This is a genomic window from Paenibacillus sp. J31R98, assembly GCF_056269245.1.
Map to the genome: position 1 here is coordinate 864,653 of NZ_JBWDNO010000001.1, position 115,343 is coordinate 979,995.

Consider the following 115,343-nt stretch of genomic DNA (forward strand, 5'->3'; position numbering starts at 1 on the left):
TTCGGCTGCGTGACGAACCTATTTCCAAACCGAATCACAAATCAGGAATTATTGATACAAGATTGCGATATCCTAATTCCAGCAGCCATTGAGAACCAGATCACTGAAGACAATGCGTACCTGATTAAAGCGAAGCTGCTCGTTGAGGCAGCGAATGGCCCGACAACGCAAGGGGCTACGGAGATTTTGACCAAACGCGGCATTATGATTGTACCTGACGTGCTCGCGAGCGCAGGCGGCGTTGTCGTATCTTACTTTGAATGGGTACAGAACAATCAAGGGTTCTATTGGACCGAAGAAGAAGTGAACACGAGATTGAAGAAAATTCTCGTCGACGCCTTCAACAACGTGTACCAAACTTCGCTCGAGAAGAAGACAGACATGCGTCTGTCCGCATATATGGTTGGACTGAAGCGCACAGCAGAAGCTGTGAAATGGCGGGGGTGGGTGTAAGATGGCAAAGACAAGTATTATTTTTCGACTAGAACTGGATCATAAGAAGGTAACCTTCGCGGACGTAGCGGCAACGATTAACAAAACAGGGGGCGACATTACGTCCATCGACGTGATTCGGCCTGGACATGATACCTCGACGCGAGACATTACGGTGGATCTGCCGGATAAGAACGAGGCATTGACCATTGAGGCTCTGCGCAATCTCGATGGCATTACGGTTATTAACGTATCGGACCGGACGTTCCTCGTTCACTTAGGCGGCAAAATCACCATTCAGCCGACGCTGCCAATCAAGAATCGCGACGACTTGTCCAAGGTGTACACGCCTGGCGTGGCGAAGGTCTGCGCAGCGATTGCTGAGAATCAGAACAAAGCGTATTCGCTTACGATCAAGCGGAATACGGTTGCCGTTGTGACGGATGGCACAGCGGTGCTTGGTCTCGGCGACATCGGGCCGCATGCTGCGGCGCCGGTTATGGAAGGAAAAGCGATGCTGTTCAAGCAGCTAGCAGGCGTTGACGCCTTTCCGATCTGCCTCGATACGAAGGATACGGAGGAGATCATTCGCACCATTAAGGCGATGAGTCCAATCTTCGGCGGCATCAATCTGGAGGACATTAGTTCCCCGCGCTGCTTCGAGATCGAGACCCGGCTCGCGGATGAGCTGGACATCCCTGTGTTCCATGATGACCAGCACGGTACGGCTGTTGTCGTTATTGCAGGCTTGCTCAATGCGCTCAAAGTGGTCGGCAAACGGATGGAGAACATTCGAGTCGTTGTCAACGGCATTGGCGCGGCAGGTGTTTCGATCTGCAAAATGCTTCTGCAAGCCGGTGTGAAGCGGCTCGTGCCGGTTGATCGGGACGGTGCGATCGTTCGAGGCGGCAGCTACGAGCATCATCCGATGTGGCAGTGGCTTGCGGAACAGCCGCAGGTAGAGGCGCAAGCTGGCGATCTGAAGACGATGATTGCAGGAGCAGACGTCTTCATCGGGGTGTCGCGTGGTCGCTTGCTGAATGAAGAGGACGTCAAGAAGATGGCCCCAGGCAGCATCGTATTCGCGATGGCTAACCCAGAGCCGGAGATTTCGCCGGAAGAAGCGCTGCCGCATGTCGCCGTGTTCGCGACTGGACGTAGCGACTATCCGAACCAGATCAACAACGTGCTCGTGTTCCCAGGACTATTCCGTGGTGCACTTGATTGCCGTGCCCGCCGCATCAACGAGCCGATGAAGATGGCGGCTGCCCGTGCAATTGCATCCGTCGTATCCGGGAGCGAGCTTAATGAGCATTACATAATCCCGAGTATTTTCAACGAGAAGGTCGTCGCTAATGTGCGTAAAGCCGTTATTGATGCGGCGATTCTAACGAATGTCGCGCGCAGAACGCCGCCGGAGTTCAGATAGCGAGTAGTTCTATCATGATATCCCACTAACAAAGAGAAACCCATCGTTTCAAAAACGAGGGTTTCTCTTTGTTTATATTTTAAACTGTTTCAGCATATGCTGCAGATCTGTTGCCATGGTGTTCATTGAGCCGGCCACTGTGCTGATTTCTTCCATCGTAGCGAGCTGTTCCTGCGTAGCGGCATTAATCTCTTGCGCATTGCTCGCCGTCTCGGCCGATATATGCGCCACCTGTTCAACAGAAGCGCTGACTTCTTCCGTGCTCGCAGACATTTCTTCAGCTGATGCAGAGATATCCTCGATTTGAGCGGCTACCGTTTGAATCGAGGAGTTAATGGCTTCGAAGGACACGCCGACGACATCCATCATTTTCACGCCTGACTCTACTTCGGAAGCGCCTCTTTGCATGGCATCAGTGACGGCAATCGTATCTTGCTGAATTGCAGTTATCAGTGATGTGATCTGATTCGCCGATACCGTGGACTGTTCTGCGAGCTTGCGAACTTCACTTGCTACTACGGCGAAGCCGCGTCCTTGCTCTCCGGCACGAGAAGCTTCAATAGCTGCATTCAAGGCGAGTAGATTCGTTTGACTGGAAATGTCTGAAATCACATTGATGATATTGCCGATCTCATCAGTCCGTTGCTTCAATGTCAGAACTAATTCCACATTCTGATTCACGGATTGTTTGATCGTATTGATTTGATCTACTGCGATGCCAATCGCTTTGTTGCCTTCTTCTACGGACAGGAACGAATCTTTGGAGCTTTCTGCTACGATTTGTGCAGATTCTGCTATACGCTGGATGCCAACAGCTGTCTCTTGCGTTGCGCGGGATGATTCTTTGCTTGCTTGTGATGTCGAATCGATATGCAGGGTCATGGTCTGAATATGTCCAGCGACCTCAGATGCAGATTGACTCACCATCTGGCTGCCGGTATGTAATTCTTTGGCTGATTCAGCAACCTTTGCCGCATTTTGGTTAACACCTGATATTAAAGTGAGCAAGTTGTTCTTCATGAGATTAAACGAAGCAGCGAGTTCGCCGATTTCGTCCTTATTTCTAAGCTTGACATCCGATTGCGTCAAGTCGCCATCGGCAATTAGACGAGCGGCTTGAGACAGTTGAACGACAGGCTTTGCAATGATTCTGCTGATAAGCCAAGAGATAACAAGACCCGCAATAATTGCGAACAAGCTTACGATCGTAACCATCTTCTGGACATCATTAACGGTATCGTTTAATTCGTCTTTTGAAGTTGTCATCTTTGCTTCTTGATCGGTAACAAATTGATTCGCAGTCTCTGTCAGCTCTGTAACTTTGGGTAGAATGGAGTTAGCGATCAGGTTTCTGCCGCTCACATCATTGTTTACTTTCTTAAGAGCGACGAGATTGTCGATTAGTTTCTTATAGTCAGCTTGTTTGACTTCAAATTGCTTGATGCTATCTAAGTTTTTCTTGTCAACGAATAAAGATTCAAGCGTGCTTGCCGTCTCTTTCATCTTCTGATCGATCGCATTTATATTTTGAATCAAGGATTCATCGCCAAAAAGATAGTAGTTGCTTACGAAACCTGCTTCCTGGGCAAGCGAGGTTGAGAGGTCTTTGGACAGCTTTACTTTAGTCACGCGATCTTCAATCATGGTCTGATATTGTTTATTGATGCTTGAAATTTGTGTATAACCAATAACGGCTATAACGCCTACAAGCAGTAAAATGGCTGCAAATCCGCAATATAATTTCATAGAAATAGAAAATTTAAGTTTCAATGTTAGCCCACCTGTCTAGGATGTATTCGTTCTAAAATGTTGTAATGGTTTGCTAAGATGATGTAATGGTTTGCTAAACTGTAGCGGTAATTCCACCTCCTCATTATCTTAGAGCGTCATGCTAAATTGCACATGAAACAAACAATCGTTATTTTGTCGATTTACGTCATTTCTTGGTACAATTTAGTTCATTCTACCGTATCGAGAGGGAAACGAACAGTGAATTTTTCCAATTCTTTAGCGAATTTTAAGCAAGTAGAGTCGAAGAGGTTCATCATTCATCAGAATATTTTATATCATTAATAAAAAACGTTTGAATCCGTAATAAAGGAAATAAACGTTTTTGGTCGAAATTTATCGATAACAGATAACAGATTACAGCTACAAAGAGGAGCAAGGAAGTGGAGCAAATGTTACGTAATAAACTATTAGCGAAGAAGGCCGGCATTATCTCTTATGGCATGACGCCGCCTAAGGCAACAAATACGACAGAGAAGATAGCGGAGATTGCGAAGAAGCAGTGTGAACGGCTGCGCGACCTAGAGCTTGATGCGCTCATACTTTATGATGTTCAGGAAGAAGCGGACCGGATTGAGCAGGAGCGTCCTTTTCCATATTTGCAGACCGTTTCGCCGGATACGTACAGCAAGCAGTACTTGAATGATCTGGATGTTCCGAAGATTATCTATAACTGCGTGGGGAACTATTCGGAGGCTGAATTCACAGATTGGGCGACAAGAGACGCTGATCAGGACAGATTCTCGGTGTTTGTCGGCAGCAGCTCGAACAAACAGCAAGTGCATCTTGGGCTGAAGGATGCCTACCAGCTAACCAAGCAGCATAACAGAAACCTTACTTTCGGCGGGGTTATCATCCCTGAACGGCATATGACGAAGCAGGACGAGCACTTGCGGGTCGTGAGCAAAATGAAGAACGGCTGCGACTTCTTCGTGACGCAGGCGATCTACAATGTAGAGGCTTCGAAGAACTTCTTGTCCGATTACTACTATTATTGCAACGAGAATGGGATCGAGATGGTTCCGATTCTGTTCAATCTGGCGCCCTGCGGTTCGACGAAAACGCTGGAGTTCATGAAGTGGCTCGGCATCAGCATTCCGAAATGGCTGGAGAATGACCTCAAATATTCGAGCGATGTACTGGATCAATCGATCCGTCATTGCCAGAAAATATTCGAAGAAATATTCGAGTACGGTCTTGAGAAGGGCATCCCGATCGGTTGCAGCATCGAGAGCGTTTCGACGCGCAAGGTTGAGATTGATGCGTCTGTAGAGCTTGTAAAGAACATTAAATCCGTATTGAACAAGAAGATCTAATTGAGAGCTGTCTGCACGATACGATAATAAGCTGCATACGCATATAAAAACAGCCGTCTTCGGGGGAGTGCAATCCCCTGGAGACGGCTGTTTTTTTCATTAACCGGTTGACGGGCTATTCGGTACATGGCCTTTCTGGTTGCGGTTGCGATCGGTAGATCCTGCGACGTCATTCTCGGCTTGGCTGTCCTTTGCTTCCATCGCCTGCATCTTCGCTCCGAAAGGCTGATTTTTCTTGCGAGACAAGCTGCTTCCTCCCTTCACAAGCGTCTAGTCTGTGCTTATGACAAGCCCTTCTAGATTGCCCAATGGGCTTCAAATCCACTCCATAGATTGAAAATCCGTCCGAATCGGAGAATTTATTGTCCAGATCAGCCATGAATTGAGTGCTGGAGAGCTTTATGATGAGAATAGAAACCGTTTCCATAAGCAGTCCCCATACCACTCATGACGGAGGGAATGTATGAAAGAGACGAAAGGCGTTGGTATTCTCGGTTTCGCACACGGGCATGTCAACGTCTATTGTGAAGAATGGAAGAATGCAGAGTTAGGCGTCAATGTGTTGGCTGGCTGGGACCATGATGCTGCAAGGCTGGAGACAGCCAAAGGCGCATTCGCTCTTGAAGGTTATGCGGATGTGGCTGAGTTACTGAAACGAGATGATATCCATGCCGTCGTCATTGGCGCAGAGACATCGAGACACGCCGATCTTGTCGAGCTGGCAGCATCCCATGGTAAAGCGATTATCGTGCAGAAGCCGATCGCGCTGACCTTGGCGGAAGCAGACCGGATCGTTGAAGCGGTTCAGCGTCATCAAGTGCCTTTCACGCTCGCTTGGCAGATGCGCGTTGATCCTCAAAATGTTCAGATGAAAGAATGGATCACGAGCGGCGAGCTCGGCCAAGTGTTCATGGTACGCCGCAGACACGGCCTGGCGATGGGGTTAAATCCTGATTTTGCAAACTCATGGCATGTCGATCCGGCATTAAACCGAGATATTTGGGCGGATGATTCATCGCATCCGATTGATTTCATCCATTGGCTGCTGGGTGAGCCTGAGAGCATCACAGCAGAGCTTGGCTCGCTGTATAATCCGCAAATCCCGAATGATAACGGCATTGCAATCTTCCGTTATCCGAATGGTCCGATTGCTGAAGTCAGCTGCTCGTTCACTTGCACCGCTGCCCAGAACACGACCGAAATTATCGGCGAACGAGGCACGGTTGTACAGAACTATGGCGATGCGACTAGCTGCAATGCGCCAAGGCCGACGGAAGGAGCAGGCTTGCTTAAATATACAGCATCGACTGGGGAGTGGTCAGCGAGCGAGATCGCATCGCCAGCGAGCCATGTTGCCCGGCTTCGGGGGCTGGCAAGACCGCTAGCTGAGTTTCTGCATGGGAAGCGCGAGCCGATAGCTACTGCAGAAGAAGGCAGAACATCACTGCGGATGGTGCTCGCTACATATGTAGCATCACAGGATGGACGCCGCGTTCAACTGAGCGATGCGAAGATACAGACGGTATAAATTAAACCATATTTTGAGGAGGAAATAGAAATGGCAGTAAAGATCGGGATTGTAGGCATGAACGGAATCGGGAATCATCACGCCGCTTGCCATAAGGAAGATGAGCTCGCTGATCTGGTCGCCGTGTGCGACGTCGTGAAGGAGCGCGCAGATGCTGCGGCTGAGAAATACGGCGTGAAGGCGTACTACAGCCTGAAAGAGATGATCGAGAACGAGCCTGACATCGAAGTCATTGATGTTACGACAGGCGGCATCGACAACGGCAGCTGGCACTTCGAGCCGGCAATGGAAGCGATCAGCTACGGCAAGCATGTGCTCGTAGAGAAGCCGCTCTGCCACGATATTCGCGAAGCGCGCGAGCTTGTCGCCTATGCAGAAAAGCAGAAGGTGTATCTCGGTTGTAACCTGAATCACTACTTCACAGAGCCAGCTGCGAAAGGCAAGCAGTATGTCGAGAACGGCGAAATCGGCGAGCTGGTCTACTGCCTTGCGAAGATGGGCTTCAACGGCGGGGAAGCGAACTACGGACTTGCAGGTTCGGATAAAGTCAAAGGTCATCCGTACTTCCACATGAAGGCGTTCTTGACTCATCCACTCAGCGTTATGCGCCACTTCTGCGGCGATATTACGCACATCCAGACCTTCTCTGATCGTCCTGGCTTCAGACGCAATGCCGGCGATGTTATGGCATCGATCAACTCCATCCATGTCAAGTTCCAGAACGGCGGCGTCGGCTACCTGCTCAGCCAGCGCGGTGATGCAGTCTATGGTCTTGGCGGCTGGTGGAGCCTTGAAATGGCTGGTTCCAAAGGTACGTTCTGCATCGAGAACTGCGTGGAGAAGATCTCTTACTGGAAAGCAGAAAAGGGAGTTCCTGCGATCAGTACGCCGATTGTGCCTGAAGTAACGGATTATGGCACAACGGACTTTAACCGCACGTTCAACAATCGCTTGCACGCGTTCCTGGAAGACGTATCAAACAAAGTGCCATTCGATCAGTTGCGCGCGAACGGTCGCGATGCGCTTGCTGTACTAGAATACACATTCGCGGTAATTGAGTCGTATGAGCGCGGAGGCGAGCTGGTTCGTCCGCATCCACTGCCGCCGCTGCATGGCGACCCGTTGTTCCTTAAATAAGAATTGAACTTGTAGAAGCTTAGGAGGCTCATAAAACTATGATTAAATTAGGCGTAAACTCGGTCTTATTCAAAGAATATGATTTCGCGCAAGCAGCGCGTTCCATCGCCGCTAGTGGCTATGATGGCGTTGAAATATCTGCGATTCAAGGCATGTGCGAGCATCTTGATCTAAGCCGCTGGAGCGAGCAGAAGGATGAGCTGCAGGCTATTATGCAGGAGAATAATCTAACGTTCCTGTCGATGGAAGTTGCATCGCTTGATGAAGCGCGGCTCCGTCTAGCTTTTGAAGCAGCGGCTGCAATTGGCATCCCGGTCGTGAATATCGGTCCTGGCGGCAAGTCTGGCGTAGAGGAAGACTTGGCGGCATCGATCGCGAACCTCACACGCTTATCCGAGATCGCCGAATCTTACGGCGTAACGCTATGCGTGAAAGCGCATGTCGGCAACGCAATCTACAACACGCCAACGACGCTAGCTGCGATGGAGCAGATTTCATCCTCGGCGTTCGGCATTGATATGGACCCAAGCCATATTCATCGCTCCGGCGAGAATGCGGAAGAAGCGCTTCCGGCAGTAATTAACCGCGTTAAACATATTCATATCCGCGATTGCAAAGGCAGAGCGCAAGGCCCTGGCCCGATTGAGTTGCAAGCTTGCGGCAGAGGCGACATTGACCTCTACGGCTATTGTGAGGCGATGGTGCAAGGCAATTATGACGGCCCGGTCGTGCTGGAAGTAATCGGAGCGCAGCCAGCGCACACTTTGGATCAAGTGACAGCTGTTGCGGCTGAATCATACGGCTATTTGAACGCTTGCTTGAAGAAGCTCGGCGCACGCTAGCGCAACCCATACTAGGAGGCGAAAAAACAATGTCCGCTAAAAAACCTAACGTAATTTTCTTCGGAATCGACAGCTTGCGCCGTGACCATATGAGCAGCTATGGTTATGACCGTCTAACGACGCCATATCTCGATAAATTAGCTTCACAAGGGGTGCTTTTCGAGAAGCATTTCAGCCCTAGTATTCCGACAACTCCGGCATACGCTTCCATGCTTACAGGCATGGACGTATTCGGAACAGACGTTGTTGCGCTGCGCCATGAAGGACCGCTTGGCGGACATGTGCAGACTCTTGCAGAAGTGCTTGAGTCGAACGGCTACAACACAACCTGTATCGGATTCACAGGCAATCCGTCATCCCGCGGCTTCCAGAACTACCTCAATTACGAGTCCTGGCTGCCGGACTCCGAGAGCGGGCGCGCGCCGAAAGCAGAGCTGTTGAATGATGTTGCGATTCCTGAGCTTGAGCGTCTTGCGGCGGAAGACAAACCGTTCTTCCTCTTCATGCGCCATATGGATCCTCACTCCCCATACTTGCCGCCGGCTCCATTCGAGCGGATGTTCTATGGCAAGGACGAGAAGGATCCATCGAATGATTCGATGGAGTCGGTCTATAATTTCAAGCCGTTCGGAGACTACATTGGCTCATGGATTCCGGAAGGAACGACTGACCATGAGTATGTAACTGCGCAATATGACGGCGCGATCGCGTATATGGATATTACGATTCAGACGCTGTTCACGAAGATCGCGGACATGGGTCTTGAAGAAGATACGCTTATTGTCATCACTTCCGACCACGGCGAGACGCTGTATGAGCATGATTGCTACTTCGATCACCACGGTCTGTATGATTGTACGCTCGTCGTTCCGCTCATTCTCAAGTTCCCAGGACGCGTGCCAGCTGGCCGCAGAGTGAGCGATGTCAGTCTGATCTCTGACATTATGCCAACAGTGCTGGACTTGCTGCATATTGAGTCTGACATTGCTTTTGACGGTCGCAATTTGACGTCTGCAATCGCAGGAACAGCAGATGCGAGCACGCAATTCAGCGAGTTTTATATTACGGAATGCACTTGGATGCGCAAGCACGGCTGGCGTACGCCGGAATGGAAGCTTATCTGCGCGCTTGAGCCGGACTTCCACTTCAAGCCGGAGATTGAGCTGTACAACTTGACGAAGGATCCGCTCGAGAATGTGAACGTGGCAGATCAAGAGCCAGAAGTTGTCGCATTCCTGACGCAACGGATGCATGACTATATTGCAAGACGCGAAGAGCAAACCGGCCGGACGAATCCGATCTACACGAATACGAACTGGCACGGACAGAATAAGATCTTTACTTCTTCCCAAGAAGCCTATGACGCACTCTATATCGGCTCAATTAGCGTAGCGCGCTCGCTGCAAGCGAAGGATAAGGAGAAAGAAGAACAGAAAGAACCGGTGGAGAGCAATGATTAGAGTTGCTGTCGTCGGTGTGAATCACATCGGCAAGATTCATTGCGGGGTGTATAAGCGGCACCCCGATACTATTCTCGCCGCGGTGTGCGACTTGATGCCTGAGCGTGCAGCAGCAGCTGGCCGCGAGCACGGTGTACCGCACTATACCGACCTGAACACGCTGCTCGAACGTGAAGAAGTCGATGCGGTCATTGTTGCGACAGCAGGCGTTGAGAAGGGCAGCCATCACTACGAGCCAGTTATGATTGCAATTGAAGCAGGGAAATCGGTCTTCGTTGAGAAGCCGATTTCCAACAATATCGAAGAAGCGCGCCGTATGGTCGCAGCTGCAAGAGAGAAAGGCATTAGGCTCGCATGCAACCTGAATCATCGCTTCACGCCTGCAGCTTACAAGGCGAAAGAGCTTATTGATGCCGGGAAGCTCGGCACGACGCTGTTCATCAACATGCGGCTGACGATCCGCAACCCGCAAGAAGATACGGAGTGGCTGCATATGCGTGCGCTGCATCCACATTCTATTGATGTGATGCGCTACTTCGGCGGTGATATCAAGCGCGTACAGTCCTTCATGACCAAAGCGCCTGGCCGCAGCTCCTGGTCGACGGTTTCCATTAATATGGAATTCGCCTCCGGGGCGGTCGGTCATCTGACCGGCAGCTATGATATGTCGATGCGCCATCCGATTGAGTTCTGCGAGGTAGCGGGCAATGACGGTCGGATTGTCGTGGACAACGTGTATGAGAGCATGACGTACTACCCGCACGAATCCGACGAGTTGACAGTCGTTCGCAATTCACTGTTCGGCGGGATGAAAGGCTTCGATGATACGTTCGATCAACGCATTAACCGTTTCATCGAAGAGCTTAAAGCAGGCGTGAAGCCTGAGGAGATTACGGCGTCTGGCGCAGACGCACTCGCAGCACAAGAAGTCATTGAAGCGGCGATTCAGTCGCATCAGCTTGGCGGCGTTCCAGTTACAGTCCCTGCCTAGGGATGCAGATGGAGGGGGAGCAAGCATGAATAGCACCTATGGCTCGGTTTTATGGTTCACCGGTCTTTCCGGAGCCGGCAAAACAACAACGGCGAAGAGTGTGGAGAAGAAGCTTCGCGAACGCGGACGGCGCGTCGAGCTACTCGATGGCGATGAACTGCGCGCTACCGTATGCAAAGGTCTCGGCTTCAGCCGGGAAGACCGGATCGAGAATGTGAAACGAATCGCGTATATCGCGAATTTGCTCTCCCGCAACGGGGTTGATGTGCTGGTATCAGCCATCAGCCCTTACAAGGAGATGCGCGATTATGCAAGGCAGAACATTCCGAATTACGTCGAGATTTATGTCAAATGTCCGCTTCATGTGTGCGAAATGCGCGATGTGAAGGGGTTATATGCGAAGGCGCGAGCAGGAGAGATACAACATTTTACCGGGATTACCGATCCTTACGAGGAGCCGGAGAACCCAGAGCTTACGCTGCTCACATCGAACGGGGCGCTTGAGCAGAACGTGCAAGCGGTGCTTGCTTATATGGAGCAAGCAGCGACGTCATCGAACATCATGAAAGGACTTAGCCTGCGATGAAAATCATTCTAGTTTCACTCGATACGCTTCGTGCCTCCAGGCTCAGCGGCTACGGCTACACGAAGCAAACCAGTCCGCATCTGGACCAAATCGCGCGAGATGGCGTTCTGTTCGAGCGTGCCTACGCAGCAGATATCCCAACCGAAGTCGCCCATACAGGAGTGTTCACTGGCAAAATCGGGCTGACAACGGGCGTCATCTCCCACGGTTCGGATCTGACTCATCTGCCAAAGTCGGTCGAGTGGCTGCCGAACTTGCTTCGTTCAGCCGGCTTCACGACCGGCGCGGTCGATAATCTGTATCAGCTGAAGGAATGGTTCGCCCGCGGCTACAATTATTACATCAACTCAGTCGGCGGCAATCGCTGGATTGATGGACGTAAAGTGAATGAGCTTGCGCTGCCTTGGATCGAGCAGCATCAGGACGAATCATTCTTCTTGTTCCTGCACTACTGGGATGCGCATACGCCGTATTTGCCGCCGGAATCGTATATCCCGGAGTTCTACGATGAATCGAAGGACCCGTTCGATCCTAGCAACAAGAGCATGGAGCCTGCCTATAATCATACAGCTTACCCGTTCTTTAAACATCACCATTACGATCTCGTCGGTCAAGTAACGGACACGGATTATTACGACGCACTGTACGACGCGGAGATTCGTTATCTGGATGACCGTTTGAAGGAGCTTGACGATCATCTCAGCAAGCTCGGCATCCAAGAAGAGACGTTGCTCGTCCTGTTCGGCGATCATGGTGAAAGCTTGACCGAGCATGATATATATTGGGATCATTGCGGTCTCTATGAGCAGACCGTGCATGTGCCGATTATCATGCGCTGGCCGGGACGAATCGAGGGCGGCCGCAGAGTGCCAGGGTTTGTGCAGCAGGCAGATCTGCTGCCAACGCTGCTTGATGCGGTGCGACGTGAAGCTCCTGCAGGCATTGATGTGAGCAAGCTTAAAGATCCTGCGGGGCTCGACGGCATCAATTTGTGGCATGCAATAGAAGGAGAATCCGAAGGGACGCACGAAACTATCTACTTGAGCGAATGTGCATGGCAGGCGGCAAGGGGCATTCGGACCGGACGGTATAAATTTATCCGCACGTATGACTCCGGTCCATTTACACGTCCGCCGCGTGAGCTATATGATCTTATAGACGATCCAGAAGAGAAGGTTAACCTTGCTGAATCGCATCCAGCGCTCGCCGATTCTTTCGAGGAGCAGCTGAATGAGGTCGTAAGCCGAAAGCTTGGCGGCCGGCCGGACCCTATGGTGCAGCAGCTGCAGGAGCGAGGTCTTCCGTTCAGACGCAGAATCGAGCAGATTCTTGCCGAGTCCGGCATGAGCTGGGAGGAATGGCAGCGCAATCCTGACCGGGAACGGTTCGATCAAGCGACATTAGCACACAGCCGCGCCAAATAGACACAAGCTTCAACAGGGCATTCTTGTCGCAGAGGGTGGATGTGCATGAAAGACATACTAAGCAGCAGAAGTTATATGAAAGTCGAGTTTCCGTTCTGGATCACCCGCACCGTGCAGGGCTCAATTGCTGAGCATGGGCATGAGTTTGTCGAGCTCGTCTATGTCGTTCGCGGCAGGGGGATGCATGTATTCCAAGGGACGCGCTATGAGGTTCATGCCGGGGATGTGTTCATTATTAATCCTGGAGAGACGCACGCCTATGAAACCGAGAAGGGCGAGCAGATGGAGATTATCAATTGCTTGTTCATGCCATCTTTTATTCCGGATGCCTTACTGACCGAGCTTGAGATCACAGGATCTATGGATTATTTCTATGTTCATCCTTTTCTCGATCACGATGTGCGCTTCAACCACCGTCTTAATCTGCATGGGCAGGATGCTTCCAATGCACTAACCTTGCTCGAGAATATGATCCGTGAGATCAATAACCGCTCGATTGGCCATACGACGCTGATTCGGCTGCAGATGATTGAGCTGCTGATCCTCTTGTCGCGCTACTATACGATGATGCACCAGCAGCGGCTGCACCACCCGTCACCGCGCCAGCTGGATCGCGAGATGACTGCAAAAAGGATCTATGGTTATCTTGAACGCAACTATGAGAAGAAGATTACCCTGCAGTCGTTGTCCGTGCTGTTTAATTCGAGCATCCGGCAGCTGAACCGGCTGATGCAGGAAGAATACAATCGCAGCGTGTTCGAGGCGCTGCATGAAGTTCGGATCGAACGCGCCAAGCATCTGCTGCTTGAAACCGAGGAGAAAGTGATTGTCGTTGCGACAATGGTCGGCTATGAAGATCAATCCTTCTTTAATCGGTTGTTCATGCGCCATGTTGGCTGCTCGCCGAAGCAGTATCGCGCCACGAGTTAGCGAGGGAGGAGCGTACCATGCAGAAGCAGCCTAACATTCTATTCATTACCGCCGACCAACTGCGTTATGATTGCGTCGGCTACAGCGGCAAATATCCGGTCCACACGCCGAACCTCGACCGCTTGGCTGCTCGGAGCACTGTTTTCCACCAAGCCTATTCACACTTTCCGGTGTGCAGTCCGGCTAGGCAGTCGCTGCTTCACGGCAAGCGTCCCGAGACCTTCGGTGCGTTGTGGAACTATAACTCCTTCCTGCCGGTGGGCTACCTTCAGCCGGACCAATATACGTGGACCAAGCAGCTTGCTGAAGCTGGCTACAGATCTGCGTTCCTTGGCAAATGGGGAGTAAATCCCGAGTTTGATCCGACTGCTTTCGGCTTTGAATCCTATGTAAGCGAAGGTGAATATCGGGCGTTCAGACAGAGCCGTTATCCGGGCGTGACCTACACGAACGGATTTTTTGGCGAGAATAATCCCGTTGCGCTTGCAGATTCGGAGACGCATTGGTTCGCGGACCGCGCGATTGAAGCGATAGAGAACCTGAGTCAGGGAGAACAGCCTTGGCATGTGGCGCTTCACTTTGCCGATCCGCATCTGCCTTGCCGTCCAACAGAACAGTTCGCTGGGATGTATGATCCGGCGCAAGTGCCTGTATGGGATGGCTTCGGCGATGATTTCGCTGGCAAGCCGTATATTCAGGCACAACAGCTCGCGAGCTGGGGCGTGGAATCCTATACGTGGGAAGATTGGGCGCCGATCGTCGCCAGATATTACGGCATTATTAGCCAGCTGGATGATGCGATTGGACATGTGCTTACTTCACTCGCGCGACTTGGGCAAGCAGAGAACACGATTATTGTGTTCACGGCTGATCATGGCGACATGTGCGGCTCACATGGGATGATGGATAAGCATTATATTCTGTATGACGATGTTGTTCATGTGCCGTTAATGATTGCGCTGCCGGAGCAAGCTGCAGGTGCAGAGCGCGAACAGTTCGTCTACAATTTGCTTGATCTCGGACCTACGCTGCTTGATCTTGCAGGGTTAGCGTATTCGACGGATAGCTTCCACGGCGAATCACTTGCGCCGCTGCTTCTTGATGCGAATGCACCGGCTGATACGGATTGGCGCGACTCTATCGTAGCCACCTACAATGGTCAGCAATTCGGGTTGTATACGCAGCGGATGATCCGGACGAAACAATGGAAGTACGTTTGGAATATGACGGATATTGATGAGCTGTATGATATGCAGCAGGATCAAGCTGAATTGCACAATGTCATTTCATTGCCAGAGAATCAAGACCGAATTGCCGAGCTTAGAGTACGACTGTATGAACAGCTGAAGAAGGATGAAGATCCCGTCATCGCGAATGAATGGACCAGGCGCCAACTGCTAAATGGAGCGAAACGAAATCAACGCGTATAAGCCTGCAAGAAGACCATCCCTGGATTGGTCTTTTTTTCATGGACGCAATCGGTCATCTATGTTAGATTATGTTACATAGAAAAGTAGAGGAGATTTGCCGTATGCGTACACTATGGAATCATCGCAAATCATGGGCTGGATACGCGTCCGTCATTCTTGCCTTGCACCTTGCCGGCATCATTGGTCTAGGTATTGCCGGCAGACATGATCCCGCCTTCTGGAGCCTAGGCTTGCTTGCATACTCGCTTGGTCTGCGGCATGCTTTCGATGCGGATCATATCGCTGCCATTGACAATACGGTGCGTAAGCTTGTGCAGCAGAAACGCAGCCCGCTCGGCGTAGGCTTCTACTTCTCGCTCGGCCATTCATCTGTCGTGTTCTTGATGGTGCTAGCAGTCGCATTTTCCGTCAAATGGATACAGCGCGAGATGCCGATGATGCAGGAAACAGGTAAACTTATTGGTACTTCGGTGTCAGGTATCTTTCTTATTCTAATCGGCGTTCTGAACTTGATTATTCTAAGCAACCTGTTTCAGCTATTCCGCAAAATGAAATCAGGTAGTTATAAGAACGACGAGCTTGAGCAGCTGCTGGAATCGAGAGGGCTGTTCTCGCGGATCTTCCGCCCGCTGCAGCGTTTCATCAGCCGGAGCTGGCATGTGTATCCGCTTGGGTTTCTATTCGGACTCGGCTTTGATACGGCAACGGAAGTCGGCTTGCTCGCATTATCTGCCGGAGCTGCGAAGAGCGCGGTACCGTTATTCGGCATTATTGCACTGCCGCTCTTGTTCGCGGCTGGGATGAGCTTGCTCGATACCGCTGATGGCATGTTTATGACGAAGGCATATCGCTGGGCGTTCCATACGCCGCTTCGCAAGCTGTTCTATAACGTGACAGTGACAAGCGTGTCTGTCGTATCTGCACTCCTCATCGGTATCGTTGAACTGCTGCAAATGATGTCAGAACGGCTGGAATGGTCATCACCATTCTTCAAGTGGATCGCTTCTATTGATCTCGGAGATCTCGGTTACGTGCTTGTCGCGCTATTCCTCGCAGCATGGCTGATCTCGGTGACGGTGTGGAAGACGATGAAGGTGGAGCAGCGGTACTAGAAGCTGGGCGCTGATCTTGCTATAATGGTTGCAGATTATACGAGGTGATCCTATGGCGAAGAAGATGAAGAATAGAGTGGCGCAGCAGCACCAGGCTGCCGTTGCGAAAGAAGAGAAGCCGGCAACGCTCAAAGATATGCTGCGACCGGAGATGCTGGATAAGCTAAAGGCAGCCGGGCAGGAGCTGAAATCTGCGGAAGAGGCGCGCAAGGAAGAAGCTCGCAAGCAAGAAGAAGCTGCTCGTGCAGCCGAGAAGAAACGGCAAGAGAACGACTTTGAATTTCTGCTCAATAATAGCAAGTTGGACTGGCATAAGCATAAGAACTAAGCTGGCCTGAATGAAGCTTCCGACCTGGTAACCATACCGGGCTTGGGAGCTTTTTTATCGCCTAATAGATACACCTGTCCAATCTTTTTTTTCGCTGGTAACATATGGTATACATTAGAAGGGGGTGATCATTATGGCTGCTATATTGTTAGATTCAAAGACATCTCAGAACGCAAGCTATGCCAACTCGATCGCGATTCCGATTCTGGTCATCAATACGCCAAACTTGATTGCACAGCAAACACTTAACCTGACTGCAGGAACAGCAGGTCTTACGCGCGTAGAATTCACAGGCGTTGCAGCGGTTCAGCTGCCGCTTCTTCCGCTTGCGACGAACATTACGATCTTCGTTACAAGAGGATTAACTTCAGGTGACATCAACGTATTCTCCGCTGCACAGAACCTGGATCTTAGCATTCTCGGTCCGCAATTAATTTCATTCTCGGGTTCGGACTTCAACGCGCCTAATACGACCCAAGCGTATTCGGTGTTTATTCAATCCTCCGCACTCGGAACGATTCGCGTAGGTCCGGAGAGCTTTAACTTTACTGCATACTCAGACTAATTTTTTCCATTTCTCCGAAGAGAGTGGTGCACAAACATTTCTTACATGCTATAATGGGGTATCTTGTAAGTACGTAGGAGGTATCCAATTAGATATCATGTGGACTTAATTCCCTTATCGTTCATGATTTTCGAATTGACGATTAGAGAAGCTCAGCCTGTGCGCTAGAGCGGAATTGGTTACGTGCGTCTAAAGGAGCTGACTCCTAATAAATCTCTACTCCCTTGCTTCAAGCACAGGTGTATTAGAGCTTTATTTACGTATCCCTATTCTGTTCAATGTTAGCCGCAGGCGATCCTGCGGTTTTTTGTTTTGTTCCAAAACATATGCCGCGCTACTGAAGTCGCCCGAAGATCATCGCCCTTGTCAGCTGTTAAACTCTAACTAAAAGTGGTGATCGGTATGACATTAATAACAATACGCGCATTAAAGAAGAGCTTCGGCGATACAGCCGTGCTGAACCATGTCGATCTGGACATGGCAGCAAGAGAACGAATTGGACTCGTCGGGATGAATGGAGCGGGCAAGACAACCCTTGCTAATCTGATCTTCGGGGCGCTGCAGCCGGATGAAGGGAAGCTCACTTATCATCAAGAGCAGCTGAGGATCGGCTACTTGCTCCAGTCCACTTCTTACACCGTAAATACATTTAGCAGCATGATCGAAGATACAGAACAATCGCAAGGAAGCGAGCAGTTCCTACAAGTAACGAGCCATCTTGGCCTGCGGAAGGTGAAGGAATGGGACGGCGAGAGGCTTGCGGGCTTAAGCGGCGGAGAGAAGACGAAGCTTGCTATTGCGCATATTTGGGCATCGAAACCGGATATTCTGTTGCTTGATGAGCCGACGAACCATCTTGATTTCCAAGGCGTGGATTGGCTAGTAGCTGAGCTAGCGAAATTTACGGGAACGACGATTATTATTTCGCATGACCGTTACTTCCTCGATCAGACCGTTGATCGGATACTTGAACTGGATGACGGCAAGTCGGTCAACTTTCCGGGCAACTATACGTTCTATCGCGAGGAAAAAGCGCGGCGTTACCAGAGCCAGCTGCATCAGTTCGAGGAACAGCAGAAGTACGAGCAGAAGATTGAAGCGGAGATTAATCGCTTGAAGAACTGGTCGGAGAAAGCGCACCGCGAAGCTGGGAAGAAGGGCAAGATGGCGGAGATGCGCACCGGCGTGAAAGAGTTCTATCGCAGCAAAGCGAAAGCAATGGATAAGGCGGTCAAATCGCGACTGCATCGGCTGGAGAAGATCGATCTCGAAGGAGTGAAGAAGCCGAAGGAAGAAGCGAAGGTCGCTTTCGGCTGGGACAATCCGGAGAAGCGCGGCCGACGACTGGTTGAAGCATCCCGTATAGGCAAAGGTTATGGCGGTCGGACGCTGTTTGGCGATAGCTCGTTCTATATCCAGCGCGGAGAGAAAATCGGGCTTATCGGTCCTAATGGCAGCGGCAAGACGACGCTCATCCAAATGCTGCTCGGCGAGAAAACGGTCGATACCGGTCAACTATGGCTAAGTCCGACTGCGAATGTCGCATACTTGACGCAGGATGTGACCGATCTGAGCCAGCAGCAGACAGTGCTTGAGATGCTGGAGCAAACGCATGAGCTTCGCAGCGACGTTGGCAAGTCGCGAACGATGCTTGCGAATATGGGATTTGATGCTTCCATGCTGCAGAAGCCGATCCACCAGCTAAGTCTCGGCGAGCGCACGCGCATCAAGCTGGCACAGCTGATGATGCGGGAGCAGGATTTGCTCATCCTCGACGAGCCGACGAACCATCTCGATCTTGCCAGTCGCGAGCAGCTGGAGGAAACGCTCGAAGACTATCAAGGAACGCTTATTATCGTCTCGCATGACCGTTATTTAATTGACCGGATTTGCACGAAGTTGTTGAAGTTCCAAGACGGCAAGATTAGGCGGATCGAGAGCGGCTATGCCGAATTGCGGGAGCGCGAAGCGAAGCCGGCTGCAAGTAGCGAAGCGAAGTCAGCTGCTATGCAGCTCGAAGAGGAGAAGCTTCTCATCGCAAACCGCATGACCTATCTGCTCGGTGAGCTGAGCAAGCTGAAGCCAACCGATCACGGATACGCCGAGCTTGACGAGGAGTTCAAACTGCTCGCTCAGCAGAAGCGGAATCTGTCTGCACGCTGAAACTTTTTGGAAAGCTGCGTCGTATGGAGCTGTAGAGGAGGCGGTAGCCATGAAGCTGTATTTTCGCGATAATTTCTTTAATGCCGGCCAGACGGAGATCTTGAACGAGCAGAATGAGCGAGTCGGTGAGGTCGATCTGCGGAGCATGTTTGGTTCAGGGCTCGACGTTTTTGACGTCAATGGCAATCCCGTCTACAGTGGCAGTTTCCCGCTTCTGTCGAACAAATGGGTGATCTCGGCACCGTCTGGCGAAGAGGTGGGGGTGCTCCGTGCGCGGATGTCGTTCTTCTCCAAGAAGTTTGAGTATGAAGCATTCGGGCGCGGCGTATATGAGCTCATATCCCCGGCATTTTCGCAGGAATACGAGGTCATTGATGAGAATGGCGCGCTCGCAGCTTCCTTCGCGAGGGTAAGCAGCTGGTTTGAGTCATCGGCGTATTGCTTGGATAACTTCACGCACAACGTTGACAGCCATGAATGGATTACTGTCATACTCGGAATGCACGAAATACAGAAGCGGCAGAGGTAGTTCCCGAATATACTGAGGTAACGTTTGCTGGTGAATGAATGACAACGTATTCAGCGCCGCATACTAATCGCGAGAAGGCTGTGCACTTTGCATAAGCTTTAGACAACAGGGCGGTGATGACATCATGCATGCAGATGTTACCTCGGAATGGGATGTTTATTTGTTAGCCGGCATAGGGTCAAGACGTACAATCTTCGCCGAGTGCGTCAAGGAGCTCCAGAATCGATTGACCGATAATGGACAGATATCCGCGATACGCGAGCTGTTCCCTTATGGTGATCATACGCATAACTTCTTCCAGCAGCTGCTTCAGGTGCGTAAAGATTTGTACCGGCTGCGAAGAGCGGTGCAGTTCGGCGCCAGAGCGGTTGCCGCGCAGGTGCGCAAGCTGTCTACCGGCAGACCGGTGATCTTCATCGGGCACAGCGGAGGCGGAGTTGCTGCTTATCAGGCAGCCGTTATGCTGAGCGAAGAGGGTTCGATAACCGATTGGCGAGTCATTCAAGTCGGTTCACCCAAGCTTCCGATTAAGCGGGAGCACAATAATAAGGTCCATTATGTAGTAGCTGTGAATGAGGAAGGTGAGTGCGCGGATTACATTACACGGCTTGGCAGCTGGGGCGGCATAAGCCGGAACCGGTTCGGAATTTGGTACTGGAACCGCTCGAAATATGCGCCGAAGCATATCATTCCGCTTGCGCTAGTCGGCGGCCATCAGCATTATTTTCGCAGGGAAGCGCCTTATGTGCATCCGGAACGCGGAGCGAACCTCATTATTATCATTGATACGATATGGGACCGGGTGCTGCGAGATATATGCACATCGGCCTCCCATGTGATATAAAAAAAACCGCGGCCATTAGGTCCGCGGTTTTTCAGTGTTTTCGAATGGTTCAACGGTTGCTGGTCGCGCTTTGCGTTGCTTCGCCAGTTCGGCATCGAAATAAGCTTCGAGCTCGACTACCTTGCGCTGATCTTCGAGAGATATTTTCCCCGTCAGCACATGCTCCACGATCATCGCCCAAGTAGGCGTCACTTTCTGCTGCGCAATAATGCGAATGGCATTCTTCACCAGCTTGCGTTCTTTGGCATTGGAATAGACGTCGACAAACTGCTGGATACGGCTGAAGTCAAGCTCCTTAAACACCGCCCGGAAGATGTTTCCCGTCATGCGCGCATCCTCAAGAGCCCGATGGGCGTTGTTGTCTTCGCCGCCAAGTCCAAGTTCAAGCAGAGCAGCTTCGACGCTGACGTCATTGGAGACGCCTTTGAACCGGATATACCCCTTAAGCAGGTCGTAGTACTTGGCATCAAGCCAATAAGCATCATCCATCTTATGCATCCGCGTATCGAACACAATCCGCTTCATATCTTCTCCGCCCCAAGTAAGGATCAGGAAATTCTCATGCGGCCCAAGCCAGCTCATGAACGCTGTAATGACAGTAGGAAAGCTGTCAGCGGCGTCAATGCCTTCCTGGGGGATGCCGGTTTTCTTCTTAATGAACTCGTTCAATTTCGCAAAATAAACTGGTTTAATTAATGCCGTAAATTCATCGACAGGCTCAAGCGCTTCATTCAAACGCACAGCGCCGATCTCGATGACTTCCATCGGTAAATCGCTTGCAAATTTACGTCCGTTAAATTCGATATCAAGAATAATGTAGTCCACGAAAGTGCCTCCGGTGTTTACTTCAAATTCGTCTTTCCTAAACAGTCTACCGTTGCTGCGCGCAAAGAGCAACATTGGCATTTCAATTGATTTTCATAGATAATGAGAATATTGATTTCAGGCTTCGCGCCTATTGATGTGGAGGGACTTCGTGGTTACTTTTCTTCAATTAAATACGATCTTTCTTAGCATGATCATGGAAGCCATTCCATTCATTCTGCTCGGCGTCATCGTATCAGGACTTATCCAAACGTTTCTATCAGAGAGATGGATTGCAAGAATGCTCCCGCAGAATCGGTATCTCGCCTCGCTGCTAGGCTGCGGCGTCGGACTATTCTTCCCCGCCTGCGAGTGCGGAATTGTGCCCATTACGCGGCGGCTCATTCGCAAAGGCGTCCCGCTGCATGCAGGGATTGCATTCATGTTGACCGGACCAATCATTAATCCGGTCGTCTTATTCGCTACCTACATCGCGTTCGGCAACGACTGGCGGATGGTGCTTATTCGCGGAGGATCTGCCGTCGTTGTCGCTTATGTGACGGCGATTGTCATCTCTTATCTGTATCCGAAGCTTCCGATGAGGCTGCATGAAGCCGCCATTATGGAGACAGCAGCTGGCGCTGGCGATACTGCTACAGCTCAATCTGGACATGCTGCAGTGCGCGAGCCCCTTCACCGGCGCTTGTACGATGTGATGCTGCACGCCATAGAGGAATTCTTCTCAGTGGGCAAATATTTAGTGCTTGGAGCATTCATCGCGGCTTCGATGCAGACGTTCATTCCAACATCGTCGCTCATGCATATGGGCAGCAATCCGGTGACCGCTTCGCTCGTCATGATTGGGCTTGCTTTCGTCATGTCGCTCTGCTCAGAGGCGGATGCATTCATCGCGTCATCGTTCCGCAGCACATTCTCTGTAGGGGCTTTGTCTGCTTTTCTCGTCTTCGGACCGATGATTGACATCAAGAATACACTGATGCTGCTTGGCGTGTTCAAAGGGCGTTTCGTTATTGTGCTCATCGCGCTCGTCGTCGCGTGTACGCTTGGCACATCATTGCTCGTGGGGAGGCTGTTCGGATGATTCGTCTATATATTTTGGCAGGATTCTCCTGTTTATTCCTCATGATGCACCTGAACGGCAATTTGAACAAATATATTAACACCAAATACGCCTATCTGTCGGAAAGCGCGATTGTGCTGCTTGGCATCTTGTTCGTCTTCGAGTTTATTCGGTTGTATGCCAAAGAGAGGGAAGCGAATCGGAGCAAGACGAGTGAGCTCCTTGGTTCGGATGCGAGCGGCGAGCAGAGTGGGCAGGCTGCACATGTTCACCACGGGCACGAGCATGATCACGCAGGGCATGTCCATCATCACCACGATCACGATCATGACCATCACGATCATACACACGCGCACCACGATCATGCACACTCGCACCATGATCATGACCATCACGGGCATTCCCATGATGAGCCGATCCGGTGGAAGCGATACCTCGGCTATGGCATTCTCATCTTCCCGCTCATTACCGGCTTCTTCCTGCCTGTACAGACACTGGATTCCAGCTTCGTGAAAGCAAAAGGCTTCTCGTTCCCGAACTTTGACGCCTCTGCGGACAATCCAGGCTTTCACCAGTTTCTAAAGCCGGACACAAGCGTCTTCTATGGAAAGCAAGGCTATGCGAAGGTGTCGAAGGAGGAGCTTGAAGATTTCAAGAATATGAAGGAAGTCGACCTAACCGATACCAATATGTTAAAAGGACTCGAGTCCATCTACAACTTCCCGACAACCTTCACAGGCCGAACGATAAGCTTCGATGGCTTTATCTATAAAGGCGAGCAGGTGGAAGGCAATCATTATTTTGTATTCCGGTTCGGGTTCATTCACTGCGTGGCAGACTCCGGCGTGTTCGGGATGCTCGTTAATTTCCCGTCTAACGCCAGCTTCCATGACGATGACTGGGTTCACGTTACAGGCAAGCTGAATTGGACATTCTATCAGCCGTTCAAGCAGACGATTCCCGAGCTGACCGTGACGAAGTGGAACGCGATCCCGAAGCCGAAGGACCCGTATGTGTATCGTTAGAGCCTCATGAAAATGCAGTAATAAATAAAGGCTCTTCACTCACCGTGCTTTGCTTCATGCGCACTGGGGTGGAGAGCCTTTTTAATTTGCGATAGCACTACTCATCATGCGTCTCAATGATAATGACGACTTCGTTCGAATAGACGGTGTTTGTTATTAAGCTGCCATTGACCTCGTATGTGAACACAGCGCGGACTCGGAACCGGAGACGGCTCTGGAATGGATGATCGGAGAGGCGGAGCCGATAGGTGATGACGACTGTTGCGCCTGGATCGAGAATGCCAATGAAGACCCCTTCGCCAGGGATAACGGCAACCTCGCGTCCATTGACATAGATCACAAGTCCTTCGAGCGTCGTTTCATTCGGAATGAGATCATATAAGGTGACAGCAGCCGGATAATTACCCGTATTCGTGAGACGTACTGTGACGGCGATAAGCTCGCCCGGAACGACAACTGGCGGGGCAGCAGCAAGATCGGCCACGATGACAGGGAGAACGAGCGCGACGAGAACCGTGTTGGTAAACATGGATTCGCTCACGATGACTCCGCTTGGAAGCCGGTAACTGTACTCGACCTTCCCTCGGTTCGCAAGCTCGTTACGAGATGGACTCAGTACTGTTCTGGTTACGGTCACTTGAAAAGATAGGTCGAATAGATGGCCAGGGCCGAGTGAACCAAGCGATATGCCATTATCCGGATTCGCATTAGGAAGCGGCGTGCCATTGACAACTGCGCTGCCTTGTACGAATAGAGTGCCCGCAGGTGTTGCGTCGCGGACAATGACATCTGCGGCAGTCGTCCCTCCGTTATAGATCGTGATACTGTACCGTATGGTATCGCCAACCGTTGCTTGCGCGATGTTCGAGGATTTGCTGACATTGAGCGCTGGACCGGAAATGATCGTCGTCACCGGTTCTGAGGTGATCGACTGATCGAATATGCCAAGCTTAAAGCGAAGCGTTGCCTGGTTCGTCAGCAATGTGCCGACCGAACCTTCCAGAACGACGGCATTGAACACTACACGTTTGGTTACGCTTGGCAAAATATTGCCGAGCTCAATCCCCGTCGCAGGAGAAGAGGAAGGGGAGCGTACGCCGTCAATGGAGACGCTCCCTGGTACAAAGGATACGCCGGCAGGCAGCGGATCTACCAGCACGGATTGCCGAAGCGTTTCCGTACCGGTATTCGCTATGTTTACGGTATAAGTGAGCATGTCGCCGACATAGGTGAAAGCCGTATTCACCCCTTTGGCAATATGGACATCTAGTACAGTAACCGGAAGGGCAACAACGTTGGAGCTGACTGAGCCGGTAATTGTTCGACCGTCTAGCGTGACGAAGTAATAATCGGCTGTTGCTTGATTATCCAGCTGCCCCGAAGGAGGAGCGGAGACGAGGAGCAGCTGGAAGATCACGGTTACCGTGTCACCTGGATTCACATCACCTAGCGGGATGCCGCCTTCCGGCGTAACGCCGGGAATCGGCACCCCATTCACGATGATTGAGTTCGCGACGAACGTCGTGCCCGGCGGTAATATGTCATAGATCGTCACATTACCCGCACGGTTGCCGCTGTTTCTGAGCGTAATCTGATACGTAATCGGAAGTCCCAAGCTCGCTTGCGTCTGATCTGTTGACATTTCTAAAGTAAAGTTCGGACCGTTCACTAGCGTATTGACGGTGTTGGAATAAGAGTACACTGTCGAGCTGCCATCCGAGAAGGAAACGACCGATTGATTACGAATCGTTGTCGGAGGTCCTGGATCAGCCATCATACGACAAGTACCTGGAACTGCACCGTAGTGGTAGCTCCAGCTGCAATGGTGCCAACTTGAATGCCTGTATTCGGGCTATCCGAAGGCCGCGGCGTGCCATTGACGGTTACGCTGCCTGCGACGAAGCTTGCGCCGACAGGAATCGGGTCGACGAGCGTGACACTGTTTACCGGCGAGATGCCGTTGTTCGTAACCGTAATCGTATACGTAATCGTATCGCCGACGACGGCGTCGATTGCGTTGCTGCTCTTCACGACGGTTACGTCTGGAGACGACACCGGAATGATAACCGTGTTGGATTGTACAGTGCCAGTCAGCGTGCGGCCATCTGGCGGGAAGAAGGTGTAGTTCGCTGTCGCCGTATTGACCAGCTGCTGCGGCGATGGAAGTGCATCGACGGTAACTTGCAGCGATACGACGACATGGACCGAAGCGCCTGCAGGCACGACGCCGACATTAATACCAGTCGTCGGATCAGCGCCAGGCTGAGGCACGCCTCCGATCGTGACGCTGTTCGGTACAAACACGGCTCCCGTTGGGATCTGGTCGAAGAGGACAACCGTTGCAGCGAGATTCCCGGTATTCGTCACGTCAAGCGTATAGGTAATCGTATCGCCGACGGTCGCATTCGCCTGGCTCGGCGTTTTGAGTACAGCGATAATTGGATTGTAAACTGGCGTTGTGACGAAATTGGAGCTGCCTGTTCCAGAGAATATGCCGGACGTAAAGCTGACTTGTGCCTGGTTACTGATCAGGCCACTAACCGGCAGAACATTGACGGTAACCGAGAACAATACAGTGACTGAGGTGCTCGGGGTAATGCTGCCGAGCGGAACACCTATGCTCGGATCTGCTCCAGGGCGCGGAATGCTATCGACAACGACGCTGTTCGGTACGAAAGTTGTGCCAGCAGGAATGACGTCCGTGAATACGGCGCTGTTCAAATTCGCGATGCTTGTATTCGTTACGACGGTCGAGTAAATTACGGTGTCGCCAATGACAGCGTCCGTAGCTAGCGTGCTCTTCGCTACAGTAATATTCGGAGCAGTGACCGGAACAGTAAGGATATTGGAAACGGAAGAGCGTGCGAATGAGCGGGTATCAGGCAGTGTGAATACATAGTTGCCAGTTGCTTGGTTCACCAATTGCTGATTTGGCGGCAGCGATTCAATAAGCAGCGTGAAGGTTGTCGTGACGCTCGCTCCAGCTGCGACTGTGCCGATACTGAATCCAGCTGCAGGGTCGGCGCCGGCCTGTGGAATGCCGTTCACGACGACGGTGTTCGGCACTAATGAAGTACCTGCAGGAATCGGGTCGGAAAGCGTGACGACAGCCGGATAGTTGCCGCTGTTGTGCGTAAAGATCGTATACACGATTGGACTGCCGACACTGCCAGTGGTGGTGCTGGAACTCTTCTCAAGTGTTATAACAGGTTGATAAACCGGGGTTGTTACCGTGTTCGAGAATGTGACAGCAGAGAAAGCGCCGGAAGTGAAGCTGACCGAAGATCGGTTGCTGACGAGCTGCTCGCTTGGAACGGACGTAATGGTGACGCTGAACGAGACGGTTACGGTCGCGCCGGCAGCAATAGATCCGAGCGAGAAGCCGGCAGCTGGATTGGCGTCCGGACGCGGCACGCTGTCGACAGTTACGCTTCCGGATACGAAGGAGGTGCCAGTCGGAATCGGATCAGAGAAGATGACATTATCAACGGGTGCGATTCCGCTATTCATAATCGTAACGGTATAAACTTGGGTATCCCCGATTGTTGAAGACGATAAAGATGCAGACTTCTCGACATCAACATCCGGCGATGATACCGGATAAGTTAACGTGTTGGAGAGGACGGAGCCATTCAGCGTACGATTATCCGGCAATGTATAGGCGAACGCCGCAGTCGCTGTGTTCGTCAGCTGCTGCGTTGGCGGAAGCGAAGTGATAATGGCAGAGAACGTGACGTTGACCGTCGTGTTCGGGAAAACAATCCCAACCGGAATGCCCGTTGCGGGGGAGGTTCCTGCTTGGGGCGATCCGCCAACGATAACGCTGTTCGGCACGAATGACAGCTGAGGCGCCAGCGTTGCATCCGTGAGCGTGACTACGGCTACATAGTTGCCGGAATTCGTCACTGCAAGCGTATAGACGACCAAGTCGCCGACCGTAGCGTTCGTCGTATTGGCGCTTTTCACAACCGAGATGACAGGCTGATAGACAGGGATACTGACGCCGTTGGAGAACGAAGTGCTGGAGAAAGCGCCGGATGTATACGAGACGGATGCTTGGTTGTTGATGGTCGCCGGCGTTGGCACGCTTACGACGAGCAGCGAGAAGGTTACAGTAGCTGTAGCTCCATTGTTTATTGTACCAATGTTTACGCCCGCTGCTGGATTCGCATTAGGAATGACCACGCTGTTGACGGTTACGGTTCCAGGTACAAGCTGTGTTCCGCTTGGAATGCCATCAATGAAGACCGTGTTTGTGACCGGCGCTATCCCGTTGTTGGAGACAAGGATGATATAAGGAATGATGTCGCCAATGGAGACAGAAGTTTGCGTCGAGCTCTTGCCCACGGTGACATTAGGCGATTGGACGGGAATTGATAAGCTGTTGGATAGTTTGGACAGCGTAATGGTTCGGCCATCAGGAGGCGTGAACGTGTAGGTCGCTGTCGCTTGGTTGACCAGCTGCTGCGGATTCGGGAGTGTATCGATGACGACCGAGAACATGATGTAGGAGGTGCCGCCTGGATTCACGGTTCCTGCGTTAATGCCACCTGCAGGTGTCGAGCTCGGCTGCGGTGTTCCATTGACGATGACGCTGTTCGGAACATAAGTGGTTGTGGGCGGTACTGTATCCGTTACGATGACGCTCGCAGGCAGATTACCAGTATTGCTTACCGCGATTGTGTAGGTGATTGTGTCGCCAACGACAGCGTTCGATGTGTTTGCAGATTTGACGACGTTAATATCCGGCTGGGTAACTGGCGTCGTAACAACGTTCGAGGAAGATGTGCTCGCGAAGCTGCCGGACGTAAAGCTGACGGTCGACTGGTTAACGATTTGATCGGTCACAGGCATGATTAACTTCACCTCGTAGGTCACGGTCGCAGAGGCGTTAGGGCCAAGCGAACCGATCGGAATGCCGGCGGTCACATCCGCCTGGGGAACTGCTATTCCATTCACGGTGACACTGCCAGCTACGAAGGTCGTTCCTGGGATGACCGGACCAACGAAGATGACATTGTTGACGTTCGTAATGCCGTTGTTCGTAATGACGCCCGAATACGTAATCGTATCGCCGGTGATGATGTCTAGCGCGTTGGTGCTAAGTACGACGGATAAGTTCGGCGCTGATACTGGAATCGTTACGGTATTCGAACTCGTCTCGCCATTTAGGACACGTCCGCCGGGCAACGTGTACGTGTACGTACCGCTTGCGCTGTTTACGAGCTGCTGCGGAGAAGGAAGCGTGTCGACCGATACCTCGAACGTGACGGTGCTAATGCCAAAAGGAGGCACAGAGAAGATCGGGAAACCTAGCGATGGATCGCTTCCCGGCTGAGGCACGCCGTTAACGATGACCGAGTTATCGACGAAGGAGCAGCCTGCAGGAATATTGTCGCTAAGCGTCATGTTCGCAGCAATATTGCCATTGTTGCTGACCTGCAGCGTGTAGACAACCAAATCTCCGAGCGTAGCTGCTGCGGTGTTGGCGCTCTTCGTAATCGAAATTATCGGCTGATACACCGGAATCGTGATCGTATCCGAGAACGATGAACCCGTGAATGCGCCGGACGTAAAGCTGACAGCTGCTCGATTGGACAGCTGTGCAGGTGAAGGGAGTGTCACGGAAATGACTTTGAACGAGACGGTGACTGATGCACCTGGCCCGATCGAGCCAACGGAAACCCCTGTTGCAATGTTGGCATTCGGCTGAGGCACGCCGCCAACGAGGACGCTGCCCGATACAAAGATCGTCCCAGTTGGAATCGGGTCAGAGACGATAACTTGATTGACGGGATCGATTCCGTTATTGGTGACGACGATGGTGTAGGTGATTTCATCTCCGACGGCGGCCTCTGGCTCACTGATGCTTTTGCTTACACTTACATTCGGGGCAGAAGCCGGAATTGATATGACATTGGAGCTGCCGCTGCCATTCATGACGCGAGAATCCGGAAGCGTGTACGTATACGTGAAGCTTCCCTGATTCGTCAGGCTCGGCGGATTCGGAAGCGACTGCAACAAGACTTGGAAGACGACGGTTACCGTAGCTCCAATCGCAATCGTACCTACCGGGATGCCGGTCTGCGGCGTTGCTCCCGGACGCGGAGAACCATTGACGGCGATGCTGTTTGCCACATAAGTGGTTCCTGCCGGAAGCGGATCGGTCAACGTTAGCGTTGCATTGATATTGCCGTTATTCGGGATGGAGAACGTGTACGTCACCGTATCGCCGACAGTCGCATGAGTCATGTTGACGGACTTCGTTGCCGTAATAACCGGCTGATAGACCGGAACGTTGATCGTGTTCGACAAGGATATCCCGTTAAACGTGCCGGAACTGTAAGAGATGGATGCTCGGTTCGTAATCTGCGCCGGATTCGGCAATGCCGTGACGAGCAGTTGGAAGGTTACCGTCACGGATGTACCATTGTTAATCGTGCCGAGCGATATACCGCTTGCTGGATTGGCGCCGGCGACCGGACTGCCGCCTACAGTGACTGAACCTGCGACAAAGCTTGTGCCGGTCGGAATCGGATCATTGAAGACAACATTGGTTACGGGCGCTACGCCACTGTTCGCAACGACTGTTGAGAAAATAATCGTATCGCCAATTGTTGTCGCTGTTCGATTGGAACTCTTCGTTGCCGTGACGTTCGGCAATGAGACGGGAATCGTCAACGTGTTCGATGTTGCGGAGCCATTCAATACCCGGCCGTCCGGTGGTGAATACGAGTAAGCGGCAGTCGCCGTGTCCGTCAGCTGCGGCGGTGACGGAAGGGAGTTGACGACGACCTGGAAAGTCACGGTTGTCGTTGTGCCCGCCGCGACCGTTCCGATCGGGAAGCCGACCGCTGGATTCGCGCCGGGCTGCGTCACGCTGTTCACGGTCACGCTGTTCGCAACGAGTGTGCTGCCTGTCGGTATATTATCGGTCAGCGTTGTTGTAGCTCCGATACTGCCGGAGTTGTTGACGAGTATCGTATAGGTGACCGTCGTGCCTACGGCCGCATTCGACGTATTCGCCGATTTAATCATATTCAGAACAGGCGAATAGACCGGAGTAGAAACCGTATTGGACGGAATTACGCCGGAGATGGTATCGCCACCGGCGACACTTTGGAAAGTAAATGCGGCTTTCGCAATGTTATTCACGGAAGGCGGACTCGGAAGAGAGGTAATCCTCGCTTTGTATGTAAGGGTAACCGAGCTGTTCAGCGCAAGAGTACCAATCGGAACGCCTGCCGTTATGTCGAAAGTCGGCTTAGCTACGCCTGCCAGCACGACACTTCCAGCGACGAAAGCAGAGCCTGCAGGCAGCGCATCAGTGACAACGACATTCGACGCATTAGCTGTACCTGTGTTATTGACCGTCACGGTATAGGTGACTTGATCGTTAATGACGGTGCCGGCCACGTTCGCACTCTTCGTTAGGGAGACGACAGGGGCGTTAATGTTGATTTGCAGCGCGTTCGCGTTAACGACATACGCATCGCCTGACGTTGTTAATGTAAGAACGGCAGACGATTGGTTGTTGATTAGCCTGGCGGAAACGTCGACGTTCGTAATATCCCAGCCTTGACGGCCGCCGATGATATTAGATCCTGGCGCTCCATTGGTCTGGTTGCGCGTGCCGAACGTACCGGTCGTATTCAATGCTCCGGAGTCGTTGTTGATCTGAGAAGCGAAGAAGTTGTTGGCAAAGTTGTTCGTACCTGACAATGCGACCTGTGTGCCAGATGTCGGCCCGAACTGCGCCTGATCGCCCGTCCGGTTCGCATCGCCTTCTTGCGCGCTGAATAGCGCCCGACCGCTGAGCGCGCCCGATGTTGGTGTTGCAAAACCGGTAATCGTCGTCACGACTGGCGCTGAGGTCGATTGGATGAGCACGGCCCCTACACGCAGCGACATATTACGGAAGGGAAGCGTAGGATTCCCATAAATCACCGCAAGCGTCCATCCCGCATGGTTCGCAGTCGGGTCTGTTACCGTAGCAGTTCCAACAACAGCCCCTACGTTATAGGTCCCGGCACCGCCCTGCGAGATTTGCGTGGTGACATTCGCAGAGCGCGTATAACCGAGCGCACCGCCCCCCAAGTCGTAGTTGTTCGCCGTAGCCGCATCCGGAGATACGCTGAATGTCGTGTTGTTAGGAAGTTTGAGGTTGACAGGATTGTTGATAGCGGCAGACAGGTTAACGCCCGGCACAACATAGGTTCCTCCCCAGATCAGCTCTGCGTAGAGAACCGTGCTTCCTGCGGGAATGACGAGAATGGCATCCGCATTGTTCAATAGATAGTTACTCGTTGTACCGAAAGGGTATGTCCCGACTCGGACAGAGGTATCTGTCGTAACGAATGCACCGATGCTATCTTGCGTACCGGGAACGCCTACCGTGTCAGAACGGCTAAGACCGAGCGTATTACCTGTGAAAGTAATGGATCCTGTGGCATTAAACTGAGCACGAACGACTAGTGCAATGCTGCTCACCCCCTTACAATGAACAAGCATATGAGTACAGCAATGTGCACACTAACTGAACATATGCACCTCAGAGTGAAGGTATGCTACGCAGCAGGGTTGCGGCATGCGGTTCAGGTAAGGACTGTTCGCACAGTGTCAGCCATCCGTTCTCCGTCATTGGAGATTTCACAACGACAAAATGATACATGATCTCATCCACGACATTGGCTTGCAATTCTTTCAGCAGCTCAAGCTCTTCCGGTTCGTAAAGTGATGTGAGGTAGGTCTGATTATAGAAGAGTTCCATTCGCAGCAACCGAAAATCATAGGGAGGAGGAGGGAAATACTGATATGGAACAAGTTGTGGACACGGCGGACTGCCAGGCGGATCGCGAAACAATGTCGTCAAGTAACGCGGTGTATGTTCATCGAAGCGGTTCTTTAAATAAGGGTTCGAGCTGTATCTGAAATTATGTGCATATGGGCAGAGCAGGCAGACGATTGCGCCATGGGTACATACCCGATAGAGCTCGGATAGTGCAGCGTTCAAATCATTTGCATAAGCCAGCATGCGACTGACAAGCACAACCTCAACCGAATTGTCCGGAAACGGAATTTCTGCATTCAGATCGCTGACAAGGTTCACACCAGGCAGCGCTGCGCGGTCGATGCCATAATAGCCCGGCTGCTTGTTCGACCCGCAGCCGATATCCAGTCTCATAATCAGGCCACCTTTCAGCGGAGAGGCTAGTATGCCTCTTAACAACCAGTGTATGGTTAGTGATGGGAACCAGTCCGTGTGCTTGCCCACCGCCACAGCAAAAACGTGCAGCGCTTCTTATAGAAGAAACGCTGCACGCGGATGATTGCATTTGAAATTATATAACGCGGCGTGCCGTTTTGAAGGTCTTGTCCCAAATGCTGCCTTTGAACGTTGAGATCGTTACGCCGATGCCTACTCGATACGTTTGAAGTACTTTGCCGTTACCGAGATAGAGGCTGACATGGTTGATAATACCGTCGCGATTCGTGTCAGAGAAGATGAGATCGCCAGCCTTCATATTGCTCTTGAGCACTTTCGTGCCAACTTTGGACTGATCACGCGACGAGCGAGGCAAGCTTATGCCATTCCTCTTGAATATGTATTGTGTGAACGACGAGCAGTCGAACGCGCTTGTGATGCCAGACTTTGCGCCGAATTTATAAGGTACGCCCATATAGTGTTTGCCAGTTGCGATAATACTATTTACCAGCCGCGTGTCCGATGCCGAAGAAGCATGTGTTACCTGTGGTTTCAGCATCAAGCCTCCAGAGCATGCAATCGCTACGCTTAGCGTAACACCGAGTAGTTTCTTGCCGATCCGAGCCTTCGTTGAAGTCATAGTCGTATTCATGTTGTAGTAATCCTCCTGTACTGAAAAGTATGAATTGGCTTCAGCCGTGTTGTTGTCTTGACCTGATAACACTATAGCACGGCTATTCTTGCCACCACTTTCCAATGTGGACGGAAATCCAGTGAATACGCATGCTCGGCAGCATTTGTTAGAATCTCGTGAGAAAAACTTCATGATTATGGCATTGACAATGAGAAAAAGCCAATCAGGACGCCCTGATTGGCTTTTTCAACTGGATAACGATGTTATTTAGTAGTCCGGGAAATAAGTTTGAAATCATCATAATGGAAGCCTGGTGCAACCACACATGAGACGAAGACGGGCTCATCGCCGAGCGGCTTCGCTTTCTGCCATACATTCGCAGGAACGAGCGCTTGCGGCCGCTGACCCTTGGAGATATCAGGCCCTACAATAATTTCTTCGGTCGTATGCGGATCTTCATCGGAGCCGCCAAGCGACAGAAGCAGAGGGCTTCCGGAATGCCAGAACCATAACTCGTCCGACAGAACGACATGCCAATCGGAGACTTCATCCGGATGGAGGACAAAATAAATCGATGTTGCAGCGGCGCGATTGCCGGAATAACGATCGCCGAGTACGGCTTGCGGAATTTCGAAGGATGCTTTCCAGAGTTCTCTGTACCAGCCGCCTTCCGGATGCGGCTTCAGCTCCAGCTGCTCAACGAGTGGGGATAGCTGTTTCGTAATCATCAGTATGCGTTTCTCCTTGTTGTCCGTATAGGGACCTTCTCTATTTATGACCAACTCCATGTATCAATGTAGCCTACGGGCTGAAAGTTGTAAACGGCCATCGACCTCGAAAATAAGCGAAGCGATGACCGTTTCGTGAACAGTTCTTTATTCAATGACGCCGCAAGCGATGCGGTCGCCGGAATTGCCGGATGGATCTGTCTTATAATCATCTGCCTGCGCATGAATCACAAGTGCCGCACCGCCGGACTTCTTCAGCGAATTCGGCTGATTCGGCGCGAGCGTCACGATCTTCGTCTCGATATCGACTTTGACTGTGCCGTCAGCGGCAACTTGGATGTTCGGCAAGTCGCCGACATGGAATCCCTTTGGATTGTTAAATCCGTGTTCCTTTGTTTGAGGGTTCAGATGGGCACCTGCTGTTGTGAACTTCGGTCCTTCGCATTTGCCGGTTTCATGGAAGTGAATGCCGTGTATGCCAGGGGGCAAGCTCTTCGCTTCAACATGAAGCCGTACCGAATCGTGATTCTGCGTCAGCGTTGCCGTCCCAATCTCTGCTCCGGCACCATTAACGATCTTCACGTTAACCGGATCGCCGCCTTTATCTGCTGGAGCGGGATGCGCCTTCGCGGACACGCCGGCAGATAGGCCAAGCAGCATGAAGCATAGTGCTGTCTTATTCAGAATGGAAGTCTTATTTTTCATTGTTGTCGATAATCCTCCTGCTTGTTTCTAGGTCAGTCGTTCCTTGCTTATCATTTCCGAGATACGGGTCATCCAAACATGGACAATGTGGACAAAGAGCATACGTTATTTGTCGTATTTTTGGATTGGTAGTCGTTATGATTTGTGATAGGTTAAGGGAGTGTCTATTAACAATCTTATCCATATCGGGAGGTTAACGCGCAATGAGCAAAGTTCGCATTGGCATGATCGGCACTGGCGGCATCGCCAATTGGCATGCAAGACAGCTGCTGGAGCTGCCTGAAGCATCAATTGTCGCAATAGCAGATCCAAGTGAGCAGAATCGCGCTAGATTCGTGGACGAGCATAAGCTTGATTCCGCAAGCGCTTACGCGGATTATAAAGAAATGCTGGCACAAGCTGAGCTGGATGCAGTCGTGATCTGTTCGCCGCACACCCTTCATTATGAGCAAGCGACAGATGCGCTGAACCGCGGGCTGCATGTCATGATGGAGAAACCGATGGTTTGTTCATCTGAAGAAGCTGTACAGTTAATTGAACTTTCGAAGCAAGTGGGCAAAGTGATGCAGGTTTCCTACCAGCGCCACTTTCAACCTGAATTTCTATACATCAAAGAGGCAATCGAAAGCGGCGAAATCGGCAAGTTGACGTCAATCACTGCTTCGCTCTATCAGGAATGGAGACAAGGAACTCCAGGTTCATGGCGGCAGAATCCGGCCTTGTCCGGCGGCGGTTTCCTGATGGATTCCGGCAGCCATATTATCGATGTGCTGCTATGGACGACGGGACTTACGCCGGTTGAAGTGAAGCCTCAGCTGCATATGCACGGCTCGCCGGTAGAGATCGATACCTTCACGTCGATCCGGTTCGCTGAAGGCCCAGTGGCTGGACTTAATTTGGTCGGCTTCTCGCCATGCTGGCATGAGACATTCGTGTTCTGCGGCGAGAATGGCGGCATTTTCTACGACAATGGCAAGATTACGCTCCGCCGTTTGGGCGAGGAGCCGATTGTACCGGAGCTGCCGAAGCCTTCGACGAATCAAGATAAGAGCTTCGTGGATGCGATACTTGGTCGCCACGAAGTGCTCGTTCCGGGTGAATTCGCCCTGAAAGTTGTGAAGCTGTCCGAGATGATCTACGAAGCAGCAGGCTATTCGCCGCTTGGCGCTGCAGTTACAGAGGAGGCGTAATACGAATGAACGTACAAATCGGAATGCGGATACCGCCAAAGATTGGCGCAGAGGGAATTGAGAAGACAGCAGCTTGGGCAGCCGAGGCAGGTCTGGACGTGCTTGACGTCTCGAATTTGACTGCCGACGTGAAGGCAGCTTGTACTGCAGCAGGAGTCGGCATTGGCTCTATTGACGCGCACTATACCGCTCAACTGCTTAGCCGTGATGAAGCGAAGCGCGAACAAGCGATCGAGCTGTCCAAGAAGCAAATTAGCGGCATCGCTGATCTTGGCGGCAAGGTGTTGTTCATGTGCCTCGTGCCGGAGGATCTCACGCTGCCACGCCGCGAAGGGTTTGCGATCTTCAAAGATTCGTTCCCTGAAGTGGTGAAACATGCAGAGCAGAACGGTGTCTATATTGCAATTGAAGGCTGGCCTGGACCGGCGCCGTATTATCCGACGCTTGGCTGCACGCCTGAGATGTGGAGAGCGATGTTCGAAGCGATTCCATCGAAGCATTTTGGCCTCAATTACGATCCATCGCATCTCGTGCGGCTTGGCATCGACTACCTGCGGGCGCTTACGGAATTCGGCGAGCGCGTTAACCACGCGCACGGCAAGGATACGGAGATCTTAACGGATGAGCTCTACGAATGCGGCGTATTGGAGGCAACCTTCGGCGAGAAGTACGACTTCTCGGAAGGCTCGTGGCGTTATACGATTCCAGGCCGTGGCGCAGTAGAATGGGGTAAAGTTGCGGTGCGACTTGACCGTCTCGGCTACCAAGGCGCGGTTAGTATCGAGCTGGAGGATCACAGCTACTGGGGTTCGATTGAGGCGGAGCGTCAGGGCATCGTGAAAGCCGCTCAGCATTTGAAGCAATATTTCAAGTAAGATCGATTGGCGGCAGGGATCTGGAGCGTGAAGAGCGCTTCCCGGTCCCTGTTTTGATTCTGCGCGGAATTCAAGTAAACTAACGAAAGGAGGAGTGATGAGAAGCGTGGATCAACCGATATTTACAATTAACGAAGCGAATGAGATGCTGCCGCAGTTGCAAGAAGAGCTATTCAAGCTGCAGCTTCTTACGCAGCAGTTTGAAGAGAAATATGAAGAATTACAGCTGCTTAAAGGGAATCGTGAGCAAGGATCGCCGCAAGGAAGTACGGATTATGACCCTTTCTTCGAGCTGGAGAGCCAGCTTGAATTCATGCGAATGGAGATTGATCTGGGTATAAGCAACTTCGAACGCAAGGGTGTTATGCTCAAAATGATCAATCCGGGACTCATTGATTTCCCTTCTCTATTGAATGGTGAGAAAATTCTAATTTGTTGGAAGCAAGGAGAAACTCGAATCTCGCACTATCATGGCTGGAATGACGGTTTTATTGGACGCAAGCCATATCCGGGGTGCTAATATCCGCCGATTTCGGAAGCCTGAATTCTCAGGCTTCTTTTTTGTTCGTCAAAGAGGGGTGAACATCGACAAAAGTACAATTTTTTTTTGCAGATGGTTTGACACGCTTTTCATAAGATAGCCTTTACAATCTAACCTATATCGGAAAGGCCCTAATAAATACAAGAAAGAGGTGTGTTTATGTCTAGGAGCATCCAATGGAATGTATTGGCTTATATGATTATCGCGGCGCTGCTCGCGTCGTTCGTCCTATCTTTTAACCACACGTTTAGCATTTTGAATAACGGATCGGCCGATATGATTTTCCCATCGAAGCACTCTTCAAGTAAGCAGACGATAACTCGTGTCATTCCCTCCTCGATTATCCCCAAATCGGCGTTTCAGCCGGTTACCGTCGTGAAGAAAGCGGTGCCGACCCCGGCCGTCGTTGTTCCGATCCCCTCCACTCAGAAGAAGAAGCCTGTCGCTATTGCGAGCGCAAAGCCCCTCTATACATACAAAGTTACGTCGTTCTACTTGAATGTCCGCTCAGAGCCGAATGCAGATTCCACAATCCTGTACGATGTCAAGCAAGGGACGCAGCTGCAAGTGCTGTCCAAGAATGATGCTGGCTGGCTACAGCTGAAGAGCGGCGGCTACGTTCATGGCGGATATGCAACCGTGATCGGCATGAAGCCGATGTCGGTGCCTGCTGTAACGACCGAACCTGTCAGATCTGCCGTATCCTCGGCGGTTACTTCGGTCAAAGCGCTGAAGAGCACTACGCTGCAGCTGGATGTCAGACCGAAAATACATACGATGGACGTTAAAGTTAGCAGCACGAACGCTCAAGCTTCTACCTCGGATGCGAGCATAGAGGAGGAGAGTAACGGTAATCCGATGAAACCGACTTCCAACGTGAATTCGGACTCCGGGTTATCTGCGAAGCAAATTACGGTGCTATTGAAGGGTACGAAGTTAACTGGCCATGGGATAGAGCAAGCGGTACTGAGTATTGAAGAGGAATATGGCATTAACGCCTTCTTCACGATTGCAGTGATGAAGCTTGAGAGCGGCAACGGGAAGAGCAGGCTGGCGAGGACGAAGAACAATTTGTTCGGACTCAATGCCACTTCCAGCAATCCGTATCGAAAGGCGACTTATTTCGAAACAAAAGGGGATTGCGTTCAGAAATTTGGACAACTACTATCGGACAATTATGTGGAACGGGGCTATACGACCGTCGAGAAGGTAGCGAGGAAATATTGTCCTGTGAACTCGAAATGGGCGTCTCATGTCAGAAGTATCATGCGGAGCGATTTCAGCAAGCTGGCCTAGCCAATAGACCGCCGAAACAGCGGTTGACATTCATAAACTTCTCATGTAACATTCCAAAGAGTGAAACGCAAACCGCATATGAATTCGTATAGCCCCACAACAGGGTGGGGGTTTCTACGGGAAGCCTTAACTTCCTAACTACGAATACGGAATTATCTAGCGCAGATAATTTTGTATTTGCGGTTAGGAATTTTTTTTTGCTCGGAAGGGGGCAGCTTAGATATGAAATATTTGTTTTCTGTTTTTCTAGGTGCGGTAAGTTACGGCATTCTATCCACCATTGTCGTTCATGCCTACGATGCAGGCTATAATCTCGGTGAAGTCGTTGGGTCGCAGCTGTTGATCGGTTTTATTCTATCCTGGCTCATGGTCATGTATATGAAGGCAAGGAATAAGAGACAGGCGGCACGGGATGCTGGTGTGGCCCAAGAAGTCAGCCTCACTTGGAAGCAGCGCTTCATGCTCATGTCAGCGGGTATTCCAACCGCTCTGACCGGCTTGCTATATTATCAATCGCTTCGTTACATTCCGAATTCGCTTGCGATCGTGTTGTTATTCCAGTTCACATGGATGGGCGTTCTTATTCATGCAATAAGCACTCGCAAAAGGCCAAACGGCATCATGCTGCTGACGCTTGCCATCTTGTTCGGAGGAACAGTGCTTGCTGCCGGTATTATGGAGCAAGGCATTGCGGGCTTCGATATTACAGGTGTTGTTCTCGGATTGCTCGCAGCAGTGAGCTACTCGCTGTTCATTCTGTTCAGCGGCAAAGCGGTGCCATCCGTACATCCGGCATATCGCAGCGCTTGGATGATTACAGGCGGAATGATCTTCGTCTTCATTCTGTTCCCGCCGACGTTCTTGTTTAACGGCGTCATCTGGAGCAGCTTGCTCTTGTTCGGCTTCATGCTCGGTTTGTTCGGCGCATTCATTCCGCCGGTGCTGTTCGCCATTGGGGTACCGCATATTGGCGGCGGCATGGCTGGGATTCTCGGCGCGGCCGAGCTGCCTGTAGCAGTCATGCTCTCAGCTGTTGTGCTTCATGAGCATGTGAGCTCGCTGCAATGGGCAGGGGTCGTGCTCGTACTATTAGGAGTTGCACTCCCAGAACTTATGAAGCGCGTTTCTGGCGGCGGTTCAAGAATGAGCCGCGGTACGCGCTTGACGGAAGCGACAACTACGATCCACTAGAACAAGCGAATGGTATAAGTGAAGCCCGAATCCGAGACTTGCTGCGGATCCGGGCTTCTTTTGTCAGATGTGAATTGGATTATTCGTTCTCTTCGAATGCATCTGCCGCACTTGCAGCAGCCTGATTCGCGCCATTGCTGTTCTCGAATGCTTCAGCAGCTTCTTCAGCAGAAAATTCTGTGTCAGCCTCGCCAGCTACGGGCAGCTTGTTCAGTTCTGTAGATTGGACTTCTGCTTTGGATACTCCATTACGCTGATTAGCCATGTGTTAGAACCTCCTGTTTCATGTAAGTTTTTTAACAACAAACTTTATCGTGCCCGGTATGGGGGGCAGAATATACATATTGGAATTGTAAATTTTTCCTTGACCCATTTCCGACTAAACGCATATAATCTTGAACAGGAATAAAATGGAGAGGAATGATGCTGCTTGATGATGAAGAAGCAACTGTCCGGCAGCGGCAATCCGTTCATGTTCTCTGCATTCCGTTATATGAGGTTCATTCAACACTAAAGCCTATGTGCTTTAGTGTTTTATTTTTATATAAGGGGCTGATGTGCTGGTGAGCCAGTATAAGCGCGTGTTAATCAAGCTAAGTGGCGGGGCAGTGGCAGGCGAGAACGCATTCGGATTCGATCCGGAGCGGATGGAGCACATCGCAAATGAAATAATGACGGTGGTCGAGAAAGGGATCGAGGTTTGTCTGGTCATCGGAGGCGGCAACATATTCCGAGGGAACATGGCGGCACTCTGGGGCATTGAACGCGCCGAAGCGGATAATATCGGGACGCTTGCTACCGTTGTGAATAGCTTGATGCTTCGCGGGGTGCTCAAGGCGAAAGGCAGCCATGAAGTCCGCGTCATGACAGCTATTCCGCTGACATCCGTCGCAGAGCCATACATTCGACTGCGAGCCGTGCACCACCTTGAGAAAGGCTATATCGTGATCTTCGCCGGAGGCAACGGTCAGCCGTATGTGACGACGGATTACCCGTCAGTCCAGCGAGCGCTTGAAGTGAGCTGTGATGCGCTTCTTGTGGCGAAGCAAGGCGTTGATGGCGTCTTCAGCTCGGATCCGAAGAAAGACGTTAGAGCACGAAAATTCAGGTCGCTGCACTACAACGATGTGCTTAAGCAGGATTTGCGCATTATGGATCAAGCTGCTTTCATCTTGGCACGGGATTATGGGCTGCCGATCCATGTATTCAACTTCGACGAGCCAGGCTCCATGAGCGCGATCTGTGAAGGGCAGCATCGAGGGACCATGATTAGCGGCGAATCTGTTCTTACGTATGACGCAGAGGAGAAGGAAGCGGTAAAAAAGGGGATAGAAAGCAATAAAGCACCGTCCTGATGGAGGACGATGCTTTAGTTTTACATAGGTAGGTGGCGGTAGGAGCTAGAGGTTAGCAGCTCTTACCGTTGTTGTTATTCGCTGGCACATTATCGCTATTCTCTGATAAACGATCTCCATATTGCTCTAAGCGTCCAGGATGCGAGGCAGGACCTCTGTTCTTCGGCTTGCTGTTTCTTCCTGTCATGAGCTTCTCACCTCCGTCGTTCATAACATGAGCGGGGAGAGAGGATTTCATGCGAGCGGAGTTATGGAAGAATGGAGAGTGTCCTCAAGCTGAATTAACCCATTTCGACCATATGCGATTGTGCGTTCGCGTCGTTCGATGTCTTCGGTCTCTTAAGCGTCATGGCAAGAATCAAGCCAAGGATCGCAAGACACGCCAGTGCAAGATACGTGTCATGAAACGCATGAGACATCGCGTCTGGCATCGGCTTCTCGCCGGCAGCAGCATGATGATTCGTGCGGCTGACAATTAGCGTCGTCAATCCTGCTACGGAGAACGAAGTGACGACCTGCTGCGCAGCGCTTGTCAGCGAAGTGACGCGACTGACAAGATTGCTCGGCGCGGATTGAATCAGATGCGTGTTCAGCGCCAGGAACGAGAGCCCCATGCCCAAGCCGAGTAGCGCGCGAGGCACGAGGAACATCCATGCGCTGTCTGTCGGATCGATGCGCGAGATCAGATAAGCGCCGACGGTTACAATCGTCAAGCCGGTAATAACCAGCGGCCGTGCGCCGATGCGGTCATATAGGCGACCGCCTATCGGCATCATCACACCTGCAGCAATCGCTTGTGGCAGCGTCCACATGCCCGCGTGGAAGGCCGTCATGCCCATGAGCTTCTGCATGAAGAACGGAACAGTGAAGATAATGCCGAACATGACGAATTGCAGCACCCATTGCACAATGATGCCGCGAGTGAAGAGCGGCGAACGGAACACGCGAAGCTCGAGCAGCGGTTCCTTCTTGCGAAGCAGCTCGACGAGGACGAAGCCGATGAGAGACACACCGCCAACGATCAAGCCGATAATGGTTTTGTCCGATGACCAGCTTGTCGAGCCTTCGCTCAGACCATAGGATAAGCCTGAGAAGGCGAGAGGTCCGAGAATGATGCCCAGAATGTCAAGCGACGTGGACGACTTCCTCGGCAGTTTTGGCAGAAGCAAACCGACAAGGATGACACCGAGGATGCCGACAGGGAGGTTAATGAGGAAGATCCATTCCCATTTCACATAGTCGACCAAATAGCCGGATATAATCGGACCAAGCGCAGGGGCAAGGAGAATCGGCATGCCCATGAGACCCATAATCGAGCCGGCTTTCTCGGGCGGGCTTAGCTTATAAGTCATCGCGAACGCGATTGGAGTGACCATGCCACCGCCAAGCCCTTGCAGGACACGGTATGTAATGAGCTGATCGACGGTCGTTGCTGTCGCACACAGCACCGATCCGATCGTGAACAAGACGAGGGACAGGAGGAATACTTCCTTCGACCCGAAGCGGTCAGTCATCCAACCTGCGAGCGGAATGACGGCCGCTTGCGCAAGCGCGTAGCCGGTTACGGTCCACTGCACCACGGTCAGCGTACTGTGGAAATCATCGACGAGCACGGGAATTGCGACGTTAACCGCAGTACTGTCGAGAATAACCATGAAGATCCCCACAATAATTGCGATAAGTGGGCCTACGAGTTGACGCATCGAAGTAAAAGGTACTACAGGTGATTCAGATTGCATAGGTGATTACAGCCTCCTCAATATGACTTATCTTACCACTTTACTTAAGTCGGCAGCCCCATGTCAAAAGGTTTATTAAACATCGAAAATCATGTGTCGAATGTGGCGGAATACCGAAAGTGTGACCAGTGGGGATACACATTAGTGGAAAAGGGGGCTAAATAACGAATGTGTTACCCGTGGAGATACACATTGGTGGAAAAGAGGGCGAAATACCGGAAGTGTGCCCCGTAGGGATACACATTGGTGGGAAATGAAGCGGAATGCTGTAAATGTGACCCGTGGCGATACACTCTGGTGGAAAAAACGGCTATAGTGGTGAAAATGAGTGCCATATGGATGTATCACTGGGTGATACAGAGCTGTTGATTTGGTTGATCTGTCGCGTATGTGTATCACTGGGTGCTACACATCTGCTGATTTGATTGGTTTGACGCTAATGTGTATCACTGGGTGCTACGCATTAGCGGAAATGGGGCAGAATTCTGCAAGTGTGACACGTGATGAGACACATTAGTGGAAATAGGCTAGATTTAGAGTAAGAAGCTGGTCTGGTGGACTACATTGGTGGAAATCGATCTGATTTGGAGAAAGAAGCTGGTCTGGTGGACCACATTGATGGAAAACTGCCTGATTTAGAGTAAGAATCTGCTCTGGTGGACCACATTAAAGGAATTCTCTTATGATTTAATAAATAAAGGGGCTGTCCCACAAGTCATGATGACTTGTGGGACAGCCCCTTCTTTATGCCTCGCTATCGCTATCGTTTTGGCTGCGGAAGGCTTGATTATAGCATCTTCTGCATACCGGCTTATAGTCCTCGTTGCCGCCGATCTGAATCTGCTGCCCTGCATTCACGGGCTGACCGTCGCGGAACCGGATCACCATCGTTGCTTTGCGGTCGCAGTACCAGCAGATCGTCTTGATCTCTTCGATCTTGTCCGCCTGCACAAGCAGATTGTAGCTGCCCTCGAACAGCTGGTTCTGGAAGTCGTTCTTGAGTCCGAAAGCCATAACCGGAATGTTCAGTTCGTCAACCACCTGGGTCAGCTGGATAATATGATCCTTCTTCAGAAATTGAGCTTCATCAATAAGGACGCAATAAATTTGCTTCGGTCCGGAAGTGGAGAGATGAGACTTCACGCTCTCATACAGATTCGTCTTCTCATCAACCGGAATAGCCGCCCGCTCGAATCCGACTCTTGAGCCGACAAGCTCTGCGCCGTCTCTTGCGCTGAACGATGGCGAATAGATCAGGACCCGTTTGCCCTGCTCCTCGTAGTTGTGCGCCACTTTAATGATTTCGAACGACTTGCCGCTGTTCATAGTTCCATATTTGTAATAGAGCTGTGCCACGAATGAATCTCCCCCAAGCAATATCATCTATATTCTTTTAACATATTCGAGTCCTTGTGACAAGGAAATGCTCCAGACAAAAAAAGGCTCATAGGAGCGGTAGGCTAGCATAGGAATGATAGAGTTGTTTTGTTGTTGTTTTATAGCGTGTAGTTTCAGTAAAGGCTTGAATCGGTTTTTACCTCGCGATCGTTTACGTTTTCTTCATAATTCGACTTCCAGATCCCGCTTTTATTCAATATTGTTAACGCAGAGTTAAATCTTGCTGAGAAGGATTGAATTGTATTTGCATGCAAGTTATGCTGAACGAAGCAACAGGAATAAATATTAAAACCACAATAAACCAACCCCTTCAGAGGAGGCACTCACATGAAAAATATGGTTTTGATCGACCGCAGCAAGCCGGCTTACAAAGGCAATCTTCATCTTCATACGACATGGTCGGACGGCAGGCTGCCGGCAGCGAAAGTCGTCGATGCTTTCAAAGCAAAAGGTTATCACTTCATCTGCATGAGCGATCATGATGTTTATACGCGGACAGATGAGTTCAATACGGCGGATTTCATTACGATTCCTGGGATGGAGCGCGGTGAGCTCAACCCGGTGCGAGACAAAGATCCGGGCTACCACCTCGGCGCGATTGATGACCCGACGGTAGAACCTGAGCTTGAGCGCTATGAGCATCTGCAGCAGTTCCCGGTGCCGATTCCGTGGGTTGGCGACCATTCGCCGCAGCTGATGATTGATGATTTGCGCTCGCACGGCAACCTCGTTATCTTCAACCATCCAGAGTGGCATCTAACAAGATTCGAAGACATGGTGAAATACGACAACTTCTTCGCGATTGAAATTTATAATCATGCAACGGAATGGTCGACGGCAAGCTCCTACGGCGCAGCTTACTGGGATCATGCGCTTCAGAACGGCAAACGAGTATGGGGAATTGCGGCGGACGATTCACACGGTCATTATCCGAATTGGAAGATTCCAGAGTATGGCGGCGGCTGGGTACAAGTGCAAGCAGATTCGCTGACGCACGAAGGCGTCATTCGCAGTTTGAAGGAAGGTCAATTCTACTCCAGCTCCGGCCCGGAAGTGTATGATCTCCGCGTAGAGGATGGCAAGCTCAAGATCGAATGCTCGCCTTGTAAATTCATCATGTTCAAGGCATTCCCACAGCGCGGTCCGTTCCTCGGTCACTTCGATACTGCTGCGCCAATGACGGAAGCATCGATGACTATTGAAGAAGACATGACGTACATCCGTGTGGAATGTATTGACTTTGAGGGCAATGTGGCATGGACGAACCCGGTATTCGTTGCCGACTTGCTTGGCGAATAGGGGGCGGCAAACAATGAAGACGATCATCTATCTTGACGGCAGCAAGCGCAAGTATAAAGGGAATTTGCACACCCATTCCACACGCAGCGACGGTCAATATCCGCAGGAAACCGTCATTGAAGCATATAAGTCGCGCGGCTACAACTTCATCTGTCTAAGCGATCATGAGATTTATTGGAAGTCGGATGCGTTCGACGACGAGCAGTTCATTATGCTGGATGGCTATGAAATGGCTTGCGAGATGAGCTGGAGAGAGACCGGACAGCAGTACCATATTCATGGTCTGCTCGATCGTTCCCTTGGATCGGCTAACGAGTTCGGACACGATGAAGAACATGCGAAGCCTGGCTTCACCAGCCTCGCAACGATACAAGCGTTGATTGATGAGATGAAGGAGAGAGGCAATCTCGTCATTATGAATCATCCGGTCTGGTCGCGGAACAAAGAAGAGGAGCTGCTCCAGCTCGATGGTTATTTTGCAGTGGAGATCTACAATCATCAATCCGAGCTGGACGAAGCGGTCGGCTACGGCGTGCATCATTGGGACTATCTATTGAAGCGCGGGCGCAAAGTATTCGCCGTCGCAGCGGACGATGCGCATGGCGGACCGATGGATGCGCCGATCTCGGAATTCTTCGGCGGCTGGATCTCCGTGGAAGCGGATGAATTGAAGCAGCAATCGGTTATTGATGCCATGAAGGAAGGTCGCTACTATTCGTCGAACGGGCCGGAGATCTATGACATGCGGGTGGAAGACGGCTATCTGAAGATCGAATGCTCGCCGGTCAAGTTCATCAAATTCATTACCCACCCGTTCAACGGGCGCAACGTGTTCAACAAGGATGCTTCTCCTATATCCAGCGCAGCGTTTCGAGTGGATGGGGAAGAGAGCTTCATTCGAGTGGAATGTGTTGACTTTGAAGGAAATGTCGCATGGTCCAATCCGATCTTCCCCGGTGATTGGAAGGCAAGCGCGAAGCAATGAGCAGGAGCGAGCTGGAGCTGCATACGCAGTTCCGCCGAGAGATCACAAGGCTAGTCATTCCTTCCGTGCTCCAGATGGTCATCGGCAACTCGTTCTCTCTCATTAATACGATCATGGTCGGGCGTCTCGGCGATACGGCTATCGCCGTCGTTGCCGCGACAGGGCAGATCGGATTTATCCTTAGCATGATTCTGTCCGCTGTATATGGAATAACGGCATATATCACGCAATTCCACGGGAAGCAAGATCAGGAATCGGTGAAGAAATCGTTCGGGCTCATGCTTGTATCAAGCGTCTTCATAACATTAGCTTTGTTAATTATCATTATGCTATTCCGCAATTCCGTTCTTACGTTGTTTATCAACGATTCGCAGGCTGCTATATATGGCGCTCAATATTTGTCTGTACTTATGTTTGTTTATCTCATCAATTCGCTCAAAGACGCCTACGGTCAAGCACTCGGCGCGATCGGGCGCAATCAATTGACGCTTGTTGTGGGATTGATTGCCATGTCGCTGAATGCGGTGCTGGATTATGCGCTTATCTATGGCAAGCTCGGATTCGCCAGCTATGGCATACAAGGCGCCGCATGGTCGACGCTGGCTGCCTCACTGCTCAGCACGGTGCTCCTGCTTGGCTACGTATACGGGAAGAAGTATTACTTCCATATCACATTGAAAGAGCTTGTCAAATCGTTCAATCTCGCTTTCGCCAAGAAGGTGTATGCGACGACGCTGCCGCTTATTTTGCATGAAGGACTGTGGTCGGTTGGGAACATGCTGTACGCAGTTGCTTTCGGCTATATGGGCGTATCTGCGCTGGCTACGTTCCAGCTCGCCCGCACCTTCAATGGCTACTTCATGATGGTGATCTTCGGATTCGCCTACGCTGCGAAGGTGATGATCGGGCAGAAGCTAGCGCAGGACGACTCACGAGAAGCGATCATCTACGCGAGGAAGTTTACGCGGCTATCTGTCGCTGCTTCCCTTGTTGTCAGTGTGCTGATTATCCTGCTTAATCCCTTGATGATCCGGTTGTTCAGCAACACGAGTCCCGACGTGCAGACCGCGCTTCATCATATCATGCTCATCCAGGCAGCGGTCATGGCGCTCTACTTCTTAAACAATGTATGGATTGTCGGGATGTTCCGCGCTGGCGGCGACAATGTATATACGATGAAGCTGATCGGGATAACGACTTGGCTAATCGCATTGCCGCTCGTGTTCGCTGGCGCATATCTGTTCCATTGGCCGATTGAGGTGGTCTACTTCATGTTCGCCATGGAAGAGATCGCGAAAGCGTTCATCGGATACTTCCGTTATCGTTCCTGGCGGTGGGCGAACAATTTGATAGCAACGATAGACGATAAGAGGGAAGTCGCTTGAGTCCAAGCAAGAGATTGCGTACGAGGATCAGCGCTTCATCCTGTAATGGATAGATACTTCAATAGGAGGCCCGCACAGATGGAAATGAAAGAGTACATGCGAACAGAAGGGGATATTAATCTGTCCCCAGAGCGCCAGCACTGGCAGAATCAGCATCTAAGCGATGAAACGATGGACATCTTGGAGGAGGACAGCCGTTATTTCCTTCATCAATCGATGTCGACGCCATGCCTGAACGTGATTGTGAATGCAGAAGGCATCTATCTGGAAGATCAAGATGGCCGCAAATATATGGATTTCCACGGCAACAGCGTTCACCAAGTCGGCTATAAGAACCGGTACGTGCTGGACGCCGTTATGAAACAGCTCGAAGAGCTGCCGTTTCTGCCGCGCCGCTACACGAATCCGGTGGCGATCAAGCTGGCGAAGAAGCTGGCGGAGCTTGCGCCCGGTGACTTGAACAAGGTGCTATTCACGCCTGGCGGCACGAGCGCAATCGGCATGGCACTGAAGCTGGCACGCAAAGCAACAGGCAAATTCAAGACAATATCAACATGGGATTCCTTCCACGGTGCGAGCCTGGATGCGATATCGGTTGGCGGAGAAGGAGTGTTCCGCAACCATATCGGACCGCTCCTGCCGGGCACGGAGCATATGATGCCCTTCAATTCCTATCGCTGCATTATGGGCGACTGCGGCGGATGCGGGCTGAAATGTCTGGATTACTTGGAATTTATGCTGGAGCGCGAAGCGGATGTAGGTGCTATTATCTTGGAGCCGATCCGCAGCACAGATGTTCAAATTCCTCCAATCGCCTATTTCAAGCGACTTCGCGAATTGTGTGACCGCTACGGCGTGCTGCTCATTCTGGATGAAATACCAACCGCCTTCGGTAGAACGGGCACCATGTTCGTACATGAGCATTATGGCATCATCCCAGATATCGTCGTGATCGGCAAAGGCTTCGGCGGCGGCGTCTTCCCGATGGCAGGCATCATCGTTCGCGAAGGGCTTGATGTCGCGCAAGATATTTCGCTGGGCCATTACACGCACGAGAAGAGCTCGGTCGGCTGCGCGGCTGCGCTCGCGACGATTGAATACATCGAAGATCATAAGCTGCTTGAGCATGCGCAGCAGATGGAGCTGTTCCTCAAGGAGAGGCTCGGCGCAATGATGGCGAAGCATGAAGTGATCGGGGACATACGCGTGAAGGGGATGCTTGCTGCGATTGAGCTGGTGACCAGCCGCACGACCAAAGCGAAAGCAGTGGATGGCGCTGAGAAAGTGATGTACATCTGCATGGAGCGCGGACTCAGCTTCAAAGTGTCGAATGGCAATGTGTTAACGCTTGTTCCGCCTCTCATTACAACAAAAGAACAACTGGAATGGGCGCTTCAGCAGATTGAGGAAGCGATTGAAGCTGTATTTTCGAGTTGATATCACATGAAACAATATTAAACAACAACAACACAAAACATTAACGTTGATTTAATCCTCCTTTTACAAGTCGAGCCTATACTAAGTTTGTAGAGAACAAAACACCTCGAAATAGAGAGGGAAACTAGGAGGAACTACTGGAATGAAGAAGCTTGCAAGTACAGCGTTAACAATGGTTATCGGTGCGGGATTGCTAGCGGGGTGCGGTGCTCATAACAACACGGATTCTGCTGCGAGCGGTACGAATGCCGCGAATTCAGCGAATGCCTCAGGAAACAGTAAAGAGCCTAAAGTGATTACGATCTCTGTTCGCGAGAATACTTGGGGCGCGCGTAAGGACAATTTCCTCGAAGCTCAGAAGCGGCTTAATGAGGAATTGAAGTCCGAGAACACATCGGTCAAGATCGACTGGTGGCCGGGCATTGACGATGACGAGCTTATTCTGCAAGCGCAAGCAGGCAAAGTGGCGGACGTCTTCATGAACTCCAGCGTGGATATCGGCTGGGAGCGCGATGCTGGCCTTATCCGTGACATCGACTGGCTGAAGGATTCGGCTACCTTCAAGAACGTGCCGGAATCCTACACGAACATTATGAAATATGACGGCCATTACTATGGCGCGATTCAAGATATGGATGCTTCCCCAGTCTTCATTAGCCGCAAGGCGCTTGAAGGCATTGGCTGGACGAAGGATCAGATCGATGGTTTGAAAGCGAAGGTAGACAAGGGCGAATTCACATTCGAAGAGCTCGTGAACCTTGCAGACGAAGCGAAGAAGAAGAACCTCGTTAAAGTCGGCTTTGCAGTTGAAGACACTCGCTTCGAAGGCTGGAATTACGCGTTTGGCGTTTACAACTACGATGCTGCTTCCAACAAGCTGGTGCTGTCGAACAAAGCGAAGGACGTATACAGCTTCTGGTCCGATGCGGTGAAGCGCGGCGTTATCTCTGAAGGTATTGGCGATCTCGATACCGACAAGGCAGCTCCGATGTTCGTGAAAGGCGAGATCTTCGCAGAGTTCGCCCGTACCGAGTTCTATTCCATGATGCGTGAATCAAACGGCATGAAGGATGACATCAAAGGCTTTGACAAATGGTTTAACGATAACGTGATCTGGATTCCGGTTCCTTCGGCTGAGAAAGGCGGCAAGCCGGTTTCGTACAGCAACCCGGCCATGATCTTCGTCGGACCGACAGTTGACGATGCCAAGATGCCTTATGTTGAGCGCTTGATCGAGCATGTGCTTGACCCGGATCTGCAGATCAACCACACAATCGCAAGCGGCAAGCTGCCTGTAACGCCCGAAGCGCAAGAAGATCCGCGTTTCAAAGAAATGTCGTTCTATAAGGATCACGCTTATCTTGTCGATTTCACGAAGACTCGCCCGGCGCTTCCAGACTATGCAACATTCGTCAAAGGCTACACGCTTGGCGTTGATGCGATTCTGACAAAAGGCAAGTCCGCTGACGACGCGTTCGACTACTTCAAGAAGGAAGTTCAGCAGAACGTACCGGCAGACCGTGTTGAAATCGAGAAATAACGAATAGTTAATCAGGTTTAGAAGAGGCGCGACAGGACATGGAATCATCCGAGCCCAGCGCCTCTTGATTTTTTAACGCGAAGGAAGCAGGTGTACATTCGCCCATGAGTCAATTGGAAGCTGCTACAGCCGTGAAGCCGAATGCGTATTCGAATGCAGCGCAAGCAATTCCCTATAAGAAACCGCTGCGCAAAATCATCTATCCGTATCTGTTCATTGCACCGTTCTCTGTGCTTGTTCTCGTATTCTTCATTTTGCCTGCCGTAGCGACGATTGGTATGTCATTTACCGATCTGAACGCTTCGATGAAGCCGCACTTTATCGGCCTCACGAACTTTAAGCGAATCTTCATGGACTATAATCTTCCGCAAATTCTGACCCATACGGCGGTATTCGCGATATTGTCGCTGGTCATTTCGATGCTGTTTGCGCTGGTTATCTCAATCGCAACGCAATATTTTCTCAAAGGTAAAGTGTCTGCGGTCATCTACCGCGTGCTCTGGCTCATTCCGAGCATCATTCCGTCTGTCGTCTACGTTACGTTCTGGAAATACGTGTTCGATCCGACCGATGGCGGATTTCTCAACCGTGTTCTGGCCGGGATGGGCGTCATCTCGGAGCCGGTGTCCTGGTTCACGAAGGGCGCGATGGCGATTATCATTCTGGCGACGATCGTCTCGACCATCTCCGGCGGCATGATTCTGCTCTCGGCCGCGATCAATTCAATACCGGAAGATCTGTATAAGGCAGCGCGAGTAGACGGAGCAAGCGAGAAGTCTGTCATATTCAAAATCATTCTGCCGACGCTCAGATGGCCGCTTATGTACATCACAATTTCCGATCTGATCGGCTTCGTATCGTCTTACTTCTTCATTATGCTCTTGACGCAGGGCGGCCCGATGCGAGATACGACAACGCTGTCGCTATATGCGTTCCAGCAAGCGTTCAACCTGAAGTATTACGGCTATGGCGCGGCGATTTCGATGATTGTTGTGTTCATCTCGTTCGTGCTGACGATGCTGCTTATTCGCCTGTTTGATTTCGACCAGCTTATTAAACCGTCCCGGATTGAGGAGTGAAACAACGTGTCAACCAGTACGCTTAAGAAAGCGCTCGTCCAAACGTATATGACGCTGTTTACGCTGCCGATCATCGCGATGATCGTCTGGTATTTCCTTGCGGCGACGACGAATTTTACGACACATGAGTTCTCGCTGGAGAACTTCGCGTTCTTCAAGGAGCCGGTCGAATACGCCGGCGTGCAGCTGCCGATGATCTGGCCGATCGTGCTTAATACACTTATGTATTCGCTTCTTATCGTAGTCATTGAAGTCGGTATCTCTGTGCCGACCGCATATGCATTCTCAAGGCTCGACTTCAAAGGAAAGCGCGCCGCTATGAAGTTTCTGTTCCTGATGCGTGCTTTTCCCGGCATTACGCTTATCATTGCGACATTCTTCATCCTCGTTCAGATGGATCTCGTCAATACGTATCTTGGCGTTATTCTCGTCGCAATTACCGGCTCGCTTCCAGGCCGCGTGTACATTATGAAAGGCTTCTTCGATGAAGTGCCATGGGATATCGAATGGGCGGCAATGGTGGATGGCACGACGCGCTACGGCGCATTCAAGAAGGTGCTCGTTCCGTATGTGCTCTCAGGTATCGGGGCAATCTCCGTATTCGCATTCCTCGGCGCTTATGGCGAATGGTTCCTGTTCAAGCTGCTCATCTTCAATGACGACATGATGACACTGGCAGGCTACCTGTCGAAGCTCGTTACGAAAGAGAACCAGATCATCAATTATGGTCTCATTACCGCGATCGGCCTGTTCTATACGCTTCCGGTCATTGTGTTCTATATCTTCACGCAGAAGCTGTTTATGAAGGTCAACATGGGAGGCGCGAAACAAGTATGATAACGCTGAAAAATATTGTGAAAGCCTATGATACCAAACGCGGCAGCGGGAACGGCATCGATAGCGGCGGCAATGCCGTAGACGGACTCGACCTCGAGATTAACAAAGGCGAGTTCGTGGCACTGCTCGGCCCATCCGGCTGCGGCAAGACCACGACGCTGATGATGCTGGCAGGACTGTTGAAGCCGACTTCTGGCGAAATCTACTTCGGCGAGCGCCTGGTCAATCATGTCGAGCCGAAGGACCGCAATATCGGCATGGTGTTCCAATCCTATGCGCTATACCCGCATCTGAACGTACGTGACAATATCGCTTTCCCGCTGCGGGAGCGCAAGATGCCCAAGCCGCAAGCCTACGATCGGGCGAAGGAGATCAGCCGTATCGTGCAGATCGACCATTTGCTCGACCGCAAGCCGGCGCAACTGTCCGGCGGGCAGCAGCAGCGGGTGGCGATGGCGCGCGCGCTGGCGAAGAATCCGGAGATCTTGCTCCTCGATGAGCCGATGTCGAACCTTGATGCGAGGCTGAAGCTGGATGTGCGCGATGAGATCCGCAAGCTGCAGCGCGAGCTCGGCGTAACGACGATCATCGTGACGCATGACCAAGAGGAGGCGCTCGCGATCTCGGACCGCGTAGCGATATTGAATGGCGGCAAGATTCAGCAGTACGCGCCGCCGCATGAGCTGTTCAGCCAGCCGATCAACTTATTCGTCGCGAGCTTCCTTGGCAATCCGCCGATGAATTTGATCTCGGGCACAGTGCAGGAGCTGAATGGCGTGCAGTCCATCGTGACCAAAGGCTTCACCTATAAGATTCCGGCGGCACGTCAGCTGTCGGCTGAGCATATCGGCAAGTCGGTGCACTTCGGCATTCGTCCACATGATATCTCGTTATCTAGCGCCTCCGATCCAGAGGCAATTCCGATGCGAGTGGATTTGATTGAGCATCTCGGCAGCGGCAAGCTGGTTAAGATTATCGACCCTGAGCACCGTCTCGATGGGATGATCCGTCTGCTGACAGACAATGAGACCACGGTGAGCAGCGGTGATACCGTCTATATGCGTATGCGCGGGGACAAGTTCCATCTATTCGATGAGACGAATAACGGATCTAATTTGATGCAATACCGCTAGCAGCATAGGTTAAGGTTGGGGAGGTTGAATGAGGATGGCTGAACTAAGCCGTGAACAAGGCGACATCAATCTGACGGATTCGCGCAGCAAATATTGGTCGCGCAATCTGTCAGAGAGAGCGAGAGAGGTCTTCGAAGAAGACAACAAGTACTTCCTGCACCAGAGCTTGTCTACGCCTGTATTGAATGTGCTCTCGAAGGCGGAGGGTATTCATATATACGATATGGAAGGTCGTCCTTATATCGACATGCACGGCAACGGCGTGCACAATGCAGGCTTCAACAACGATGAGGTCATTGAAGCGGTTATCTCTGCGCTGCGGGAGAAGAACACCTTCACGCCTCGTCGCTATACGAATGAACATGCGGTCGCGCTGGCGAAGAAGCTTGTCGAGATCTCGCCGGAGGGGCTGGACCGCGTCCTATTCGCGCCGGGCGGCTCCGAAGCCATCGAGATGGCGATTATGTTGGCGAAGCAGGTAACTGGCAAATGGAAGACCATTTCGTTCTGGGATTCGTACCATGGCAACGGATTTCAAGCGTCAAGCGTCGGCGGAGAACATCTGTTCAAAGCTGGCAATGGGCCGCTGATGCCAGGCGCGCTTCATGTGGAATTCCCGAACTATTACCGCAATCCGTGGGGCTTATCGTCTCCGGAAGCGATAGATAACGAAATTATCCGCCAGATGGAGCTGCTATTCGAGAAGGAAGGCGATATCGCTTGCGTCATCGGTGAGCCTATCTCTGCGACGCCAATCGTGCCGAGCAACCGGTTCTGGGAACGCGTGAAGGAGCTATGCCACAAGCATGGCGCGCTGCTCATCTTCGATGAGATCATCGAAGGATTCGGGCGGACTGGCCGCATGTTCGCATGTGAGCACAGTGTCACGCCGGATGTTCTCGTTCTTGGTAAGTCGCTAGGCGGCGGGGTACTGCCCTTCGCCGGCATCTTGACGCACGAGAAATACAATGTGCTGCCGCATCGTTCCATCGGCCATTTCACGCATGAGAAGAACGGATTGTGTGCTGCTGCTGGGCTCGCAATGATCGAGTCGATTGAGCGCCATCGGTTGGTGGAGCAGGCAGATCGAGTGGGCCGCTTCGCGCTCGAATGGCTCGAAGAGATGCGGAGCCGCAGAAGGATTGTCGGTCATATCGGCGGAGTCGGTCTTCATATCGGGATTGAGCTCGTGAAGGATCAGACGACGAAGGAGAAAGCTGTGCAAGAAGCTGAAGCAGTCATGTACATGGCGATGGAGCGCGGCGTTGCATTCAAGATCATCGAGAGCAACGTCATTACGCTTCGTCCTTCTCTGATGATCACAGAGGCGCAGATGCGCTGGGCACTAGAGCAAATCGAGTATGGCATTGCGCAAATCGAAGAAGGACACTATTACTAGGCAGCCATACTTTGCTATAATTATGGTTAGCATAGAATGAACAGGGGGGTACACGCTTGTCCCTTGCAGGTGAGGAACGGAAGAGAAGCATTATCGCTATGTTGAGTGAGCATGGCAAAGTGAATGTAAGCGAGCTGTCCCGCCATTTCGAAGTGTCAACGGAGACGATAAGGCGCGATCTCGATGAGCTGGAGAAGGACAATAAGTTGAAGAAAGTGTACGGCGGAGCCGTTAAGCATAGAGCGGATATCGAGCTCGCTTATTCTGAGCGAGAGATCATTCATGCCGAGGAGAAACGGATTATCGGCGCGCTAGCTGCAAGTTTGATCGATGACAATGACGTCATCGTCATCGACGAGGGCAGCACTGCGATGCAGATGCTCCATTGCCTAGAGGGCAAGCGGAATCTGACGATCTTCGTCTGCTCGATTCCAACGCTGACGCTTCTGATCGACTATCACAATAGAGGCTCTTATGACGGCAAAATCATCTTTATCGGCGGTGAAGTGAACCCGAAGCATCAACGCGTCTCCGGACCGATCGCTGAGAAAATCATGGAGGACTTCTATGTAAACAAGTCGTTCATTTCCGTCGATGGCGTATCGCTGGAGAACGGCCTCACGAGTTATGATTATGATCGTGCGCTGTTCACACGCAAGCTCATCCGTAGTGCAGAGACGGTAATCGCGCTAGCGGACGAGTCCAAGATTGGCAAACGCACAGTCGCGAAGATCGCCGAGCTTGACGATATCGGGTATGTCGTCTCGAACATGGCTCCGCCTAGCGGCTGGCGGCAGGGGCTGCAAGATTTAGGCATATCGTGGATTCACCCGAAATAAATATCGTTATTACGAATAGAGCTCCCTGTGTTCAAGTTGTTCGGACGCAGAGAGCTTTTTCATTTGGACGATTAAGTATGGACATGGAATCTAAGCACGGTCTTTAACTTGGAGGTTTCCGTCTTGCGCGGATCTGATAAATAGATTTCATGATGAGTCTTGCTGGACCTCATATAGCCTTGTTCCGCACAGTAGGCTTCCATACGCGCGAAGCTTGCAGGTTCATCGTCAAAGCTGCCGATATGCATCATTTGACAAGTCAAACCTTCCTGTACAGATTCAAAGCGAACGTGATCAAGGAACGGATTCGATTTCTTCAGCTTCGTCTGCTCCAGAAACCGCGCGAACCCTTGGGCGGTCAAGAAGTCAGGCTGGCGAATCATGAGCGTGTACTTGAAGTTGTCCTTGTCTGTTGAAGGCTTGGAGTAATCAATCAAGTCCCATATTCCCTCAAGCGGGAAAACCGTATATTCATAATATCCGGCGGGTACTTCTTTGCTTCTATATGACATCTTCACCGCATAACTCAAGCTGTACAGAGCTTCTGTTGCTTTGGCGAATTCCTCACCATTCGGGTTTCCCGATCCGCTAACGATAAAGAATGGCATCCTCGGCACGTCCACAATTTCAGGATTTGGTTTAGGCACATAGAGCGGCTTAAAGTCTTTCTTGTAATCTACCTTCTTACTCAGGCGTCATCATCCTATTATGTATTATTTTTTTGACAGCTTTCATTATATATTAGCCTAAGCATTAAAAAAAACAAGCTGTCGGTACATCGGCAGCTTGCTTCAAAAGCATGGGATCGTGTTAGCGAGCGTTTTAGGTGTTCGCGTATCCGTTTACAGTTTGTTTTTGAGATCCATGAAATACTTGAACACAACTCCGAATGCGCCAACATAATACGCGGTCAACATGATCCAGCCGGAAGTGTCGAAGGAAGCGTCCATGTTTGCCATCAAGAACAATGGGAGCACATAGTACATCATGTCTTTGAGATACATGGTGAACATGTCGCTTGTCATGCTGCCTGCCATCAGTCCCTTGTAGAGGCCGAGCAAGAAGTTCAGACCCATCATGCCAAGAACAACCCACATGGAGTACATCATCCAATCCGTTAGTGCAAATGTCACTAAGAATCACCTCCCCCTGAGGAAGAGTGTTAATGCATACGTTATCATATGTAGGATCGTCCGAAGGGGTACTGGACAAAATCCTAAATGCTGGAAAGAGAAACTTTGGATAGGCAGGCGTCGTATAAGCTTTCAAATCACTTGAAGAGGTGGGAGCAGGGAATGGAAGCAAACAGAATCATTTCGGCATTATGTTATTTCAGTATTTTCTTTGCGGGCTTCATCGTACCGGTTGTGATTTATTTCGTAACGAATGATTATGAAGTGAAGAGGCATGCCAAGCGTGCGCTGCTATCTCATCTTATCCCTCTAATTGCGCTGCCGCTGTTCTTCGTGGTGATTTTCTCAGGCCATGTTGGGACGATCTTGTTTGTAGGCTTAGTGTCTGCGCTGCTCGGCTTCGCGGTTGTAATCTGGAACGTCGTGATGGGGATTCGCGTGCTCAGCAGGTAATCGTGAATGAATGTAGAGGAAAAGGATGTAAGATGACGAATACTAGCGAAGAGTATCATATAATGAGGAACGCATAGGAGGACAAGGGCATGGCAAACCTATTAGGCGGATTGTTTGGCAATTATTCAGAGGTCTCGGTACAAGAATTAGGGAACCAATATGGCATGTACTTAATGCCGAATGAGAAAATCCAGATGGGCTTTAAACTTGTCCGGGACTCGTTTATCATTACGGATGAGCGTCTAATCTTCATTGACCATCAAGGAGTAACAGGGAAGAAGACGAGAATTGCCTCGATTCATCTCGATTCCATTGTGGATGTGACGATGGAAACCGGGGGAACAGGCTTCGACGATAGCGAATTGACGATTCATTACATCACTTCGCCCTATTACAAAACCAACAACTTGCAGGTTGCCAGCTATAAGTTCGAATTCGGCAAGAAGTTTAATCTGCAGCCGATCTACGTGAATTTCCTGACGCTTGCGCACCAAAATCACAAACGTTTAAACGGTTAATAAGGAGATTGCAGCACGATTATGACAGAACCTACTTTGCTAGATGCGTTTAATTCAGCACCATACCCAGTTACGGGCAACAGCAGATGGAATGTAAATCAGCTCTTGGAGGCGTTCCAGTCGGTTGATGGGGAACAAGACAGCGATATTTACGGGAATGGCGCGATCATTGAAAATTTCCAATCGAAGCTCGCCGAGCACCTAGGCAAACCGTCGGCGGTATTCTTCCCGAGCGGCACCATGGCGCAGCAGATCGCGCTTCGCATCTGGAGCGATGGAGCGGGCAATAAGAAGATCGCCTATCATCCGCTATGCCACCTGGAGATTCATGAACAGAACGGCATTCGAGAGCTGCATCATCTGGAGCCGGTGCTTCTGGCCGATAAGAGCAGAACGATTGGACTCGAGGACATTAAGCAGATGGATGAGAAGGTTTCTTGCATCCTGCTAGAGCTTCCGCAGCGTGAAATCGGAGGCACCTTGCTGCCTTTCAGCGAGCTCGAGGCGATCTCGGCTTACTGCCGTGAGCGCGGAATTAAGCTTCATCTGGACGGAGCGAGACTGTTCGAAGTGCTGCCATACTACAAGAAGACAGCAGCGGAAGTCTGCCAGCTGTTCGATAGCGTCTACGTCTCGTTCTATAAAGGTATCGGCGGCATTGCTGGCGCGATTCTCGCAGGTGAGGAGTCGTTTACAGCGGAGTCGAAAGTTTGGAAAAGACGTCATGGCGGCGATCTGATCAGCTTGTATCCGTACATCATCAGCAGTGACTACTATTTCGAGCAGCGTCTGCCGAAGATGGACCAATACTACCATGCTGCGATCGAGCTTGCGGAGCTGTATAACCGCTGCCGGCATTTCGAGACAAGACCGCAGGTGCCGGTGTCGAACATGTTCCATGTTCATGCGGCCGTGCCGAAGGAGAAGCTGGAGCAATTGTTCAAGGCGATCTATGCGGAGACCGGAGTCGGACTGACACGTTATATTCGTGAAGTCGACGAGGGCAACAGTTACTATGAGGTTAGCCTTGGCGACCGTTATCTGGCTCTGCCGAAGGGCAAAGTCCGTGAGGCGCTGGAGCTGTTGAATACGCGATTGGCTGAGCTGTAGCGGTCGTTGTATATAAGGGAATGGTTTAAAGTGGTTGTCGAGCTCGTCTCGACAGCCATTTTTTTTATCTTCGTTGCATCACGACACCGCTGAGTGACCACACGTCCTGAAGCTCGGCAGAATAAGTATGGTTAGGAGAAAATGATTGTGACTGAGCGAAGATAGAAGGATGTGATTCCTTGGAGCAGCGTGTGACCTTGCATGCCCTCAGCATGCGTTTGCGTTCCCGTCAATTCCGGTCTTTCATAAAGAAGCTTGGCTGCAAGAGAAGTCAAACCTTGCATTTCACGCTCGTCCACGACACAATGGCACGCAAGGCGGTTCAGCCGACTTCGATTAGCAAGAAGCGGGCGATGACGCTGCATAAGCCAATGAAGCAGCTGGAGTACCGCTTGTCACGGATTAAGCTGCTGACCTATGCCAATCAGCCCGTACCGGTGCTGCGCAAGAATAAAGCCGGCTACGCGGTGTTCATGACCATCAACTACCGGGAGAAGGCACGCGGTGACTTTCAAGGAGTTCGCGCGCATTTCATTGACGTCGATCTCAATAAGATCTCCGAGCTCTATCCAACAATCGAAGAAGCAGAGCGGCGAATGCAGGAGCTGCAAGCAGATCGCGTGGAGAGAGTCATATCCGTTACCGTGACACCTACTAGTCAAGGGCGATACCGATTGCTCGCTTTGCGCAGCAGGCGAAGAGTGCGGCAGTTGAAGCGGAGATTTCTCGTTAAGCACCGGAAGAGTCTTCGCAATTCGCTAATTGTTGAGACCAAGAACGGCTATCACGTCTATTGGGCCATCCGAGCTGGAGCGCTCGGGCGATTCGTGAGTATTCAGAAGGCGCTCGCTCGCAAATTCAATTCTGATCCTTCGATTACGGATCTCGGCCGCGTCATGCGCGTTCCCGGCTTCTACCACCGGAAGAACCCGGCAAGCCCATATCTCGTCCGCGTCAAGCGCTGGGGAAGAAAGCGGCCCTTTACGCAGGCCGAGCTCATCAGGCGCTTAACCCTAACTTTATGAGCATCTCTTCCTCGGATACCAAATTTGGGCTTGGACAGCTGTTTCACGACGATATGGCGACGGTTAAGGTAAGGGAAACGGGGAAAGCTCCCCAGAACGAAGAGGTGAATCACGATGAATGCAACTCTAATTGTTGTCGGCGTCGCTGTGTTCTTGATTCTCGCTACAGTTCTGTTACGCTCAAGCCGCTGGAGAACACTCCTGACCGCACCAGGCAGTCAAGCAGATGATTTACAGAATAAGCATGCTTATTTACACGGACGGGGTATCCGTTCACGTATCCGCGAGAAGGACGGTCAGCCGGCGTCCGGCATTGCAGTCAGCACGATGCAATCATCCTTTAATTATGCGCCAATAGACCTGCAGGTCCACAAAGATGATCTCGAGAAGGCCAAAGAAGTGCTTGAGGATTATGCGCATGAGATTCATACTTCACATTCGCCATTATTATAGAGAAGCAGACCAATTTCGAACGAAGAACTGGCGGGTCATACAGAGGGAGGCTGGTATATACCAGTCTCTTTTTTTTCGTGTGCGCATGCATGGTTACTTTAAGGTTACTGAGTAATCATTTTTTCACTTCTTATGCTAGAGAGAGGCTATTGTTATAATAGAACATGGCTGAGGCGTATAGGTTGATATTTACGTATGTTTGCATTTCCATTTTCTTATTTGAGGAGGAATTAGAATGGAAAAAGCAGTACTAGGTAGAACAGGGCTCGAAGTCACGAAGCTGGGATTTGGCGCAATGGAAATTCGCGGTCCGCGTATCTGGGGCGGTCGAACGGTTACGGATGCCGAGGCTGATCGCATCTTAAACGCCGTGCTGGATACGGGGATTAACTTCATTGATACCGCTTATGATTACGGATTAAGCGAGGAGTACATCGGCCGTTTCATCAGCAAACGCCGCAGTGAATATATTCTAGCAACCAAATGCGGCTGTACAGTCGTCAATTGCGGTGATCACGATGAGACGCCTCATGTGTGGACAAGGGATAATTTGCTGCACAACATCGAGACAAGCTTGCGCCGAATGAATACGGACTACATTGACTTATTGCAGCTGCACAATCCAACCGTAGAGCAGACCGAAGAAGGCAGCTTGGTCGATGCGCTTCGGGAGATTCAGGCTTCAGGCAAAGTGCGCTGGATCGGCATTTCCTCAACACTGCCGCACATCACAAGCTACATTCAATCCGGTGTGTACGACAGCTTCCAAATTCCTTACTCCGCGCTCGAGAGAGATCATGAGAATATCATTTCGGATGCAGCGAATGCCGGTGCTGGTACGATCATTCGCGGTGGCGTAGGGCGCGGCGAACCTGGTGCGGGACTTGGCAATGAGGACCGCTGGGCGGTTTGGGAGAAGGCGGAGCTGGATGAGCTGCTGGAAGAAGGCGAGAGCCGGACTGGATTCATACTGCGGTACACGCTCAGCCATCCCAATCTGTCCACGACCATCGTTGGAACGAAGAATCCGGAGCATCTTGCCGAGAATATACGAATTGCCGAGAAAGGTGCGCTCGCTGCAGAGATCTACGAAGAAGCGAAGCGTCGCCTGCAAGCAGCGGGCCAAGGTCCAAGAGCCTGAATGTAATTCGAACCGATCGAATCATCACAATGGCACAATCCAAGTGATTGTGCCTATTCTTTATCCGATGTGAGATTACTAAAGGGGGCATGCAATGATTATTCTGATTAGCGGCAACAGTCAAATGGGCAAGACCTATATGGCTCAAAACTTGCTCGAAACCTACAAAATCCCTTACTACTCCATCGACCATCTAAAAATGGGGATCTATCGGGGCAGTGCCGAGTGTGATTTCACGCCAATGGATAGCAATGCATACATTGGCGATCGATTGTGGCCTATCGTTAAAGGGATTATTATGACGGCGATTGAGAATAAGCAGAGCCTTATCATCGAAGGATGCTATATTCTGCCGCACTATCTGCAAGAGTTGGAGCAATCATACTCGGACAACATCATTGCTGTATTTCTTGGCTTCTCGGACAGATATATTATGGAAAACTACGAGGGGAAGATCTTGAAGTACAGAAACATTATTGAGGACCGTGGCGAGTTGACGCCAGAAGATACATCCGATCTTACAATTGAACAGTATCTCCAAGAAAATGACGTGTTTCGGCGTGGCTGCGCCGCGACGGGGGAGAGATTCTTCGAGATTGATCGCTCTTATGAAGATGAAATAACCAACGTTTATGAGTATATCGCGACTCGTAAGGAACAGATTTTGAATCGGTAACTGTCAAAGTTTTATCATTTATTTTAACAAAGCAATCGTTTATTATTAGAAGATTCATTTATAATATCAAGGCTTTGGATATGGAATAGGAGATTATTTAAAGATGACGAAACAGAACAGTCTGAATGTGTTCAAACTGGCTTTGCTGCTCGGTTTATTTTCAACACTCGGCCCTTTTACTATTGATATGTACTTGCCGGCGTTTCCAGAGATTGTGAAGCAATTTGATACGTCGGCTTCGCTTGTACAGATTAGCCTAACCGCTTGCTTGCTCGGCCTCGGCATCGGGCAGCTCGTTATGGGCTCGCTCAGTGACGCTCATGGCAGACGCAATCCGCTGCTTATCTCCATGGCTGTATATGCCATTGCATCGGTAGCATGTGCCATTTCGCCCAATATTGCTTTATTGATCACGTTCCGCTTCATCCAGGGCTTCGCTGCTTCGGCAGGCATCGTCATTTCCCGCGCGATCGCACGCGATCTGTACAGCGGTCACGAGCTCACGAAGTTTTTCTCCATGCTTCTGCTTGTAGGTAATTTGGGGCCGCTCGTAGCGCCGGTTACCGGAAGCGGGGTTCTATCGTTCACGAGCTGGAAAGGCGTGTTTGTCGCACTCGCGGTGCTTGGATGCTATCTGCTGACAATAACTAAATGGAGACTTCAGGAGACGCTACCAGTTGAAAATCGAGGTCCAAGCAATCTCATGCAACAGCTGGGAAACTACGGAACGCTCTTGCGTGATCGCCAGTTTGTCGGCTATATGCTGGCACAGGGGATCATGATCGCTGGGGTATTCGCTTATGTCTCTGGAACGCCTTTCATCTATCAAAATATATACGGAGCTTCACCGACCGTATTCGCTATTTTGTTCGGTTTGAACGGTATTAGCCTTATGATTGGCTCTCAGCTCGTTGGTCGAATGGCTCATCGGGTATCTGAGCATACCTTCCTGCTCTTCGGCTTGCTGCTTGCTTGTTTGGCAAGCGTCGCTGTCATCATCGTAGCCGTCGCACATGGACCGCTATACACGCTTGTCATTCCGCTATTCTGCTTCGTTGCGGCAATCGGCATCACATCAACGGCGGCATTCCCGCTTGCCATGGAAAGCCAGAAGCATATGGCAGGCAGCGCAGCTGCTCTGCTCGGGGTCATTCCATTCTTGCTCGGAGCCGTCGTATCCCCACTTGTCGGGATTGCCGGTGAAGACACGGCTGTTCCGCTCGGGGTCATTATTCTCTCCACGAGCATTGCTGCAATGTTAGCGTACTTCATGCTGGGTAAGAAGAAGGCAAGCCGATCTTCGATTCAAGCAGCGGCGAATTCATAGATTGTTGAACCGCGAACCGACGAACCGTTCCACTGAATAGTGGAGCGGTTTTTTAGTTGAATTTTGTCGAATATTGCAATATCCCGTACAAATGAAAGATGATATCATGAACAAGATAGGTATTTTTATCCGTAGAGCGGAAGGAACCGAAGACTAGCATTCGCGATTCCTAGGGACGGATATCACCAAGTACGATAGGAGGTGGCTGACATTCAACAATTGGTAGCGATACAGGGACAGGAGCGGGAAGTTCAAGTGGATTTTGCGGTTCCAGGCGGCCTGGACGAGTTCGGATACCGCTTGCCCGAACGGTTGTACGGAAGAGAACAGGAAGTGGCGTTGATTCGAGATGCATTCCACTGGACGACACTAGGATCTACACAGATGATCTGCGTATCGGGTCCTTCAGGTATCGGGAAGACCGCGCTGGTTCAGGAGGCGACGCGCCTTATCGCGCTCGGACAAGCGTATTTGATCGCGGGTAAGTTCGAGCCTCTGCAGCAAGATACGCCGATGTCGCCTCTTATTGCAGCTTTCCGAGAACTAACGGAGCAGCTGTTGAATGAAGACAAGCAGAGCTTGGCCCAGTGGCGGGAAGCGATCACGCAAGCACTCGGCTCTAACGCTTCGGTCATTACGGAAGTTATTCCTGAGATGAAACGGATCATCGGTGAGCAGACGCAAGTGGAACAACTGCCGCTTGAAGAGTCGATGGAACGGTTCCAGTTCGTGTTTCGCCGCTTCATTCAAGTGTTCTGCCATCAGATGCATCCACTTGTGCTGTTCATGGATGATCTGCAATGGGCAGACCATGCTTCGTGGCGTATGATTCGCTCGTTCATGACCGATCCGCAAAGCCAGAGCCTGCTGTTCATCGGCGCGCATCGTACTCATGGCGCCTTGCCGGTGACTCGGATCGAGGAGGAACTAGAGGCAATCGCTGTATCGGGGGTGGCTGTGCAGTCGCTTCCGCTTCGCCCGCTTGGTGAAGATGAGCTGGCGCGAATTGTAGGGGATACGCTGAACGCGGACCAAGGGATCGTCGAGGACATCGTACACACGCTGTTTCAGAAATCAGCCGGCAACCCGTTCTTGCTCCGGCGTTGGCTGCATCGCAGTCTGGAGGAAAGAACGCTGCGCTACGATGAAGGAAGCGGTCAATGGGTATGGAATTGGCAGGAAGCTGATCAGAGCGGAAGCTCAGGTCGTTCCGACTTGTTGCTTGATTACATCACCGACAGTATTAACCGGCTGCCGCATGATACTCGGCAAGCGCTTCTGGAGGCTTCCTGCCTGGGGTCAGAGATTCCGCTTACGCTTCTGGCATCGTGGCGAGGCGAAACAAAGGAACGAACATTGGCTGTCCTGCAGCCGGCAATGTATCGCCAAATTATTGCTTATGCAGGACATAATGCAAGCCTGATGGCTGAAGATACCGGCGCGCAAAGCGATGGACGGATACGGTTCGTGCATGACCGACTATTGGAGGCGGCTAACGCATTGTTGGACGCAGAGACGAGCGAGCGTATTCACTGGCACGCCGGACAGTATTGGCTGCAGCATCCCGATGCGTCTGTTCGCGAACGGCATTTATTCGAAGCAGCGGGCCATCTGAACAAAGGTAATCGCCTCGCTCATCACAGACAGGATATTGAGCAGCTCGTCCAAGCGAACGTCAAGGCTGGGAGGAAGGCAACGGCTGCGACAGCTTACGAAGTCGCGGCGCTTTATTACCGTGCGGCAGCCGAGCATATCACGGATGAAGAGTGGGAGCGAGAATTTGACTTCTGCTTCAACTTGTATGTAGACCTGTTGGAATGCGAGTACATGCTCGGATGGAAGCCGTCGACGTACGATACGTTTCACGATCTGCTTGGCAGAGCCCGGACCGCTTATGAACGAATGCGCGTGCAGCAGATCGAGATCAAGCGGCTGCTGCATACGGAGCGAATGGCAGAAGGTATCGAGCTCGGCCTGTCCTGCCTGAAGGAGCTGGGCATTCGGGTGTCCTCCAGCGCTTCCAAAGGTAGACGGTTCGCGGAGCTCCTCATTACCAAGGAGCAACTACGCCGCTCAATCGGCACGATGGACGCCAATGAGTCGGTGTCGGATCCCGTCATTACGCTTGCGCTGCAGGTGCTGACGCATCTGTCCGGTGCGGCCTTCATATGCAACCGACCTTTGTTCCGCTTGCTTACATTCAGAACCATCCGGTTATCGCTCAAATACGGGAATTTCCCGCATGCGGCGGCGGTATTCGGGAGCTTCGGCGGCGTGCTGAACCAGACTTTCGGCGATTTGTTGCTTGCGCGAGCGTCCCTCTTAAAAGGAATGCAAATCGCTGATGACTGTAACCAGCCCTCTATTCTGTGCAGAGCGCACCTCACGATGGGCGTTATGTTCTTCATCATGGAGGACGAGTATAAGGATCTGGACGCCAGCTTCAGGAAGTCGATTGATTACGGCATGGAGGCAGGGGACTTGTTCTTTACCGGACATTCCGTGATTATGCTTCTCATCAACTTGCATATGATCGGCAAGCTGGACCAACTGGAAGCTATACTGCCGGAATACCGGAAAATGCTGACCGAAACTCAGAATGACTATTTACTTCCTTACATAACGGTAATTGCACGCTGGGTTGATTCGTTGAAGGGTACATCGCGCGAGGCAGCGCAGCACATGGATGACGAAGAGCTGTTGCGCCAAATCGCAATATCTGGCATGGAGTCGAACCTCTTGTTCCAATATGGGCTGTGCTTGCTGCAAGAGGGCTGGCTGCTCGAACGGCACGAGCTCGCGCGGCGCGGGGCCGAAATCGCAGGCCGCCACGCGGAGGATTCGACGCATTACTTGCATCGTTCCGAGTACGAGCTGTATCACGGCCTGGAGCTTCTCTCGCGGTGGACAACCTTGGAGAAGCACGAATCCAAATCACTGGAGGATTGCCTGAATCGGCTTCGCCGCTCAGCGAGCAAATGCCCCGAGCATATCCGTCACAAGTCTCTTTTGCTCGAGGCGGAATATGCACGCGTCCGCGGCCGGCAGCTCAAGGCTGGACAGCTGTACGAAGAAGCGATCTCGGACGCGAAGCGCAGCGGTTATCTCCATCATGCCGCGATTGCATGCGAATGCGCGGGGCAATGGTGTATCGCGCAGGGTAGAGAAATGGCCGCTAAAGGCTATCTAATAGAAGCACATTCCCTTTACAGGCAATGGGGGGCCGAGCATAAAGCCGACCGCGTCAGAGAGCGCTATGCCGATTATTATAAGGAGCTGTCCTTGCACGTGCCTGAGATTGACGAACCGACTGATAAGTCCGTCGTCGCGGCGGCTTCGGAGGCCGCTTCCGTCATTCGCGATGTCCAGGATGTGTCCATCGTGCAGCAGGCCTTTCAATCGCTGGCAGTCGAGACCGACCAGCGGCAGTTGATCGCGCATTTGGCGAGCACGCTAATGGAGTTCGCTGACGCACAGCGAGGTTGCTTCGTCATGGAACATGGCAAACGGCTGGTCGTTGAATTAACGATGGAGCAAGGCAAAGAGGCGCAGCGTAAGCGCGTGAAGGCCGAGCAGTATGACGAAATTTGTTTGCCAGCCGTACGTTATGCGGCGAATACAGGCGACGCCGTGCTAATCGGGCATGCATCCGCCGAAGGACGGTTCGAACGCGATCCGTATGTGATGAGCTGCAAGGTGCAATCGTTGCTCTGTTTGCCGCTGTACGTGCAGAATCAGCTCGCTGCCGTGTTATATCTCGAGAACAACAAGCGCCCAGGCGTGTTCAAGACGGAACGACTCGAGATGCTGCGTATGCTCGGCACGCAGACGGTGTTCCTGCTCAAGCTGTTCCCACAGGAGGACTATGCAGCTGCGCGGCTCACTGCTACTGCTGAGGAATCGGACCGCGAGCTTGAACAGCAATCCGTCGCGGATGTCGCAGGGGATGATCATCTGATCGATCCGCTCACGAGCCGGGAACTGGAAGTGCTGCAGCTGATGTCGCTCGGCTTGTCCAATCAAGAAATCGCACAGCAGTTGCATATCGCGATCGGTACGGTCAAGCAGCACACGAACCGGATATTCAGCAAGATGAATGTCAACCGGCGTGCCAAAGCGGTACTGGAAGGCAAGCGAATGAAGCTTTTGCAGGATGATAGTAATAATAGAAAGCCGTGAGCCATAGCCGCGAACGACGTCAATATAGTGACGTTGTTCGCGGTTTTTCTATCTTTAATGAGCCTTTCTGCCCAAAGATATACCTTTAGTTATACGACAAAAAACGACGCGTCGTTGTACAGTAAACCCAGCATCAATGCAGGAACAATGTAATAACCCATCTAGCATAGTAACGAAGCGAGCAAAGGAGACACCGACGAATGAGATTTAGAATGATGATCATCGTTTCCATCCTGATCGTATGCATATCCGCCTGTTCGAAAGTGGACGAACCGGGCCAAGCACGGGAGAATGCGCTTGGCAAGCAGCAGGGCGATATCCTTGTAGGCGTCGCTTGGCCATTCGCGGCACGCAACGAAGGATTTCGCGAAGGTCTGGAACTCGCCTTGGACGAAATCAACCGACAGGGCGTACTAGGCAGCCATATCCGGCTTATTGAGCAGGACGACCATTCTTCGGTTACAGACGGACTCGCGATCGCCCAGTCGTTCGCGAACAATCTGAAGCTGACGGCTGTAATCGGCCATCGCAGTTCAGCCGTGACCGTACCGGCGGCCAAGGTATATGACCATGCCGGCTTGCCGCTGCTGGCTCCGTCCGCAACGGCACCTGGACTGACGGCGACCGGACTTGACCGCGTGTTCCGTACAATTCCAAACGATACGCAGATCGGATCCACATTGGCGAAATATGCCCATTCAAAGGGCTTTAAGAAAGTGGCGATCTATTACACTCGCGACGAATACGGACGCGGTCTCGCCAATGCCTTCGAGGACGGAGCGAAAGCGATGGGGATGGATACCATCGATCGCCTGTCCGATTACAAGGACGCGAACGATCTTAAGCGAATCGCCGATAAGTGGAAGCTGCTCGGCTGCGATGCCGTGTTCGTGGCGGATGTGATGCCGGACGCGGGCTCGTTCATCTCGGAGATTAGGAAAGCCGGTCTGGATGTTCCCGTCATCGGCGGAGATGGACTGGATTCGGCCGCTCTGCTTGATACGCCAAGCGGCGCCGCGGAAGGAACTGTTGTTGCTTCGATCTTCAATCCGTATGACGATGACGCGACTGTGAAGCATTTCGTGCAGGAATACAAGTCCAAATACAACGCGGAGCCCAGCAAGCTCGCGGCGCAAGGCTACGACGCATTGAAGCTGCTTGCGAATGCCTTGGAGCAAGCGGGCTCGCGCGAGCCGTCCAAATTGGTCAAAGCGCTGAAAGCGACAAAGTCTTTCCAAGGCGCATCTGGAACGCATTCCTTCGACGGTAATGGCGACGTGCTGGACATGCCTATCGTCTTGAAGCAAGTGAAGGGCCATGCGTTCGCGTACCTCAATGAAAGGAGCTCAAGCGAATGAACAACGATGTTTTTCGCAAGGTTTCCGTGGAACGGTTGTCCTCGCCTGAACAGCTGGACACGTTGATGCGAGTGACGTCGCCACGGGGCTGGCTGGCGCTGGCTGCACTCGGCGTCCTGCTCGTCTCCGCGATCACGTGGGGATTCGCGGGCACGATGTCCACGAAGATCAATTCGCAAGGCGTCTTCATTCGCCCCGGCGGCTTGCAGGCGATTTATTCCGAATCAAGTGGACCGATTACCGATATCCGAGTAGCCCAGAACGATTATGTTACGAAAGGCGACGTGGTCGCCCGGGTGGAACAGCCAATCATGCTTGAGAAGCTTAAGCAGCTTGATCTGTCCCTGCAAGCAGCAGAATCGGGCTACAAGCAGCATCCGAGCACAGCGTTGTCCGGTCAAATCGGACAGCTTAAGACCGCGATCGCCTCGCTGACGACCGATTACGCGAATGCTACCCGGATCGTCAGCCCGTACACCGGCCGTGTGCTTGAGGTGCGTTCCAAGCTCGGAGCTATGATTAATGCAGGATCGCCGCTGCTGACAATCGAGTCAGGCGACAAGCAGTCGAAAGGGCTGACTGCGGTGCTGTACCTGTCCTTGCAGGAAGGGAAGACAATCCTGCCCGGCATGCAGGTTGAAATCGCGCCGAGCTCCGTCAATCGCGAGGAGTTCGGCTTCATCCGCGGAAGCGTCACATCCATCTCGGAGTTTCCGGTGACACCGCAATCGATGCTGCTCACCATCGGCAACGAAGCGCTCGTGAACGAGCTGGCCGGCCGTGGTACGGCACTGCTCGAAGTGAGGATCGACCCGATTCTGGATCCGCAGACGGTAAGCGGCTACAGATGGTCGACGGCCGAAGGGCCGCCCGTCCAGATCGACAGCGGCACGCTGGTATCGGCTTCCATTATCGTGAAGCAGCAGAAACCAATTACGTCCGTTATTCCGCAGATCAAGTGAAAATGGAGCTGACAATTCGATGGAAACGAAGGATCGTGCGGAGAAGAAGCAGAATGCGCCGAAACGAGTAAAGACTCCTACCGTTCTGCAAATGGAAGCCGTGGAATGCGGTGCCGCAGCGCTAGCCATTATTTTAGGCTATTACGGCAGCCATCTTCCGCTTGAAGAGCTGCGCGTGGAATGCGGCGTCTCCAGAGACGGAAGCAAAGCGAGCAACATTCTGAAAGCAGCCCGCAAATACGGCCTGACGGCCAAAGGCTACAAGAAGAACCCCGAAGACTTGCGGGAGATGGCGTTCCCGATGATCATACATTGGAATTTCAACCATTTCCTCGTGCTGGAGGGCTTCAAGGACGGTCGCGCGTACTTGAACGATCCGGCGGCTGGTCCGCGTGTCGTGTCCGCCGAAGAATTCGACGTGGCATTCACAGGTGTCGCCTTAACCTTCGCGCCATCAGAGCAATACGAACGCAGAGGCGGTCAGCGGAGCATGCTGTCTGCGCTCGGCAGCCGGATTAAGGGCTCTGAGTCCGCCTTGCTATACGTCTGTCTTGCCGGGCTGTTCCTTGTCGTTCCCGGCCTGGTCATCCCGGTATTTACCAAGGTGCTGATCGACAACATCCTGCTCGGCGGGCTTCATAACTGGCTTGTACCGCTGCTGCTCGGAATGGCGGCGACAGCGCTCATGCGCGCCGCCTTGACCTGGTTGCAGCGCTATTATCTGCTGCGACTCGAAATGAAATTCTCGCTCAGCACATCCGGCAGATTCTTCTGGCATGTGGTGCGACTGCCGATCGAATTCTTCTCGCAGAGATACAGTGGCGAGATCGGTTCGAGGGTCATGATCAACGACCGCGTCGCTCAGCTCTTGTCGGGCGATCTGGCAGTGGCGGCGCTAGGCGTAATTATGATCGTCTTCTACTTGCTGCTCATGCTGCAATACAGCCTCTTGCTGACGATCATCGCGGTAGCGGTTGCGCTCGCGAACGTGCTATTCCTTCGTCTTGCCTCTAAGCAGCGAGTGGACCAGAATATGCGGCTGATGCAAGACAGCGGCAAAATGCAGGGTGTATCCATGGGCGGCTTACAGCTGATCGAAACGTTGAAATCGAGCGGTTCCGAATCCGATTTCTTCGCCAAGTGGGCGGGCTATCAGAGCAAGCTTCTGCAATCCCAGCAGCAGCTAGGGGTATCATCTGGCATCTTGTCTGCGGTGCCGGTGTTATTGTCGGGCCTCAGCACCGCGATCATCCTGTCCGTTGGCGGCTTGCAGGTCATGGACGGCGCTTTGACCGTCGGCATGCTCGTGGCATTCCAGAGCTTGATGGCGAGCTTCATCGAACCGGTCAATCAGTTGGTACAGCTCGGCAGCTCGCTCCAGGAAGCACAGGGCGGACTGAAGCGACTTGACGATGTGTTGAATTACAAGATCGACCCGCAGCTCGCGGCATCGGGCGGTGAATCTGCCCAAGAAGCGAGCCGATTGGAGCACGCGGCCGCTATGGAAACGAGCGACGTGGAGCCAGAATTGGCGAGAAGCGCTAAGCTGGCTGGCTTCGTAGAACTCCAGAATGTGACCTTCGGATACAACCGATTGGAAAGCCCATTAATCGAGAACTTCAATCTGCTGCTGAAGCCGGGCTCGCGCGTGGCTCTTGTAGGTGGCTCTGGCAGCGGCAAATCAACGGTGGCTAAGCTCGTATCGGGCATCTACGAGCCATGGTCGGGCGAGATCCGTTTCGACGACGGCACGCGCAGACAGCATCCGCGAGAGCTGATCGGCAACTCTGTGGCGGTTGTGGACCAAGATATCCATATGTTTGAAGGCACGATCAAAGATAACCTCTCCTTGTGGGACGCGACCATTCCGGAAGCGGATATCGTGCGGGCGGCCAAGGATGCCTGCATTCATGACGAAATCAGCTCTCGCAGCGGTGGGTACGAACACTTCATCGAAGAAAGCGGCGGTAATTTCAGCGGCGGCCAGCGGCAGCGGCTCGAGATCGCCAGGGCTTTGGCGAGCAATCCGTCGGTTCTCGTGCTTGATGAAGCAACGAGCGCGCTAGATCCGAAGACGGAGCAGCTCGTGGATGCCAGCATTCGGAGACGGGGCTGCACCTGCCTGATCGTAGCACATAGGCTAAGCACGATTCGTGACGCGGACGAGATTATCGTCATGCATCGAGGGAAGGTCACGGAACGCGGCACCCACCAAGAGCTGCTCGCGAAGAATGGCGCGTATGCAAAGCTCATTCAAGAGCATTAACGAGTCCAGAGAAAGGAGAGGAAGACAGTGATCCAAACGGAAATAGTGAAGCTGCGGCAGTTGTTCGCCGAACGCGGATCGGCAGTGGAAGCTGAAGGGAACCAGCCGTTGATCGTGCGCGGTGAGGACGAAGTCTGGCTGGTCGAGCACGGCCATGCCGACGTGTTTGCCGTTTCGCTGCGCGGGGATGAGGTTGTTCGCCAGCGGCGGTTCTTGTTCGGCGCAGAGCCCGGCCGGCTTCTGTTCGGGTATCATGCGGAGACTATGCTCCGGCAAAACTCGGCTGGGTTGCTGATAGCTGGCTTGACTGGCACGCGGCTTCTCCGCATAGCTAAGACCGATTTCATTCAGGCATTGGCGGAATCGCCGAAGCTTCGAGAAGAGGCAGCTGACGCAATCGAAGCATGGATCTCGGACTGGGCACAAGCACTGGCTGTTTCAGCTCCGGCCGAGCAGTGCATTGACCTATTACCAGGCCCTTCTAGGATCGAGATGGCTGGGCAATCGCTAGTACGCTCTGGTGCATCGGGGATCGCGTGGATTTCCTTGCACCTAGGCTCCCTGCACTGGATGGGCGACGCGAATATGGCAGTAGACTCTCCGGGCGTGACGTTCCCGCTCGCGAATGCGAGCTGGATGATCACGCCGGAACCGTCCGAGCTGTCGGTCAGCACAACGCTCGAATGGCTCGAACGTGACCGTTCGCTCGCAAGCTTGGCGGAATACCACCGCTGCCTCGCAGCCTGCTTGCGGCAGATGTACCTTTTCGAAGAAAGATTCGAACGAGAGCGGTTGAAGCTGAAGACGGAGCAAGACCATACCGTCATGGAACGCGCGATCCGGAGGTTGGCTTCCGCCGGCGGCGGAGACAGCCCGAAGACGTCTCCGGATCATCGGCTATCCGGAGACGCTCTCTACATAGCAGCGTTGCGTGTCGGGGATGCGACCGGGCTGACGGTGAAGCCTGCGAATGTCTCGAGGCTTCGGCGGTCGCGCGATCCCGTCAGCGAAATCGCTAAGGCATCCGGTTTCCGCTCCCGACAAGTCGTGCTGAAGGATGGCTGGCGGACATCCGACAATGGTCCGCTGCTTGCTTTTCGGGAGGAGGGAGGCGCCCCCGTCGCTTTGATTCCGACTGGTCCGAGCGGCTACTTGCTCATCGATCCAGCAGATGGGACGGAAACTCCGCTTACGGAGGAGCTCGCAGGGTCGCTCGAGACCATGGCCCATATGTTCTATCGCCCGCTACCGTCGCATGCGTTGTCCGTCATGGACATCCTCCGATTCGGTTCGCATAAGTCAATCCGGCGCGACCTCGTCCGCGTCATCCTGATCGGCATCGCGACAGGTCTACTCGGCATGTTCGTGCCGATTGCGAGCGGCATTCTGTTCGATACCGTCATTCCGGCGGCTGACAAAGGACCTTTGTTCCAGATGGGCTTCATCCTGCTGTCGATTACAATCGCGACGTCATTATTCGAACTTACGCGTTCAATGGCGATCCTTCGCATAGAAGGCAAGATGGACGGCTCTATCCAGGCAGCTGTCTGGGACCGGCTGCTGAACATGCCAGCCTCGTTCTTCCGGCAGTTTACGGCTGGTGACTTGGCGAGCAGGGCGAACAGCATCAACGCCATTCGCAAGATGCTCTCGGGCGTTGCGGTCACTGCAGTATTCTCGGGCATTTTCTCGAGCTTTAATTTCTTCCTGCTGTTCCGCTACGATACGCGGTTGGCGCTGACGGCTGCGGTTCTAGTGCTTGTACCGATGCTCGTGACGATCGGAGTCGGCATCCTGCAGGTGCGCAAGCAGCGTACGTTGCTGCAGCTGCAAGGCAAACTCACGGGTACCGTATTGCAGCTGATCGACGGCATCACGAAATTCCGGATGACCGGGGCGGAGAAGCGAGCCTTCTTCCTCTGGGCGAAGCTGTTCGGCGAGATGAAAGAAACATCGTTCCAAGCGCGGACGGTAAGCAACGTTCACGCGGTGTTTAATTCGTTCTGGCCAATCGTGACGTCGATTGTACTGTTCTATATCATCGCAACACACTCGCAGGGACTCACCGCGGGCCAGTTCATTGCCTTCTTCTCGGCGTTCTCCGCATTCTTGGGGGCGATGCTCGCGATGTCGGCTGCAGTTGTGTCGATCATCAACATTGTGCCATTGTTCGAGCGCACCAAGCCGATCCTTCAAGCGGTGCCCGAGGTGAATGAGGCGTTGGACGATCCGGGCGAGCTGTCTGGCGGCATAGAGGTCCGGCATGTGTCATTCAAGTATGCCATGGAGCAGCCGCTCATCTTGAACGATCTTTCCTTGACCATCCGCCCAGGAGAATTCGTTGCATTGGTAGGCGCGTCGGGCTGCGGCAAGTCGACTTTGCTGCGGCTGCTGCTGGGCTTCGAGAAGATGGATTCCGGCTCGATCTATTATGACGGACAGGATTTGAAGTCACTCGATATCCGTTCCGTCCGCAGTCAGCTCGGAGTCGTCTTGCAGCATGGCAAGGTTATGGCAGGGGACATTTACAGCAACATTGTCGGTTCTTCGAACTTGACGCATGAAGAAGCCTGGGAGGCGGCGCGAATGGCTGGCCTCGACCAAGATATCCAGCAGATGCCGATGGGCATGCATACGGTAATCTCCGAAGGGGGCGGCACGCTGTCGGGCGGTCAACGTCAGCGGCTGCTGATCGCTAGAGCACTTGCAAGACGTCCGAAGATTCTGTTCTTCGACGAGGCGACGAGCGCACTGGACAATCGGACGCAAGCGATCGTCAGCGACAGCTTGGCGAAGCTTCACGCCACACGCGTCGTCATCGCGCATCGGCTCAGCACGATTATGAACGCCGACCGGATCTTCGTATTCGATAAGGGTCATCTCGCGCAGTCGGGTACCTATGCGGATTTAATGCAGCAAGAAGGACTCTTCCAGGAGCTGGCGATGAGGCAGCTGGCGTAACGGTCTTCTATTCATGCGGGGTTCGGCATGTACGAGCCTGACGGGAACGCGTCAGGCGGAGCCGTACCCCGCAATGCAGCACGATCATGGTCCGGGACGGCGATCGGTTCGTTTCGCTGAGTCGCTGGCTCATGGTCGAACACAAGAATGAGGAGGTATTATCCATGAGTTGGAACAAAGAAACGATCGAAGAAGCAATTCGCAAAGTGGGTGCTAGAGCTGCGACGGACATGGCCTTCCGTAGTCTATGCGTCAGCGACATCCACGCGGCGATTGCGCAAGAAAGCGGCATCGAGGTGCCGGCGGGCTTCAAGATCGGCGTGATCGATCAATCTGCGAACGCGTTGAACATCATCTTGCCGCCAGTGGCAGTTGAAGAAGGCGAATTGCTCGAAAGCGAGCTGGAGAGCGTGGCTGGCGGAAGCAAGGCTGGCGCTACGGACTTCTTCAACACGATCGGCGACGGGATCGTGGACGGCGGTAATAAAGTCGGCAACGCGGTCGTCAAGCTCGAGCACAAAGTTGAACGTCAATTCTAATTGTTCATTTCCCGGTTTTCTGCCGGGTTGATGATAAAACACATCATTCGAGGAGGAATTATCAATGAGTTGGACAAAAGAAGCGGTTGAAGAAGCAGTACGGCAGGTTGGCGCAAGAGCGGCAACAGACTTGGAATTTAGAAGCTTATGCGTGAGCAATATCCATGCGGCGATTCAGCAAGTAAGCGGTCTGGAAGTGCCGGCAAGCTTCAAGATTGGCGTGCTAGACCAATCTGCGAACCAATTGAATATCATCTTGCCACCGGTTGCTAAAGAAGCCGACGAGCTGCTCGAGAGCGAATTGGAAAGCGTAGCGGGCGGCAGCAAAGCCGGCGCGAACGATTTCTTCAGCGGCGTAGGCACAGGTGCGGCGGCTATGTTCGGTCATGATACAGGCTTCCGCGGCAACAGCGACGAAGCGACGGCAGGAGCAGCAATCGGCGCAATCTTGCTGCTGCCAGCGGCTCTAAGCCAGTAAGTCGGATCGTATAAACACGGCATCGCGGATTTTGAGAGTATGGCGATTACACCGCCAATAACGAGTTTGCGGAGAATCCCGGGCGACCGGGGTTTTCCCGCAAATGTTTTTCTTATTCCGAGAGAGAAGCAAACGAGTGATTTAATCGGCTTCACAGCGGCGTCTGATGCTGCATTTACCCGCCTGATCGGCACTTCTTATTCCAAATAGATTCTCGCAAATTTATCATTAGAATTGAATGCTATGGACGCTTCCAGATGTGCATCTCAAGCGTGTGGAAACGTTCATTAACATACATGAAATATCGAAATGAACAACCGGAGTAACCAAGGGGGGATGACCGATGTTTACTACAAATCGGCTGCAAGCCGCAGAGAGCATGGCTTATGAATCGTTGACCTTTCAATATGCTCGTCCGCTGCTTCGGCATCTGGACGAGCCCGGAGCCAGCCTTGCAATCGGCGCGGAATGGACGGAGGGGAACATAACAGAATTAGCGGGATTGCTACTCATGACCCTACGGGAAGGTGGCGGAAGCGCAGAAGTCGTCTCTTTGTTCGTCAAAGCAAAGTTCCGCAGGCGTGGCATTGGGGCTGCGCTGCTCCGCGATGCAGAAGCGGCGCTGTCGGAACTCGGCTGTTCGAAGCTATCGCTGGTTTATTATTCCGGTAAGAGCATCACGCCTGTATTGGAAGCATTTCTCCGGCATGGGGGTTGGTCGGAACCGGTTGCGGAAGGTAAGGTGTACCAGACGGACAAGCGAATCGCTGATGCGTCCTGGATTCGCAAGACGGCGATGCCTAGCGGTATGCGCTCCTTCTATTGGCAGGAGATTAGCGAGGAGGAAAATGCTCGCTTACGTGGACTGGAGGGCACGCTTTATCCGGCGTATCTATCTCCGTTCAAATCACGGTTCCCGCTCGAGGAGAGCAACAGCCTCGGCCTGCGGATCAGAGGTGAAACGGTGGGCTGGTGCATGACTTACCGGATCGCGGAAGATACCTTGCTGTACGACAGCGTCTACGTTACGCCGGAGTTCAGGTTTACCGGCTGCGCATTCATGCTGATTGCGCAATCGATCTCCATTCAATTGGAACGCGGCATTCCCCGGGCGATCTTCGCCGTGAATAATGAAGCGCCCTTCATGCGCAAGATGCTGGACCGCTGGCTCGAGCCGTATGCAACCAGCATTTCGGAACGAAAAGAGACTTATAAATATATCGGCATGACAGGGGGGATCGGCATTGGCGATCGGATCGGATCATCATAGGCGTGTTGCGGTAACGGGCATGGGCATTCTGTGCGCGCTCGGTAATTCGTTCGACGAGGTGCTCGGCAACATGCGCGAGGGAAAGACGGGCATCGGCTCCGTGACCCGATTTCCAGTGACCAGGTTCCATAGCGGGATCGCCGCAGAGCTGAAGGAAGACGCGGCGGGAGCTTATTTCACGCCTGAGCAGCGGCAGCGCTACGACTTATGTGCGCAATATGCGATTGTCGCGGCGAACCAAGCGCTGCAGGATAGCGGGTTAGACGCGGCTGCGAAGCAGGCCTTGCGAATAGGCGCCGCACTCGGCACGTGCAATGGCGGTATTCTCTCGCTGGAGGAGCAGTGGACGGTCACCGCGCTCGACGAACCGAGGACGGCGCGCTATCCGTTCTATCAGCAGGGCGACGACGTGGCGGATTATTTCGGACTTAACGGACCCGTCACGACGATTCATACGGCTTGCGCGGCGAGCGGGAACGCCATCGGCTATGCGTATGACATGATCCGTTGGGGCCATGCGGACGTCATGTTGGCGGGCGGCTCGGATCCGCTGTCGCATTCGGTGTACGCAGGCTTCAATGTGCTGCGGGCTTTGAATGCAGAGCCGACGTCTCCGTTCGCGAGCCGGTTCGGACTCAGCCTAGGCGAAGGCGCGGCTTTCGTCGTGATGGAGCCGCTCGACCGTGCGATCGAGCGGGGGGCTACGATCTACGCGGAGTTGTGCGGCTACGGGCTCAGCAACGACGCCTATCACGAGACGGCTCCTGATCCGGAAGGACGCGGAATCAGCGCGGCTGTCAATATGGCGCTATCCCATGCTGGAACTCAGCTGTCCGATATTGCGTACATCAACGCACATGGCACGGGCACGCAGGCCAATGATCAGGCCGAAGTGAAGGGACTTCGCAGCGTGTTCGGCGATCAATTGAACGAACTGCCGCTCAGCTCCAGCAAAGCCTACTTCGGTCACACGCTTGGAGCCGCGGCGGCGATCGAGTTCACGACATCGCTATACGCGATTCGTCACGGATTGCTGCCAGCGACGCTGCATTACGACGAGCCGCGACCGGGCTGCGAAGGATTGGCTATTATCGCGAACCGCATGGCGGAGGGTCAGCCGGAATATATGTTGAACAATAATTCGGCCTTCGGTGGACACAATGCATCCATTGTGGCGAGACTTGGGGAATCCGCCGCGAGTCTGGAGACGTCCGTCGCGGAAGCGGCACAAGGCGCAAGCTATCGCCCGGAACGACGAATCGGCATCGTCGGCATCGGCGCTGTATTAGGCGCTGATGTTCGCCAAGGTCGAGTTTCACGAGAAGGCAACGAGTCAAGTGGCTTCTCGGCTGTGAGTGCATCGGGTACGCCTCTCGATCGCAGCTTAGTGACGGCTGCGGACCAACCTGGCGCATGCGCGTTCTCGCTGAAAGCATTCGCCCCCGACCTCTACGAGCGGCGCATGAACCGCTTGTGCCAATTCAGCATCGGCGCTGTGAAGACAGCGCTCGTGGATGCGGGCTGGTACGGCGATAAGTACTCTGAGGTGGCGCAAGAGATCGGATTCGTCTTCGGCACTTCACGGGGCAGCACGGACAGCATAGGTAAATTTCTGTCGAGCGTGTTCGAGAACGGGCCGGAATTCGCAAGCAGCATTCATTTTCCCCATACCGTCATCAATTCCGTTGCGGGTAAATCCGCGGAGAAGCTAGGCCTTGTCGGATTCAGCAGCTCACTTAGCGGCGGCGGGACAGAAGGCATCATTAGCGCTGCCTATGCTTGCGGTAGTATTCGCAGCGGCGTTCATGAACGCTTCGTCATCGGCGCGGGCGATGAGTGGTCGAGGCTAGCGGATGCGATTGACCACTCGAAGGGATTGACGTCAAGCAGGCATCATTCGTTAGAAGGAAGCGTCTGCCTGGCATTGGCCGATATGGACGCTGCCACACGGGAGGGAACTCCGGTCATCGCGGAATTAAAGGGCTGCGGAATGGCGTACGGCGCGGTCCCGTTCGGTCGGCGGTCAGAGGAGGCATTATCCGCATCTGTCCATGCCGCAGCTGAGCAAGCGGGCGTGCCCCTGTCGCAAATCGACGTTGTACTGTTCAGCAGTGCAAGTCAGCCGGAGGAAGAAGCAATTCAACTGGAAGCCGTGCGGTCAATATTCGCGGGACGAGAAATATCGATCATCTGCATGAACGAGCAATACGGGTACGGAGAGTCGGTAAGCTCGATGCTGCTGCTGGGAAGCGCTGCCGAATGGGTGCGAAAGGGTTCCGGGAAACACGTGCTCGCCATTACCATATCCGTTAACGGCAACACGGCCGCCGCGATCGTAAGCGCCGTGAATGAATAAATCTTGAGGAGGAGTAAGCATGGATAGATGGAGTATCGCAACGCTTGCGGAAATAAAGGAATCAGTAAAGGAGAAGCTGCTAATTGAACGTTTGGAGCTGGAGGACGTGACGGCATCGGACATAAGCGATGACATGCCACTGTTCGGTGAAGGGCTTGGTCTGGATTCGGTTGAAGCGTTCGAAATTATGGTCGGCTTGGAAGTCGTGTATGGCGTCATGGTTGAAGGCATCGCGGCGGAAGAGTTGAAGGTGCATCTGTACAATGTGTCGTCCATCGCGAACTTTATTGCCGAGAGCATAAGGGAACGGACCGACAGGAACTCCGAGATCGCATGAACGGGCTGACACTTCGCAATCAAGTGGCCATCGTTACAGGTGCGACGCGCGGGATCGGCAGGGCCGCCATGGCACGTCTGGCGGAGGCTGGCGCGACTGTGGTCGGCGTCTATGCCAAGAGCGGGGATATTGCCTCGCGGCTGCAGGCGGAGATGACAGCTCAGTCCATTCCGGGCTTCTTCCGTCAAGGTTCAGTGGATGATCCTGTGTTCGTCGGCGAACTGATGCGGCAGGTAGAGGCGCAATACGGGCGCATCGATATCGTTGTCAATAACGCCGGCATTACGCAGGATAACCTGGCTGTACGGATGACGGTCGAAGAGTGGGACTCGGTGCTGCGGACGAACCTGCAAGGGACGCTGGTATGCGCGTCGGAAGCGATTCCCTACATGAAACGGCAAGGTTCTGGCGCAATCGTGAACGTCGTGTCGGTCTCCGGTATTTACGGACGGGAAGCGCAGCTCAATTATAGCACGGCCAAAGGCGCGATTGTCGGGCTGACGAAGTTATTAGCGCGCCGCCATGCTCGGGAGGGGATTACGGTGAATGCCCTTGCTCCGGGGATGATCGCGACGGATATGACAGAGCGGATTCCGGCTGACAAAATGGAAAATTTTCTGCGTCATACGACGATGAAGCGCCAAGGCACGCCTGAAGAGATCGCTGACGCGATTTTAATGCTAGCCTTCGGAGCTTCGGGTTATTTGTCCGGGCAAGTGCTCAAAGCGGATGGGGGATTTCTGCGATGAACAAAACCGTTCTCATTACGAAGTCCGGCACACTATTCAACGAGCCTGTTCTGCATCGGCTGCTGACGGATGGTTGCAACGTCGCTATGGTGTTCTCCGAACAGGACGAAGCGGACCACTACGCGGTAAGACTGCCTGAGGGAAGCTTCGATCGGTTCCATCCGATCATCGTAACCATGGAGAATGAAGAAAGCATTCGGGTGGCGGTCGAGTCGGCTGAGCGACGAATGGGCAGTCTGCAGGTGGTGATCCATGGCGTGGAGGAACGCGATGAAGAAAGTGCGTACGAGCTGGATCCCGTACAATTCGGGATCGATACGGCGACTGCGCTGCGGGCAAAGTTCCTGTACAGCCGTGCTGCGGCTAATCGCATGGCTCGCGAGAAAGCAGGGCAAATTCTGTTTCTGCTCATCGCGGACAGTCTCTATTACGAGGGGTACGGCTCTTCTCCGGTCATGAACCATGGTACGCTAGCGATGATGAAGACGCTGGCGAAGGAATTGACTCCACTTCGCATCTCCTCGAATGCGATTACGTTCGGTTATTACGATGATCAAGGCAGAGAAATGGATCGCAAAGTGCTGAAGAAGCAATTGGAGATCCATGCGTTAAAGCCGCATTTGCCGTTGCCGGAAGAGCTAGTCGCAGTCTCTTTGCCATGGCTGCTGCATGCGCCTGAGCGCTTCATTAGCGGACAGAATCTTCATATCGGCGCGGGGATGGACACCTTGATCTGAATGAGCGAATGGTAGGAGGGACCTTAATGATTCTGGGTATCGGCATGGATTTGGTCGACATCTCTCGATTCGGCAAAATGGTGAAAAAGGAGCACGAGGAGTTGGTCCAGCGGCTTCTGACCGATAACGAAATGACCGCATTTGAGGCATTAACAGGCAGCTCGCGCCGGGCGGAATGGCTGGCTGGGCGGTTTGCGGCGAAGGAAGCGCTAATGAAGGCGCTTGGCCTCGCGCTGCCGCAGGGGATTGGCATGCGAGATATCGAGGTGCTGCCCGACGATTGGGGCAAGCCCGTAATCGTATTGTCCGAGAATGTCCATCGTCAAATCGGAACGCCGTACATTTGCCATCTCAGCATTACTCATACGGCTACGACCGCAGGCGCTTTTGTCGTGATCGAACAAGTGGACAAGGTATGAGCACAATCGTTCGGAATCCTGCCCAGCCCATTTATTGAAAAGCCGCTTGCATGAAGTTTAGTCATTCGTTATAATCCATGTAATCCTATGTTGAAGGCGGTCAGAACCCATGCAACCATCTAAACTGACACAATTTCATCATCACAAACAGCGTTAGCACACCTGTATAAATTCAGGGTGGGCTAACGCTTCTCGCGTTGGCCTCCCTGCGGCATATGAAACGCGCAGGACCAAGAGGTCCTGCGTGTTTTTTTATTTTATCTAAAGAAAAGGATGATCGGTATGCAAAATGTAAAAGGGACCTATGATTTCTTGGGTACAGAGCAAGCGCTAAGAAAAAAAGTTCAAGCCACGCTTCAAGACGTGTTTGAATTGTATGATTTTGAGTCCATGGAGTCCACGATATTGAATGAACTTGATCTTCTGTCATCCAAGTATGCGGGCGGCGACGAAATTCTGAAGGAAATGTACCAATTAACAGATCAGGGCTCAAGGAAGCTTGGACTTCGCTATGATCTCACGATTCCTTTTGCCAAGGTGATTGCCTTAAATCCTGGTATCGAGTTTCCTTACAAGCGGTATGAGATTGGGAAGGTCTTTCGGGACGGACCTGTTAAACGAGGCCGATTACGTGAATTTCTACAGTGTGATGTTGATGTCGTTGGCGTCGCGGGACCTGAGGCAGAGGCGGAGTTGATGCTGTTAGCTATTGAGGTTTTCAAGAGGCTCGAGATTCCAGTTACACTTAGGTGGAATAATAGGCGTTTTCTGTGCGAGGTGTTAGAGTCTGTTGGCGTACCGGCGGAGAAATTGCTTTCAGTCATGTTGACACTCGACAAAATCGAGAAAATCGGAAAAGATGGTGTTAGTAAAGAACTGCTAGGTAACGGACTAGACTCGCGAGTAACGGGAGCAATAACTGATCTCATCCAGATGGAAAACCCCACGTTTGAACAAGTAGCAAGAAAATATGCATTGGAAGAATACCCAGGCGCGCAAGAAGTGAAGTTGTTGCAGAATATGATTAAGAAGTTAGGTTTAGAGCCATGCAAGTTCGATCCCTTTCTATCGCGAGGGTTATCGTTCTATACGGGAACGGTTTATGAGATTTTTGATGCTTCTGGAACGTTTAGTTCAAGCTTAGGCGGCGGTGGACGATATGATGCCATCATTGGACAGTTGGTCGGTAGGGATGATATTCAGTATCCTACGGTCGGCATTTCTTTTGGCATGGAATCCATCATGGAGTTGCTTGAGAATCGGCCCCTTCAAATGCAAGGCAGCCTGGTTACGGTCATCCCGATTGGCGATACGATTACAGAAGTCCTTGGTTCTGCGGCAATGCTGAGGGCGAGCGGGATCCGTACAAGTATAGACCTTAGTAGACGGAAACTTAAAAAATCGCTTGCAACAGCTTCTTCGAAACAAATCAGGTACGTCGTGCTAATTGGCGAGAATGAAGCAAATGCAGGGAAGGTACTGCTGAAGGATATGGCCTTGATGACTGAAGAGGTATTAACAATTCAGGAAGCAATCATGAAGCTAGGGGGATAGGAATGGCTGATCAACTATTTGAAGAACCGCGGCTTGCCGATGTGTATGATTTATTCGATTCGCTAGAACGCGAGGATCTTGACCCCTATGTAGCAATGGCAGAGGAGTTCGGCGCTCAGTCCGTGATTGATATTGGCTGTGGCACTGGTTTCCTTGCATGCCGGCTTGCTGCCCTTGGCAAGGAGGTTGTTGGCATCGATCCAGCCCTTGCTTCGCTTAACGTAGCAAGTCGAAAGCCGTATGCGGATCGAGTAAACTGGATTCATGGAACAACGTCTATGCTTGCTGGATTGCAATCGGATCTAATCACGATGACTGGCAATGTCGCACAAGTCTTCGTAACTGAAGAAGAGTGGATGTCTGTTCTTCGTGCTTGCCGTGAGGCATTGCGGACAGGTGGACGGCTCGTCTTCGAGGTGCGTGATCCAGCGAAGGAAGCATGGAAGAATTGGAATCGTGAGCAAACCTATCAACGGATTGAAACGCCGGACTTCGGAGAGATTGAGTCGTGGACGGATCTCGTGGATGTGCAACTGCCGCTTGTCGCATTCCGGCACACGTTTGTATTCCATAAAGACGGGTCGGTACTGAATTCAGACTCGACACTGAGCTTCCGGAGCAAGTCTGAGATTATGGACTCTCTTGCTGCTGTGGGCTTTATGGTTGATGACATCCGAGATGCACCTGATCGTCCGGGATTGGAATTCGTATTCATCGCTCGCTGCTAACAGGATAATCAATTCTCTTCGCGAATACATGAGACGAGGAGCTTCAGATTCTGCGGAGGTGAGCGAGTTGCGATTAGGGATAAATGGGGGAGTGTGGCCTACGATGGTCACCCCATACACGAGCGATAACCGGATCGATTATGCCGGGCTCGAGAAGTTGATCGAATGGTATATAGAGCGCGGCGTGCACGGATTATTCGCAGTGTGTCAATCGAGCGAAATGTTTTACCTCAGTTTGGAAGAGAGGGTATCACTCGCATCGTTCGTTAAACGTACAGCCGCGGGGCGCGTGCCGGTCATTGCTTCCGGCCATATATCCGATTCGTTCGAGGATCAGGTCAAGGAATTAAACAAGATGGCCGAAACCGGAATTGATGCGTTGGTCTTAATTACGAACCGACTCACCTCGCAAGAGGAATCGGACGAGGTATGGATAGAACGGATGGAGCAGTTGCTGCCGCATCTCCCGGAGGAAGTAACGCTTGGCTTATATGAATGCCCGTATCCGTATAAGCGGCTATTGTCTCCAAAGATAATTGAGTGGTGCGCCGACCACGGAAGGTTCCGTTTCTTAAAGGATACCAGCTGCGACATCGAAGCCATTCGGCTCAAGCTCGATGCGGCGAGCGGCAGCGGACTGCAGATATTTAATGCGAATGCGGCGACCTTGCTGCCGTCGCTCAAGCTAGGTGCGGCAGGCTTCAGCGGCGTTATGGCAAACTTCCATCCGGAGCTGTACGTTCGGCTCGTGGAGAACTGGAAGGAACGCGGTGAGGAAGCATCCGCTCTGGCTGATTTGTTAAGTGTGGCCTCCTTAATCGAGAGACAGCTGTATCCCGCGAACGCCAAGTATCATCTCACGCTGGAAGGTATTCTGACCAATGAGTTCTGCCGAAATCTGAATGGGCAGACGCTGTCAGCGACGAATCGGCTGGAAGTCGAGCAGCTTCGGCGGGTGTGGAGTGAGTACGCGAATCGAATTGCTACATGATATAGATCAACTAAGCTGCCGACCCGCTCGGCAGTTTTTATTTGGCATGGAAACATCTCCTAGCCCGAAAGAGTCATCTCATGGAAGTCGAGTCATGTTATACTGTTTCTGATTTAATAATAAGGAGATCTATACATGAACAAATTCATTGCAGGATGTTTCATTCTATTTGCTGTACTTTTACTACCACAGATGGCTTCAGCACATACGGAATTGAAAAATTCAACACCAGCCAAAGGAGAGAGTGTCAAAGCGGAGCTGAGGGAAATCAAGTTGAACTTTGCAACCGAGATTCAGCCTCTTGTTGTGCTTACGGTAACCGATGCAGCTAAGAAGGAAGTCTCTGTTAAAGTTGATGCCGGCAAAGATAATGTGACAGGCGTGTTCGATGCTCCACTTGCGGATGGTACGTATACCGTTAGTTGGCGGATCATCGGAGAGGACGGTCACAATATCAAAGGTGATTATTCATTCACAGTAGCCGTGCCTAAAGAAACAACACCTCCGGAACCTGCAACAACACCCGAGAATGCACCAGATTCAACAAGCGCAGGTAACGCAAGCTCTCAGGTAAACAACGCACCTGACTCGGCAACAACCTCAGAAGATAGCGCGAATACAACGGATTCAGCTGCCGATATAACTGATGCCGTTGATTCGTCAGTTGCTGATAATCAAGCCACTGATGTCGTTCTTCCCGAAGGCTATGAATCTGCAGGAGATACTGGCACAACACAGCATAAAACATGGACGGCGATTATTGCTGTCGCCGTACTTGTCGTGGTATTCCTCTTCTTCAGAAGAGTAATCAAGCAGAAATAGTTCATTCACGGCAAATATAAAATGCCTTTAGACACATGGATTCCAAGTGTTTAAAGGCATTTTTTATTTACTTCATTATTTACTCGGCTAGCTACTGCTCGCTCAAACGGATTTGATTAATGGCTTGAGCCAATATATCCATCGTCCGATTAGACTCCGCAAGTGTATTAGCCGTTCCGCCGACTTCGATCAAAGCGCTGTTCGGAGAGTAGTTCTGATTATACCATCCGTTACCGACGCTCTTATCTTTATAGTAGATTCCTCTGGACAGACCTGGGTATTTGGACGTGACCAGAGCTTGTAATTTGCTGGCGAAGGCAGCGTTCTGCTTCCAATTCGGATTCTCAAGTCCGATGACAAAATATAATTTGGCATAGTTGGTTCCGCGAATGTTGACTGTCGTCTCGTTTCGTGGACTCGTGTCGCGATGAAGATCGAACAAGTACTTGATTTGCGGATGTTGAGCCAGTTGATTGGCGATTGTTTTGCCTGAGTATACGTATGATTTCGAATAACTGAACTGGCTGCCGTAAATCGATGCGTAATCATATGAAGTTTGATAAACCTCCGCACCCATTGCTTGGAGGATGCCGGCTAACCGCGCGCCTAGCATGGTAACATTCGTTGTTGCATTGTATGCGAGATCGGGATTCGTAATGCCCGGCAATTCGGGAATCCACGATTCTCTACTATGCGACTGATAAATATAAATCGCCGACTTGGAGACCGAGTTTGCGGGCGGTGCCGATTTCATCTGAATGACCAGCTTAGACGATTCACCAGTGTTAATGATCTGGTAGCTTACCTTCTGTTTCAAATCCGCTACGACTTGGATGGTCGACGATTCCGGATCTTTCATTATGTAACGAATATCCGAAATATACGGATTGCTTGTAGAGATGCCCGTAACTTCACCCACCGTATTCGCGGCAGGCTTACTAATTGCCCCATTAAACGTTACACCTGGCAGATTAATGACAAGACGATCCGGATTGGTTAAAGTCGTAACGCTAGGTGAGAAGTTCCCGTTCGTAGCGATCGTAATTTGATTATTGTCCAATTCAATAGCCTGCAGCGACGGATATTGTTCCGGAGGAATGCTAGGTATGCTTGGATCGGTGGCAGGATCACTGCCGGAGACGCCGTTATTCGATCTCCACAAACCGACTGCATAAGCGGAAGCGTTCCATTTTACGATAAGACCAAGATTCTCGGCGACAAAACGAATCGGAAGCATCGTTACTCCATTAATGACGACTGCCGGCTGCTCCAACGGGATTGTTCGCCCGCCTAGAAGCGCATATTCACCGTTAATCGGCAGGACGATTGTCGTCTTATCCTTAGATAGGGTTGTAATCTGGCTCTTCTTATTCCAATTCACGTCCGCGCCTAATCCTTCCGCGATGACACGAATCGGCACCATTGTGGTCTGATTGATCAACCTTGGGGCAACAGCCGAGCTTAACTTCTTCCCATCCAGAAACAGCCCAATCGTCGCTGGTGCCGCATTGGTAGCCGGAATAGCCACTGTTAGCACGATTAATAGCGAGAAGAAAGCAAGGATTAATTGTCTCATCATTCACCTCGAGTCTAGTTGTCAAATCTAGCAACTTCTTGTCACAACAAAAAAACGCAAGCCTCTTAAAAATAAGAAACTTTCGCCAAGAACACAATGCTATATTTTTGGTAATGACCGAATTATACCCATGATAGGAACCAATTCTATGAAAATCCCAGTCATCTTCCTATGCGATTGAATAGATTAATAAAGTAGTCGTCGTACAGATTAGGAAGGGGAGACACATATGGCTGTAAGCAAAAACCAGATTGCGAAATATTACGGCAAGAAGATCTATGCGGTCAAGAAGGACGGAACAATCGTTACAGGGGTACTGACACAAGTTCAGGGGAATCGCGTGGTTCTGACTCAGTACAGACAGGAAGAAGGGAAAGCGGTAAAAGTGAAATTCCTTCTTCCATTACTGTTGTTTGATTTACTCGCAATTGGTTTGTTTGCTGGGTTTGGCGGATTTGGAGGCTTCGGCGGATTTGGCGGGTATGACGGAGGTTATTACTATTAAGGAGAAGTCTGCGTAATTCGTGGGCGGACTGTTGCGAAAGTAATAGGGGCAAGCGTGAGTCCAAACTCTACGGCAACGCTAGCGGTTGCCATGAACGCTAATAAGCGCTATGACAACCGCTACATTTTAGAGAAGGTTATATTTACTCGAGTAAGCACTGTGGCGACCGTTACAGTTTTGCTCGGGTAACCAGTCCGCGTAAATACGCGGGCTTTTTTATTGTATACAACTAAAGTGAAGGCTGTTGATCAGTTTGTATAATTTTATATATAAAATTTTCCAATATAGATTATTTTATATATTTAAACTAACTTTAAATTACTAAAAAATCTACATATTTCCAATTCAATAAGAATTGCATAATAATAACACTATTATTTATAAACACATTGTGTACAATAAAAAGTATAAAGCGATGTTGGGAGTGATGCAATGGTCCGAAAGCCATAAGTCCTTATACAGGATTCAATCATGTTGTTCACTTTAACTTTGATTCGGTAAAACAAAGCTAAGGTTTTTATGTTACTTATATTTTTTGTAGTACTTAATGAATTCATTCATCTTAATTGGAGGAAAGTTTGAAGTATGAAATCAACCAAATTAACTTTAATCTGTGCACTATCTTTAATCACAATATTGTCAGTAGGAGTACCAGCCTTTGCAGCGCCAGTTGGACAAATGGATTCAGTTGCAGATATCACATTTGAACAGAATACAACTCCTGTAACGCCGGTAGATCCAACACAACCAACAAACCCTGTTACACCAAACACGACAGATCCTGACGATCCGCATCAGAACGGGACTTTTGGTCCACTCAGTATTGACTATGTATCCAACCTGCATTTCGGTACAAATGTGATTTCTAGCTCTGATAAAACATACTACGCGAAATTGGATACGGTTATGAAAAGTGGTTCACCGGCTCAAGTACCTAACTTTGTACAAGTAACAGATGATCGTGGAACAAATACAGGATGGAAATTGACCGTTAAACAGAATGGACAATTCCAAACGACTGGCGGTGCTATCCTGACTGGTGCTCAACTTCAATTGAAGAATCCTTCTGCGAACTCTATGATCTCACAAAGTCTTGCTCCAAATGCAAGTGAAGTCACATTAGATCCAGGCGTTGATTCTAATGTGGAGATCGCAAATAATGGCAAGGGTATGGGGACATGGACAACCGCTTATGGTAATGATCTTACTGTAGCCGCAGCAAGTGTAAGCCTCTTCGTGCCCGGAGTGACTCCTAAAGTAGCGAATGAGCCATATAAAACAACTTTAACTTGGACTCTATCCGATTCACCTTTGTAAGATTCGATTGATTCAGTGGTTCAAACCGGAGGCAAACTTCTTGGATATGTTGAAGTTTGCCTTCTTCAATGAGGAAACCCGAGCAACTTAAATTAATTAAAGAGAGGCCTAATGATGAAAATAACAAAGAAAATTCTACTAAGTATTCTGGTACTTACGTTTATCATAAATATTCAACTTATTCATGCGAATGCAGCAGAAATGAAGTTTGCTGTCTCGGCAGTCATTCCTGACAATCAAATCGCCAAGAATGAAACATATTTTGATTTGAAGATGAAGCCAGGACAGAAACAAACCCTTCATATAACGATGAGAAATAATACAAAAAGAGCGGTCATTGTAGAAACCAATGCTAATACAGCGATTACGAACAGTAATGGTATCGCTGATTACAGTACGACTAATCCGAAATTTGACGACACGTTAAAAATACCATTTTCAAAGATTACTACAGTACAGAAAGAAACGAAACTCCCAGCCAAAAGTACTGTAACACTAAAAGTTGTTGTTGAAATGCCTAAGGAAAAGTTTGATGGTGTTATATTAGGCGGTCTTTATTTCAAAGAGAAAGAGGATAAAGTTAGCGCCTCCAAAAAAGCTGATGCTGTTCAAATAAAGAACGATTATGCATATGTCATCGGCGTTGTATTAAGCGAAACGGATAAAACAATCAAGCCGGATCTGCGACTAAATGAAATCAAACCTACACAAGTAAATGCTCGCAACGTGGTAACGGCCAACTTGCAGAACGTGAAGCCAGCTATGTTAAAGAATTTAAGTGTGGATGCCAGCATCTATTCGGAACAAGGGCAAAAGGTACTTCATGAAACCAAAAAAGAAAATTTAAGAATGGCACCTAATTCGAACTTTGATTACGCAATTAGTTGGGATAACCAAGAGTTTGAATCCGGAACATACCGTTTAGACATGACTGCTACAGATGGCGACCAGACCTGGAAATGGACAAGATTCTTTACGATTAAGGGCGATACTGCTAAACATTTGAATGCTTCAGCTGTAGAAATACACAAAGATTATACGATGTGGTACATCATAGGCTGGTCTATATTGCTGCTGTTACTGTTGATTTTCGTATTCTTCTTGGGGAGACGTTCGAAGAAGGAAGAAAAGGAAGAAAAGAAAGATGAAGTTTAAGCTTTAGGTTTGTAATGAAGGGTGCTTTTCATATGCCAGTTAGGATGTGGGTGAAAAACATGAGATACAAGATAAAGAAAAACATGAAAATTATCATTTCCAAGCTCAGGGCTCTAATAGGGGCAGCGGCAGTGGCTACTTTAGTGATTTTGATTGTGGCACCTATTGTGGCACCTACTCAAGTCTTTGCTTCAACAGGGATCGAATATCTATCAGGAATAAGTTCACCAGTACACCTCATTCAAGATAGTGCTGGAAACATATATGTTGCAAGTTCTAGCGGGAGTTCCGTTACCAAAATCACACCTTCTAAAGTGAAATCAACTTTCGCGAGTATTCCTGGTCAAACGACTGGTATTGCTCTAGATAGCGCGGGAAATATGTATGCCTATGGTACAAGTAATAATGGAAATATTACAAAAATAACGCCTGCTGGGACTACATCTACATTTGCTACTGTACCTGGTACAAGTAATCCGTATGATATAGCGGTTGATCGTAGTAATAATGTGTATGTTACAGATAGATATAGAGGTGCGATAACGAAAATAACGCAAGCTGGGGTTCAATCCACATTTGCTACTTTACCAATGGGCACTGGTTCATTGAACGGAGTGTGGGATATCATTTTTAACAGTGCTGGTGATATGTTTGCTTCAATACAATCGACGGGTAAAGTATATAAAATTGCAACAGATGGTACTACACAGGTTTATGCCGAAGATCTATCTCAACCATCAGGTATGGCATTGGATGCTGCAGGAAATTTATTCGTTGGAAACCGAGGTAATAAAACAATCATCAGAATATCACCAGCCGGGGTTCAATCCACATTTGATTCTGGAGGATATGATCCTTCAGGCATAATGGTTGATGCTCAAGATAATGTATTTATCGCGAGTTGGAGTACGAACCAAATCATAGAGTTGGTGTCATGTAACGTAACTGTACAATATAAGTACGACAATGAGACGACAGCTGCGCCGCTTACTACTCTAAATGGATACGACGGTGATCTGTATACAGCACCAATACCAACTATCTCGTGGTATATGCTCAATGCTAGCAAGTCCCCGAGTCTAAGCGGCACATTTACAACGAATCCGAAGACCGTCACGTATTATTATCAACTGGAATCTCCCACTGTAAATACAGTGAAGTTGAATGATACGATGCTGACAGGAGCGGGAATTCCAGAAGGTATGATTAAGGTGACGTTCCCGGATGGAACAACAGGAATAGCTACTGTCGATGGTAGCGGCTACTGGAATGTGCCGATTCCAGCGTCAGATTATAATAATGGCGGCACGGCTTCGGTTATGCAGACAGACTCAGGAGGCAATGCAAGTGGTTCAGTCACGGCTAATATGGCAGGGGCTCCGTTAAGATTGGACTTCGTACCAGACATTCATTTTGGCTCACAAGTCATTTCAGGCAATGATCAAACTTATACTGCTCAATTAGATCAAGGTACATCGGGTCCAATCTTAGTTCAAGTAACAGACAATCGTGGTACAGAAGCAGGATGGCATTTAACTGTTCAACAAAATGGACAATTCGCGGCTAATTCTGGTGTAAATAGGTTAACAGGCGCAGTTCTGAAATTAACTAATCCAATAGAAAAATCTATAAATGCTCAATCGTATGCACCAACAGCTTTTGACGTAACTATAGATCCGACTGGTGCAGCTCAAGATGTAGCATATGCCCCAGCAGGTAAGGGAATCGGAACCTGGACAACAGCCTATGGTAATGCTGAAGAAGGTGCGACCAGTGTAACGCTCTATGTGCCTGGTAAAACGGTTAAAGTTAAGGATGCAGAATATACCACATCATTGACGTGGACGTTAACAGATGCACCCTAAACAAATGATTTACAGATCATTTAAGAAAGGATGTGATGCCTTATGAATGTCAAAAAAATGATTGTATCGACTATATTAGCGAATGTACTGTTCATAACATCATTTCCGATCCTTAGGGATCTTAAAGCTCCTGTTGCATATGCAGCAGGATCAAATTTATTCCAAAACACTACTTTTAATTTCAATAGTACGGATAATAGTTTTCCGAGTTGGTTATTTGCGTCGTTTACGCAAACTGGCGGAGGTGCCACGAACGGCCAAAGTGTTACCAACTTATCTTATAATGGTGATGGTTGGTATACTGCAGATCCTCATGGACAATTTGCTAAGGTACAACCAACAACTGGAGGGATATTGCTAAGTAATCAAGATTTAACTGGTGGGCAAAATGTTAATATTGTATCTCACGCGATAAATACAGTTGTAGGTAAACAGTACAAAGTCTCTGCAGATATACAATATATTCAGATACAAGGGACACCAATAGTAGCATTGAATGTACGTAATGACTCTCCAATGGGCTTTAAATTGAATTCTACAGGCGCGCTACCACTAAGTAATGGGAGATACACAGTGACATTTACTGCTACAAACCCTGTAACCTACATTAACTGTTTTCTGGACGATGGTGTTGCTACTGGAACAAATGCCCAAACTATTATAAAGTTAAGCAATCCGGTAATTACACTTGTTGGACCTCCGACAATAACTGCTTCAAGTGTAATAAGTCCAGCAGGTTATACAGGTGGAGCAGGCAACTGGACAAACCAAAATACAACCGTTCACTTTACGGCAAGTGACGTTGACGCTGTTGTTGACCTTACAACCTATGAAATGTCAACAGACAACGGTGCAACTTGGCGTTCAACTGGTCTAACAAATGCAACAACTACAGGTGCTGACTACACGGTTACAACACCGGGTACGACTAATATTCAAGTAAGAGCTAAAGATATTTATGGAAACCAAAGCGATCCTGCCACAGATCCAGGTGCGATTTTCACGGTTAACTTGGATAAAGAAGCACCGTTTACAAACTATGTGGAAGGTCAATTATATAACAACACGACTGCAACCAACATAAGTTTCAGTGATGCACTAAGTGGAATTGAAACGGCGACGTTAGATGGAACAAACATCGATTCTGAAGCCATCAATCCAACTGATGGAACACACACTTTAGTGTTGACGGATCATGCTGGAAACCAAACAACGGTTCACTTTACGGTCGACAAAATGGTGTTGCCGCCAGTAGTGAACTCCGTAACAGATGTAAGCACAGCGATTACAGGAACGGCGGAAGTGAATAGTACGCTAACAATAACTTTTCCTGACCATTCGACCCTAAGCACGATAGCAGGTGCAGATGGTTCTTACTCAGTATCTGTCACGCCGGATAGCTTATTCGAGGGAGATCATGTAAGCTCGAGTGTAACGGATGTTGCAGGCAATACGAGTGAGGCGACAGATGTGACGGTAACTGCAGAAGCAAAGAATCCAGTAGATCCATCAAACCCGGCAAGTACAGTAAGACCTGTTGATCCAACAGATTCGAATGATCCGCATGAGCCAGGAATAAAGAATGCGTTAAGTATTGATTATGTATCGAACTTCCATTTTGGCAAGCTTCAAGTTTCCGGCAATAATCAAGTTTATACAGCTCAATTAGATCAAGTAAAACAAACATCAAGTGGTTCCACAATTCAAGTACCGAACTTTGTACAAGTAACAGATCACCGTAGAACAAACTCAGGTTGGAGGTTAACGGTCGAACAGAACGGGCAATTCATGAGTGGAAGTAACGTATTATCTGGTGCGGAACTGACATTAATAAACCCGTACGTAAACTCAATCACTGCTGAGCAATATGCTCCAGTATCGGATTCAGTCACACTAGATCCAAACGGTGCTGCCCAAGATGTAGCCAAAGCAGCTACAGGGAAGGGAAGCGGAACCTGGACACTAGGCTATGGTAAAGATAATGTACAAGGCTCGACAAGTGTAAGGCTCTTCGTACCTGGTACAACGGCTAAAGTTATAAGCGCCAAATACTCCACGCAATTACTTTGGACGTTAACGGATACGCCACTTTAATGAAGAACGAAAGAAAATCCGTCAAAATCATCACGAATGCCATACAAACTTATTGGTAGGTTGATCTACATCCCACCGATAAGCATGTATGGCATTTTCTTGTATCATCAAGCAAAAGTTAACCCTTTTTTACATAAGAAAACGTCATTCTAACGCGAAAAACATGAAATAAAAATGACTTGAAATAATGAGAACACGGAGTTAAATTGGTGGTGTGGTATTGGTTCTTGATGCCTATATAGGCATCATATGGGAAGGGTTATAAGGAATATTACCTATGGGTGTTCAGATAATTGGAGGAAATCGCATGTTAAAACTGGCGAAATTAACTTTAGCAGGTGCAGTATCTTTAACTACAGTCCTATCAGTAGGCTTACCGGCATATGCAGCCGCTGCTGACTCTATGGATTCATACGCAGATGTGACCTTTATTCATGATCCGGGAACAAAGGGACCATTAAGTCTTGACTATGTATCCGATATTCATTTCAACCCTCAGATAGCTTCTGGTTCTGGTAGCGATCACATTTATTACTCGAATATAGACTTTGTTCAAGTGACAGATGATCGCGGGTCAAATGCAGGCTGGACGTTAACAGTTAGCCAGAATGGGCAATTCAGAGCTAATGGTAATGGGCCAGAGTTGATTGGTGCCCAGCTAGCACTAAGCGCCCCGTACGTTAATTCTGTAAATGCTCAAGCGCTTGCACCAGTAGCTTCGGCAATAACATTAGATCCAAGTGGTGCTGCTCAAATCGTATCTATTGCGGATGTTGGGAAGGAAATGGGTACTGTATCTCTTACCGTACCCGATTCCTCTGTTATCGTACCGGATGCTCACTATACAACAAACTTAACCTGGGTTCTTGCAGACGCACCATTGTAATGTCTTAGAGAAACCAAAAAGCAAACATCAACGATGTCGTTGAGTTTGCTTTTTTTATTAGGACATGCGCTCTGGCCTGTTAAAGAAATATCCTTGAAAGTAATCCGCATAACCCATTACTTTCTCGAAATGATCCATATTCTCAATGCCTTCAACAACGATCTTGCTGTTCAGGACTTCGCACATATGAATAAGGTGCTTGAACATTTCGAAGGATTGGGTCGAATTACAAATGTCCATCGTGACCTCTTTCGCGATCTTCACGTAAGAAGGCTTGATTCTCGCCAATAATGGGAAGTTAAAGTAACCATGGCCCAAATCATCGATTGCGAATTGAACACCTAATTGTTTATACATCTCAATCTCTTCAATGACGTGAGAAGATAGAGGGGCATGCTCCGTTAACTCGATCACAATTTGTTCAGGTTTCACGTGAGTATATTCATCCCAATTCCAAGGTATCAATTGATCGGAGAAAGGATGTGAATTGATAAACAGTTTCTTTCCGGGACAAATAAAGGATTTTACAGCCAAAATCTTCAGCATGCGATCGATCTCACGAATTTCGTTCATTTGAGCTGGATTCGCTTGCGTAAGCATCGATATAAGCTGCCTGGATTTCAAACCATGAATCAATGATTCATATCCATGAACTTCATCTGGCGTGTTAATGGATTGGTATGCGCAATACATGTCCAGCATTCTACATCACCCGTCTTGCGCCTGTGCAATGGTTATACCAGAACGAGTCTGTCCACTTCGAGAAAGTCACGCCAATACCTACGCTATAAGTTTGAAGAACCAAGTCATTGCCAACATAGACGCCGACGTGGTTAGTCTTGCCGTCACCATTGGTATCAGAAAACACGAGGTCACCGGGTTGAATTTGATCGCGTGGCACATACTGACCAAATGTAGATTGATTGATTGAACCTGAAGGCAGTTTGATTCCTGCAACCGTGCTGAATAGGTATTTCATAAGTCCTGAACAATCAGCTGTTTGCAATTCACCATTAACAATCGTCGTACCACTGTAGACATAAGGAATGCCTTTGTACTTGTTCCCCAGGTCAATTATGCGTTGCACCTTATCGTTAACACTTTGCGGCAACTGTGCCGCTGCTGGTGTAACGGTTTGAGCAGCTTGTTTGGCTTTAACTTGCTTGGTTGAAGCTTTCTTAGTTGAAGATTGCGTCGTTCCATTTACCTTAACATAATTAGTTGATAGGTAACCTGTATGGCCATTGTAAGATGCTTTGACCCACCATTGATTGAATTTCACGACGTGAATTCTTGTCCCAGATTTGACGTAGCCATATGTACCACTCGTTACTTTAGGTGAGTAGTGGAAGTTGGCTGTTTTGATTATAACGGCATTCGTAGTCGAAGCGGCAAAAGACATTGTAGGAATAAGAACAGCAATCATGACTAAAGCTATAAACAACGTAATTAGTTTTTTCATTTGTTGTATTCTCCCTTTCACATTCAAATTCATATTTGTACAACATGTTCAAAAATGGATATCCCGACACCAACGATAACTTGTCATGTAGACAAGGTTGTATTCAATCTGTTCACGAAAACACTGCGCAATGCCCCGTGAAGCACAGTTCTCATTGTACACAATAAAAAAACATGATCAATGGTAATGATAGGGGGAACATAAAAACCCCACACCACTACTGGGCGTGAGGCTCATTAGGATATGGAGAACGAGGGTTGAACAACGATGCCGAAATCGCAAACACTTGAGCAGAAGGCCTACAGTATAATCAAACAACACATTATACAAGGTAAATATACGCCTGATACTCATTTATCCGAGGCGCTATTGGTTGATGAGTTAGGGATGAGTCGAACTCCCATTCGAAGAGCTCTGGGGCGATTAGAATCAGAAGGATTAGTTACACATCACAGTCATTACGGATCGGTTATCAATAATATTCAAATATCGATGCAGGAAATATTAAATATGGCCGAAATCCAGCTCTACTTCGCCATAGCAAGTATCGAGAAAGCAGAAAAAAAACAACTGACATTTGATATTCCAACATTACGCGACTGTATCGAAACATTAGAATTGGCATTTGAGAAAGAACAGCCTCAGATTTTCTTTCAGACGATGGCGTCTTTCTATTCCTCCATTATCCGCGTTAATCATAATCATCTGATGGAGGATGTAATGAATGATTTATGGACGCGATTTGTCGCGGGAGCATCAGCAACGGCGTTTCAATATCGTAAACAAGGGATCGAACGTACCATTAATCAATTTAAAGTGGTTGTCGATATCCTGGAACAACATAAATACGAAGAAGCCATCGACATGTTAAAAGTAACACATAGAGATTCGATGAAGGATTATATCCTTTGAAACCAATAAGGCTATCCATCAAGAGGTGATAAGTACCATGCCAAGATCAAGAACATTAGAAGAACAAGCTTACAATGAAATTCGACAACGTGTACTATCAGGTAGCTTAAAACCTGGATCTCCTCTAAATGAAAAAAGTTTAGTCGAAGAGTTAAATATGAGTCGGACACCCATTAGGCGGGCAATAGAAAGACTTGAGTCAGAAGGGGTTTTATCCACTCAAAGCCAATTTGGTTCAACGGTGAATCATACTCGGTTCTCGATGCAGGAAGTCATTAATACATATGAGGTTCAGCAATCCTTTATTGTGACTACCATACAAAAGGCTCAGAAAAAAGGATTGTCGTTTGACATTGAATCCTTACGCAGGTGTGTCGAATCCTTAGAAGCCGAGACTGAAAAGAATGATCATGTCCAATACTTTGAGACCTTGTATCGCTTTCTCCGTATTCTAATAGCTCCATCTCATAACGAACTTATGCTAGAGATCCTCCAAGATATTAACAATCGTTTCATGATACATTCTGCCCAACCTGTGTTTACAACTAGAAAATCGGGGTTAGCATCAACAGTGGATTCATTAAAACAATTTCTCACGGAATTAGAACGCAAGGACTATGAGAGTGCGATCGCAACCTGGCTGCAGCTTACGCGGAATGCGATAACGGATTTGGTTCTATAGCTACAATGAATATCAAGGCGAGCCTTAGAAGCGATTCTAGAGGCTCTTTTTTATGTGCGCGTGTACAATTACGACTTGGAAATATGTATATGTGTACACCTGTTTTTTTATTGTGTACAATCAGAGCTGTTGTTTTGAACAGGCGGAAGACATGCAGGTAGCTGTATTACTTATATAGATAAAAATTACTAGGGGGATTCAAATGTCCATTGATTTAAACGATTATGTAATGATAAACCAATCCACCAATGCTTACTACGCTGAGACTGGAGTTGTAGTAGGTGCAGATGGCAATGATAATGTAGATGTAGATGTCATTTATCTTGGCAATCACATCAAGGTTACTCTTCCGAGTTCTAATGTCGTCGAGCTTGATGGCAGGAACTTGAACGCGAAGGCCAAGGCGATCTATATCGACGCCATCCAAGACGGGGCTAAGGCAGGTTGGTCCAAGTATGGTGTGCTCCCTTCCTTGACGCTAGCTCAATCGATTCTGGAGAGTTATTGGGGTACAAGCGACCTGGTGAAGAATGCGAATAACATCTTTGGAATCAAGAAAGGTTACAATTGGGCAGGAGATACGGTTACGGTTAACGCGGATGAGATGATTGATAGTCAATGGGTGAAGGAATTATCAGCATTCCGTAAGTATCCGACTTGGGATGACTCCATCGTGGATCATTCTTTATTCCTAACGGGTAAAAGATACAGTGCGGTTATTAATGAGAGTGACTATAAGAAAGCAACAAAATCAATCTACGATGCAGGTTATTCGACAGATCCGCTATACTCGCGAAAGTTAGTGAGTATAATCGAAACCTATGACTTGACTCGGTTCGACCCGGTGCATGTAACACCGCCAAATCCACCAACACCGTTCCCTACAGCACCGTCGCCATTAGATAATCCGCAGTTAGTGATTCCTTCAAATGTGATTACACCAACGATATCGGGGCTTAGTATCCCCAATAAAATAATTGGAAATACGGTTTCTGTGAATGCTCAATCGACTCCTGCATACAGGATGGCGGCGAAGTACACGATAAACGGTAAAGACACATGGTTACCCGCTCAGAGTGCAAGCAATTATTCCTATACCTTTAAACCGACAATTCCGGGGACGTACACCGTAACCGTTTATTCGAGAAGCCTAGTTGAATCTGATCCCAAATCCGGTACATCAAGCACAAGCATGACCTTCACCGTCTACCCGTCGGTTGTCACGCTAAAGTCTGCCTTGAATATGAGGAACGGCGCAGGAACTATAATAAAAGTACTACCTGCAAGAAGCGCCTGGAAGATACTTGAGGTGAAGCCCGGTTGGTGCCGAATTGGCAATGATTCGTGGGTGACGACAAATTCGAAATATGTAGTTATGGGAACCGCGTCTTAAACAAAAGCCTGCTCCTGACGACATGTCAGGAACAGGCTTTTTTTGCGCGTAACAAACTGACGTCTAGACTATGGGATGATGATATCAGAGTACCCAGCAAATATAGTCTGCGATCCTGGCGCAGTGCTCATCCATGTTGCGATATAGCCGCCGGGAGGAACGCTTGTGATCGTGATATAATCGCCGATCGTCTTAACGGGATCGGGGCCAACTTGCCCCGTATTAGGGCTGAAGGAGACATTCGTGATCCGCGTATTCGTGAATGTTTGCCCTCCGTTAATGGATCGCGCCACATAGACGTCAAGATCGAAGTTATTCACTTGATTGCTATAATAGACGATATTAACGACGCCCGTTAACGGGTCGACGTCAATGAATGGGAAGAAGTTCTGCGAACCGGCCGGAGCTCCCGTAATGCTGACTGGCGGCGACCAAGCTGCGCCTTCATTGACCGATTTGGACATGAAGATGTCGGCGTAGCCCAGACGGTTATCCTGCCATACGGCATACACCGCGCCGGTGTTAGGCCCGATGGACCTGTCACAAGATATGCTTGGGTAGGTCAATACCCTGAAGCCATAGCCGGGTACCGGGAGCACGAGTGGAACTGGGACGACGTCCGAGACAATTATCGCGTTGCCGAAGGTCGTCCCGCCGTCGAATGAACGACGGATGTAGTAGCGGTCATTCGGCGTGTTCACTGTAATCCAAGCTGTATAGACAATGCCCGATAGATCGACGGTTACGGCCGGCCTTCTTACTTTGTCCACGGGGCTGGAGAGCAGGATAGGCGTATCCCAAGTCAAGCCTCCATCTCTCGAACGATCTAAGAAAGCTGTAATATTGCCGTTATTAGCGACATTGAACTGATTGGCTCTCACGACATAAACATTGCCCAAGTAGGGGCTAGATTGTCCGTTATCTGCGATTAGGAAGGTCTCGTCATTATTAATGTAAGTGCCGTAACCGGGCGCGACAAGTATTGGATTGCTGAACGTGGCGCCATTATCGTTAGAAACATAGACAAAGGTCGATCCGAATTGATGTCCGGGGAAAACATGAGCGCTGACGATAAAGGTGCTAGGGAATCTGTATGCAACGGACGCGCACTCCGCTCCGGTGAATATTCCCGGTGGCAGCGGAAGTAACGAGGTTGTCCATGAATCGCCACCGTTTATCGAACGATAAAGACCGACTTTAGGCGACTCTCCATCCGTATGGTCGGTCGCAGTAGCTACCATGATGCCCGGGATGAGCAGATTGACCGCGATGCTTGGCTCATATTTCGGCAAAATTCCGGTTGTAACTTGGAAATTAAAATTCGTCATTTGACATCCGCCTCCACACGAACGCTTTTTCACCATCATATTTCGCTTAGGCTCGTCATATTCCATCTCGGATTTGGGCTGCGCGCTGGTGATGAAGTTGGCAGGAAAACGTGGGAATATCTTGAAAATATAAGTGGAAGGAAGTGACGACAGATGGCGATCAAAACCACGTTCAGCAACAAGGAACTGCTCCATATCCTTTCAAACTACGATCTTGGTGAATGGGTTCATTCTGACCCTTGTGCAGGCGGGGCCGTGCAAACCAATATCGTTCTCCACACCACTAGTGGGAGATATGTGTTCAGATATTATGAGAATCGCAAGGAGGAATCCGTCTTATTCGAAGTAAGCCTCCTCGCTTACTTGAAGGAGCAGCACTATCCTTGTCCGGCACCTATCATCAATAAGCATGGTGGCTATATCGGCGTTCATGAGCAGAAGCCCTATGTCCTCTTCGAATTTTTGGACGGTCAACATATCGAGGAGCCCACGATGGACCAAAGGAAGCAGCTCATTCAGAAAGCGGCAGAGTTGCACACCCTCACACAGCACTACTCTCCTGTAAATAAACAAGAGCGATGGAATTACAGCGTAGAACTTTGCCGTGAGCTTGCCGATCAAGCTTCTCGCAGAATAAACACGACAGCTGCGATGGAGAAGTTCGCTTGGCATGAGCAAGAGCTGCTACAGCTTCAGCTCCCGCAGTCGCTGCCGATGGGGATCTGTCACGCGGATTTCCACTTCTCCAATGTGCTTTATTTAAATGATGAGTTCCATGCTTTGCTCGACTTTGACGATGCCAACTACACGTATCTTCTGTTTGATCTCGTAGGTTTAATCGAGTCTTGGGCTTGGCGTCACGATCATGACGAAGTACTTGATATGGGGAAGGCTAGAGAGGTTGTTGCCGAGTATACGAAATACAGGGCGCTGCAAAGCTCGGAAGAATTGCATCTATTCGATGTATACAAGTTAAGCATCTTAATCGATTGTGTCTGGTTCTTTGAACGCGGGAATGGGCAGGATTTCTATGAGAAACGGAAAATCGACTTCTTAAATGGGATTGGGCGAGAACAGTTTCATCTCCAGCTGTTCAACAAGTGAACAGGATACTTTCATGAAAAGCGGGCACAATATCTCCAAAAAATGGAGAGTCGAGGACGCTTTATGAACTGGCTTTGGTTAACAGGAATATTATGGATGTTCAAGACGGTCGATAGCGCCGAGCATTTAACAGTAACGCTGCAAGGGCAACCTCCTGTCATCATCGATCGCGCGGATTATGCTTCACCTGGTTTCACAATGGTGGATTTGGACAAATTCGATCGGCTTCTGAGAATCTTGGAGAGACAGAGCTATGAAAGCCCTCGTAACGCGGTCATTAATGATTACGGTGGAATTAAATCCGAAGAACCGGGACACAGACTGAATGAGAGGATGTTTACCGAGAAGTTCTTCGAATACTTCTACGGTACAGGCTCGTCGGTTATCGATGTGCCGCTTGACAACGTTTATCCGCGTGTTGATCGCGAATTATTGGCGAATATTAGAGAAAAACCGATTGGTCACTATGCAACTTATTATAACGTCCGCAACAAGAACCGATCGCATAACATCCTTCTGGCTGCCAGAGCGATTAATAATACGGTCATTTTTCCTGGGGAAGTATTCTCCTTCAATAAAATCGTCGGCAAACGCACCAGAGAAAAAGGTTACCTGGATGCTCCGGTCATCGTAAGAGGGGAATTATCGGAAGGGATCGGAGGCGGGATCTGTCAGGTCTCCTCAACCTTGTTCAATGCGAGCGACCGTGCGGGACTTCATATTGTGAAGCGTTACTCTCACAGCCGCAACGTTCCTTATGTGAGACCGGGACGTGACGCGACAGTTAGCTGGGACGGACCGGATTTTGTCTTTCAGAATCTCTACAATCAGCCGATACTCATCCGAGCTCAGGCGGTTCCAGGCAAACTGTTCGTTTCCATCTATTCCTCCGACGTTATCGAATACAAGCCTCGCGTGGTACCGGGTATGTCCTTCGGACAGCTGCCTGAGGAGATTTCCGCATCCGCCGAAGAGATGGAGATACCAGGAAGCCCATAGATTTAGGATGATATGACGACTTTAACCGCGCTCTGCGCGGTTTTTTTGATGAGATCCCATAATAGAACTTGCAAATCGAGGGAGACAGATGAATGATAAGATGGCAGGATTTTATAAAGAAATCTACCATTTTGTCATACGGGATTGACGAGTTTCTTCTATAATTTTGAATTATGAAGGGGGACGGAAGGGATGAGAAGTAGCACGGCGGCATACAGGATTCCTCTTCAGCAGCTACGTCTGCTTATGCTTCAACCGATCCGAATTGGGGGTCTAACGATTACTCTACTGGATGCGCTGTCGGCCGAACATGAGAAAGACTGGTCGTATCCATCGCATCGTCATCCCTGGTTTGAATACAATTACGTCTCTGATGGAGGGCTCTACACGACGTTAGCCGGGAACGAGTTCCGGATTGAAGCGGGGCAGTCCTACCTCATTCCGCCAGGTATTGTTCACTCTCATCGGCATCGACAAGGGGAGAGTGACGATGGGTTCTGCCTTCGATGGCAAATCGTCGAAGAAGTTGGCGAAGTCGGAACGGGTACCGCCGAAGAAAAAGAATTTCTGCGATGCTTCTCGCAAGTCCGGCCGTATCCGTTAAAGCCTGAGACGGCTGAACCTCTGCTGACGCTTCGTCCCGAGATGAGCGTGCTTGCACTGCGATCCGCTTTCGCGAGCTGGATAACTGGCTTGTTCGAAGACTGGCGAGCAAGTACGCAAATTCATCTGTTGGAGTCTCACGATCACAGCGATGCGATTGTCAGGCAAACGCTTCTATATTTGAACGCTTATTATGCGAACGAGCTGCGCGTGCAGGATATCGCAAGCAGCCTGCATGTTAGTTACCGGACATTAGCAAGGCTATTCAAACAACGTACAGGCGTAACGGTGATTGAGAAATTGAACGATATCCGAATTAGGCAGGCGAAGAAGCTATTGATCGAAACGCAGCTTAACTTGAAACAAATCGCGCTTGCTGTGGGATTAAAGAATGAGTTTTATTTCTCAACGTTATTTCGTCAGGTTGCGATGGTAACACCGTCCTCATTCCGTGAACTACATAAACCATTAGTTTGAACAGGTATTCTGTGACTTGAATGACATAATCGAGAAGGTGAGGTTCTCTCATGACGCAAATCGGAAAAATTCATTTGATTGGAAATGCCCACTTGGACCCTGTGTGGCTGTGGCAATGGCAGGAAGGCTATGCGGAGATTAAAGCGACTTTTCGCTCTGCGCTTGATCGCTTGAAGGAATATCCGGAATTTATCTTTACTCGCTCTTGTGCAGCCTACTATGCCTGGATAGAAGAGAATGCGCCTGACATGTTCGAAGAGATCAAGGCTCGCGTCGCGGAAGGCCGCTGGATCATCGTCGGCGGTTGGTGGATTCAGCCGGACTGCAACTTGCCATCCGGTGAATCCTTCGCGCGGCATGGACTTTATGGACAGCGTTATTTTCAAGAGAAATTCGGCGTTATGGCAAAGGTAGGCTACAATGTCGATTCCTTCGGTCATAATGGCATGCTGCCTCAGCTTCTGAAGAAGAGCGGAATGGATTATTACGTCTTCATGCGTCCCGAGAAGCATGAGAAGGAGCTGGACAAGAATTTGTTCTGGTGGGAATCAGAGGATGGCAGCCGTGTCCTGACATTCCGTCTCTCGGATAACTACTCGACCAGCTGGGGCTCACCGTTTGAAGAGAAAGTGTTGAATCACGGACAGATGGCAGATACCGATGGCCATGCGCATATGACTTTCTACGGTGTTGGCAATCATGGCGGCGGACCGACAATAGGCAATCTGGAAGTGATTAGAGAGCTTCAGGAGAAGTTCGGTCAAGAGCGACTTGTCATTAGCACGCCGAATCATTATTTTGCCGAGATCGAATCGACTCAGCCTGAGCTTCCCGTTCTGAAGGATGAGCTGCAAATGCATGCGATAGGCTGCTATTCCACGCATTCGGAATCGAAGGAGAACAATCGCCGTGCGGAGCATCGCCTCCTGAACGCGGAGAAGTTCTCTTCGGCCGCGAATGTGCTTCTCGGACTTAAGTATCCGAATGCGCAATTGAAAGTCGCTTGGGAGAATGTGCTGTTCAACCAGTTTCACGATATTATGGGTGGCTGCAGCATCCGCGAAGCCTTCCAGGATGCTCGTGAATCCTACGGTGAAGCGCTGCATATTGCGGCAAAAGCATTAAACGCGGCGACGCAGCGCATCTCTTGGTCGATTGACACGATGAAGCCGGAAGTGCGCGCACTCAGTAAGGACAAGAACTGGATGTCGTGGGAGCAGGGCGATCACGGCACGCCGTTCGTCATCTTCAACCCGCTGTCATGGGAAGTAGAGGTGCCGGTTCACGCGAACCGGAAGATGACCGCTGTGTCCGATGATCAGGGGAACCCTGTGCCGATTCAGACGGTGCGCGCTTCAAGAACGAACGGACAAGACAATTGGGATACGCTCTTCATCGCGCAAGTCCCGGCAATGGGCTACCGCGTTTACTGGTGCTACCTGACGAAGGAGTCACAATCGGAGTCGGTGGATGTACCGGTGAGCGCAGAAGGTCATGTGCTTGAGAACGCCTTCCTTCGCGTCGAATTTAATGCGAATTCGGGTGCGATTAAGAGCCTGGTAGACAAACGGTCAAATACCGAAGTACTGGACGGTCCAGGCGCAGTGCCTGTCATCATAGACGAGCATCATAGCGATACTTGGGGACATGGCTTGCATAGCTACCGTGAGCTCATCGGCTATTTCTCGGATGCCGAGGTGAAGGTGCTTGAACAAGGTCCGCTGCGCGGCATTATTCGCGTGACGAGCCGATATAACGGCTCCACCTTGCGACAGGACTTCATTCTCCATCACCACGCTACTGATCTTCAGGTTAACGTGCAACTCGACTGGAGGGAGAAGCACAAGATGCTGAAGCTGTCGTTCCCCGTTGCCGTCGAGCAGCCAGAATCGGTGTCGGAGATCCCGTATGGTTTCATTCGCCGGGAGACGAACGGCAGGGAAGTGCCGGGGCAACAATGGTTCGATGTGTACGGACAGGCGCAGGGGTCAGGCGAGTTGCGCGGTCTAGCTATTCTGAATACGGGCAAATACGCATATGACGTTATGGGCTCCGAAGCGCGTATGACAGTTGTCCGCAGCCCGATCTTCGCCGATCACTACGGGGTACGCGACAGTCAAGTGGAGTATATGGATCAGGGCATACAAGAATTTAGCTATGCGCTTGTCCCACACAGTGGCTCCTGGCAGGAGAACGGCATCGTGCGCAAAGCCTATGAACTGAACGTACAGCCAATCGGCGTATGGGAAACGTATCACGAAGGTCCGCTGCCGCAGCGCATGGAAGGCATTCAGATTGCCTCGGAGCAAGTGGTGGCAACTGTATTCAAGCAAGCAGAAGATGGCGACGGCTGGATTCTGCGCTGTTATGAGACATCGAGTTCGGCCGTGGAGGAGACAGAAATCGTGATCCCTCTGCTGAACCGTTCCTGGCGTACAAGCTTTGGCAAATGTGAGATCAAGACGTTCTTCATTCCAAGCGATTCGAGCCAGCCTGTACATGAAGTGAATTTGATTGAGTATCCATAATTAAAGCGATTCAGAGAATGTTGAGGCCCGCTCCGAAATGAGGAAGCGGGTTTCTTGTTTGGTGTTTTTTATCAGTCATGAAATATGACAGTAGCCGACACATTTTCTCTCGCATAAACTATTTGGAACTACTTTGCCCTATCAACGTAGTACCATTGTTGGTACAATGGAGCTCTAAGATGGCTCGCAAAGAGAGGATAACCTTACTACATGAAGGATTCAGAGCAGGATAACTGGCGAAAAGAGATTGCATTCTACGAAAAACCACGTTTGAAGAACAGTATTTGGCAGCTTGTGAATACAATCGGGCCAGTGGTGCTGCTATGGCTTGCCGCCTATTGGAGTTTATCTGTTTCGGCTTGGCTGACCTTAGGATTAGCCGTCGTCACCGGAGGATTTCTGGTGCGAACATTTATTATTTTCCATGACTGCTGTCATAAGTCTTTCTTCAAGCATCGCAGGGCGAATGATATTGTAGGAACCATTACGGGAATAATGACCTATGTACCGTACCTTCAATGGAAACACAGCCACACTGTACATCATGCAACTTGTGGCAATCTCGATCGGAGAGGGACAGGCGACATCTGGACGATGACGGTCGACGAGTATGTGAAAGCGACGCCTTTGCGCAGACTGGTGTATCGGTTATACCGCAGCCCTTTCATCATGTTTACGATCGGTCCCGTGTATATTTTCCTAATCGACTACCGCTTTAACCGTAAGCGCGCAGGCGCGAAAGAGCGTTACAACACCTACCTAACCAATTTAGGGATCGTTGCTATTGCTGGACTGCTCTGCTGGGCTATAGGCTGGCAGGCGTTTCTCCTTATTCAGGGAACGGTATTCTTCGTTTCAAGCATTGCAGGGATTTGGCTGTTCTACGTTCAGCATCAATTCGAAGATTCTTATTATGAAGTGGATGAGAATTGGGATTATGTAGCTGCTGCGATGCAAGGCAGCTCCTACTATAAGTTGCCCCGAATACTGCACTGGATATCTGGCAATATCGGATTTCATCATATCCATCATTTGAGCCCCAGAATTCCGAACTACAATCTGGAAGCGGTACATCAATCCAGTCCGCGAATGCAGAAGGTACAGGAAATTACACTGCTAACCAGTTTGTCCTCGCTGAATTTCAGACTTTGGGATGAAGCAAGCAGTAAATTTATTGGATTCCGAGCTTTGAAGCGGATGCAGAAGGCACAAGGTGTCAATGCGGCATAACGCTGCTAAGCCATAGTTCTCCGAGAAAGCCCGCCTAATCGCGGGCTTTTTCTTTTTTCCGTTGGGAACATGCACGTTGAACGGGGCAGGATATTGGATTGTTATGGGGAATATTGTGGACAGCCCGGTATACTCTGCTGTAGTTACTGGCCGAAAAAGTTTTTATTTATTATTTTCATTTGTCGATTTAGATTATTCTCGTTCGTTGTATGTATACAGAGGCCAATTAGGATGGTCTTCTAGGGCAGGAACCTGGCTCATAATTAAGGAGGAAGATTGATGTTATTCATGTTGATTGTTAAAGCTTCGAAGTATCCGGAAGGACCAAGTCCTGAGCTCCAAGAAGCCATGTCAAAGTACAATCAGGAATTAGTTAGCGCAGGCGTGCGAGTAATGGCGAAAGGACTTCATCCAAGTTCAGAAGGTATTCGTATTTCGTTTGCGAATCCAGAGGAAAAGCCAGTGGTTACGGATGGGCCATTCACGGAGTCGAAAGAATTGATTGCCGGCTTCATTCTGATTGATGTGAATTCGAGGGAGGAAGCCATCGAGTGGGCTATGCGGATGCCAGACCCGCAAGGACGTGGGGAAGGTCAGATTGAACTGCGACAAGTGTTTGAATAGCATGGACTGTTGCATGAATGATGCAGCCTGAAATTTCTTGACATCAAAGCGCATTATAGTATGATTGAAATAATTGAATACAGTGAACTTTCTTATCAAGAGCAGGTGGAGGGACTAGCCCGATGAAACCCGGCAACCGACAAACCTTTGTTAATCAAAGGAATGCACGGTGCTAATTCTTGCGGAAACGCTTCTTTAAGCGAATCTGGGAGATAAGAGGGAGGATATGATTTTGAATGATAATGACCTTTCTCTTGTTACAGAGAAGGTCATTTTTTGTTTTCATACGCGAAATGATTATCCATGTAGGAGGAACACCCATATGCCGATTACGATTTCTAACCCTAATAGGGTCGAAGAGCAAGCTCACTACAACGAGCAGCTTCATCACCTTCAAGTCGCATTGCAGAATTTGAGAGGTATTGCTGATCTGCAGAACTGTAGGATTGCCCGTATTGAATGTTTTCGATTCGATCAAGCGCATAGAGAAAAGCTGCAGCTCCAAGCTGAGACGGATATCTGCGGGATCATTGCGATTTCCACGAATACAGGCATAGTAGGTTTCGGCAAATTGGCGATTTCATCGCAAAGTTTCACGGGAGATTGGACGATGTGGGCGGCTCAATTCCAGCGATTGAAGGGTCTGAGCTTGGCCCAAAGCATCAGTTACCCGAGGCGAAAAGAAGAATCATGGGGTCACGTTAGAGTAGAGATCATTGAATCGGCATTAATGGATCTAATCGGAAAAATCCATCTAGACAGAAGAGACACTGTGCTGCCGGGAGAGCTGGACCGAGCTTACTTATTTGATCATGCGCAAGCGTACATCTCGTTTTAAGTAAGCTTAGCATCGATGGAATAACCGGACGCCTTGATTCGACAAAATAGCTCAAAAGTAGTTCTATCTTCCTGGTAAATGACGATTGATATATCATTTGTATATAGTATATTAGGTTTAATTGTTTATGATATATTGACATTATATTAACCTATTTCTATATTATTAGGTGACTGAAGCCAAATATAGAGGAGGACTGTCATTGACCAGTAAGATCAGAATACCTAAGCTAATTGTTCTTCCGATTGCACTAGCGCTTTCGATCGCTCCATTAATGCCGACTGGAATTCCCCGTGCCCATGCTTTCGAGGCTGCGGATGCCAAAACAGCGATTGAAGCGTATAACGCTACCTTCTGGGATGCATCTGCGAAGTATTTCTGGAAAACCTCTAATCACGACGGATATCAGGATTTTTGGGTAGAGGCTGAGCTATGGGAGCTTGTCATGGATGCTTATCTCGAAGCCACCGATCCGGTTCTGAAAGCGAAGCTTCTGACCCAAATCAACGACGTATTCGACGGGGCTGTGGCGAAGTACGGACAGGACTGGACGAATAATACGTTTAACGATGATATTATGTGGTGGGCGATGGCGAGCGCTAGAGCTTATCAGATAACGAATGACGCGAAGTACCTCGAGAGAGCGGAATATTATTTTAACTATGTGTATGATACACAGTGGGACGATGCGTTTGCCGGAGGCGGCATTTGGTGGAAGAGCGATGACCGCACGACGAAGAATGCGTGCATTAACTTCCCTGCAGCAGAAGCAGCTCTTGTTCTCTATAACGCAACGCATAACGACCATTATCTGGATGTCGCCGAGAAGGTCTACCGCTGGAGTAAGACGATGCTGACCGACGGGAAAGGCAAAGTGTTCGACCGGATCGAGACGGTTAGAGGCCCAGTCCCGGATGCGACTCACTATAATCAAGGGACGTTTATCGGAGCTGCCACGGGGCTCTATCAGGTAACTGGTGACAAAGTGTATCTGGATGATGCGATCGCTGGAGCTATGTTTACGAAAGAACATATGGTGGATGCAAACAAGCTGCTGCGTTATGAAGGACCTAACGGAGACTTGAAGGGTGGCAAAACGATACTCGTTCGCAATCTCGGCTATCTTCAGGAGGTTGTGAATGCAAGCAATGAGAGCTCGCATCAGTCGTTTGCCGACGGCTATAACGAGTGGCTTGCCTTTAATACTGACATGGCATGGAATCACCGTAGCAATGCCAATATTGTGGATGGCAACTGGGCGGGACAACAGCTGTCCGGAACGTTCGAATCGTGGAGTTCTGCTGCAGCTGTGGAAGCGTTGACCGTGCTCGAACCACATGACAATGTGCTGGTCTATGCGCGTAAGGATCCGTACAGCAAGATCGAAGCTGAGAACTTTAATGTCGTTAACGGTCCGGGGATGGAAGGCAGCATTGAAGGCTCGCTCCAGCTTGGCGGAATTAAGGATGGCCATTATGCAGCTTATAAAAATGTGGATTTTGGCACGGGCCAAGGTGCAAGCGGTTTCATCGCGCGGGCATCAAGCGGAACTGGCGGCGGGAATATCGAAGTTAGGCTGGATGCAGTCGATGGGCCGAAGGTAGGCACTTTACATGTCGATGGCACTGGCAATTGGAACAATTTCATTGATGCCGCAGCGTTGCTGAAGGACGATCAAGGTCAGACCAGCTCGGTGACCGGCGTCCATGATGTGTATCTCGTATTCAAGAAGACCAATGATGACTACTTGTTCAATTTGAACTGGTTCAAATTTACGAAGACCGATCCGACCAAGACCGATGCTTATGCCAAGCTGCAGGCGGAGCAGTTTACTAGCAGCAATGGACTGAGCGTTGACTCGACCGGACAATTCGCAGACGGTATTCACAATAATGCTTACGCGTCTTACAGCGGGATCGACTTCGGATCTGGCGCGGCTGGTATCACACTTCACGTCGCAAGCGGTAATCTCGGCGGATCCGTTGAAGTGAAACTGGACAGCCTGGACGGTCCATCAGCAGGCGTCATCGAAATCCCGGCACTCGGCAGCTGGCAGAACTGGGTCGATATCACCTCGATTATTGATGATAAGAAGGCAGTTGGCATTCATGATGTGTACTTGATCTTCCATGGTGCAGACGGCAGCGACTATCCTTGTAATCTGGACTGGTTCACCTTCTCGACGATGAAAGGCCAGGCACGGGATGCCTACAGTAAGCTGGAGGCTGAGAATTTCACGAACAGCGTGCAAGTTGGAACCGAAAACGGTGGTGGTCAGACGTACTTGGCTGGCGTATATGGACCGAATAAACCTTACGCAATGTACAACTACATTGATTTTGGCGATGCAGGTCCGACCGAATTCCATATTCAAGCGGCAAGCGCAACAAACGGAGGAACGATCGAGGCACGTATTGATGGCATAAACGGTCCGGTCATCGCTACTGCCGAGGTAAGCGGCACTGGCGGCTGGCAGACGTTCCAGGTGTTTGATGGCGAAGTAACGGCGCCTGTTACGGGTAAGCATCTCGTGTATCTCAAGTTCGTGGGGAATGACTGGCTATACAACTTTGACAAATTCACCTTCGGTAATCCTTCCGTATTTACCGCGGAACCTCCAGTGACTGAGCCTGCCGATGATGATATCGCGCCGGGAGAGGTTGAGAATGTTCAAGTGACCCGTCATAGCGGCGAGTTGACTGTGCGATGGGATGGCCCGTACGATCTAGACGCTGATGTCGTGCACATCACGCTGCTTCATAAAGGAGAGCAAGATGGGGATGTCCGCGAGTTGAAGCGTGGCGTTCAAACGGCTGTGTTTAGCGGTATTGAAGCAGATCAGAACTATTCGCTTCGGATCAGCACTGCTGACAAATCCGGCAATGAATCGGCAGGTATTACGGTAGAGGCAAAAGTTGCGCCGGTGTACTCCTTGTCGGTGAATGGAGCTGCTCTATCAGATGGCGCTGTGGTAGACGATGATGGATTCCTTCGCTTCCAAGCAGGAGATGGCCATACTGCAATCGTATCGGCTAGTCTGACCTTTGACGGCAAGGAATATGAGCTCGCTTCCGGTGCTTCGCAAGAAATTCAAGTTTCGCTCGCTGGACAGCTAGGTGCAAAGAGCGTCGCAATCGAGGTAGAAGATGCGGCGGGGAACAAGCTGCAGAAGGCGATCACGATTCAGGTCAAGACGAGCATTGCTAGTCTGACGAATCTCGTTGCCCGGTACACGGCTGCTAACGAAATTAGTGGCTCATTGTCTTCACAGTTGACGAACAGCTTGAAGCAGGCGCAGCATCATTTGGAAAAAGGAAGCAAGGATCAAGCGAATAAGTTTATGAACAAATTCCTTGACCAAGTTAACAAGGAGAAGAAGAATAACATTTCGGATCAGGCTAAATCCGTGCTGACAACGGATGCTCACTCGCTAATTGCTAGCTGGCAGTAGATGCATTGCATCGCTGATTAATGAAGAGAGAAGAGACGAGTCGGATTGCCCGCTTGGTTGGGGCGAACTTGATTCGTCTCTTTTTATTTAAAGGATGTGGCCTTCATCGAATCCATTCGACTAGCAATACCAAAAGGCAATAACGCCGTATCGTCACTACTCCGCGAGATAGGCTTCTCACTACCTGATGATTGGGATGAATCAAGGAAATATATCGTACCCATTGCTGGAAGTGATCTGGAATTAATCCTCGCCAAGCCTGTCGATATTCCTACCTATGTTGAATATGGAGTTGTTGAGCAACCAGCTATCCTAACTTGGCACGGAGATATTTTGCAGAACGAGGTAATCAAGTGGAGATCGTCAAGCTCAGCGGAGGACTGGAGCTCGCACTCTTAAGTGGGATGGCTGATTGTATTGTCGACGTCCATGATAAGCCAACTTGGAATCATTTGGTAGCGGTCGATTACATCTGCAGAGTTTCTTTGCGATTGATTGCGAACAGGGGAAGCTTTCAACTTAAGAGCTCAGATATCCAGAGTATTAGTGATAAGCCAAGCAGGCAGAAGGTGGTCAATAATGTCCATTAGAACAATAATAAAGAACATTCTCGTTCACAATGGACATTAATGACCGTTAGTAAGAGTACTTCAAGGTTTTCTCTGACAATAACCTCGCTAATGGACACTAATGACCGCAAGAAATCTTGAAATTCAAATAATCGATGCTAACGGTCATTAATGTCCGAATCAGGAGTTGCAGATTCAGACCCCATGCTCCTCCGTCTTTGACTCTGTCCAAGTGAACGCCCCCCGGGGTTCGCTCCATTGGTGGGGCTAGGAGGATCGAACCTCTTATCAGGGCGAGAGACTAAGAACTTGATCTCTGTCGCGCGACATAAATCAAATATTTTTGATTAAACAGTTGAACTAAGGATCAATCTGTGGTAAATTTTACTCAAGTTATTAAATCAAGAAAAATTGATTAAAGTGTGGTGCATGAGAATGAAGAAGCCAATTCCAGTGAATGAACGAATAGCCGCACCGATATCTTTTGATAAATACGAACAGAAATTTAAAGCTTTAGCCGATGAGAAGCGACTACAGATCTTATATGAGCTATGCCAGCGCGGAAACACCTGTGTCTGCGACTTGACTGAAGTAGTGGAGATGCCCCAATCCAAGCTGTCGTATCACCTTAAGATTCTGCTGGATGCTGGCCTGATTACCAAAGAGACA

At 50.4% G+C, this 115,343-nt stretch carries 99 protein-coding genes and 2 riboswitches (2 of these 101 running past the window's edge); of the genes, 80 read left to right on the forward strand and 19 right to left on the reverse strand.

What is annotated here, in order from left to right; translation table 11 throughout:
• Together AC0YNX_RS03935 and AC0YNX_RS03940 are read left to right on the forward strand one after the other, a co-directional pair.
• A protein-coding gene (locus AC0YNX_RS03935; RefSeq protein WP_475814331.1) for a Glu/Leu/Phe/Val family dehydrogenase crosses the window boundary here: on the forward strand, positions 1 to 453 show its end. The gene continues 807 nt to the left of window position 1, outside the view; only the last 453 of its 1,260 coding nucleotides appear in the window; its start codon lies beyond the left edge, outside the window; its stop codon occupies positions 451 to 453.
• A 1-nt stretch (position 454) separates the two neighbouring features.
• Complete coding sequence (locus AC0YNX_RS03940; protein WP_475814332.1) at positions 455 to 1,861, forward strand: NAD-dependent malic enzyme; 1,407 nt, start codon at positions 455 to 457, stop codon at positions 1,859 to 1,861.
• A 72-nt stretch (positions 1,862 to 1,933) separates the two neighbouring features.
• Here the strand turns inward: AC0YNX_RS03940 and AC0YNX_RS03945 are convergent, their stop codons facing one another.
• The gene (locus tag AC0YNX_RS03945; RefSeq protein WP_475814333.1) at positions 1,934 to 3,607 is read right to left on the reverse strand and encodes a methyl-accepting chemotaxis protein; all 1,674 of its coding nucleotides are present in this window, start codon (positions 3,605 to 3,607) and stop codon (positions 1,934 to 1,936) included.
• Positions 3,608 to 4,041: 434 nt separating this feature from the next.
• Here AC0YNX_RS03945 and AC0YNX_RS03950 point away from each other — a divergent pair, with 434 nt between their 5' ends.
• Positions 4,042 to 4,965: a methylenetetrahydrofolate reductase gene (locus AC0YNX_RS03950; protein ID WP_475814334.1), complete on the forward strand. Its 924-nt coding sequence runs from the start codon at positions 4,042 to 4,044 to the stop codon at positions 4,963 to 4,965.
• A gap of 99 nt (positions 4,966 to 5,064) precedes the next feature.
• Here AC0YNX_RS03950 and AC0YNX_RS03955 read toward each other — a convergent pair whose 3' ends face one another.
• Positions 5,065 to 5,211, reverse strand: a complete 147-nt coding sequence (locus AC0YNX_RS03955) for a hypothetical protein (RefSeq protein ID WP_475814335.1) — start codon at positions 5,209 to 5,211, stop codon at positions 5,065 to 5,067.
• A gap of 217 nt (positions 5,212 to 5,428) precedes the next feature.
• Between AC0YNX_RS03955 and AC0YNX_RS03960 the strand changes: the two genes are divergently transcribed.
• The 15 genes from AC0YNX_RS03960 to AC0YNX_RS04030 all read left to right on the forward strand — a co-directional run bounded on the left by AC0YNX_RS03960 (position 5,429) and on the right by AC0YNX_RS04030 (position 20,834).
• On the forward strand, positions 5,429 to 6,493 hold the full coding sequence (locus AC0YNX_RS03960; protein WP_475814336.1) for a Gfo/Idh/MocA family protein: 1,065 nt from the start codon (positions 5,429 to 5,431) through the stop codon (positions 6,491 to 6,493).
• Positions 6,494 to 6,523: 30 nt separating this feature from the next.
• Positions 6,524 to 7,630 carry a Gfo/Idh/MocA family protein gene (locus AC0YNX_RS03965; protein ID WP_475814337.1) on the forward strand — a complete coding sequence of 369 codons (1,107 nt, stop codon included), beginning with the start codon at positions 6,524 to 6,526 and terminating at the stop codon, positions 7,628 to 7,630.
• Positions 7,631 to 7,668: 38 nt separating this feature from the next.
• A complete protein-coding gene (locus tag AC0YNX_RS03970) occupies positions 7,669 to 8,472 on the forward strand; it encodes a sugar phosphate isomerase/epimerase family protein (protein WP_475814338.1) in 804 nt (267 codons plus the stop codon).
• A 29-nt stretch (positions 8,473 to 8,501) separates the two neighbouring features.
• Positions 8,502 to 9,932 (forward strand): sulfatase family protein, encoded by a 1,431-nt coding sequence (locus AC0YNX_RS03975; protein ID WP_475814339.1) that lies wholly within the window; start codon positions 8,502 to 8,504, stop codon positions 9,930 to 9,932.
• Positions 9,925 to 10,923 carry a Gfo/Idh/MocA family protein gene (locus AC0YNX_RS03980; RefSeq protein ID WP_475814340.1) on the forward strand — a complete coding sequence of 333 codons (999 nt, stop codon included), beginning with the start codon at positions 9,925 to 9,927 and terminating at the stop codon, positions 10,921 to 10,923. The genes AC0YNX_RS03975 and AC0YNX_RS03980 overlap by 8 nt, the downstream gene beginning before the upstream one ends.
• A 25-nt stretch (positions 10,924 to 10,948) precedes the next feature.
• Complete coding sequence (gene cysC, locus AC0YNX_RS03985) at positions 10,949 to 11,509, forward strand: adenylyl-sulfate kinase (RefSeq protein WP_475814341.1); 561 nt, start codon at positions 10,949 to 10,951, stop codon at positions 11,507 to 11,509.
• Positions 11,506 to 12,933: a sulfatase family protein gene (locus AC0YNX_RS03990; protein ID WP_475814342.1), complete on the forward strand. Its 1,428-nt coding sequence runs from the start codon at positions 11,506 to 11,508 to the stop codon at positions 12,931 to 12,933. The genes cysC and AC0YNX_RS03990 overlap by 4 nt, the downstream gene beginning before the upstream one ends.
• Positions 12,934 to 13,008: 75 nt before the next feature.
• Positions 13,009 to 13,863: a helix-turn-helix domain-containing protein gene (locus tag AC0YNX_RS03995; RefSeq protein WP_475814343.1), complete on the forward strand. Its 855-nt coding sequence runs from the start codon at positions 13,009 to 13,011 to the stop codon at positions 13,861 to 13,863.
• Between the two features lie 17 nt (positions 13,864 to 13,880).
• Positions 13,881 to 15,293 carry a sulfatase family protein gene (locus AC0YNX_RS04000; RefSeq protein WP_475814344.1) on the forward strand — a complete coding sequence of 471 codons (1,413 nt, stop codon included), beginning with the start codon at positions 13,881 to 13,883 and terminating at the stop codon, positions 15,291 to 15,293.
• Positions 15,294 to 15,394: 101 nt separating this feature from the next.
• Complete coding sequence (locus AC0YNX_RS04005) at positions 15,395 to 16,405, forward strand: HoxN/HupN/NixA family nickel/cobalt transporter (protein ID WP_475814345.1); 1,011 nt, start codon at positions 15,395 to 15,397, stop codon at positions 16,403 to 16,405.
• A gap of 52 nt (positions 16,406 to 16,457) precedes the next feature.
• Positions 16,458 to 16,733 carry a YqkE family protein gene (locus AC0YNX_RS04010; protein WP_475814346.1) on the forward strand — a complete coding sequence of 92 codons (276 nt, stop codon included), beginning with the start codon at positions 16,458 to 16,460 and terminating at the stop codon, positions 16,731 to 16,733.
• A 133-nt stretch (positions 16,734 to 16,866) separates the two neighbouring features.
• Positions 16,867 to 17,298 (forward strand): hypothetical protein, encoded by a 432-nt coding sequence (locus AC0YNX_RS04015; protein WP_475814347.1) that lies wholly within the window; start codon positions 16,867 to 16,869, stop codon positions 17,296 to 17,298.
• 402 nt (positions 17,299 to 17,700) lie between these two features.
• Positions 17,701 to 19,461 (forward strand): ribosomal protection-like ABC-F family protein, encoded by a 1,761-nt coding sequence (gene abc-f, locus AC0YNX_RS04020; protein ID WP_475814348.1) that lies wholly within the window; start codon positions 17,701 to 17,703, stop codon positions 19,459 to 19,461.
• Between the two features lie 49 nt (positions 19,462 to 19,510).
• Positions 19,511 to 19,990 carry an LURP-one-related family protein gene (locus tag AC0YNX_RS04025; RefSeq protein WP_475814349.1) on the forward strand — a complete coding sequence of 160 codons (480 nt, stop codon included), beginning with the start codon at positions 19,511 to 19,513 and terminating at the stop codon, positions 19,988 to 19,990.
• Between the two features lie 124 nt (positions 19,991 to 20,114).
• Positions 20,115 to 20,834: a hypothetical protein gene (locus AC0YNX_RS04030; RefSeq protein WP_475814350.1), complete on the forward strand. Its 720-nt coding sequence runs from the start codon at positions 20,115 to 20,117 to the stop codon at positions 20,832 to 20,834.
• Positions 20,835 to 20,849: 15 nt separating this feature from the next.
• Here AC0YNX_RS04030 and AC0YNX_RS04035 read toward each other — a convergent pair whose 3' ends face one another.
• Positions 20,850 to 21,659, reverse strand: coding sequence for a 3'-5' exonuclease (locus AC0YNX_RS04035; protein WP_475814351.1), 810 nt, complete (start codon positions 21,657 to 21,659; stop codon positions 20,850 to 20,852).
• Between the two features lie 136 nt (positions 21,660 to 21,795).
• On the opposite strand from AC0YNX_RS04035, the gene AC0YNX_RS04040 reads away from it, so the two are divergent.
• Both AC0YNX_RS04040 and AC0YNX_RS04045 read left to right on the forward strand, forming a co-directional pair.
• Complete coding sequence (locus AC0YNX_RS04040) at positions 21,796 to 22,740, forward strand: permease (protein WP_475814352.1); 945 nt, start codon at positions 21,796 to 21,798, stop codon at positions 22,738 to 22,740.
• Complete coding sequence (locus AC0YNX_RS04045) at positions 22,737 to 23,744, forward strand: TIGR03943 family putative permease subunit (protein WP_475814353.1); 1,008 nt, start codon at positions 22,737 to 22,739, stop codon at positions 23,742 to 23,744. Before AC0YNX_RS04040 ends, AC0YNX_RS04045 begins: the two co-directional genes overlap by 4 nt.
• Before the next feature lie 97 nt (positions 23,745 to 23,841).
• Here AC0YNX_RS04045 and AC0YNX_RS04050 read toward each other — a convergent pair whose 3' ends face one another.
• From AC0YNX_RS04050 to AC0YNX_RS04075, 6 genes are all read right to left on the reverse strand, one after another.
• Positions 23,842 to 25,521 carry a COG1361 family protein gene (locus AC0YNX_RS04050; protein ID WP_475814354.1) on the reverse strand — a complete coding sequence of 560 codons (1,680 nt, stop codon included), beginning with the start codon at positions 25,519 to 25,521 and terminating at the stop codon, positions 23,842 to 23,844.
• Positions 25,518 to 31,655, reverse strand: coding sequence for a DUF7507 domain-containing protein (locus AC0YNX_RS04055; protein ID WP_475815173.1), 6,138 nt, complete (start codon positions 31,653 to 31,655; stop codon positions 25,518 to 25,520). Before AC0YNX_RS04055 ends, AC0YNX_RS04050 begins: the two co-directional genes overlap by 4 nt.
• Positions 31,656 to 32,295: 640 nt before the next feature.
• On the reverse strand, positions 32,296 to 32,928 hold the full coding sequence (locus tag AC0YNX_RS04060) for a class I SAM-dependent methyltransferase (RefSeq protein ID WP_475814355.1): 633 nt from the start codon (positions 32,926 to 32,928) through the stop codon (positions 32,296 to 32,298).
• Positions 32,929 to 33,085: 157 nt separating this feature from the next.
• Positions 33,086 to 33,601, reverse strand: a complete 516-nt coding sequence (locus AC0YNX_RS04065; protein WP_475814356.1) for a C40 family peptidase — start codon at positions 33,599 to 33,601, stop codon at positions 33,086 to 33,088.
• A gap of 245 nt (positions 33,602 to 33,846) precedes the next feature.
• Entirely contained in the window at positions 33,847 to 34,308 is a 462-nt protein-coding gene (locus tag AC0YNX_RS04070) for a cupin domain-containing protein (protein WP_475815174.1), read from the reverse strand.
• A 150-nt stretch (positions 34,309 to 34,458) separates the two neighbouring features.
• Positions 34,459 to 35,016 carry a superoxide dismutase family protein gene (locus tag AC0YNX_RS04075; RefSeq protein ID WP_475814357.1) on the reverse strand — a complete coding sequence of 186 codons (558 nt, stop codon included), beginning with the start codon at positions 35,014 to 35,016 and terminating at the stop codon, positions 34,459 to 34,461.
• Between the two features lie 203 nt (positions 35,017 to 35,219).
• Between AC0YNX_RS04075 and AC0YNX_RS04080 the strand changes: the two genes are divergently transcribed.
• From AC0YNX_RS04080 to AC0YNX_RS04100, 5 genes are all read left to right on the forward strand, one after another.
• Positions 35,220 to 36,206 carry a Gfo/Idh/MocA family protein gene (locus AC0YNX_RS04080; protein WP_475814358.1) on the forward strand — a complete coding sequence of 329 codons (987 nt, stop codon included), beginning with the start codon at positions 35,220 to 35,222 and terminating at the stop codon, positions 36,204 to 36,206.
• 5 nt (positions 36,207 to 36,211) lie between these two features.
• Entirely contained in the window at positions 36,212 to 37,081 is an 870-nt protein-coding gene (locus tag AC0YNX_RS04085) for a sugar phosphate isomerase/epimerase family protein (protein WP_475814359.1), read from the forward strand.
• Positions 37,082 to 37,187: 106 nt separating this feature from the next.
• On the forward strand, positions 37,188 to 37,601 hold the full coding sequence (locus AC0YNX_RS04090; protein WP_475814360.1) for a DUF2203 family protein: 414 nt from the start codon (positions 37,188 to 37,190) through the stop codon (positions 37,599 to 37,601).
• Between the two features lie 180 nt (positions 37,602 to 37,781).
• The gene (locus AC0YNX_RS04095) at positions 37,782 to 38,918 is read left to right on the forward strand and encodes an SH3 domain-containing protein (RefSeq protein WP_475814361.1); all 1,137 of its coding nucleotides are present in this window, start codon (positions 37,782 to 37,784) and stop codon (positions 38,916 to 38,918) included.
• Between the two features lie 64 nt (positions 38,919 to 38,982).
• Positions 38,983 to 39,079: riboswitch (purine riboswitch) on the forward strand.
• Positions 39,080 to 39,140: 61 nt separating this feature from the next.
• Positions 39,141 to 40,109 carry an EamA family transporter gene (locus AC0YNX_RS04100; RefSeq protein ID WP_475814362.1) on the forward strand — a complete coding sequence of 323 codons (969 nt, stop codon included), beginning with the start codon at positions 39,141 to 39,143 and terminating at the stop codon, positions 40,107 to 40,109.
• A gap of 79 nt (positions 40,110 to 40,188) precedes the next feature.
• Here the strand turns inward: AC0YNX_RS04100 and AC0YNX_RS04105 are convergent, their stop codons facing one another.
• A complete protein-coding gene (locus AC0YNX_RS04105) occupies positions 40,189 to 40,374 on the reverse strand; it encodes a hypothetical protein (protein WP_126017515.1) in 186 nt (61 codons plus the stop codon).
• A gap of 298 nt (positions 40,375 to 40,672) precedes the next feature.
• Here AC0YNX_RS04105 and pyrH point away from each other — a divergent pair, with 298 nt between their 5' ends.
• Positions 40,673 to 41,464: a UMP kinase gene (pyrH, locus tag AC0YNX_RS04110; protein WP_475814363.1), complete on the forward strand. Its 792-nt coding sequence runs from the start codon at positions 40,673 to 40,675 to the stop codon at positions 41,462 to 41,464.
• A 52-nt stretch (positions 41,465 to 41,516) separates the two neighbouring features.
• Here the strand turns inward: pyrH and AC0YNX_RS04115 are convergent, their stop codons facing one another.
• The 3 genes from AC0YNX_RS04115 to AC0YNX_RS04125 all read right to left on the reverse strand — a co-directional run bounded on the left by AC0YNX_RS04115 (position 41,517) and on the right by AC0YNX_RS04125 (position 44,559).
• Positions 41,517 to 41,651, reverse strand: a complete 135-nt coding sequence (locus AC0YNX_RS04115) for a hypothetical protein (RefSeq protein WP_475814364.1) — start codon at positions 41,649 to 41,651, stop codon at positions 41,517 to 41,519.
• 94 nt (positions 41,652 to 41,745) lie between these two features.
• Positions 41,746 to 43,203 (reverse strand): MDR family MFS transporter, encoded by a 1,458-nt coding sequence (locus AC0YNX_RS04120; protein ID WP_475814365.1) that lies wholly within the window; start codon positions 43,201 to 43,203, stop codon positions 41,746 to 41,748.
• A 744-nt stretch (positions 43,204 to 43,947) separates the two neighbouring features.
• Complete coding sequence (locus AC0YNX_RS04125) at positions 43,948 to 44,559, reverse strand: thymidine kinase (protein ID WP_475814366.1); 612 nt, start codon at positions 44,557 to 44,559, stop codon at positions 43,948 to 43,950.
• A gap of 369 nt (positions 44,560 to 44,928) precedes the next feature.
• Here AC0YNX_RS04125 and AC0YNX_RS04130 point away from each other — a divergent pair, with 369 nt between their 5' ends.
• From AC0YNX_RS04130 to AC0YNX_RS04175, 10 genes are all read left to right on the forward strand, one after another.
• Positions 44,929 to 45,900 (forward strand): CehA/McbA family metallohydrolase domain-containing protein, encoded by a 972-nt coding sequence (locus tag AC0YNX_RS04130; protein WP_475814367.1) that lies wholly within the window; start codon positions 44,929 to 44,931, stop codon positions 45,898 to 45,900.
• Positions 45,901 to 45,913: 13 nt separating this feature from the next.
• On the forward strand, positions 45,914 to 46,885 hold the full coding sequence (locus tag AC0YNX_RS04135; RefSeq protein WP_475814368.1) for a CehA/McbA family metallohydrolase: 972 nt from the start codon (positions 45,914 to 45,916) through the stop codon (positions 46,883 to 46,885).
• Positions 46,861 to 48,270 (forward strand): MATE family efflux transporter, encoded by a 1,410-nt coding sequence (locus AC0YNX_RS04140; protein WP_475814369.1) that lies wholly within the window; start codon positions 46,861 to 46,863, stop codon positions 48,268 to 48,270. Before AC0YNX_RS04135 ends, AC0YNX_RS04140 begins: the two co-directional genes overlap by 25 nt.
• A 78-nt stretch (positions 48,271 to 48,348) precedes the next feature.
• The gene (locus AC0YNX_RS04145; RefSeq protein ID WP_475814370.1) at positions 48,349 to 49,707 is read left to right on the forward strand and encodes an aspartate aminotransferase family protein; all 1,359 of its coding nucleotides are present in this window, start codon (positions 48,349 to 48,351) and stop codon (positions 49,705 to 49,707) included.
• Between the two features lie 142 nt (positions 49,708 to 49,849).
• Positions 49,850 to 51,247 (forward strand): extracellular solute-binding protein, encoded by a 1,398-nt coding sequence (locus tag AC0YNX_RS04150; protein ID WP_475814371.1) that lies wholly within the window; start codon positions 49,850 to 49,852, stop codon positions 51,245 to 51,247.
• Positions 51,248 to 51,351: 104 nt separating this feature from the next.
• Positions 51,352 to 52,326, forward strand: a complete 975-nt coding sequence (locus AC0YNX_RS04155; RefSeq protein ID WP_475814372.1) for a carbohydrate ABC transporter permease — start codon at positions 51,352 to 51,354, stop codon at positions 52,324 to 52,326.
• A 6-nt stretch (positions 52,327 to 52,332) separates the two neighbouring features.
• Complete coding sequence (locus tag AC0YNX_RS04160; RefSeq protein ID WP_475814373.1) at positions 52,333 to 53,163, forward strand: carbohydrate ABC transporter permease; 831 nt, start codon at positions 52,333 to 52,335, stop codon at positions 53,161 to 53,163.
• Positions 53,160 to 54,296, forward strand: coding sequence for an ABC transporter ATP-binding protein (locus tag AC0YNX_RS04165; protein WP_475814374.1), 1,137 nt, complete (start codon positions 53,160 to 53,162; stop codon positions 54,294 to 54,296). Before AC0YNX_RS04160 ends, AC0YNX_RS04165 begins: the two co-directional genes overlap by 4 nt.
• Positions 54,297 to 54,330: 34 nt before the next feature.
• On the forward strand, positions 54,331 to 55,695 hold the full coding sequence (gene pbfA / locus AC0YNX_RS04170; RefSeq protein WP_475814375.1) for a (R)-1-hydroxy-2-aminoethylphosphonate ammonia-lyase: 1,365 nt from the start codon (positions 54,331 to 54,333) through the stop codon (positions 55,693 to 55,695).
• A 56-nt stretch (positions 55,696 to 55,751) separates the two neighbouring features.
• Positions 55,752 to 56,534 carry a DeoR/GlpR family DNA-binding transcription regulator gene (locus AC0YNX_RS04175; protein WP_475814376.1) on the forward strand — a complete coding sequence of 261 codons (783 nt, stop codon included), beginning with the start codon at positions 55,752 to 55,754 and terminating at the stop codon, positions 56,532 to 56,534.
• A 71-nt stretch (positions 56,535 to 56,605) separates the two neighbouring features.
• On the opposite strand, the gene AC0YNX_RS04180 is transcribed toward AC0YNX_RS04175, so the two are convergent.
• Positions 56,606 to 57,181 (reverse strand): GyrI-like domain-containing protein, encoded by a 576-nt coding sequence (locus AC0YNX_RS04180; protein ID WP_475814377.1) that lies wholly within the window; start codon positions 57,179 to 57,181, stop codon positions 56,606 to 56,608.
• A 195-nt stretch (positions 57,182 to 57,376) separates the two neighbouring features.
• Entirely contained in the window at positions 57,377 to 57,667 is a 291-nt protein-coding gene (locus tag AC0YNX_RS04185; RefSeq protein WP_475814378.1) for a hypothetical protein, read from the reverse strand.
• Between the two features lie 162 nt (positions 57,668 to 57,829).
• On the opposite strand from AC0YNX_RS04185, the gene AC0YNX_RS04190 reads away from it, so the two are divergent.
• The 25 genes from AC0YNX_RS04190 (at position 57,830) to AC0YNX_RS04310 (ending at position 87,076) form a co-directional block, all read left to right on the forward strand.
• Complete coding sequence (locus AC0YNX_RS04190) at positions 57,830 to 58,120, forward strand: magnetosome magnetite crystal formation protein family (protein WP_475814379.1); 291 nt, start codon at positions 57,830 to 57,832, stop codon at positions 58,118 to 58,120.
• Positions 58,121 to 58,209: 89 nt separating this feature from the next.
• Positions 58,210 to 58,638: a PH domain-containing protein gene (locus tag AC0YNX_RS04195; RefSeq protein WP_475814380.1), complete on the forward strand. Its 429-nt coding sequence runs from the start codon at positions 58,210 to 58,212 to the stop codon at positions 58,636 to 58,638.
• 21 nt (positions 58,639 to 58,659) lie between these two features.
• Positions 58,660 to 59,748 carry a threonine aldolase family protein gene (locus tag AC0YNX_RS04200; RefSeq protein ID WP_475814381.1) on the forward strand — a complete coding sequence of 363 codons (1,089 nt, stop codon included), beginning with the start codon at positions 58,660 to 58,662 and terminating at the stop codon, positions 59,746 to 59,748.
• Positions 59,749 to 60,053: 305 nt separating this feature from the next.
• Positions 60,054 to 60,773 carry a DNA-primase RepB domain-containing protein gene (locus AC0YNX_RS04205; RefSeq protein WP_475814382.1) on the forward strand — a complete coding sequence of 240 codons (720 nt, stop codon included), beginning with the start codon at positions 60,054 to 60,056 and terminating at the stop codon, positions 60,771 to 60,773.
• Positions 60,774 to 60,887: 114 nt separating this feature from the next.
• Positions 60,888 to 61,226 carry a hypothetical protein gene (locus AC0YNX_RS04210; protein ID WP_475814383.1) on the forward strand — a complete coding sequence of 113 codons (339 nt, stop codon included), beginning with the start codon at positions 60,888 to 60,890 and terminating at the stop codon, positions 61,224 to 61,226.
• Between the two features lie 235 nt (positions 61,227 to 61,461).
• Positions 61,462 to 62,367: an aldo/keto reductase gene (locus tag AC0YNX_RS04215; RefSeq protein ID WP_475814384.1), complete on the forward strand. Its 906-nt coding sequence runs from the start codon at positions 61,462 to 61,464 to the stop codon at positions 62,365 to 62,367.
• A gap of 94 nt (positions 62,368 to 62,461) precedes the next feature.
• Positions 62,462 to 63,043: a 2-phosphoglycerate kinase gene (locus AC0YNX_RS04220; RefSeq protein WP_475814385.1), complete on the forward strand. Its 582-nt coding sequence runs from the start codon at positions 62,462 to 62,464 to the stop codon at positions 63,041 to 63,043.
• Between the two features lie 103 nt (positions 63,044 to 63,146).
• On the forward strand, positions 63,147 to 64,370 hold the full coding sequence (locus AC0YNX_RS04225) for a Bcr/CflA family multidrug efflux MFS transporter (protein WP_475814386.1): 1,224 nt from the start codon (positions 63,147 to 63,149) through the stop codon (positions 64,368 to 64,370).
• 201 nt (positions 64,371 to 64,571) lie between these two features.
• The gene (locus AC0YNX_RS04230; RefSeq protein ID WP_475814387.1) at positions 64,572 to 68,549 is read left to right on the forward strand and encodes an AAA family ATPase; all 3,978 of its coding nucleotides are present in this window, start codon (positions 64,572 to 64,574) and stop codon (positions 68,547 to 68,549) included.
• Positions 68,550 to 68,749: 200 nt separating this feature from the next.
• Positions 68,750 to 69,907 (forward strand): ABC transporter substrate-binding protein, encoded by a 1,158-nt coding sequence (locus AC0YNX_RS04235; protein ID WP_475814388.1) that lies wholly within the window; start codon positions 68,750 to 68,752, stop codon positions 69,905 to 69,907.
• A complete protein-coding gene (locus AC0YNX_RS04240; protein WP_475814389.1) occupies positions 69,904 to 70,869 on the forward strand; it encodes an NHLP bacteriocin system secretion protein in 966 nt (321 codons plus the stop codon). The genes AC0YNX_RS04235 and AC0YNX_RS04240 overlap by 4 nt, the downstream gene beginning before the upstream one ends.
• Before the next feature lie 19 nt (positions 70,870 to 70,888).
• On the forward strand, positions 70,889 to 73,135 hold the full coding sequence (locus AC0YNX_RS04245) for an NHLP family bacteriocin export ABC transporter peptidase/permease/ATPase subunit (protein ID WP_475814390.1): 2,247 nt from the start codon (positions 70,889 to 70,891) through the stop codon (positions 73,133 to 73,135).
• Positions 73,136 to 73,162: 27 nt separating this feature from the next.
• Positions 73,163 to 76,096, forward strand: a complete 2,934-nt coding sequence (locus AC0YNX_RS04250; protein ID WP_475814391.1) for an NHLP bacteriocin export ABC transporter permease/ATPase subunit — start codon at positions 73,163 to 73,165, stop codon at positions 76,094 to 76,096.
• Between the two features lie 164 nt (positions 76,097 to 76,260).
• Positions 76,261 to 76,635: a hypothetical protein gene (locus AC0YNX_RS04255; RefSeq protein WP_475814392.1), complete on the forward strand. Its 375-nt coding sequence runs from the start codon at positions 76,261 to 76,263 to the stop codon at positions 76,633 to 76,635.
• A 64-nt stretch (positions 76,636 to 76,699) separates the two neighbouring features.
• A complete protein-coding gene (locus AC0YNX_RS04260; protein ID WP_475814393.1) occupies positions 76,700 to 77,113 on the forward strand; it encodes a hypothetical protein in 414 nt (137 codons plus the stop codon).
• Between the two features lie 343 nt (positions 77,114 to 77,456).
• A complete protein-coding gene (locus AC0YNX_RS04265) occupies positions 77,457 to 78,383 on the forward strand; it encodes a GNAT family N-acetyltransferase (RefSeq protein WP_475814394.1) in 927 nt (308 codons plus the stop codon).
• Positions 78,358 to 80,739 (forward strand): beta-ketoacyl-[acyl-carrier-protein] synthase family protein, encoded by a 2,382-nt coding sequence (locus AC0YNX_RS04270; protein WP_475814395.1) that lies wholly within the window; start codon positions 78,358 to 78,360, stop codon positions 80,737 to 80,739. Before AC0YNX_RS04265 ends, AC0YNX_RS04270 begins: the two co-directional genes overlap by 26 nt.
• Positions 80,740 to 80,758: 19 nt before the next feature.
• Positions 80,759 to 81,076: a phosphopantetheine-binding protein gene (locus AC0YNX_RS04275; RefSeq protein WP_475814396.1), complete on the forward strand. Its 318-nt coding sequence runs from the start codon at positions 80,759 to 80,761 to the stop codon at positions 81,074 to 81,076.
• On the forward strand, positions 81,073 to 81,825 hold the full coding sequence (locus AC0YNX_RS04280; protein WP_475814397.1) for a 3-oxoacyl-ACP reductase family protein: 753 nt from the start codon (positions 81,073 to 81,075) through the stop codon (positions 81,823 to 81,825). Before AC0YNX_RS04275 ends, AC0YNX_RS04280 begins: the two co-directional genes overlap by 4 nt.
• Positions 81,822 to 82,562 carry an SDR family oxidoreductase gene (locus tag AC0YNX_RS04285; RefSeq protein WP_475814398.1) on the forward strand — a complete coding sequence of 247 codons (741 nt, stop codon included), beginning with the start codon at positions 81,822 to 81,824 and terminating at the stop codon, positions 82,560 to 82,562. The genes AC0YNX_RS04280 and AC0YNX_RS04285 overlap by 4 nt, the downstream gene beginning before the upstream one ends.
• Positions 82,563 to 82,588: 26 nt before the next feature.
• Entirely contained in the window at positions 82,589 to 82,981 is a 393-nt protein-coding gene (gene acpS, locus AC0YNX_RS04290; protein ID WP_475814399.1) for a holo-ACP synthase, read from the forward strand.
• A 282-nt stretch (positions 82,982 to 83,263) separates the two neighbouring features.
• Positions 83,264 to 84,535 carry a histidine--tRNA ligase gene (locus tag AC0YNX_RS04295; RefSeq protein WP_475814400.1) on the forward strand — a complete coding sequence of 424 codons (1,272 nt, stop codon included), beginning with the start codon at positions 83,264 to 83,266 and terminating at the stop codon, positions 84,533 to 84,535.
• A 2-nt stretch (positions 84,536 to 84,537) separates the two neighbouring features.
• On the forward strand, positions 84,538 to 85,263 hold the full coding sequence (locus AC0YNX_RS04300) for a class I SAM-dependent methyltransferase (protein WP_475814401.1): 726 nt from the start codon (positions 84,538 to 84,540) through the stop codon (positions 85,261 to 85,263).
• 28 nt (positions 85,264 to 85,291) lie between these two features.
• Positions 85,292 to 86,254, forward strand: a complete 963-nt coding sequence (locus AC0YNX_RS04305; protein ID WP_475814402.1) for a dihydrodipicolinate synthase family protein — start codon at positions 85,292 to 85,294, stop codon at positions 86,252 to 86,254.
• Between the two features lie 135 nt (positions 86,255 to 86,389).
• Positions 86,390 to 87,076 (forward strand): copper resistance CopC family protein, encoded by a 687-nt coding sequence (locus AC0YNX_RS04310; protein ID WP_475814403.1) that lies wholly within the window; start codon positions 86,390 to 86,392, stop codon positions 87,074 to 87,076.
• 91 nt (positions 87,077 to 87,167) lie between these two features.
• Here AC0YNX_RS04310 and spoIIP read toward each other — a convergent pair whose 3' ends face one another.
• Positions 87,168 to 88,655, reverse strand: a complete 1,488-nt coding sequence (gene spoIIP, locus AC0YNX_RS04315; RefSeq protein ID WP_475814404.1) for a stage II sporulation protein P — start codon at positions 88,653 to 88,655, stop codon at positions 87,168 to 87,170.
• A 226-nt stretch (positions 88,656 to 88,881) separates the two neighbouring features.
• Here spoIIP and AC0YNX_RS04320 point away from each other — a divergent pair, with 226 nt between their 5' ends.
• The 6 genes from AC0YNX_RS04320 (at position 88,882) to AC0YNX_RS04345 (ending at position 96,474) form a co-directional block, all read left to right on the forward strand.
• Complete coding sequence (locus AC0YNX_RS04320; RefSeq protein ID WP_475814405.1) at positions 88,882 to 89,157, forward strand: hypothetical protein; 276 nt, start codon at positions 88,882 to 88,884, stop codon at positions 89,155 to 89,157.
• Between the two features lie 585 nt (positions 89,158 to 89,742).
• Positions 89,743 to 90,474 (forward strand): WxL domain-containing protein, encoded by a 732-nt coding sequence (locus tag AC0YNX_RS04325; protein WP_475814406.1) that lies wholly within the window; start codon positions 89,743 to 89,745, stop codon positions 90,472 to 90,474.
• A 120-nt stretch (positions 90,475 to 90,594) separates the two neighbouring features.
• On the forward strand, positions 90,595 to 91,629 hold the full coding sequence (locus AC0YNX_RS04330) for a WxLIP family cell surface protein (RefSeq protein ID WP_475815175.1): 1,035 nt from the start codon (positions 90,595 to 90,597) through the stop codon (positions 91,627 to 91,629).
• 59 nt (positions 91,630 to 91,688) lie between these two features.
• Positions 91,689 to 93,494 carry a WxL domain-containing protein gene (locus AC0YNX_RS04335; protein WP_475814407.1) on the forward strand — a complete coding sequence of 602 codons (1,806 nt, stop codon included), beginning with the start codon at positions 91,689 to 91,691 and terminating at the stop codon, positions 93,492 to 93,494.
• Between the two features lie 42 nt (positions 93,495 to 93,536).
• On the forward strand, positions 93,537 to 95,588 hold the full coding sequence (locus AC0YNX_RS04340; protein ID WP_475814408.1) for a WxL domain-containing protein: 2,052 nt from the start codon (positions 93,537 to 93,539) through the stop codon (positions 95,586 to 95,588).
• A 307-nt stretch (positions 95,589 to 95,895) separates the two neighbouring features.
• Positions 95,896 to 96,474 carry a WxL domain-containing protein gene (locus AC0YNX_RS04345; RefSeq protein ID WP_475814409.1) on the forward strand — a complete coding sequence of 193 codons (579 nt, stop codon included), beginning with the start codon at positions 95,896 to 95,898 and terminating at the stop codon, positions 96,472 to 96,474.
• A gap of 57 nt (positions 96,475 to 96,531) precedes the next feature.
• Here the strand turns inward: AC0YNX_RS04345 and AC0YNX_RS04350 are convergent, their stop codons facing one another.
• Together AC0YNX_RS04350 and AC0YNX_RS04355 are read right to left on the reverse strand one after the other, a co-directional pair.
• On the reverse strand, positions 96,532 to 97,176 hold the full coding sequence (locus tag AC0YNX_RS04350; protein ID WP_475814410.1) for an EAL domain-containing protein: 645 nt from the start codon (positions 97,174 to 97,176) through the stop codon (positions 96,532 to 96,534).
• A gap of 1 nt (position 97,177) precedes the next feature.
• Positions 97,178 to 97,936, reverse strand: a complete 759-nt coding sequence (locus AC0YNX_RS04355) for a C40 family peptidase (protein ID WP_475814411.1) — start codon at positions 97,934 to 97,936, stop codon at positions 97,178 to 97,180.
• A gap of 267 nt (positions 97,937 to 98,203) precedes the next feature.
• On the opposite strand from AC0YNX_RS04355, the gene AC0YNX_RS04360 reads away from it, so the two are divergent.
• From AC0YNX_RS04360 to AC0YNX_RS04370, 3 genes are all read left to right on the forward strand, one after another.
• Entirely contained in the window at positions 98,204 to 98,848 is a 645-nt protein-coding gene (locus AC0YNX_RS04360) for a GntR family transcriptional regulator (protein WP_475814412.1), read from the forward strand.
• 37 nt (positions 98,849 to 98,885) lie between these two features.
• A complete protein-coding gene (locus tag AC0YNX_RS04365; protein ID WP_475814413.1) occupies positions 98,886 to 99,530 on the forward strand; it encodes a GntR family transcriptional regulator in 645 nt (214 codons plus the stop codon).
• Positions 99,531 to 99,732: 202 nt separating this feature from the next.
• Positions 99,733 to 100,923, forward strand: a complete 1,191-nt coding sequence (locus tag AC0YNX_RS04370) for a glycoside hydrolase family 73 protein (RefSeq protein WP_475814414.1) — start codon at positions 99,733 to 99,735, stop codon at positions 100,921 to 100,923.
• A 68-nt stretch (positions 100,924 to 100,991) separates the two neighbouring features.
• Here the strand turns inward: AC0YNX_RS04370 and AC0YNX_RS04375 are convergent, their stop codons facing one another.
• Positions 100,992 to 102,251 carry a sialidase family protein gene (locus tag AC0YNX_RS04375; RefSeq protein WP_475814415.1) on the reverse strand — a complete coding sequence of 420 codons (1,260 nt, stop codon included), beginning with the start codon at positions 102,249 to 102,251 and terminating at the stop codon, positions 100,992 to 100,994.
• Positions 102,252 to 102,404: 153 nt separating this feature from the next.
• On the opposite strand from AC0YNX_RS04375, the gene AC0YNX_RS04380 reads away from it, so the two are divergent.
• The 10 genes from AC0YNX_RS04380 to AC0YNX_RS04425 form a co-directional block, all read left to right on the forward strand.
• Positions 102,405 to 103,355: a homoserine kinase gene (locus AC0YNX_RS04380; RefSeq protein WP_475814416.1), complete on the forward strand. Its 951-nt coding sequence runs from the start codon at positions 102,405 to 102,407 to the stop codon at positions 103,353 to 103,355.
• 63 nt (positions 103,356 to 103,418) lie between these two features.
• The gene (locus tag AC0YNX_RS04385; protein WP_475814417.1) at positions 103,419 to 104,354 is read left to right on the forward strand and encodes a VanW family protein; all 936 of its coding nucleotides are present in this window, start codon (positions 103,419 to 103,421) and stop codon (positions 104,352 to 104,354) included.
• Between the two features lie 192 nt (positions 104,355 to 104,546).
• Positions 104,547 to 105,434 carry a helix-turn-helix transcriptional regulator gene (locus AC0YNX_RS04390; protein WP_475814418.1) on the forward strand — a complete coding sequence of 296 codons (888 nt, stop codon included), beginning with the start codon at positions 104,547 to 104,549 and terminating at the stop codon, positions 105,432 to 105,434.
• Between the two features lie 50 nt (positions 105,435 to 105,484).
• Positions 105,485 to 107,962, forward strand: a complete 2,478-nt coding sequence (locus AC0YNX_RS04395) for an alpha-mannosidase (protein ID WP_475814419.1) — start codon at positions 105,485 to 105,487, stop codon at positions 107,960 to 107,962.
• Between the two features lie 210 nt (positions 107,963 to 108,172).
• Entirely contained in the window at positions 108,173 to 109,192 is a 1,020-nt protein-coding gene (gene desA, locus AC0YNX_RS04400) for a Delta(5) desaturase DesA (RefSeq protein ID WP_475814420.1), read from the forward strand.
• Positions 109,193 to 109,471: 279 nt separating this feature from the next.
• A complete protein-coding gene (locus AC0YNX_RS04405) occupies positions 109,472 to 109,816 on the forward strand; it encodes a YciI family protein (RefSeq protein WP_475814421.1) in 345 nt (114 codons plus the stop codon).
• 89 nt (positions 109,817 to 109,905) lie between these two features.
• Positions 109,906 to 110,035: riboswitch (SAM riboswitch) on the forward strand.
• A 103-nt stretch (positions 110,036 to 110,138) separates the two neighbouring features.
• Positions 110,139 to 110,654: a hypothetical protein gene (locus AC0YNX_RS04410; protein WP_475814422.1), complete on the forward strand. Its 516-nt coding sequence runs from the start codon at positions 110,139 to 110,141 to the stop codon at positions 110,652 to 110,654.
• A gap of 202 nt (positions 110,655 to 110,856) precedes the next feature.
• Entirely contained in the window at positions 110,857 to 114,105 is a 3,249-nt protein-coding gene (locus AC0YNX_RS04415; RefSeq protein WP_475814423.1) for a carbohydrate-binding protein, read from the forward strand.
• Positions 114,106 to 114,458: 353 nt separating this feature from the next.
• On the forward strand, positions 114,459 to 114,695 hold the full coding sequence (locus AC0YNX_RS04420) for a hypothetical protein (RefSeq protein WP_475814424.1): 237 nt from the start codon (positions 114,459 to 114,461) through the stop codon (positions 114,693 to 114,695).
• A 414-nt stretch (positions 114,696 to 115,109) separates the two neighbouring features.
• Positions 115,110 to 115,343: the 5' portion of an ArsR/SmtB family transcription factor gene (locus AC0YNX_RS04425; RefSeq protein ID WP_475814425.1), read on the forward strand. It continues 111 nt past the right edge of the window; 234 of the gene's 345 nt are visible here — the first part of the coding sequence; its start codon is at positions 115,110 to 115,112; its stop codon lies beyond the right edge, outside the window.

Excerpts from the sequence above, each read along its gene's own strand:
- AC0YNX_RS04395 (WP_475814419.1), top strand. The coding sequence starts at position 105,485 with ATGACGCAAATCGGAAAAATTCATTTGATTGGAAATGCCCACTTGGAC.
- AC0YNX_RS04335 (WP_475814407.1), top strand. The coding sequence starts at position 91,689 with ATGAGATACAAGATAAAGAAAAACATGAAAATTATCATTTCCAAGCTC.
- AC0YNX_RS04065 (WP_475814356.1), bottom strand. The coding sequence starts at position 33,601 with ATGAATACGACTATGACTTCAACGAAGGCTCGGATCGGCAAGAAACTA.
- AC0YNX_RS04240 (WP_475814389.1), top strand. The coding sequence starts at position 69,904 with ATGAACAACGATGTTTTTCGCAAGGTTTCCGTGGAACGGTTGTCCTCG.
- AC0YNX_RS04105 (WP_126017515.1), bottom strand. The coding sequence starts at position 40,374 with ATGGCTAATCAGCGTAATGGAGTATCCAAAGCAGAAGTCCAATCTACA.
- AC0YNX_RS04135 (WP_475814368.1), top strand. The coding sequence starts at position 45,914 with ATGAAGACGATCATCTATCTTGACGGCAGCAAGCGCAAGTATAAAGGG.
- AC0YNX_RS04005 (WP_475814345.1), top strand. The coding sequence starts at position 15,395 with ATGCGTACACTATGGAATCATCGCAAATCATGGGCTGGATACGCGTCC.
- AC0YNX_RS04115 (WP_475814364.1), bottom strand. The coding sequence starts at position 41,651 with ATGACAGGAAGAAACAGCAAGCCGAAGAACAGAGGTCCTGCCTCGCAT.
- AC0YNX_RS04275 (WP_475814396.1), top strand. The coding sequence starts at position 80,759 with ATGGATAGATGGAGTATCGCAACGCTTGCGGAAATAAAGGAATCAGTA.
- AC0YNX_RS04015 (WP_475814347.1), top strand. The coding sequence starts at position 16,867 with ATGGCTGCTATATTGTTAGATTCAAAGACATCTCAGAACGCAAGCTAT.
- AC0YNX_RS03950 (WP_475814334.1), top strand. The coding sequence starts at position 4,042 with ATGTTACGTAATAAACTATTAGCGAAGAAGGCCGGCATTATCTCTTAT.
- AC0YNX_RS03990 (WP_475814342.1), top strand. The coding sequence starts at position 11,506 with ATGAAAATCATTCTAGTTTCACTCGATACGCTTCGTGCCTCCAGGCTC.
- AC0YNX_RS04145 (WP_475814370.1), top strand. The coding sequence starts at position 48,349 with ATGGAAATGAAAGAGTACATGCGAACAGAAGGGGATATTAATCTGTCC.
- AC0YNX_RS04305 (WP_475814402.1), top strand. The coding sequence starts at position 85,292 with ATGAGACGAGGAGCTTCAGATTCTGCGGAGGTGAGCGAGTTGCGATTA.
- AC0YNX_RS04360 (WP_475814412.1), top strand. The coding sequence starts at position 98,204 with ATGCCGAAATCGCAAACACTTGAGCAGAAGGCCTACAGTATAATCAAA.
- AC0YNX_RS04255 (WP_475814392.1), top strand. The coding sequence starts at position 76,261 with ATGAGTTGGAACAAAGAAACGATCGAAGAAGCAATTCGCAAAGTGGGT.
- cysC (WP_475814341.1), top strand. The coding sequence starts at position 10,949 with ATGAATAGCACCTATGGCTCGGTTTTATGGTTCACCGGTCTTTCCGGA.
- AC0YNX_RS04225 (WP_475814386.1), top strand. The coding sequence starts at position 63,147 with ATGACGAAACAGAACAGTCTGAATGTGTTCAAACTGGCTTTGCTGCTC.
- AC0YNX_RS04280 (WP_475814397.1), top strand. The coding sequence starts at position 81,073 with ATGAACGGGCTGACACTTCGCAATCAAGTGGCCATCGTTACAGGTGCG.
- AC0YNX_RS04370 (WP_475814414.1), top strand. The coding sequence starts at position 99,733 with ATGTCCATTGATTTAAACGATTATGTAATGATAAACCAATCCACCAAT.
- AC0YNX_RS04045 (WP_475814353.1), top strand. The coding sequence starts at position 22,737 with ATGATTCGTCTATATATTTTGGCAGGATTCTCCTGTTTATTCCTCATG.
- AC0YNX_RS04025 (WP_475814349.1), top strand. The coding sequence starts at position 19,511 with ATGAAGCTGTATTTTCGCGATAATTTCTTTAATGCCGGCCAGACGGAG.
- AC0YNX_RS04220 (WP_475814385.1), top strand. The coding sequence starts at position 62,462 with ATGATTATTCTGATTAGCGGCAACAGTCAAATGGGCAAGACCTATATG.
- AC0YNX_RS03960 (WP_475814336.1), top strand. The coding sequence starts at position 5,429 with ATGAAAGAGACGAAAGGCGTTGGTATTCTCGGTTTCGCACACGGGCAT.
- AC0YNX_RS04350 (WP_475814410.1), bottom strand. The coding sequence starts at position 97,176 with ATGCTGGACATGTATTGCGCATACCAATCCATTAACACGCCAGATGAA.
- AC0YNX_RS04030 (WP_475814350.1), top strand. The coding sequence starts at position 20,115 with ATGCATGCAGATGTTACCTCGGAATGGGATGTTTATTTGTTAGCCGGC.
- AC0YNX_RS04010 (WP_475814346.1), top strand. The coding sequence starts at position 16,458 with ATGGCGAAGAAGATGAAGAATAGAGTGGCGCAGCAGCACCAGGCTGCC.
- AC0YNX_RS04260 (WP_475814393.1), top strand. The coding sequence starts at position 76,700 with ATGAGTTGGACAAAAGAAGCGGTTGAAGAAGCAGTACGGCAGGTTGGC.
- AC0YNX_RS04375 (WP_475814415.1), bottom strand. The coding sequence starts at position 102,251 with ATGACGAATTTTAATTTCCAAGTTACAACCGGAATTTTGCCGAAATAT.
- AC0YNX_RS03970 (WP_475814338.1), top strand. The coding sequence starts at position 7,669 with ATGATTAAATTAGGCGTAAACTCGGTCTTATTCAAAGAATATGATTTC.
- AC0YNX_RS04055 (WP_475815173.1), bottom strand. The coding sequence starts at position 31,655 with ATGTCGCTGCGTGTAGGGGCCGTGCTCATCCAATCGACCTCAGCGCCA.
- AC0YNX_RS04100 (WP_475814362.1), top strand. The coding sequence starts at position 39,141 with ATGAAATATTTGTTTTCTGTTTTTCTAGGTGCGGTAAGTTACGGCATT.
- AC0YNX_RS04235 (WP_475814388.1), top strand. The coding sequence starts at position 68,750 with ATGAGATTTAGAATGATGATCATCGTTTCCATCCTGATCGTATGCATA.
- AC0YNX_RS04195 (WP_475814380.1), top strand. The coding sequence starts at position 58,210 with ATGGCAAACCTATTAGGCGGATTGTTTGGCAATTATTCAGAGGTCTCG.
- AC0YNX_RS03995 (WP_475814343.1), top strand. The coding sequence starts at position 13,009 with ATGAAAGTCGAGTTTCCGTTCTGGATCACCCGCACCGTGCAGGGCTCA.
- AC0YNX_RS04165 (WP_475814374.1), top strand. The coding sequence starts at position 53,160 with ATGATAACGCTGAAAAATATTGTGAAAGCCTATGATACCAAACGCGGC.
- AC0YNX_RS04295 (WP_475814400.1), top strand. The coding sequence starts at position 83,264 with ATGCAAAATGTAAAAGGGACCTATGATTTCTTGGGTACAGAGCAAGCG.
- AC0YNX_RS04385 (WP_475814417.1), top strand. The coding sequence starts at position 103,419 with ATGAACTGGCTTTGGTTAACAGGAATATTATGGATGTTCAAGACGGTC.
- AC0YNX_RS04095 (WP_475814361.1), top strand. The coding sequence starts at position 37,782 with ATGTCTAGGAGCATCCAATGGAATGTATTGGCTTATATGATTATCGCG.
- acpS (WP_475814399.1), top strand. The coding sequence starts at position 82,589 with ATGATTCTGGGTATCGGCATGGATTTGGTCGACATCTCTCGATTCGGC.
- AC0YNX_RS04320 (WP_475814405.1), top strand. The coding sequence starts at position 88,882 with ATGGCTGTAAGCAAAAACCAGATTGCGAAATATTACGGCAAGAAGATC.
- AC0YNX_RS04130 (WP_475814367.1), top strand. The coding sequence starts at position 44,929 with ATGAAAAATATGGTTTTGATCGACCGCAGCAAGCCGGCTTACAAAGGC.
- AC0YNX_RS04410 (WP_475814422.1), top strand. The coding sequence starts at position 110,139 with ATGCCGATTACGATTTCTAACCCTAATAGGGTCGAAGAGCAAGCTCAC.
- pbfA (WP_475814375.1), top strand. The coding sequence starts at position 54,331 with ATGGCTGAACTAAGCCGTGAACAAGGCGACATCAATCTGACGGATTCG.
- AC0YNX_RS04325 (WP_475814406.1), top strand. The coding sequence starts at position 89,743 with ATGAAATCAACCAAATTAACTTTAATCTGTGCACTATCTTTAATCACA.
- AC0YNX_RS04040 (WP_475814352.1), top strand. The coding sequence starts at position 21,796 with ATGTGGAGGGACTTCGTGGTTACTTTTCTTCAATTAAATACGATCTTT.
- spoIIP (WP_475814404.1), bottom strand. The coding sequence starts at position 88,655 with ATGATGAGACAATTAATCCTTGCTTTCTTCTCGCTATTAATCGTGCTA.
- AC0YNX_RS04405 (WP_475814421.1), top strand. The coding sequence starts at position 109,472 with ATGTTATTCATGTTGATTGTTAAAGCTTCGAAGTATCCGGAAGGACCA.
- AC0YNX_RS04120 (WP_475814365.1), bottom strand. The coding sequence starts at position 43,203 with ATGCAATCTGAATCACCTGTAGTACCTTTTACTTCGATGCGTCAACTC.
- AC0YNX_RS04050 (WP_475814354.1), bottom strand. The coding sequence starts at position 25,521 with ATGATGGCTGATCCAGGACCTCCGACAACGATTCGTAATCAATCGGTC.
- AC0YNX_RS04300 (WP_475814401.1), top strand. The coding sequence starts at position 84,538 with ATGGCTGATCAACTATTTGAAGAACCGCGGCTTGCCGATGTGTATGAT.
- AC0YNX_RS04200 (WP_475814381.1), top strand. The coding sequence starts at position 58,660 with ATGACAGAACCTACTTTGCTAGATGCGTTTAATTCAGCACCATACCCA.
- AC0YNX_RS04150 (WP_475814371.1), top strand. The coding sequence starts at position 49,850 with ATGAAGAAGCTTGCAAGTACAGCGTTAACAATGGTTATCGGTGCGGGA.
- AC0YNX_RS04265 (WP_475814394.1), top strand. The coding sequence starts at position 77,457 with ATGTTTACTACAAATCGGCTGCAAGCCGCAGAGAGCATGGCTTATGAA.
- AC0YNX_RS04205 (WP_475814382.1), top strand. The coding sequence starts at position 60,054 with ATGGCACGCAAGGCGGTTCAGCCGACTTCGATTAGCAAGAAGCGGGCG.
- AC0YNX_RS03975 (WP_475814339.1), top strand. The coding sequence starts at position 8,502 with ATGTCCGCTAAAAAACCTAACGTAATTTTCTTCGGAATCGACAGCTTG.
- AC0YNX_RS04340 (WP_475814408.1), top strand. The coding sequence starts at position 93,537 with ATGAATGTCAAAAAAATGATTGTATCGACTATATTAGCGAATGTACTG.
- AC0YNX_RS04190 (WP_475814379.1), top strand. The coding sequence starts at position 57,830 with ATGGAAGCAAACAGAATCATTTCGGCATTATGTTATTTCAGTATTTTC.
- AC0YNX_RS03965 (WP_475814337.1), top strand. The coding sequence starts at position 6,524 with ATGGCAGTAAAGATCGGGATTGTAGGCATGAACGGAATCGGGAATCAT.
- AC0YNX_RS04155 (WP_475814372.1), top strand. The coding sequence starts at position 51,352 with ATGAGTCAATTGGAAGCTGCTACAGCCGTGAAGCCGAATGCGTATTCG.
- AC0YNX_RS03940 (WP_475814332.1), top strand. The coding sequence starts at position 455 with ATGGCAAAGACAAGTATTATTTTTCGACTAGAACTGGATCATAAGAAG.
- AC0YNX_RS04210 (WP_475814383.1), top strand. The coding sequence starts at position 60,888 with ATGAATGCAACTCTAATTGTTGTCGGCGTCGCTGTGTTCTTGATTCTC.
- abc-f (WP_475814348.1), top strand. The coding sequence starts at position 17,701 with ATGACATTAATAACAATACGCGCATTAAAGAAGAGCTTCGGCGATACA.
- AC0YNX_RS04080 (WP_475814358.1), top strand. The coding sequence starts at position 35,220 with ATGAGCAAAGTTCGCATTGGCATGATCGGCACTGGCGGCATCGCCAAT.
- AC0YNX_RS04245 (WP_475814390.1), top strand. The coding sequence starts at position 70,889 with ATGGAAACGAAGGATCGTGCGGAGAAGAAGCAGAATGCGCCGAAACGA.
- AC0YNX_RS04075 (WP_475814357.1), bottom strand. The coding sequence starts at position 35,016 with ATGAAAAATAAGACTTCCATTCTGAATAAGACAGCACTATGCTTCATG.
- AC0YNX_RS04390 (WP_475814418.1), top strand. The coding sequence starts at position 104,547 with ATGAGAAGTAGCACGGCGGCATACAGGATTCCTCTTCAGCAGCTACGT.
- AC0YNX_RS04085 (WP_475814359.1), top strand. The coding sequence starts at position 36,212 with ATGAACGTACAAATCGGAATGCGGATACCGCCAAAGATTGGCGCAGAG.
- AC0YNX_RS04000 (WP_475814344.1), top strand. The coding sequence starts at position 13,881 with ATGCAGAAGCAGCCTAACATTCTATTCATTACCGCCGACCAACTGCGT.
- AC0YNX_RS04380 (WP_475814416.1), top strand. The coding sequence starts at position 102,405 with ATGGCGATCAAAACCACGTTCAGCAACAAGGAACTGCTCCATATCCTT.
- AC0YNX_RS04355 (WP_475814411.1), bottom strand. The coding sequence starts at position 97,936 with ATGAAAAAACTAATTACGTTGTTTATAGCTTTAGTCATGATTGCTGTT.
- AC0YNX_RS03945 (WP_475814333.1), bottom strand. The coding sequence starts at position 3,607 with ATGAAATTATATTGCGGATTTGCAGCCATTTTACTGCTTGTAGGCGTT.
- AC0YNX_RS04345 (WP_475814409.1), top strand. The coding sequence starts at position 95,896 with ATGTTAAAACTGGCGAAATTAACTTTAGCAGGTGCAGTATCTTTAACT.
- AC0YNX_RS04215 (WP_475814384.1), top strand. The coding sequence starts at position 61,462 with ATGGAAAAAGCAGTACTAGGTAGAACAGGGCTCGAAGTCACGAAGCTG.
- AC0YNX_RS04060 (WP_475814355.1), bottom strand. The coding sequence starts at position 32,928 with ATGAGACTGGATATCGGCTGCGGGTCGAACAAGCAGCCGGGCTATTAT.
- AC0YNX_RS03980 (WP_475814340.1), top strand. The coding sequence starts at position 9,925 with ATGATTAGAGTTGCTGTCGTCGGTGTGAATCACATCGGCAAGATTCAT.
- AC0YNX_RS04285 (WP_475814398.1), top strand. The coding sequence starts at position 81,822 with ATGAACAAAACCGTTCTCATTACGAAGTCCGGCACACTATTCAACGAG.
- AC0YNX_RS04310 (WP_475814403.1), top strand. The coding sequence starts at position 86,390 with ATGAACAAATTCATTGCAGGATGTTTCATTCTATTTGCTGTACTTTTA.
- AC0YNX_RS04365 (WP_475814413.1), top strand. The coding sequence starts at position 98,886 with ATGCCAAGATCAAGAACATTAGAAGAACAAGCTTACAATGAAATTCGA.
- desA (WP_475814420.1), top strand. The coding sequence starts at position 108,173 with ATGAAGGATTCAGAGCAGGATAACTGGCGAAAAGAGATTGCATTCTAC.